This is a genomic window from Rhodococcus sp. OK302, assembly GCF_002245895.1.
In the GTDB taxonomy this organism is placed as follows: domain Bacteria; phylum Actinomycetota; class Actinomycetes; order Mycobacteriales; family Mycobacteriaceae; genus Rhodococcus_F.
In genome coordinates this window covers 4,343,899-4,452,500 of sequence record NZ_NPJZ01000001.1, presented here as the reverse complement: position 1 = coordinate 4,452,500, position 108,602 = coordinate 4,343,899, and the positions used below count along the sequence as shown (strand labels likewise).

Sequence of the window (108,602 nt, the reverse complement as noted above, 5' to 3'; positions counted from 1 at the left end):
AGACGAGGCCGACAGGCGTAGCCGATGGACAACGGGTTGATATTCCCGTACCCGTGTGAACGCGCCCATGATGAATCAGGAGTACTAACTGTCCTGAAGCCACGAGAAGACCTTCGGGTCTCGAGTTGGTGGATGCACGGGACCTTTCCTGGTAGTAGTCAAGCGATGGGGTGACGCAGGAAGGTAGCTGAGCCAGTCAGTGGTAATACTGGTGTAAGCGTGTAGGGCGTGACCTAGGCAAATCCGGGTCACATGAAGCCTGAGACGTGATGCGTAGCCGATTGAGGCGAATTCAGTGATCCTATGCTGCCGAGAAAAGCCTCTAGCGAGCTTTCACACGGCCCGTACCCCAAACCGACACAGGTGGTCAGGTAGAGAATACTAAGGCGATCGAGATAACTATGGTTAAGGAACTCGGCAAAATGCCCCCGTAACTTCGGGAGAAGGGGGGCCCTGTTTGGTGACGGAACTTGCTTCCTGAGCTGAGTGGGGCCGCAGAGACCAGTGAGAAGCGACTGTTTACTAAAAACACAGGTCCGTGCGAAGTCGTAAGACGATGTATACGGACTGACGCCTGCCCGGTGCTGGAAGGTTAAGAGGACCGGTTAGTCACTTCGGTGGCGAAGCTGAGAATTTAAGCCCCAGTAAACGGCGGTGGTAACTATAACCATCCTAAGGTAGCGAAATTCCTTGTCGGGTAAGTTCCGACCTGCACGAATGGCGTAACGACTTCTCAGCTGTCTCAACCGTAGACTCGGCGAAATTGCATTACGAGTAAAGATGCTCGTTACGCGCGGCAGGACGAAAAGACCCCGGGACCTTCACTACAGCTTGGTATTGGTGTTCGGTTCGGTTTGTGTAGGATAGGTGGGAGACTGTGAAGCGGTGACGCCAGTTACTGTGGAGTCGCTGTTGAAATACCACTCTGATCGAATTGGACCTCTAACCTCGGACCATGATCTGGTTCAGGGACAGTGCCTGGTGGGTAGTTTAACTGGGGCGGTTGCCTCCCAAAATGTAACGGAGGCGCCCAAAGGTTCCCTCAGCCTGGTTGGCAATCAGGTGTCGAGTGCAAGTGCACAAGGGAGCTTGACTGTGAGACTGACAGGTCGAGCAGGGACGAAAGTCGGGACTAGTGATCCGGCACCGGCAAGTGGAAGCGGTGTCGCTCAACGGATAAAAGGTACCCCGGGGATAACAGGCTGATCTTCCCCAAGAGTCCATATCGACGGGATGGTTTGGCACCTCGATGTCGGCTCGTCGCATCCTGGGGCTGGAGTAGGTCCCAAGGGTTGGGCTGTTCGCCCATTAAAGCGGCACGCGAGCTGGGTTTAGAACGTCGTGAGACAGTTCGGTCTCTATCCGCCGCGCGCGTAAGAAACTTGAGGAAGGCTGTCCCTAGTACGAGAGGACCGGGACGGACGAACCTCTGGTGTGCCAGTTGTTCCGCCAGGAGCACTGCTGGTTAGCTACGTTCGGAAGGGATAACCGCTGAAAGCATCTAAGCGGGAAGCCTGTTCCAAGATGAGGTTTCTCACCCCTTGAAGGGGGTAAGGCCCCCGGCAGACCACCGGGTTGATAGGCCAGAACTGGAAGTCCGGTAACGGATGTAGGTGACTGGTACTAATAGGCCGAGGACTTACCACAAAGAAGCTACGCGTCCACTGTGCGGTATCTGAAACAACACACAGATACCTTGATTTCGATCATCCATCATCGATCAGCCCTTGCGGGTTGGTGGGTGTGTGGAGGATCTGGTTCAGGGTTGGTTACTGTGACAGTTTCATAGAGTTACGGCGGTCATAGCGAAGGGGAAACGCCCGGTCCCATTCCGAACCCGGAAGCTAAGCCCTTCAGCGCCGATGGTACTGCACTCGACAGGGTGTGGGAGAGTAGGACACCGCCGAACACCCGTTAACCGAAAGGGGACCCAACATACTGGGTCCCCTTTCGTGCGTTGTATGAAAGGAATGACTGTGTCGGAGAATGGCGACGAGCGTCGGTCCTTCCGTGGGGGAGGAGCGCCTCAATCAGGTGGCCCCCGTCGTGACAACGACGGGCGAGGTCCCCGAAGCAGCGGTGGCGGCGACCGCCGCGGCGGCAACGGAGGAGATAGGTCCGGCGGACAGCGTCGCGGCGGCGAGGGTGGATTCGCCCCTCGTGGACGCGAAGGCGACCGGAATTCACGTCAGGCAGCGCGTCCTGACGAACCAGATCTACCCGATGATGTAGAGCCGACCGAATTGGACCCGGCAGTTCGTCGGGACCTGCTGAGCTTGGACAAGGACAACGCCAACACTGTTGCGCGCCACCTCGTCATGGCCGGCAAATTGGTCGACGACGATCCAGAACTTGCGCTACTTCACGCGCGCGCTGCCCGTCAGCGTGCCGGTCGGATCGCAGTTGTTCGTGAAGCCGCCGGCATCACCGCTTACCACGCTGGTGAGTGGGCCGAGGCTTTGTCCGAACTTCGTGCTGCCCGCCGTATGGCTGGTGGCCCGGGACTGATCGCCGTGATGGCTGACTGCGAACGTGGATTGGGTCGTCCCGAGCGGGCGATCGAACTCGGTCGCAGTGACGAAGCTGCGCAGCTGTCAGGCGACGAGGCGTCGGAGCTTCGGATTGTCGTGGCGGGTGCTCGAATGGATCTCGGTCAGTTCGATCAGGCTGTCGTTACCTTGCAGACAGCCGATCTGGACGCATCGCGTACCGGATTGGCAGCAGCCCGACTGTTCTACGCCTATGCCGACGCACTTGTTGCGGCCGGCCGTATCGAAGACGGTCTGAAGTGGTTCCTCAATGCAGCTGCTGCAGACCTCGAAGACGATACTGACGCGGAAGAGCGGGTTGCGGAGCTGTCCGGAGAAGATCAGTGACAGTGCTTCGTAGCCAATACGACGTACTTCTGCTTGATCTCGACGGGACACTCTATGCGGGTGCTCATGCGATTCCTGGTACCCAGAGTGCTCTGGGCCAGGGATCGCAAGCCCTGTATTACGTGACGAATAATGCAAGTCGATCCCCGTCGGACGTCTCAGCGCATCTGACGGAACTCGGCTTTGATTCTACTGAGGATCGCGTCGTCACCAGTTCTCAGACTGCGGCACGCCTGGTCGCCGAACGGGTCGCTCCCGGGTCGGCTGTTCTGATTGTCGGTACGGAAGCGCTGGCCGACGAGATCACGGCGGTCGGTTTACGTCCGGTTCGAGCTTTTGCCGATTCGCCAGTCGCCGTCGTACAGGGTCATTCGACGACAACCGATTGGTCGATCCTGGCGGAAGCATGCCTAGCGATTCGTGGCGGAGCCCTGTGGGTTGCTGCGAATCTCGATACCACGCTCCCGACCGAGCGTGGACTCGTGCTCGGAAACGGCTCGATGGTTGCAGCATTGCGTGCTGCAACGCGTCAAGAACCGCTGGTGGCTGGAAAGCCGGCAGCGCCGTTGATGAATGACGCGCTGCGCCGAAGCGGCTGTGCAAAGCCGTTGGTCGTCGGCGATCGTCTTGATACCGATATCGAAGGCGCGCACGCAGTTTCGCTGGATTCGCTGTTGGTTCTGACCGGTGTCAGTACCGCAGCTGATGTCTTGCGCGCTCCGGCCGTTCAGCGCCCTACCTACATTTCCGCAACGTTGGATTCGCTGAACCAGCCGGCCGTCGAATCGTTGGTCGGTACCGATTCCAAGTGGGCCATATCAGTGCGTGACACGGCGCTGTGTGTGGATGGGCCGATGGTGGGTGACGAGATGTCACTGCTACGAGCACTGTCTCCGGTTGCCTGGGCGCATCCGTCCTTCACGACCATCGAAGCCGCCGACGCTGAAGTTCAACGCGTCGTAGATTCGTGGCAGCTGTAGCCCTCGATTGTGTGTTCGACTCGCGGGGGTATCGATGTATGCGCAACCAACAGTCATGCACTAGCGTTGTCCGCGATGAGCACGCCGACACCCCAACCCGGAAATAGCAGCGCAGGAACTCCTGTGCCCGGGCCACCGCGCACCGTTGACCCGGAAACGATTCGTTCCGACGTCGACTCTCTACTAGCGCGTCTCGGCGATCTCGAACAGGATCCGAACGATCAGCACGGAGCAGGCGTGATTCCACACAAGGCGCACATATTGGAACAAGCACACGAGGTGCTGGTCCAAGCACTCGCGTCTGTGGACAGGGTCTGACATGGCACGTAGAGCACGGGTGGACGCCGAACTTGTCCGTCGCGGATTGGCGCGTTCTCGCGATCACGCACAAGAGTTGATCGCTGCAAATCGAGTCCTGATCGCGGGGGCCGTCGCAACCAAGCCGGCCACCGCCATCGAAGCCGGAACTCCGCTCCGAGTAATCGAGGTGGAGCAGGAAGTTTCCTGGGCTTCTCGCGGTGCACACAAACTGATCGGCGCCCTCGACGCTTTCGGTGAATCCGGACTCAGTGTTGCCGGTCGTCGTTGCCTGGACGCCGGTGCATCCACCGGCGGGTTCACCGACGTTCTCTTGACGCGCGGCGCCAAAGAAATTGTGGCGGTCGACGTCGGCTACGGCCAGTTGGTGTGGCGCTTGCAGTCCGACGAGCGAGTACATGTCATCGACCGCACCAATGTGCGTGCAATCGATGCCGAGACCATCGGCGGCCCAGTCGACCTGGTGGTCGCGGACCTCTCGTTCATCTCTCTCAAACTTGTTCTTCCGGCGTTTGTCGCGTGCACGGCCGACGGAGCCGATCTGGTACCGATGGTGAAGCCGCAATTCGAGGTCGGTAAGGACCGCGTGGGCGCCGGTGGCGTCGTACGTGACCCGGAGCTTCGAATCTCGACGGTTCTCGAAGTGTCCGAAGCCGCGGCCAAGGTCGGGTTGCGGACCTTGGGTGTTGTCGCGAGTCCGCTGCCGGGCCCGTCCGGAAATGTCGAGTACTTCCTCTGGCTGCGTAAAGAGAGCGCTCCCGAGGAGCCGGCAGACGGCTCGCCGTCGGTCGAGGAACTGATCCGCAAGGCTGTAGAGGAAGGGCCGCAGTGACCGCAGCTGCTGGGGGCGAAGCGCGTCAGATTCTGTTGGTTGCGCATCCCGGTCGACGGGAGATCGCCGAAACTGCCCGACGCGTCGGGAAGATTTTCGAGCGCGCCGGAATCGGGTTGCGTGTTCTGGTCGATGAAGCTGACAGTTCCCGTATCGAGGCGATGAACGCGCCGGAGGGTTTCTCGGCACCGGATCTCGATGTCACCGTGGTCCATCCGGGCCCGAACGCGGCAGTCGGCTGCGAATTGGTGCTCGTGCTCGGCGGCGACGGAACATTTTTGCGTGCAGCGGAATTGGCACACGAGGCGTCGATTCCCGTTCTCGGCATCAACTTGGGTCGAATCGGATTCCTTGCGGAAACCGAAGCCGAACACCTTGACGAGGCACTCGCGCAGGTAGTCCGCAAGGAATATCGCGTCGAACCCCGGATGACTTTGGATGTCGTGATCCGTGTGGATGACGAGATCATCGATCGCGGTTGGGCTCTGAACGAGGCCAGCATCGAAAACCGCTCTCGGCTGGGCGTTCTCGAAGTTGTTCTCGAAGTCGACGGCCGGCCGGTGTCAGCATTCGGTTGCGACGGAGTGCTCGTCTCTACTCCGACCGGTTCGACGGCATATGCATTTTCCGCCGGCGGCCCCGTCGTGTGGCCGGAACTCGAAGCGCTGCTTGTTGTTCCGAGCAATGCACACGCGTTGTTCGCTCGTCCGTTGGTCACCAGCCCGGAATCGCTGATCGCAGTGGAGACCGTTGCCGGTAGTCATGACGGTCTTGTATTTCTCGACGGCCGTCGCACATTGGAACTTCCGGCCGGTGGCCGTGTCGAGGTCGTTCGTGGTGCACAACCGGTCAAGTGGGTACGCCTCGACTCTGCGCCTTTCGCGGATCGGATGGTTCGAAAGTTCGAACTTCCGGTCACCGGTTGGCGAGGAAGGAAGCCTTAAACAGTGCTCGCAGAGATTCGAATCGACAGCCTGGGAGTAATTTCCGAAGCGTCGGCCCAGTTTCACGAGGGTTTGACAGTCCTGACCGGTGAGACCGGTGCCGGTAAGACGATGGTCGTTACCAGTCTGCACCTGCTCAGCGGCGCCCGCGCCGATGCCGGCCGTGTGCGACTGGGTGCGTCCCGCGCAGTAGTCGAGGGGCGATTCGTCACCGACGTGTCGCCGGCGACGGAACGCGAGATCGTACGAATCCTCGAATCTTCCGGAGCCGAGCGTGACGAGGACGGCAGCATCATCGCCGTCCGAACGGTAGGCAGTGACGGTCGGTCGCGTGCTCACCTCGGTGGTCGTAGCGTTCCCGCCGGTGTGTTGTCGGAGTTCACCGATCCTTTGCTGACGGTGCACGGTCAGAACGACCAGTTGCGTTTGCTGCGTCCTGATCAGCAGCGCAATGCGCTGGATCGTTTCGGCGACAAGGCGATCGGCACTCTCCTGACGCGGTATCGGAAGCATCGTCGTGAGTGGCTCGACGCTCGGTCCGAACTGATCGAGCGGACGTCGAAGGCCCGTGAACTTGCGCAAGAAGCAGATCAGTTGACTTTTGCGCTCAATGAAATCGACGGTGTAGCACCGGAACCCGGTGAGGATGCCTCGATCGTCGCGGAGGTTCGTCGGCTCAGCGATTTGGATTCGCTGCGGTCGGCCGCCGAGGAAGCGCACGCAGCGCTGGCCGGTAGTGACGATCTGTCCAGTGGTGAGGTGCGTGTGTCACCGGCTCTCGATCTGATGTCCGAGGCCCGCGCACGGATCGAGTCCGTGACCGACACAGATTTGGACGGTTTGGCCGCGCGGTTGGCCGATGCGATCGCCGTCGTCACCGATGTGGCCGGCGATCTCAATTCCTACCTCGCCGGATTGCCGGCCGATCCGGGTGCCTTGGATTCTCTACTTTCGAGGCAATCCGAACTCAAGACCCTGACACGGAAATATGCGGCCGATGTCGACGGTGTTCTCGAATGGGCCGATACCGCTCGCGCACGCCTGTCCAAGCTTGATGTGTCGTCGGACGCTTTGGGCTTGCTGAGCAAGCAGGTCGAGGAAACCGCTGCTCTGACTGCCGACGCGGCCGCCAAACTCAGCGCGGCCCGCGTGAAGGCGGCAGCAAAACTGTCGAAATCCGTCAGCGCGGAACTGGCGGGACTGGCGATGGGTCGGGCAGGTTTGGAAGTGAGCGTCCGTCAGCAGGTTGCCGGCGCGCAGGATTCTGCTCCGCTCGATGTCGGGGGAGTGGAACTGCATGCCGGTTCCGGCGGTGTCGACGAGGTCGAGTTCCGCTTGTCCGCGCACAGTGGCGCTCCGTCACTGCCGATCAGCAAGAGCGCTTCCGGCGGTGAACTCTCACGCGTCATGTTGGCGCTTGAAGTTGTGCTGGCCGGTAGCGATACCGGCGCGACCATGGTGTTCGACGAGGTGGATGCCGGCGTCGGCGGGCGCGCGGCCGTCGAGATCGGTCGACGATTGGCCAAGCTCGCTCGTACCCACCAGGTAATCGTGGTGACGCACCTTCCGCAGGTTGCGGCATTCGCTGACACTCACCTGGTGGTCGACAAGGTCGACGACAAGGGTGGCGTCGTCAGTAGTGGCGTTCGTACGCTGTCTGACAGCGAGCGCGTCGTCGAACTAGCTCGAATGTTGGCAGGTTTGGACGACACTGAAACCGGTCGAGCACACGCCGAGGAATTGCTGGAGATAGCAAGTGCGGCACGCGTCACAGATTGATGGATTCGTGGTGTGGTATGTGACTGATGTGGTAATTGATTCGGCGCGCCTCCACCGATCACGGTGACTTCGGGTTCATCATCGAAGCCATGAAGATGCCCGCATTGCTCTCCCGTAACACCGAGTCGTTGCCTGGGATCAGCGGCATCGCCAGGGTCGACCGGAATACGGCCAAGCTTTTACGCCGTGTCGGTCCCGGGGATATCGTCGTTCTGGACGAACTCGACATCGACCGTCGTACAGCCGACGCTCTGGTGAAAGCCGGAGTTCTGGCCGTCGTCAACGCGTCGCCGTCCATCTCCGGTCGGTACCCGAACCTCGGTCCCGAGGTGATGGTCGCCAACGGCATCGTCCTGATCGACGCGCCGGACAGCGAAGTCTTCAAGAACATCAAGGACGGCAGCAAGATCCGCCTGCACGAGGGCGAGGTGTTCAACGGCTCGAAGTCGCTGGTCAAGGGCGAAGAGCAGTCGGAAGCCGAGATCTCGGACCGGATGATCGAAGCAAAGACCGGTTTGGTCGATCACCTGGAGGCGTTCTCCGGCAACACAATCGAGTTCATCCGAACCGAGAGCCCGCTTCTCATCGACGGCATCGGTGTGCCCGATGTCGACATCGAGCTCAAGGATCGCCACGTCGTGGTTGTGTCCGATGGGCCCGATCACGAGCAGGATTTGAAGAACCTCAAGCCGTTCATCAAGGAGTACTCGCCGATTCTGATCGGCGTCGGTGCGGGTGCCGATGTACTGAGCCAAGCCGGATACCGCCCCGACCTCATCGTGGGCGACCCGGAAGAGATCACCAGCGCCACCCTCAAGTCCGGTGCCGAGGTGGTGCTCCCGGCTGATCAGGACGGTCACGCGGCCGGTCTTTCGCGTATCCAGGATCTGGGTATCGGTGCCATGACGTTCCCGGCGACGGGCTCGCCGACCGATCTGGCGCTCTTGCTCGCCGATCACCATGGGGCTTCGTTGATCGTCACGGTCGGCAATGTCGTCTCGCTCGACGAATTCTTCGATCGTGCGCGCCGGGAAAGTAATCCGTCGGCGTTCATGACCAGGCTCAAGGTCGGGCCGAAACTCGTCGACGCCAAGGCCGTCGCAACGCTGTATCGAAGTCGGGTGTCCGGGGGAGCGATCGCTCTTCTGGTGCTCGCCGCACTGGTCGCGGTTATCGTCGCGCTGGTCGTGTCCAATGCCGGTAGTGAAGTTCTCGACTGGGCAATCGCAACATGGAACAGCTTCGCGCTGTGGGTTCAGGGGCTCTTCAAGTGATTTCGATGCGTCAACATGCTATTTCCATAGCGGCAATTTTCCTGGCTCTCGCCATCGGCGTGGTTCTCGGTTCAGGGATGTTGTCCAGTGGGTTGCTTTCCGGTCTGCGCGACGACAAGGTGGACCTGCAGAACGAGATCGAAAATCTCAACGACCAGAAGAACGGTCTTGCAGAACAACTCAACTCCGCCGACGGCTTCGACGCCGCGGTCGGTGGACGTGTCGTCCGTGATTCTCTGGCGGGTCGCACCGTCGTCATCGTGACCGCACCCGATACCGATCCGAGTGACTTGGACGGCGTCACCCGCTTGATCACCGCCTCCGGTGGAGCCGTGACGGGCCGAGTCTCGCTCACAGATTCTTTTGTCGACGCCAGCGGTGGTGACCGTCTGCGTACCGTCGTCAACAACGTCATTCCGGCGGGCATCACCCTCAAGACCGGCGCTGTCGACCAGGGCAGTCTTGCAGGAGACCTACTCGGATCGGTGCTCTTGCTGAACGGGACGACGAGTGAACCGCAGAGCACTCCGGATGAACTGAACTTGGCACTGGACACGTTGCGTAGCGCGGGATTCATCGCGTACGACGGCGCAGTCAAGCCCGCGCAACTCGCGGTGGTTCTCACGGGTGACAACAAGGCGGACGACGCCACAACTTCCGGAAACCGCGGGGCTGTCGTCGCACGCTTTGCCGGCGCCTTGGACGGCCGCGGCGCAGGGACCGTTTTGGCGGGTCGACCTGGCTCGGCTGACGGCAATGGTCCGGTTGCCGTCGTGCGTGCCGATGCGGCGCTCTCAGCCGGTCTGACGACCATCGACAATGTCGACCGCGAGTCGGGCAAGATCACGACCTCGCTGGCATTGCAAGAGCAGTTGAACGGCGGAGCCGGACGGTACGGAACGGGCCCGGGAGCCGCTGCAATCACGGTCGGGGCGCCCGCGAGCTGATACGCCGGTCACATCGCGGGGCGAAAGTCGGCGCGCGGGAGGCGTCGACACCCGATTGGTGTTACCGTGAAATCCCGTGGGTCGGCAGGCCCCAACATGCTTCATCAGATCAAGCCCTGCACAGTCGTCACGGGAGTCTCTTTTGCCACAGTCACGCACTAACCCGCGTACCGCCACCAAGCACATCTTCGTCAGTGGAGGTGTTGCTTCCTCGCTCGGCAAAGGTTTGACCGCCTCGAGTCTGGGACAGTTGTTGACCGCGCGAGGGATGCGCGTGACCATGCAGAAGCTCGATCCCTATCTCAATGTGGATCCGGGCACCATGAACCCCTTCCAGCACGGCGAGGTCTTCGTCACCGAGGACGGATCCGAAACAGATCTGGACGTCGGACACTACGAGCGGTTCCTCGATCGTGACCTCTCCGGTCAGGCCAATGTCACCACCGGCCAGGTGTATTCGACGGTCATCGCCAAGGAACGCCGCGGCGAATACCTGGGCGACACCGTCCAGGTCATCCCGCACATCACCGACGAGATCAAGCGTCGCATCCTCGCGATGAGCGGTCCGGATCTGCAGGGACACCGCCCCGACGTCGTCATCACCGAAATCGGTGGAACCGTCGGTGACATCGAGTCGCAGCCCTTCCTCGAGGCAGCCCGTCAGGTCCGCCACGATGTCGGCCGCGACAACGTCTTCTTCCTCCACGTCTCCCTCGTGCCGTTCCTCGGCCCCTCCGGAGAACTCAAGACCAAGCCGACGCAGCACTCGGTCGCGTCGTTGCGCAGCATCGGTATTCAGCCCGACGCGCTGATCCTCCGTTGCGATCGCGACGTCCCACAGGGCCTCAAAAACAAGATCGCCCTGATGTGTGACGTCGACGTCGACGCCTGCATTTCCACTCCCGACGCACCGTCGATCTACGACATTCCGAAGGTTCTCCATCGTGAGGGCTTGGACGCGTATGTCGTTCGCCAGCTCGGACTCCCGTTCCGTGACGTCGACTGGACTGTCTGGGGCGACCTCCTCGATCGTGTCCACCAGCCGCGCGAGACCGTTCGCGTTGCATTGGTCGGTAAGTACGTCGACCTGCCGGATGCGTACCTGTCGGTCACCGAGGCCTTGCGCGCCGGTGGCTTCGCTCACCGTTCCAAGGTGGAAATCTCCTGGGTTCCCTCCGACGCTTGTGAAACCGAAGCTGGTGCGCAGGCAGCGCTCGGCGACGTCGACGCCATTCTGATCCCCGGCGGCTTCGGCATCCGCGGCATCGAGGGCAAGCTCGGCGCGATCAGCTACTCCCGTGCACGGAAGCTCCCGCTGCTCGGAATCTGCCTGGGTCTGCAGTGCGTTGTCATCGAAGCCGCGCGCAGCGTTGGTCTCACCGATGCCAACTCGGCCGAGTTCGAGCCCGACACCAAGCACCCCGTCATCTCCACCATGGCTGATCAGGAAGACGTCATCGCGGGCGAGGCAGACCTCGGTGGCACCATGCGTCTCGGCGCCTACCCGGCTGTGCTGACCAAGGGTTCGGTTGCGGCCCAGGCTTACGGAACGGAGGACGTGTCCGAGCGTCACCGTCACCGTTTCGAGGTCAACAACACCTACCGCGATCGTATTGCCAAGTCCGGCTTGAAGTTCAGCGGCACGTCACCGGACGGGCACCTGGTCGAGTTCGTCGAGTACCCGCGTGAGGTGCATCCGTTCTTCGTTGCCACGCAGGCGCACCCGGAGCTCAAGAGCCGCCCGACGCGCCCGCATCCGCTGTTCGCGGCGTTTATCGAAGCAGCGTTGAAGTACAAGCTCGAAGAGCGTCTCCCCGTCGATGTTCACGGTGAAAAGTCGATCGATACCGCGGCGACAGAAACGGCGCTCGATGCAGCCGAGACCGCAGAAAAGGTCTAACCACACATGAGCGATCCCGGTCGGCACGAATTCGAGACCCTCGACTCCACCACCATCTACTCGGGCGCGATCATCGCGCTCCGGGTGGACTCCGTAGTGATGCCGGGGAATCATCGTGCCGACCGGGAAGTCGTGGAACACCACGGCGCGGTAGCAGTGGTTGCGCTCGACGCCGACGACAATCTTGTTCTGATCCACCAGTACCGGCATCCTCTCGGTCATCGTCTGTGGGAAATCCCGGCGGGTCTGCTGGATGCACCGGGTGAGAATCCGGTCGACGCTGCCGCACGTGAGTTGGGCGAAGAGACCGGACTGGGCGCGGATCGCTGGTCGGTGCTCGTCGACGTTGCACTCTCACCCGGATTCACCGACGAAGCCGTTCGGGTATTTCTCGCCGAGGGCCTGCATGACGTCGACCGTGAAGACCCGGAACACGAAGAAGCTGACCTACAGATTGCCCGTGTTCCGTTGTCGGAGGCCGTCGACATGGCGCTACGCGGTGATCTGGTGAATGCCACGGCTGTATCGGGCATCCTCGCCCTCGTTGCGGCGCGTTCCTCGGGCACGACTCTGCGGCCTGCCGACGCTCCATGGCCGGATCGTCCGACGGCCTTCGGGGAACGCAAGGCCCGGGCCTGATGTGCTTGCCCGACAGGTCGATTCGTTTCTCGACCATCTAGCGGTCGAGCGAGGATCTGCTCGCAACACACTTCTTTCGTATCGACGCGATCTGTACCGGTACGTCGAATATCTCAACGCACTCAGCATTGACGACGTTTCGCGAGTCGGTGAAGCCGATGTCACGGAATTCGTGACGTCGTTGCGCCGGGGCGACAAGGAATCCGGCGCCGTCCCCTTGGCATCGAGTTCTGCCGCACGCACCTTGATCGCGGTTCGCGGTTTCCACAAGTTCTGTGCCGCAGAAGGTCTGGCCGACGTCGACGTTGCCAGAACCGTGAAACCGCCGACCCCGGGGCGCAAACTGCCCAAGGCACTCTCACTCGACGACGTCATCGCACTGCTCGAGGCTTCCGGTGGTGGCGCAGCCGGCGACGGTCCCCGTGACCTACGAGATCGCGCGCTGTTGGAACTTCTGTACTCCACGGGCGCACGCATCACCGAAGCCGTCGACCTCGACGTCGACGACATCGACACCGAATCCCGTTCAGTGCTTCTGAAGGGCAAGGGCGGGAAGCAGCGGGTAGTTCCGATCGGGCGCCCCGCGATCGAAGCCGTCGACGCGTATCTGGTCCGAGGGCGGCCTGCTCTGGCGACACGGGGATTGCCGGCGCTGTTCCTCAACGCCCGTGGCGGAAGATTGTCCCGTCAAAGTGCTTGGCAGATTCTTCACGACGCAGCACTCTCTGCCGGAATCAAGGCCGATGTCTCCCCGCACACCATGCGGCACTCATTTGCCACCCACCTCCTCGACGGTGGGGCAGATGTCCGCGTCGTACAGGAACTTCTCGGTCACGCGTCGGTGACCACGACGCAGATTTACACCCTGGTCACAGTGACTGCGCTGCGAGAAGTGTGGGCGCAGGCACACCCACGGGCGCGATAGGCGCGTGTGAACAATGCGTGTCTGTGAGAGAAATCGGGCGTGGAAGCGGTAGCGTTCAAAGCGCGCGAGTGGTCTCTGAGAGGATTTTCAGGGGTTGCGGCGCCGAGAGCAACCACCGAAAGAACAGGGGAGCATCGGACCGTGTCGACATCGCAGCCATCAGCGGCGGAGTCCGCGCCGCCGCATGTCACTATGCCCTCCCACATCCCTTCCGGAGAATTAGAGTCCGAGTTGGGTCCCACCGGCCGTCCGGTACGTGACGTACCGATGCCTACGCCGTTGGCGCACCACGGTCCCGCGATGATCATCGCGATGTGCAACCAGAAGGGTGGCGTCGGCAAGACGACCTCCACGATCAATCTGGGTGCTGCGCTGGCCGAGTACGGGCGTCGAGTGTTGTTGGTGGACCTCGATCCGCAGGGAGCGTTGTCTGCCGGCCTGGGAGTTCAGCACCACGATCTCGAACTCACTGTTCACAATCTGCTGGTCGAACCACGCGTCCCCATCGACGACGTACTGATGCGCACCAGAATCGACGGACTGGACTTGCTGCCGAGCAATATCGACTTGTCCGCCGCGGAGATTCAACTGGTCACGGAGGTGGGGCGCGAGCAGACTCTGGGACGCGTCTTGCATCCGATTCTGGATCGCTACGACTACGTCCTCATCGATTGCCAACCGTCGCTCGGTTTGCTGACCGTCAACGCGCTGGCCTGCGCCGATTCCGTCATCATTCCGATGGAATGCGAGTACTTCAGCTTGCGCGGCCTGGCGTTGCTCAACGATACCGTCGAAAAGGTGCACGATCGGCTCAACTCCAAGCTCGAATTGGCCGGCATCGTCGTGACGATGTTCGATTCGCGAACGCTGCATGCCCGCGAGGTGATGGCCCGCGTCGTCGAGGTCTTCGGCGACGTTGTCTACGACACGGTTATCAACCGAACTGTGCGCTTCCCCGAAACCAGTGTGGCGGGCGAACCGATTACCACCTGGGCGCCCAAATCGGCTGGGGCAGAGGCATATCGAGCATTGGCTCGTGAAGTGATCCACCGGTCTGGTCGTAAGTGAAACTGATTACACCGCAAGAAGATTCGGCCGCTGTTTCAGAGTTTCGCGTAACGCTTCGAAATTTCGAAGGGCCGTTCGATCTACTGCTGAACCTGATCAACCAACGTCAACTCGACCTCACCGAGGTTGCGCTGCACACGGTTACTGACGATTTCATCGCGTACACCCGGAAACTGGGTAGCGCGATGGGTCTCGACGAGACCACAGAGTTTCTTGTCGTCGCAGCCACGCTTCTCGATCTGAAAGCCGCTCGACTCCTGCCCGCCGGTGAGGTCGAGGACTCCGAGGATCTGGCACTGCTGGAAGCCCGGGATCTGCTGTTTGCGCGGTTGCTTCAATATCGGGCCTACAAGCAAATGGCCGCTCTGTTCGGGGAACTCGAGGACGCCGCGCTGAGGCGCTATCCGCGGTCGGTATCCGTCGAAGATCAGTTCACGTCGTTGCTGCCGGAAGTGTTGCTTGGGGTGAATCCGCAGCGCTTTGCTGAGATTGCCGCGACGGTGTTCACGCCTCGTCCGGTGCCCACCGTGGGCCTCGAGCACCTCCATGTGTCCAATATCTCGATACCCGAACAGGCCGAGCGAATACTCGAACTTCTGCGCGAGCGCGGGGCCGGGGAGTGGACGCCGTTCTCCGACCTGGTCGACGATTGCGATGCCACCGTCGAAATCGTCGCGCGCTTTCTGGCGCTACTCGAGTTGTACCGACGGAAAGTCATCATTTTCGACCAGCCCGAAGCGCTCGGGCAACTCCTGGTGACATGGACCGGCGACGACGACATCGCGCCGGTTACAGAAGAGGATTACGGATGAGTACCGAACCGGAAGATGTGACATCTTCCCAGCTAGACGCTACAAATGAGGAGCTCAGCGCGGAGGAGGCGTCGGTACCGGATTTCGACCTGGACGACAACCGTCTCGACGCAGTGTTGGAGTCGCTACTCCTAGTAGTTGACTCGCCGGCGGAAGTCTCTCAATTGGCCTCGGTGACCGGCACAAATCCGGCCCGCGTCGAAGAACGCCTGAAGCTGATGTCGGCTGCGCTGACCGCTCGGGGTAGTGGAATGGACCTGCGATACGCCGGCGACGGCTGGCGTCTGTACACCCGGCAGGAGTTTGCCCCGTACGTCGAAATGCTGCTATTGGACGGCACCCGCACCAAATTGACGCGCGCAGCATTGGAAACTTTGGCGATAGTCGCATACCGTCAACCGTTGACTCGTGCGCGGATCAGTGCAGTACGAGGCGTCAACGTGGACGGGGTGGTACGCACACTCCTCGCCCGCGGACTGATCGCGGAAGCCGGGCCCGACCCGGACACCAACGCGACACGGTACTCCACTACCGAACTGTTCCTCGAACGGCTCGGACTGGCTTCGCTGAGCGAGCTTCCGGAGTTGGCACCGCTCTTGCCCGATGTCGAATCGATCGACGACATCAGCGAAAGCCTGGAATCCGATCCGCGATTTGCGAGAATGAACAAGGCGGAAGTGACCACCGACGTAGTGGACACCGAAGTCGACGACTGACCGGGCATCCCCGCGTCGGCCGTCAGCGCAGAAGAAAGACCCGACGATACTCGGGAAACAAAGAAAAACTGACAGGAAAAAAGTGAACAATCCCGCTCGCCGAGATGGCACACCGGACCGTAACAACTCCCGCGACTCGCGTGGTGGCCGCAACGACGCCCCACGTGGTGGTCGTAGCGAAGCTCCCCGTGGAGCCCGTGGCGACAATTCCTACGGCGCACGCAGCGACGCTCCTCGTGGTGGACGCAGTGAAGCTCCCCGTGGAGCTCGCAGCGACAATTCCTACGGATCGCGCAACGACGCACCGCGCGGCGCACGCTCTGACGCCCCTCGTGGTGGACGTAGCGAAAACACTTACGGATCGCGCAACGACGCACCGCGCGGCGCACGCTCTGACGCCCCTCGTGGTGGACGCAGCGAAAACACCTACGGATCGCGTAACGACGCTCCCCGCGGAGCCCGTGGCGACAATTCGTACGGCGCACGTTCTGACGCTCCCCGTGGCGCACGCTCTGATGCACCCCGTGGTGGACGCGACAATTCGTACAACGCACGCAGTGAAGCTCCTCGTGGTCGCTTTGATGCGCCTCGCGGAGCTCGTAGCGAAGCCCCCCGTGGCGGTCGCTCCAACGCGCCGCGCAACGACGATCGCCGCACACCTCGCGCCGATGATCGCCGCACACCCCACGTCGACGTTCGTCGCGCACCGTACGGAACGCGCCCGGACGATCGCAACGCTCCCCGTGAAGAGCAGCGCCCCGCAGCTCCTCGTGGCGGTGCCTGGTCGAACGCGCCCCGCGGATCCAAGTTCGACGGACCTCCGCGCAAGCGCCCGGCAGCGCCGACGCCGCCGGCAGTCAACAAGCGCGGCAAGGTGAAGTCCGAAAAGCCGCAGCGCGCAGCCACCCAGAACCCGTTGGTGTCCAACGCAAAGCCTGCTCGTCATCAGCATGCCGAGGTCGGGCAGCAGGACGGCCCGCCCAAGGGTGACGGCGTCCGCTTGCAGAAGGTGCTGGCTCAGGCCGGTGTCGCTTCGCGTCGTGCAGCCGAAGAGCTGATCGACCAGGGTCGTGTCGAGGTCGACGGTCGCATCGTTCGTGAGCAGGGTCTGCGCGTCGACCCCGAGAACGCAGTGGTTCGTGTTGACGGTGTTCGCGTCGTCGTCCAGAAGGACCTCGTCTACTTGGCAATGAACAAGCCGCGTGGATGGCAGTGCACCATGTCCGACGACCTCGGTCGCCCGTGTGTCGGTGACATCGTCTCCGAGCGCGTTCAGTCGGGTCAGCGTCTCTTCCACGTCGGACGTCTCGACGCGGATACCGAAGGCCTGCTCCTCCTCACCAACGACGGCGATCTGGCTCACCGCCTGATGCACCCGTCGTTCGAGGTTCCGAAGACGTACCTCGCGACGGTTCACGGCGTGCTCGAGCGCAGCACTGCCAAGCAGCTGCGTGAGGGTGTCACCCTCGATGACGGTCCGGCCAAGGTCGACCTGGTTACCGTCCTCGAGATCAACGAGGGCAAGACGCTCGTCAAGCTGGTTCTGCACGAAGGTCGCAAGCACATCGTTCGTCGCCTCCTCGATTCCGTCGGTCACCCCGTGGTCCGTCTGGTTCGTACCAACGTCGGAGTTGTCGCCCTCGGCGATCAGCGTCCGGGAACGCAGCGCGTCCTCGGTCGTAGCGAGGTCGGTGGGCTGTACGAGGCGGTCGGCCTGTGACCGACCAGTCGGTGCCACTGGTTGTCGCGATGGACGGACCGTCCGGAACCGGCAAGTCCAGTGTCTCCCGTGCGTTGGCGCAGCAGCTGGGCGCCCGCTACCTCGACACCGGAGCCATCTACCGGATCGCGACCCTGCACGTTCTTCGCAGCGGAATCGATCTGGAGGATTCGGCAGCGATCACCGCTGCTGTGGCGTCGTTGCCGTGGTCCATCGGTACCGACCCGGCCGGCGAGCAGGTTCTGCTCGACGGTGCGGATGTCAGTGAAGAGATCCGCGGCGACGCGGTGACCAAGGCTGTATCCGCAGTGTCGGCAGTGCCCGAGGTTCGAGACCTGCTGGTCGCGACTCAGCGTGAGTTGGCGTCGAGTGCGGATCGCATCGTCGTCGAGGGTCGAGACATCGGAACTGTCGTACTTCCGGATGCGGACGTCAAGATCTTCCTGACGGCATCCGCGGAAACCCGTGCGGCACGGCGCAATACGCAGAACATCGGCCAAGGCCGTGAAGACAATTACGAAGCGGTGTTAGCCGACGTGCAACGCCGTGACCATCTCGATTCGACTCGGGCAGTGTCGCCGTTGCGCCCTGCCGAGGATTCCGTACTGGTGGATACCAGCGAATTGGGCATAGAGGATGTGATCGCCAGGCTGGTGCTGGTGGTCAGCGACAGAACTGGAGCAGTGCAGTGAGCGACGATCTGGTAACCGAATTTGCCGGCGACGGCGTCTGGAACGAGGAGTCCGAGTGGGACCACCTCGATCTCGAAGCAGCAGACGGTGAAGGCGAGCCGTATGTCGCCGTCCCCACACTCGCTGTGGTGGGACGACCGAACGTCGGTAAGTCGACGCTCGTCAACCGCATCATCGGCCGCCGTGAAGCGGTAGTCGAGGATGTCCCCGGCGTCACCCGTGACCGTGTTTCGTACGAGGCGAACTGGAGCGGTCGACGCTTCCTCGTCCAGGACACCGGCGGATGGGAGCCCGACGCGAAGGGCCTTCAGCAGGCTGTTGCTCGTCAGGCCGAACTGGCAATGGGAACCGCTGACGCGATCCTTCTTGTCGTCGACGCTGTTGTCGGCGCAACCGCCACGGACGAGGCTGTAGCGCGCGTACTGCGTCGCTCCAAGACTCCGGTCATCCTCGTCGCCAACAAGGTGGACGACGGACGCACCGAGTCCGAGGTTGCAGCACTGTGGTCCTTGGGCCTCGGTCAGCCGTACTCCGTGAGTGCGACGCACGGCCGCGGAACCGGAGATCTCCTCGACGAGGTTCTGGCCAAGCTGCCCGAAACCCCGCGTGAAGGTATCCCCGGCGGCGGCCCCCGCCGTGTTGCACTGGTCGGAAAGCCGAACGTCGGAAAGTCCAGCTTGCTCAACAAGCTGTCCGGCGACGAGCGCTCCGTCGTGCACGATGTTGCCGGCACCACCGTCGACCCCGTCGACTCGATCGTCGAATTGGGCGGACGCCCTTGGCGTTTCGTTGACACGGCTGGACTGCGCAAGCGCGTTAGCCATGCCAGCGGCGCCGAGTTCTACGCGTCGCTGCGTACGAAGAGCGCGATCGAGGCCGCTGAGGTCGCGATCCTGCTGATCGACGCACACGAGCCGCTCACCGAGCAGGACCTGCGCGTCCTGAGCATGGTGGCCGACACGGGTCGCGCTTTGGTGATCGCGTTCAACAAGTGGGACCTCGTCGACGAGGACCGTCGACTCATGTTGGACAAGGAAATCGACCGCGACCTGGTTCGTGTTCCCTGGGCTTCACGAGTCAACATCTCCGCTCGTACGGGTCGCGCTGTGCAGAAGCTCGTGCCGGCCCTCGACACGGCTCTGGAGTCGTGGGACAAACGCATCCCGACGGGTCGCTTGAATACCTGGCTCAAGGAAGTTGTGGCGGCCACCCCGCCGCCGATGCGTGGCGGTCGACTGCCTCGCATCATGTTCGCGACGCAGGCAAGCACGCGTCCGCCGACCTTCGTTCTCTTCACCACAGGCTTCCTCGAGGCCGGTTACCGCCGGTTCCTCGAGCGTCGTCTGCGTGAAGAGTTCAACTTCGACGGAAGTCCGATTCGTGTTTCCGTGCGAGTTCGCGAGAAGCGCGACCGCAAGAACCGCTAGTTTGCCGCCAAAAAGGTACTAAAACGGCTCTGACCAGCCGATTGGTACTTCAGCCCGTCTCTGATGTAATCTTTCCAAGCGCCCGAAACAAGGGCGCGGGACGGGCTGTGGCGCAGCTTGGTAGCGCACTTGACTGGGGGTCAAGTGGTCGCAGGTTCAAATCCTGTCAGCCCGACCAAAGAAGGACCCGGTGAGAATTTCTCACCGGGTCCTTCTTGTTTGTGCACCATAGGTGCGTTGGTTCGAGGGTCGTGATTATCGGTCAGGGGGAGTATGGATTCGCAAGAATTGTTAGGTCTGACGATTTCTCTGTCGGGTGGGACAGCGTTGCTGGCGGTCGCGGTCGTTCTGGTGCAACGGATTGTCGGTGACACCCCGAACGAGTTGGTGGGGATTCGGACCCGCGCAACGATGTCGAGTCCCGCAGCCTGGCAGTTGGCGCACAGGATTGCAGCGCCTGCGTTTCGTCGTACAATGCGAATGGCGTTGGCTGGGTTAGCGATACAGCTCCTGATGGGCTTGTGGTGGGGATTCGGAACTAGGGCATCCGTACTCTTCTCGATCATTCTGTTCGTGGTGGTGACGGGGATGTTGGTGCATGCATCACTACTGGGGGACCGTGCTGCTAAACGCTTTCAAGCCGGAAGGTGATCGACGAGCGCCATGCCACTCGTCCGGGCCGTTGGCTCGGACGGATCAGCCAGGTTGCCGCACCTACACCAGGCGAAGATGAGTTTTCATGCTGGCTGACTGCCTAATCAACAGTTCTCGGTACTCGGTGAATCGCCGGACTGCATCGTCGTCACCGGCAAGCCGGGCTCGCGTCAGCAGGTACTGACAGTTGTCCAATTGATCTTTCAGAGTTGTCATCGCAACCAGATCCGATCGGTATGTGTAGGTACTCCTTGACCGTCGCACTCAGGGGAGTTGCACACATCGGTCGAAGTACGTGCACGGGTACCTATCTCTCTGGGTCAATACGTCACCGCGCAGGCCCACGCTCGCTCAGACCCTTTGCGCAGTTGCCGAGTGAACGCTCGGTGCCACCGGGCTCGGCACGCACTGCGTTGACGGCCATGCGCGAAGGGAACATTATCGAGAAGTAGCGCAATGGTGCGTCGCCGGCGATTCCGCAGAATCGAAGTAGCCCATGGTCGAAGACGATCAACTCCACACGCGTCGCGACCTGCTTCCATTCATCGTGGATGAGCTGGGAGCGGCGGGATTCGACGACGCGCGGGAGGTCGGGCGCGGCGGATTCGGAGTGGTCTACCGCTGCGTGCAAACCGGACTGGACCGTACTGTCGCCGTGAAGGTACTGACTGCTGATCTCGACGAGGAGAACCGCGCACGCTTCTTCCGGGAACAGCGGGCAATGGGGCGATTGACCGGCCACCCGAACATCGTGGGCGTTTTGGAAGTCGGTGTCACTGACACCGGGCGCCCCTACCTGGTTATGGCGTACCACTCGCAAGGCTCCGTCGATGCTCGGATCCGCCGGCAGGGGCCGTTCTCCGTGGAGGAAGTGCTGAGGCTCGGGGTGAAGATGGCGGGCGCGCTCGAGACGGCGCACTTGCTCGGCATTCTGCATCGTGACGTCAAACCGGCAAACATTCTGCTGACCGACTACGGTGAACCGGCTCTGACAGATTTCGGGATAGCGCACATCACAGACGGTTTCAAGACTGCGACCGGAACGGTCACTGGTTCGCCGGCATTCACCGCGCCGGAGGTGCTCGGTGGTGAGCCGCCGAGTCCGGCCTCAGATGTCTACGGGCTCGGGGCCACGCTGTTCAGTGCGCTCACCGGTCACGCGGCATTCGAGCGCCGCAGCGGCGAGCAGGTTGTGGCCCAATTCTTGCGGATCACCGCACAACAGGTGCCCGATTTGCGGGAGAACGGCTTTCCTGACGACGTGTGTGGGGTCGTCGAGAAGGCAATGTCCCGAGACCCCGGGGACCGGCAATCTGCGTCGGCGCTGGGCGAGGACCTGCGGCAACTTCAGTTCCGCCACGGGTTCCCAGTCGATGAAATGGCGCTGCGCGCCGAACACGAAGGTGAGCGCCAGGATTCACCACCACCGTCGCGACGATGGAGTCCGCCCACCTCACCGTCCGGTCAGGGAGTCGAGAGAAGTTTGCCGCTGGAGCTGACCAGCTTCGTTGGCCGGCGCGCTGAGCTGGCCGAGGCGAAGAACTTGTTGTCTGGGTCTCGTCTGGTCACGTTGACCGGAATTGGCGGTGTCGGCAAGACGCGTCTCGCGTTGCAGGTTGCGGCAAAAGCGCAGAGGGACTTCGCCGACGGCGTGTGGCTGGTCGAGTTGGGTGAGCTGCACGAAGAGCCGCTTGTGGTCGTCGCCGTGGCGGCCGCTCTCGGAGTGCGTGACCAGTCTGCGCGGCCGTTGCAGGACATTGTGGTGGAGTTTCTGGCCACTCGAACGTTGTTGCTGGTCCTCGACAACTGTGAGCAGGTCGTCGATGCGGTGGCGGCTTTGGTCGAAGCAATGCTGCGAGCGTGCCCACAGTTGAAAATCTTGACGACCACACGCGAGCCTCTCGGCATTGGCGGGGAATCAGTACTGCGGGTGTCTCCGTTGGCGGTCCCCGGTCCTGACCAAGAGCCGTCGCTACGTGTGTTGCCCCGATACGACGCGGTGACGCTGTTCGTCGAACGGGCGGCTGCCGCGGTGCCGGGCTTTGAACTTACCGAGGAGAACAGGGCCGTCGTCACCCGGATTTGCCAGCGGCTGGACGGGCTGCCACTGGCGATCGAGTTGGCGGCGGCGAGGTTGCGGGCGATGTCGCCCGAACAGATCTTGGAGCGGCTCGACGATCGCTATGCGCTTCTCACCCGAGGTAGCCGGGCTGCCCCCACACGGCAGCAGACCTTGCGATGGAGTATCGACTGGAGCTACGACCTGTGTACTCCCGAAGAACAGCAGCTGTGGGGGAGGCTGGCGGTGTTCGCGGGAAGTTTCGAACTCGATGCGGCGGAGGAGGTCTGCGGCGTCGACGCGGCGCAGGAGGGCCTGCTGGACTCGCTGAGCTCACTGGTGGACAAATCGATCCTGATCCGAGAGGAGTTCGACACCGCGGTCCACTTCCGATTGCTGGAGACACTTCGCGATTACGGCCGGGAGAAAATCCAGCAGGCCGGTGAGTACGAGGTGTTCCGCGGCCGACACCTGGACTGGTACCGGCAGTTGGCGCTTGACGCGGAAGCCGGATGGATCAGCCCGAGGCAACTCGAGTGGATTGATCGTCTCGATCGGGAGCTGCCGAATATGCGGGAAGCTTTGGAATACGGCCTCTCCGACGGAGAGTCGGGCGTCGAGGCCGGACTGCAGATGGCTACTGCGCTGTATCACTTCTCACTGACCCGGGGTCTGTACAGCGAGAGCCGGCATTGGCTCGACAGTTTCCTCGCCCGCGATGCGGGAAAGCCGACATCGGGACGCATTCGAGCGATCCACGCGGACAGTCTGTTGGCAGCAGTGCAGGGCGACCTACTGGCAGCGACTGCCCTGATGGAGGAGGGACGCGCGCTTGCTGCTCAGCTCACTGACCCCCTTGCCCAAGCACTAGTGGATCATGCCGACGGCATGCTGGCGCTGTACCGGGACGATCTACCACGCGCAGTCTCCCGCTTGGAGAATGCTCTGGAGGTGTTCGACGCACGTGGTGATCTCACACGTGAAGTGAGCGTATTGCAGATACTCGGGTTGGTGTACGAACTGCTCGGCGAATCGCAACGGTCGATCGGCTGTTACGAAAAAGCGCTCGCAATCACCGAATCTCACGGGGAATCGGTGTATCACTCGTACACGCTGTGGGCCATGGGCGTTGCGATGTGGCGACGGGGCGACCAGGGGAGAGCCGTTGACCTGCTCGGGCAGGCGCTTCAGCTCACCGAGCAGGTCAATGATCCGCTCACCTGCGCGGCGTGCCTGGAGGTGTTGGCATGGATTGCTGCGGCAGAAGGGAATTCGCGGCGTGCGGCCGTTCTGATCGGCGCCGCGGAAGAGTTGGGGCTCTCCGTAGGCAGCGTCACGATCGTGTTCCCCACACTGCAGCCCTATCAGGAGGAATGCGAAGCGTTGACGCGGCGAGCCCTCGGTGAGAAGGCATTCGGGGCAGCCCGCAGACAGGGACGGCTCATGGGTATGGATGGGGCAGTCGCGTATGCGCTCGGCCGGCAATCCCCGGACGCGACCCGTACGGCGGGTCAGTCGACAGACTTGACCAAGCGTGAGCGTGAGGTTGCGGACCTCGTCGCTCAGGGCCTCACCAACAAACAGATCGCTGCCAAGTTGGTGATCTCGATACGCACCGCGCAGGGCCATGTGGAGCACGTCCTCACCAAACTTGGTTTCACGTCGCGCGCGCAGATCGCTGCCTGGGTGGTCGAGCAGTCCCAAAACGAGCCCGGTGGACCGGGTGAGTAGTCGCGGAAAAGCTGCACAGTCAATATTGATAAACTCACCTCCGGCATTCGCGGGTATCCGCGGATGGTGTCGAAGCCCCAAGAGGAGTTAGTACCGTGGTTGACCTTGCCTACGTCATCGCTGGATCCGAATCCACCGGTGGTGCCGGCCTACAGGTAGACCTCAAGACTTTCCAGGCCCGCGGCGTCTACGGAATCGCGACGACGACGTGCATCGTGTCCTTCGATCCCAAGAACAACTGGGGCCATCGGTTTGTCCCGATCGCACCCGAGGTCATTGCGGATCAGATCGAAGCGGCAACCGCGGCGCACGATCTCGAGGTCGTGAAGATCGGCATGCTGGGCACTCCCGCCACCATCGAGGTTGTCGCCGAAGGACTTCGTCGCCAGTCCTGGCGCCACGTCGTTCTTGATCCGGTTCTGATCTGCAAGGGTCAGGAGCCCGGCGCAGCGCTCGATACCGATACAGCACTTCGTGATTCGATCCTCCCGCTCGCGACGGTTGTCACGCCCAACCTCTTCGAGGCGCGCACGCTGGCCGGCATGGAAAGCATCTCCAGCGTCGAGGAACTGATCGAGGCCGCTCGTCGTATTCACGACCTCGGACCGAAGTACGTTCTCGCCAAGGGCGGCGTCGAATTGGCCGGAGACGACGCCGTCGACGTGCTGTTCGACGGTACGGACGTGACCATTCTTTCTGCTCCCAAGGTCGGCCAGGAACGCGTCTCGGGTGCCGGTTGCACCCTTGCTGCCGCAGTCACCGCGGAGCTGGCAAAGGGCGTCGACGTGAATGAGGCTGTTGCGCTCGCAAAGAAGTTTGTCACCGCCGGCATCGAAGCTCGCGTCTCTGCTCACACCCCGTTCGACACCGTCTGGCAGGGCGCTTTCACCGGCTAGGAGACCAACGCGGTGCAGCCTGGCAGGATCAGGTAGGTGAGCACCGCGAATTTGAGTCGAAGCGAAGTTGCCGGACGATCGTCTGCTGTATCGGTGACCGGGTATCGAGTGGAGTTGGATCTCCGGTCGGCGACGGATGCGGCTGTGCCGACCTTCAGGTCGGTCACCACAGTCGAAATGCAGTCGACAACAGACTCGACCTGGATCGATTTCATCGGTGCTGCAGTCGAATCCGTCGAGGTGAACGGCCATCGGATTCCATTCGAGTATGACGGCGCGCGGATCCAGTTGATCGGCGTGTTGGGGTCGAGCGTCGTTCGGGTGAATGCCCTTGCCGAGTACAGCCGTTCCGGCGAGGGTTTACACCGATTTGTCGACGACGCCGACGGGCAGACATACCTGTACACGCAGTACGAACCGGCGGATGCACGTCGTGTGTTTGCCTGCTTCGAGCAGCCGGACATGAAGGCGCCGTTCACTTTTGTGGTGACGGCTCCGCAGTCCTGGGAAGTGCTGTCGAACCAGGCTCCGGTGCAAACAGATTCGTCTGACACCGGCAGCAAGACTGTGGAATTTGCTCCGACACTGCCGATTTCGACGTACATCACAGCGATCGCTGCCGGTCCCTACCATCGGGTGGCATCGCAGTGGTCTCGTGGCGATCTCACCGTTGATCTGGCTGTGCTGTGCCGGGCTTCGCTGGCCGAGTACCTCGACGCCGACGACGTTTTCGAGGTGACCAGGCAAGGTCTCGATTTCTATGCCGAAGCTTTCGACTACCCGTACCCGTTCGGTAAGTACGACCAGATATTTGTTCCCGAATACAACCTCGGGGCAATGGAGAATCCAGGACTCGTCACATTCACCGAGGCCTACGTATTCCGGGGAAAAGCCACGGATGCGCAGTACCAGAGCCGTGCCAACACGATCCTGCACGAGATGGCACACATGTGGTTCGGCGACCTCGTGACGATGGTCTGGTGGGACGATCTGTGGCTCAAGGAGTCGTTCGCGGACTTCATGGGAGCGCTGGTCAGTGTGGAGGCCACAAGATTCACCGATGCTTGGGTGGCGTTCGCAATCAAGCGGAAATCCTGGGCCTACCTGCAGGATCAGCTGCCGACCACCCATCCGATTGTCGCCGATATCGTTGATCTCGAGGCTGCAAAACTGAACTTCGACGGCATTACGTACGCCAAGGGTGCAAGCGTCCTCAAACAATTGGTGGCGTTTGTCGGCCGCGACGCGTTCTTCGAGGCAGCGCGACGGTACTTCCGGGCTCACGCATTCGGAAACACTCGACTGGTCGATTTCCTCGACGCGTTGAGCGCTACCTCCGGCCGAGACATGCGCGATTGGGCGCGTGCGTGGTTGCAGACCACCGGTGTGTCCACGTTGACGTTGGAGAGCGGAGAGTTGGTGCAGACCGATCCGCGGCCTCACCGACTGGCAGTCGGTGTTTACGATTACAACGAGACCGGTGATCTGGTCCGCTCAGACCGGGTGGACATCGACTTCGCAGCCGCGCGGACACCGATCGATCTTCCGGCCGGACGGTTGATCCTGCTCAACGACGACGACCTGACGTACGCCAAAGTTCGACTCGATGCCGCGTCTCTCGAGACCGTCGACAACTCGCTCGACCGGATTGTCGATCCTCTGGCACGCGGAGTTGTGTGGTCGTCTCTGTGGAACTCGGTACGGGACGGCGAGTTGTCGGTGTTCCGCTACCTTGCGATGGTGGAACGGTTCGGCCCCACAGAGTCCGACCTCGCCATTCTCAGCTCCGTACTGACCGACGCGCAGTACGCGATCGTTCACTACGTTCCAGAGCACCTTCGCCCGCCCGCTGCAGCGGGTTGGTTGGCGACTACCTGGAAGACCATGTTCGAGAGCGAGCCGGAATCCGGCCGTCAGCTGGCCTGGGCTCGCGCGTGCGCGGCCGCCGCCGCAATCGACGACACCTACGCCGAAGCACTTCGAGCGATACTGCTCGGCGAGAGCCCGGGTCCGGTCGGATTAGCCCTCGATCCTGACCTCCGCTGGGCGCTGTGGATTGCGTTGGCTGCCACCGGTTTTGCCGATCCCGATGATCTCGATCAGGAATTGGAACGTGATGGCACCTCAGCCGGAAAAACTGCGCATGCCCGCGCTCTCGCATCTCTACCGACGGCGGACACGAAGGCAAAAGTGTGGACGGCCACAACAACTGACCGAACACTCTCGAACGATTACCTCGACGCAATGATCGGCGGCTTCCGGGCCGGCGCAGACGGGACGCTGATCGAGGGCTATGCACCCGACTATTTTGCGTCGTTGCGGGCATGGTGGTCCGAGCGCAGTATCGAGATAGCCCGGCGACTCGTCAACGGTTTGTTCCCGGCTTCCGGGGACCTGGAGGCAGTCGATCGGTGGCTAGCGAAGAACGAGGATGCTCCGGCGTCGTTGCGCCGGTTGGTGCTCGAGAAGCGAGACAACCTGGCCCGTGATCTCCGGGTCCAGGATGCCAACGCAACGGTGTGAACTACCGGGCGTCCGGCCGGCCGACGATCAGTGGATGCACTCGGCCGCTGGAACCGGCCTCCGAACCGAGGCCCTGGGGATCGGCGGCACCGGCCAGGCGAATGTCGAGGTCTCCCGTCCACTCCCGGGTCAACTGCTGGTCCATTGCGTCGAGGCGCTCGAGTAGCGGTGCATGTTGATCGGGGGGACAGGCCGCGATCAAGGTGGTGAAGACGGCGCGTAGGCGTCGTTGCACCTGAGCGGAGTTGGTACTGAAGTGTCTGATCTCGTCGGTCGCGATGGACACGTAGTCCGTCCAGGTTCGCTGCTGCCCGCGGATCCTCGACAACGTGGACGTCGCGGTGTCGGCGCGCACCCGGGGCGCAAGGATAACGAGTAAGTCCTCGATGTAATCCAGGGCTTGGACCGCTCGGCCCGGGTCGTTGATAGCAGGGGACAGGGCCTTCAAGGAGATGTCGACGATGGACTGGATGGCCGCTGCCGGGCCGGCTACTGGGCTGTGTGTGTCACCGAAGAGCAGGCACGACGTCAGTGATTCGGGACGGACGTTCGACGAATTTCCCCGAACTTCGAAGATCGGAGCGTTCTGGGCTACGAACTCGCCGATACCGGGAACGACCTCGATGCTGACGCCCCAGATGGAGGAAAGTCGTTGCAGTCGCGGCAGGTTGATTGCCAGCAGCACGCGTCCGTCGGGCGAGAGATGTCGTAGTCGAATCACCAATAGTTCGCGTGATTCGTCGACGGGCACCAGGGTGTCGGCGGCCTGAAGCGCCGGACCGGAAGTTGCCTCAGTGGAGAACTCGTTGTAGAGCGGGTACGCGCGAACGATTGCGCGTCGCCCTTCCGACGCGATCCACCGGAGAAGTTGACTCGAATTGAGGATCGAGCCGACTTTGGCAACCAGTGCGATGAAGAGTATTGCGCTGACAATCGCGAGAAATAGTGCTGTGTATGTAGAAATCTGAGGAGCGGAATGTTGCGTGTTGAGTGCCAGATCGAGAGCGACGATGATCGAGTAGACAAACGTCGCGAGGAACATTCCGATCGACCAGCGCATCACTCGCTGCTGAGCGAGTAGCGGGACCACCCGGACTGAAATCTGCGACGCCCCGAATTGCATGGCAAGGGTGATCGCGGTGAACACGAGACCGGTGAGGGTGATCATTCCGCCGGCGATGACACTGAGCAGAGTCGCGGTGGCGCCCGGATCCACGGCGTACTCATTGGAATCCGAACCGAAGCCGTCGAACAACGTGCTGTCGACATCGATGAGCGTGTCCGCCAGAAAGAATGCCGCGACCACCAGTAGGACGGGCAGTCGCCAGACGGGGACGGTGCGAAGCCGTCGGCGGGTGCGACGCCACCGCAGTGCGTCGGAAATTCGCCATTTCGGAGTCTCGATCGGAGTCGCGATCGGCGGCTGGAGCGGCAAGGCCAGGGAGAGTTCGGGCTTGAGGGCGTCGAGCTTGACGGGGTCGGCTTCCGGTAGTCCGAAACTTCCCGACACACTTTCCTGGAGCCGAATTTTTGCCCGGATCAATGGTTGCCGAACACGTTGTTCGCGGGCTATGGCTCGACTCATCTTCGCCGGCTTGTCGCGATATCGTGACCGAGCCCACGGCGCACCGGGCCGGCTGAGGCGGATTGCGCCGACGATGAGTAGTGGTGGGAAGAACAACCCGATCAGCCCGGTCCACAGTTTGCCTTTGAGCAATGTGATCATCGCGATCGCAAGTGCAATCAAGATCGTGATGATGATCCCGATGAGGGTCCCGATACTGCGATCTTGTTCGTACGGATTGAAATCGCCGGCAAATCCGATCGGATGGACTCCGAAGAGGAACAGAAGCACGATGGCGATCGCCACGAACACCGCATCGATCGATGAACGACCTTCTTCCGCCCAGTAGACGTCGCGCAGATGAAGGACCAGGGCGTATTCGTCGAGAACGAGTGCACTTCCGATGCCGAACACCGACGCGAGGACACAGTTTGCCACCGGTGTCTGATAATCGGCCAGCGCGATGAACGCGAATCCGGATACGAGCATCATGATCAGGCCGAAAACCATGTGATGGATGTGCATGCCGCCGGGCGTGACGTTGCCCGGCCACCACGAAACTTCGGCGCGGATCATGCGGACGCTGAATCTGATGAATAGAAAGGCCAGCAGAAACGAGACAAGCAGGAAAAACAGCGGTAGTCGGCCGGTATCGACGACGGATTCCACGAACCATGCCTTCACGATGCGGTTTCCTTACGCGATGGTGGGTAATGCCGTCGAATGAGCATGACAGTAGGCCGCCCCGATAATCTGGCAAAACGATCAAATGAGTCGTGGTGTATTCGAGTTTCTTGCGCTCCGCGCTAATGTCGAGAAATGGTGAACGTAGATTTACTCGATCGGGCTCACGTCGAATCGGCCTTCGCGACGTTCGAACCGAAGTCCGTCGATCCCGATGGCCGCCGGTTGGCTTCCGTGGTCTTTGCGTTGATGCGCGATGCCGACGGAACATCGGTCTTTCCGCTGACCAAGCGTCCCAGCAAGATGCGCGCACACCCCGGTCAGTTCGCGCTGCCCGGCGGCAGCGTCGACCCCGGTGAGACACCCGAAGAGGGCGCAGTGCGGGAACTGTCCGAGGAACTTGGTCTGACGACGACTCCGGCAGACATCATCGGGCGACTCGACGACTACGTCACTCGATCAGGGTTTGTGATCCGGCCATTTGTCGTCTGGTCGGGTGTCGACTTCGATCAACTCGTTCCCAACCCGGACGAGGTTGCATCGATGTATGCCGTGACATCGGCGGAACTCGATGTGGAACCGCGTTTCGTCTCGATCGAAGAGTCGCCGAACCCCGTGGTGCAGTGGCCGTTTCGAACCAGTCTCGTTCACGCGCCGACCGGTGCCGTCGTCTACCAGCTTCGCGAGGTTCTGAGTGGGCGGCATACCCGGATCGACAACCTCGAACAACCCGTCTTCGCGTGGCGGTAGTGTCCCCGACACGCGCGAACTCCGCACACAGGAGACCGTGATCAGAATGTCGAGCTCCCTGTGGAAGGCTTGCACCACGGAGTGACGGACTACGCGAGGTGTGTGCAGTGAAATCAGGTGAACAAGAACTTGCCATGACGGATCGAGTTCTGACAGTTCCCAACATCCTCAGCATGGTGCGGCTTCTGGCGCTCCCGCTCTTCGCCTATCTGCTTCTGGTGACGCACTCCGACGGCTGGGCCTTGGCTCTACTGATGCTCAGCGGATTTACTGACTGGCTCGACGGCAAGCTGGCCCGCGTTCTCAATCAGACATCCCGATTGGGCGCTGTGCTGGACCCTCTGGTCGATCGCCTGTACGTCGTCACCACCCTGGTCACGTTTGTGGCGCGCGATTTCATTCCCTGGTGGGTTGCCGCAATCCTGATCGGCCGCGATCTGATTCTGGCGCTCACCTTGCCGATTTATCGCCGGCGTGGGCTCCCGCCTCCGGAGGTCGTCTACCTCGGCAAGGCCGCAACCTTCCTGCTGATGTTCGCGCTTCCGTTGATTCTGGCCGGGCAGGGCGATTGGGCGATTGCCGCATTCACTCACACGTTCGGCTTCGCATTCTTGATCTGGGGAACCGTTCTGTACGTGTGGACTGCGGTGATCTACATTCTCAAAGCTGCTGAGGTTGCTCGAACCTACGAGGTCACGCCCCGATGAAGACAACCGGGGAGGATGTGCGCCGCAATCCGGTGCCGTCGCTGCTCCGGTCGTTGATGACCGAACACCTCGACCCCGGCTATGAAGCAGCAGCACTCGAACGAGAACACGATCACAGTCGGAACGGCATGCCGCGTACCGGACCGTGGTTGGCCGTCGGTGCGGTTCTCATCGGGTTCGTTCTCAGCGTGTCCGCGGTCTCTGCTGCCCGTCAGATAACGGGTACCGAAGATCTGCGCGCAGACCTCGTTGCCAAGGTCCGTGAGACACAAGAACACATCGATGCCTTGGATGCGACGCGTAATTCGCTCACCGAATCGGTCGACGACGCCCGCGGGTCGGCACTTGTCGGAGATGCCCGCGGAAGCCAGGTGCTCGGGCAACTTCGAGCTGTCGAATCCGAGGCGGGAATCGAAACTGTGCACGGGGAAGGCATTACCGTCACGCTGACCGATCCGGCCGGCCGGCCGAATCTTTCGGATGCCTCACAGCGGAGCGTCGGCGGAAAGTCCGTAGTTCTCGATCGAGACCTGCAAACAGTGGTCAATGCATTGTGGGAGGGAGGCGCTGAGGCTGTTTCGGTTGGCGGTGTGCGTATCGGTCCCGCCGTGACAATCCGTCAAGCCGGCGGCGCGATGCTGGTCGACAACCAACCCGTCTTCTCGCCGTACGTAGTGAAGGCAATCGGTGACAGTCCCAGTCTGCAACGAAAGTTCGTCGTCAGCGATGCATACCTCAGGATGTCGAGCCTCACGCAGTTGTACGGTGTCGGTTTTGCTGTGGCCGAAGATAACTCGCTGACCCTTCCGCCCGCGACTCCGCGCCCCGTGCGTGTCGCGACCCAACCGAATCAACCCAAGTGACAGAAGGAGTTCGATGAAGGCCGGTTCCGCCCTGTACGGACTCGCAGCGCTGGTGATCGGCATCGTGCTGGGTGTCGTCTTCAGCCCGCAGGTGCCCGACGTGATTCAGCCGTACCTGCCGATCGCCGTCGTCGCTGCCCTCGACGCAGTCTTCGGTGGATTGCGCGCATATCTGGACGAAATCTTCGACGCCAAAGTGTTTGTCGTCTCGTTTGTCTTCAACGTTCTGGTGGCCTCACTGATCGTCTGGTTGGGCGATCAGTTGGGCGTCGGCACGCAGCTTTCGACGGCAATCGTCGTTGTTCTGGGTATCCGTATCTTCGGCAACGCAGCGGCACTACGGCGACGCCTGTTCGGAGCGTGAGTCATGGCTGAATCCGGCGCAGGTCCGCACGAAGGGCGACACGAACTTCGTCCGGTATCCAAACATCGCTCCAACGTCGTATTTGCAATCCTCGCTGCAGTTCTCCTCGGTGTGCTCGGAATAGCAATTGCGACGCAAGTCCGCAGTACCGTTGCGGGCGACTCACTCGATTCCGCCAGGCCGGCTGACCTGCTGGTAGTCCTCGACAACCTCAATCGTCGTGAAGCTGCTCTGCGACAGGAAGTATCCGACCTCGAGGATTCGTTGGCGACGCTACAACGTAGCGGTAGCACCGTCGCCGCGCTCGCCGAAGCGCAGGCGCGACTGATGGCGTTGTCCATCCAGGTGGGGACGGCGCCCGCAATCGGTCCCGGTGTGACGATGACGTTGACCGACCCGGCCGGTGGTGTCGGATCCGAGGTCATGCTCGATCTGATCCAAGAGCTCCGCGCAGCGGGAGCCGAGGCCATTCAGATTGCCGGGTCTACAGGCGAACCGATCCGGATCGGTGTCAACTCGTGGGTTACCGGACGCGGCGGGGCACTCGAGTTGGACTCCGTGAAGATCTCAGCGCCGTACACTGTGAGCGCGATCGGCGATCCGCCGACTTTGGCAGCGGCGCTGAACATTCCCGGTGGAGTGTTCGACAACGTTTCACGCAATGGAGGAAGTTTCTCGCTCGAGCAATCGCAGCAGGTCACGATCTCCGCCTTGCGACAATTGAATCCGCGCCAATACGCTCAACCTGGAAATTGAATTTTTGCGTCCGGAATTTCGGGCGGCATGTGAAAGGAAGCCACTGTGAGTGAGCTCGATACACCTACCGATCTGCGTTACACCGCGGAGCACGAGTGGGTGAAGCGAACCGGCCCGACCTCTGTTCGAGTCGGTATCACCGACTTCGCTCAGTCACAGCTCGGAGACGTGGTGTTCGTCCAGCTTCCCGCTGAAGGCGAAGCAGTCACCGCCGGTGAATCGCTCGGTGAGGTCGAATCCACCAAGAGCGTCTCCGACATCTTCGCGCCGTTCACCGCGAAAGTGCTTGCAGCCAACAGTGAATTGGATGGTCAGCCGGAACTGGTCAACACAGACCCGTACAACAACGGCTGGTTGGTCGATCTCGAGGTAGCCGACGAAGCTGCGTTGGACAGCGCACTTTCGGAGACTCTCGACGCTGCCGGATACACAGAACTCACGTCCAGCTAGGACGCACATGGCGGTCCGTTGTGTCGCGGCCAGTCTCGCTGCACACAACGGTCCGCGCAGGGTACGGTCGTTAGGTACGCATGTGCCAAGTCGGGGTGCAAGGCCGTATCTGAATGTGACTGTGAAAATGCTCGTCAAAACAAGTGCACTGCGTAGTCCAGTGATTTCTGATCTGGATGATTGATCGAGGAGGAGAAACAGTGAGCGAGAACGGTAACGACGCGGGCTATGGGGAGTCTCCGGCGGAGACCACATCGGTATTCCGCGCAGATTTCCTCAACGAGCTCGACAACTCCTCAGCAGCACCGGCCGCCGAGCAGCCGGTATCTGGTGTCGAAGGCCTGCCGACCGGCGCCGCATTGCTCGTCGTCAAACGAGGACCCAACGCCGGTTCGCGTTTCCTGCTGGATCAGCCGACCACCTCTGCGGGTCGCCATCCTGACAGTGACATCTTCCTTGACGACGTGACTGTCAGCCGTCGACATGCGGAGTTCCGCCAGGAAGATGCTGAGTTCCACGTTGTCGATGTCGGCAGCCTGAACGGTACGTACGTCAACCGTGAGCCCGTCGATTCGGCTGTATTGGCCAACGGCGACGAGGTCCAGATCGGAAAGTTCCGTCTGGTATTCCTCACCGGTCCGCGTGCCGGCGGTTCGCAGGTGGGAGAGACGTCAGCAGGTGCGGGTAGCTAATGACGGCCTTGAGGCAGCAGAGCCAGCCCGGAATGTCTATCGGTTCCGTGCTGGATCGGTTGCGTCCAGATTTTCCCGACGTGACGATTTCGAAGATTCGTTTCCTCGAGTCCGAGGGCTTGATCAGCCCCCAACGGACGCCGTCGGGATACCGCAGGTTCTCCGTCGAGGACTGCGAGCGTCTGCGCTACGTACTGACCGCTCAACGCGATCAGTACCTGCCACTGAAAGTGATCAAGGAACAACTCGAGGCGATCGACAGTGGCGCCGCGACGGTCAGTGCAGATACTTCTGCGCCTCGGCGTCCGCGGGTTCTGTCGATCGCTCCCGGGGAAGTATCACCCGAGGTGTTCCGGGTTGACCGGGAAGTGCGCGTGGGGCGGGCGGATTTGCTGGCCCGCGCCGACGTCGACGACCGCTTCTTGACCGAGTTGATTCGCACCGGGCTGATCGTGCCGGGGGCCGCCGGCTTCTTCGACGAAGATGCGGTCACCTTGGCTCGGACGGCCAAGGCAATGGCTGAATACGGTTTGGAAGTGCGGCATTTGCGCGCGTTCAAGTTGGCTGCAGATCGCGAAGCCGGGTTGGTGACGCAGATTGCGGGACCGGTAGCCAAGGGGCGCGACGCCGGTGCTCGTGATCGGGCCGAGGAAATGGTGCGGGAATTGGCGGCGCTGTCGTTGACGTTGCATACGTGCTTGGTCAAATCAGCGGTCCGCGGAAGCCTTGATCGCTGAGTTCTCGATCATCTCGCTCGACGCGAATAGAATCCGAATAGAATCTCAGTACGGCCGTGAATTCGGCCGTCAGGGTCACATCAGGTTGGAGGCAAGCTCGATGGGCGAAATGCGTGTGATCGGAGTTCGTGTCGAGCAGCCCCAGAATCAACCGGTTTTGTTGCTTCGTGAATCCGACGGCGATCGGTATCTGCCGATCTGGATCGGGCAGACGGAAGCGACGGCGATCGTTCTGGAGCAGCAGGGCGTCGAGCCGGCTCGGCCCCTCACACATGATCTGATCAAGATACTGATCGAGTCCTTCGGCCGGAGCTTGCAGGAAGTCCGCATCGTGGATCTGCAGGAAGGGACGTTCTACGCTGATCTGGTTTTCGACGAGCAGACCACTGTGTCGGCGCGTCCGTCGGATTCCATTGCGTTGGCACTTCGGATCGGTGTGCCGATCTTTGCGTCGGAGGCGGTTCTCGCCGAGGCTGGCTTGATTATTCCGGACGAGCGCGAGGACGAGGTGGAGAAGTTCAAGGAATTCCTGGACACCATTTCTCCGGACGACTTCAAAGCCACTGACGGATAGTCGAAATGACTGTTAGCTGGCATTAATCCGAAAGTCTCAAGTAGAGCTTTAGTCTCGCTACGGCGTGTTGCATTGACCGTACTTCGGCCGGGTCTTACCGTTGCGTGCGGTGAAGATCTTCTCGCCTTGCATGTCGAGGCTGGTCGAGGCGCTCACTCGGGCGTACTCTAGGTAAGTCCACTCATGGAATTACGTGCCTCGAATTCACTGTTCGGGATCAGTTGACCAAGATTTCTGGTACACCAGGATTTCTTCTTCGGTTGACGGCGGAGCTGTTCATCGAGCGGCTCGGTTACATGATGGCGCAGCGAGAAGGAGACGGCAGTGGAAGAACAGTCGAGCGTAGGCAATGCAGGTATCACCGGCAGTGTCGGTCTGACTTCCGAAGAACTGCAACCCGGACTCTTTCCGGACGACTCCATTCCTGACGACCTGGTCGGATACCGTGTTCCGATCGCCTGCCAGATTGCCGGCATCACCTACCGTCAACTCGACTACTGGGCGCGTACTTCGTTGGTCGTCCCGTCGATCCGCGGCGCCGCAGGATCCGGCAGCCAACGTTTGTACTCATTCAAGGACATTCTGGTCCTGAAGATCGTCAAGCGTTTACTCGATACCGGAATTTCTCTGCAGAATATTCGCGTCGCTGTAGATCACCTTCGCAACCGCGGGGTTCGCGACCTCGCCAACATCACACTTTTCTCCGATGGTACGAGCGTCTACGAATGCACGTCGCCCGAAGAGGTTGTCGATCTACTTCAAGGCGGGCAGGGCGTATTCGGTATCGCCGTCAGCGGTGCGATGCGTGAACTCACCGGAACCATCGCAGATTTCCCGGCGGAGCGCGCCGACGGCGGTGAAAGCGACCCAAACCCCGAAGATGAATTGGCCTCGCGTCGGGCGAATCGGGTGTCCCGCAAGACGGGATAACCATCGTCACACCAATTCGGACAAGATCACGGTGACTCGAGGTCGATCAGTCAACTAGACTGGGCCTCGCGTCGCCGGCGTACGGGAGAGCCTCGGGTATTGCCTCACAGTTTTTGCTGTGAACAGTGCTCGGGCGCCGAAGGAGCAATACCTCCCCGTCAATCTCTCAGGCACAAAGGACCGTACGGGCTCCGACGCCTCTGGAAAGCGGTGGGATAACCCACCCGCCGACGGGGAAAGGCTGTAATCCCCGAGTTTGTGGATCACTACCGAATCTCTCAGGCGCTCGGTTTATCGAGCATGCGACAGAGGGGGAGGAACGCACCGCCATAGGTGTGTGTCCTGATCCTCCGATCTGTCTGGGAGTTGTCGTGATCGACGCTGCAAGCCGTATTTTTGCCGACCGCCATGTCGGTCCGAACGCCGCGGAACTCGCGCGCATCCTTGAACTGATCGGGGTCGATTCTCTCGACGATCTCGCCACCAAGGCCGTACCTTCCGTCATTCTCGACGCAGCTCCCGGCGGAATTGCCGATGGGCTCGACGCGCTTCCGCTTCCCGTCGGTGAGCATGAAGCTCTCGCAGAGCTGACGGCCCTCGCCGCTCAGAACACCGTGGCCACCTCGATGATCGGCCTCGGCTACTTCGACACGCTCACCCCGCCGGTGTTGCTGCGCAACATCATCGAAAACCCGGCCTGGTACACCGCGTACACGCCGTATCAGCCCGAGATCAGCCAGGGCCGCCTCGAAGCCCTCCTCAACTTCCAGACGATGGTGTCCGACCTGTCGGGCATGGAACTTGCAAACTCGTCGATGCTCGACGAAGCCACCGCAGCAGCTGAAGCCATGACGTTGCTTCGCCGCGCGAACCGCAGCAAGTCGCCCCGATGTGTTGTCGACGCCGACATCTACCCGCAGACGTTGGCCGTCATCGAGACGCGCGCCGAGCCTCTCGGCATCGAAATTGTCTCCGCCGACCTCACCCAGGGCCTGCCCGAAGGTGAGTTCTTCGGAATCATCGCTCAGATCCCGGGTGCATCGGGCCGCGTCGTCGACTACACCGCGATTATCGCCGAGGCTCACGAGCGCGGCGCACTGGTTGCCGTCGGCGCCGATCTTCTCGCGATGACGTTGATTACCTCGCCCGGTGAACTCGGCGCGGACGCGTGCTTCGGCACAACCCAGCGTTTCGGTGTTCCCATGGGTTACGGCGGACCGCACGCCGGCTACTTGGCCGTGCACGCCAAGCATGCCCGTCAGCTGCCCGGTCGTTTGGTCGGTGTCTCCATCGACGCCGACGGCGACAAGGCATACCGCCTCGCGCTGCAGACCCGTGAGCAGCACATCCGTCGCGAAAAGGCGACGTCCAACATCTGTACCGCTCAGGTGCTCCTCGCCATCCTCGCTGCAATGTACGCGAGCTACCACGGCGCCGAGGGTCTCAAGGCGATTGCGTTGCGCGTCGCTGCGCAGGCGAATGCACTGGCCACCGGCCTGCGTGAGGGCGGCGTGACCGTCGTTCACGATTCGTTCTTCGACACCGTTCTGGCGCAGGTCCCGGGCAAGGCTGCCGATGTCGTGGCTGCTGCCAAGGAATCCGGCATCAACCTGCGACTGGTCGACGCCGACCACGTCGGAATCTCCTGCGACGAAGCAACCACTGCCGATCACGTCCTCGCAGTCCTCGACGCATTCGGAATCGACGACGCCGTTGTTGCCATCGACGCCGAAGGTAACTCCGTTCCGGTCGCTCAGGAGCGTACGTCGGACTACCTGCAGCATGAGGCATTCACCCGTTACCGTACGGAAACAGCGATGCTTCGCTACCTGCGTGCGTTGTCCGACAAGGACATTGCGCTCGACCGCAGCATGATCCCACTGGGATCCTGCACCATGAAGCTCAACGCGACCGCCGAGATGGAATCCATCACCTGGCCCGCATTCAATGCCATTCACCCGTTTGCGCCCACTTCCGACGCACCCGGACTGCTCAAGATCATCAAGGATCTCGAAGACTGGCTGGTTGCGGTCACCGGTTACGACAATGTGAGCCTGCAGCCCAACGCGGGCAGTCAGGGGGAGTACGCGGGTCTGCTCGCGATCCGCAACTACCACCTCAGTCGCGGCGACGATCACCGCGACACCTGCCTGATCCCGTCCAGCGCCCACGGCACCAACGCCGCATCCGCCGTCATGGCAGGAATGCGCGTCGAGGTTGTCGCGTGCCGTCCCAACGGCGATGTCGACGTCGACGATCTGCGTGCCAAGATTGCTGATCACGCTGAGCGTCTCGCCGCGATCATGATCACGTACCCGTCCACCCACGGTGTGTACGAGCACGAGATCTCCGACATCTGCGCAGCGGTGCACGACGCCGGCGGACAGGTATACGTCGACGGTGCCAACCTCAATGCTCTTGTCGGCCTTGCCCGTCCGGGTCGTTTCGGCGGCGACGTCAGCCATCTGAACCTGCACAAGACTTTCTGCATCCCGCACGGCGGCGGTGGCCCCGGCGTCGGACCGATCGGTGTTCGTTCACACCTCGCACCGTTCATGCCCGGACATCCCATGGCGCCGGAACTGGGCGGCCGGGGCACAATCTCCGCCGCGCCGTACGGCAGCGCATCCATCCTGCCCATCACCTGGACTTACATCCGAATGATGGGAGCGCAGGGCCTGCGCCGCGCGAGCCTGACGGCTATCGCGTCCGCCAACTACATCGCCCGTCGTCTCGACGAGTACTTCCCGGTGCTCTACACCGGCGAAAACGGCATGGTCGCGCACGAGTGCATCCTCGACCTGCGCGGTCTGACCAAGGACACCGGAGTTACCGTCGACGACGTCGCAAAGCGTCTGGCCGACTACGGTTTCCATGCCCCGACCATGAGCTTCCCCGTGGTCGGCACCCTCATGGTCGAGCCCACCGAGAGCGAAAACCTCGAAGAAATCGACGAGTTCTGCGAAGCGATGATTGCCATTCGCGGCGAGATCGATCGCGTCGCAGCCGGCGAATGGACCGTCGAGGACAACCCACTGCGCGGTGCGCCGCACACCGCCGGAAGCATTGCAGCCGAGTGGGATCACCCCTACTCGCGCGAGATCGCAGTGTTCCCGCGTGGTAAGGCTCGGCCCAAGGTATGGCCGGCAGTGCGTCGTATCGACGGTGCGCATGGCGACCGCAACCTGGTCTGCTCATGCCCGCCGATCGAAGCGTTCGCGGGTAACTAGTTTTTCACCCGCCGCTGGAGGTCACGGTTCGCGAATCAGTTCGAGAACGGTGATCTCCGGCGGTGCGCCCACCCGCACCGGTGGTCCCCACGCTCCGGCACCGCGGGTCGTGTACAGAACGGTATTACCGATCTTGTCCAGGCCGTGCACCGAAGGTTGTTGCAGCGGAACAAGATAACGCAGCGGCCACATCTGCCCGTCGTGAGTGTGGCCGGACAGTTGTAGGTCGATTCCCAGCTCGGATGCTTCAATCGCTTGACGCGGTTCGTGCGCCAGGAGCAGGGCAAACGTTTCGGGGTTGCGGCCCTCCAGGGCTGTGCCGAGGTTCGGTTCATACGGTTCGGGCGACGTGTAGTCGTGAATTCCCACGATATCGATTGAGGCCCCGCCGCGCTCGATCGAGGATCGACTGTTGCGAAGTGTGGTGACTCCCAAGCTGTCCCACACGGCGAGCCATTTTCCGCCGTCGTCGGCGTAGAACTCGTGATTGCCGCTAACCCCGAAGATTCCGTCCGGCGCGCGGAGATCAGCGAGGGGTGCAAGATCCGGAGCGACCTTGGCGACGGTGCCGTCCACCAGATCGCCGGCGATCGCGATCAAGTCCACGTCTTGAGCATTCACCAGGTCGACGACCTTGCGAGTGAAATCAACTCCACGCGCCGGACCGACATGCAGGTCCGTGATCAGGGCGATCCGATAACCGTCGAAAGCTTCCGGTAGACGCGCGAGTGGCACGCGCACACGGGTGACCCGGGGATTCGACGCCTCGAGTACTCCGTATCCAGCGGTTCCGAAAGCAGCGAGAGTTACTGCTGCCGTGGCCAACTGCAAGGTGCGACGCTTGGCCGGATCTACCTCGGTGGATTGACCACTGCGTTTGCGTACCAGGTGGTTGATCCCGGCGATCAATCCGATAATCAGTAATCCCGGGATCAGATACAGCCACGACGCCAACCAGACCCAGCCGAGAAATCCGACCGGGCGTGCCCACGACGTCGGGAAGAGTTCGCCGCTGCCCATCCCGATAAGCGTCAGCAGACCCAACAGCACCAACAGGGCATCGGTGATGCGAGCCCAGCGCGTCGGCATCCCGGTGGCGCGGACAAGCCTGCGGTGCAGGAACCAGGTCAAGAGGGCAAGAACTACTGCAAATACAGCGAGACGCGCCATCAGGACAGCAGTTTCGCGACAGCGCCGGCCAATGCGGGGTCGGCGGTCGAATCCACGCGAATCAACGTTCCACCGGTCCGGTCCGATACGTCTTGGAGAGTAGAGATGTCACTGCCGGCACCGACAACCAGAATGTCCACCTGAACCGGGCGAGCAGGGTTACCCGCGGAGGCTAGTGCGCTGAGCAATTCGGCCCGGGTCATCGTGGATTCGTCCGTGGAACTGGAAGTGACGAGGAGAACCGAGTTGGTACGGCCTGAGTCGTACCCGTCGACAGCCGCCTTGTAGGCCGCTGCCAGCGCCGGATATTTGGCGGACTTTCCTTCGGCGCGTAACCCGTTCAAGGCGGCAGTGAGCGCGCCGCGATGATCGGGAGCGGACAGGGGAGCGCCCGGAACCAGCACTCGCTCAGTGGTGGTGAACGCGGCCAGTCCGACATCGGACGCATCGGGACTGCGGCCGAGTTGAGCCTCGAGAGCCGTGACGATATTGGCCAGTCGCGATCGACCGCCGTCGTCGACGCCCATCGGAGTCGATGTGTCCATCACGATGCTTGCACTGCGCACCGAGACCGGATTGGCCACTACATTGCCGAGAACCGCTGCAGTCTCTGCGGAGGCCGGCACCAGTGCGGATGCGATTCGCGTCAGCGGCAGCGCTCCCAGATTGGGGTCGGTTTGACCTTCCACTCGAAAGCCGGAGTCCACGAAGATCTTCGACGACTCGGACTCACGCATGTACTCGGAGAATTGGGCTGCCGCGCGCGAGGAAGTCTCGTCGATACCCGCGCCGGAAACTACGACGGCCGGGTAGTCGGCGACGGGCGTAGAACCGATCGGGGAGTACGCCGTCATAGCGGGGTTCGCGGATTGCGCGATCGACTGTTCTGTTGTGGGAACAGCTTTGACAGTATCCGGCGCTCCGCTGGACAAGGCTGCCAGTGCGTCGGCGGTGGTGGCCGGCGGGTTCGGCAGGGTCTGGAAGCGAAGTGCCAGGGTGGTCAACGCGGAGGTTACCGGGCTGGAGCGAGCCTGCTCAGTGGTGACCGGACCTGCTCCGGCTCCGGACACGTCGGCGGCGACGGCTTGCGTTGACATGACGGTTTCGGTACTGCCGACGGGAAGTGCCATCGTCAACTCCGATGGCAGCGACTTCCAGGCAGCGCCGGCGGATTTCAACGAGGCCGCCGTATCAGGACTGACGGCCAGGACGAGTGGCGACGTTGCGAGCGATCGCGGTTCGCCGTTCATGACCGACTGTCCGGCCAATGACGCGGTATCGAACGAACTCTGGGCGACCCACAGGCCTGGTCGCGGCCCGAGTGCCGCGGCATCCCAAGTCGATTGGGCACCGGCAGCAAGCGCCGCCCCGACAGCAGGCGTCGGCGCGCCGTGTACGGCAATGGTGATGCAGTGGTCCCGAACCACGGGCGAGGTCTGGGTGTACCGCTTTCCCAGTTCTTCGATCTGCGGGGCAATGGACGGATCGGCGGTGACATCGAGCGTCTTGCCACCCTCGACGCACGTCCCCGCAGCCTGATCGCCCTGATCGGCGATCCGACTGCCGAGCGCTTTCCAGCCGAAAAAACCCGCCACGATCAGCACTATCAGTACGACCACGAAGATCGGTCCCTTGCTGATGCCTCTGGCGCTTGAACCGCCGCGATGTTCGCCCACGTACCTTGCCCGCCTCGGTCGCTCGAAGATTGTGTTCAGGCCAGTCTAGTGATGATCAAACGCGAACGGCCCCGACACCACTTCGGTGTCGAGGCCGTTCGGAATGCGTCAGGAGCTATGAGGCGTTGGCGGCCTTGTACTCGCGGCGACGACGGTGCAGGATCGGCTCCGTGTATCCGCTGGGCTGCTTCGCGCCCTCGAGAATCAGTTCCTTGGCTGCCTGGAATGCGATGTTGGAATCGAAATCCGGTGCCATGTTGCGGTATTCGGCGTCGCCGTCGTTCTGACGGTCGACAACCGGTGCCATGCGTTCGAGTGCAGACACGACGTCCGTCTCACTGACGATGCCGTGACGCAACCAGTTGGCGAGCAACTGGCTCGAGATGCGCAGGGTCGCGCGGTCCTCCATGAGCGCGACATCGTGGATGTCGGGAACCTTGGAGCAGCCGACGCCGGCGTCGATCCAGCGGACGACGTAGCCGAGGATGGACTGGCAGTTGTTGTCGAGTTCTTCCTTCTTCTCCGCGTCCGTCCAGTCGGTGCTGGGTGCGAGCGGGATAGTCAGGATGTCGTCGACGGTGGCGCGAGGCTTACCCTTCAACTCGTCCTGAACAGCGAAGACATCGACGCGGTGGTAGTGCGTCGCGTGCAGGGTTGCGCCGGTGGGCGAGGGGACCCACGCGGTGTTTGCGCCGGCCTTGGGGTGGCCGATCTTCTGCTCGAGCATGTCAGCCATCAGTTCGGTCATGGCCCACATACCCTTGCCGATCTGAGCCTTGCCCTGCAGGCCGCAGGCCAAGCCGGTATCGACGTTCCAGTCCTCGTAGGCGCCGATCCACTTCTGCTTCTTCATCTCGCCCTTGCGCACCATCGCGCCGGCTTCCATGGAGGTGTGGATCTCGTCGCCCGTGCGGTCGAGGAAGCCGGTGTTGATGAACACAACACGGTCGCTGGCTTCCTTGATGCAGGCAGCGAGGTTGACCGTCGTACGACGCTCTTCGTCCATGATGCCGACCTTGAGCGTGTTCTCGGGCAAGCCGAGGACCTGCTCGACACGACCGAACAGTTCGGTGGTGAAGGCAACTTCCTCGGGACCGTGCTGCTTGGGCTTGACGATGTAGATCGAGCCCGTACGGCTGTTGTCGTGCGGGCCGTTGGCTTCGCTGATCGTCAGGCCGTGAACAGCGCAGGCGCTGGTGATCAAGGCGTCGAGGATGCCTTCGGGGACCTCGTTGCCTTCGGCGTCGAGGATTGCGGGGTTGGTCATGAGGTGTCCGACGTTGCGGACAAACAGGAGTGAACGGCCATGCAGGCTGAGTTCGCTGCCGTCGACAGCCGTGTACTTACGGTCACCGTTGAGGGTGCGGGTGAAGGACTTGGCGCCCTTCTTGATCTCCTCGGACAGATCGCCGCGATTGAGGCCCAACCAGTTGCGGTAACCGACAACCTTGTCGTCGGCGTCGACAGCGGCGACCGAATCCTCGAAGTCCATGATCGTGGTGACAGCAGACTCGAGTACGACATCCTTGACGCCGGCCGCGTCCGTGCTGCCGATCGGGGAGGCCGCGTCGATCTGGATCTCGGCGTGCAGTCCGTTGTTCCGCAGCAAGATGCTGGTGGGGGCATCCTTGTCGCCGAGGTAGCCGACGAACTTCTCCGGCTGGGCGAGCGTTGTGACGGTGCCGTCGGCGAGCGTGACCTTGACGTCGGTGCCGTCGATCGCGTACTTGGTGGAATCTGCATGCGATCCCGACGCGAGAGGTGCTGCCGCGTCAAGGAATTCACGAGCCCAGGCGATGACTTTGTCGCCGCGAACCTTGTTGTAGCCCGAACCCTTCTCGGCGCCGTTCTCCTCGGAGATGGCGTTGGTGCCGTACAACGCGTCGTACAACGAACCCCAACGGGCGTTGGACGCGTTGAGTGCGAAGCGCGCGTTGAGAATCGGGACGACCAACTGCGGGCCGGCCGTCGACGTGATTTCGGTATCCACATTTGCTGTCGTGACCGAGAACGGTGCCGGCGTCGGCAGGAGGTATCCGATTTCCTGCAGGAAAGCCTTGTAGGCGGCGGCGTCGAGGGGAGCGCCGGAGTGGTCGCGGTGCCACTGATCGATCTTTGCCTGCAAATCGTCACGCTTGGCAAGCAGCGCGCGGTTCTTCGGGGCGAGCTCGGTGATGACCTTGTCAGCGCCGGCCCAGAACGTCTCGGCGTCTACACCGGTACCGGGAAGTGCCTCCTCGACAACGAAGTCGTAGAGAACCTTCGCAACCTGCAGACTGCCGACCTGAACGCGCTCAGTCATGAATAGCCTCACTTTTCCGAAATCGGAGCACCGCGACGGGTGCCATGAACCGCAATCAATGTTACTCGTGAGTATCTCGCGGGGGGACAGAGCCTCGATGGATTCATCACACTCGGCCCGCGGGGACCTCGAACTCTGCACAACACAGACGTTCGACCAGGACATCTCCCGGCTGTGGCCGGGGTGAGGACGTCCGCAGCGTTGGGTAATGCTGCGTTTTCGGGGCAATTCTGTGTTGTTGGCAGCAGTACTCGGCACTGATTCGCCGAGCATCACTGCCGAGAACTATATCCCGAGTCGCCGGGGACGCCGACATCGAAGTTGCCCGGTCAGAGTTTCTTGGCCGATATTTCGAAACCTGCGCTGCGCAGACGCTCGACCAGGACATCTCCCAACGCCGTGGACGGGGTCAGGACGCCGGCGGCCTTGGGTAGTGATGTGTCTTCAGCACTGTCGACTGCCAGGCTCAACGCTGATTCGCCGAGCATCACTGCCGTTGCGCTGTATCCGGGGTCGCCTTGCGCGCGGACGCGTGATCGGTACCGGGCTCCGGTGGTCGTGACGGTGAAGACGTCGAGCGTGAAATGCCCCTTCTTCTGCGCGTCCTCGCTCGGACCTTCGCCGGGCGCGGGGAGCACCTTGTCGAGGAGGAATCGCGTCGGGGGAAGTGCCAGCCCGGCAATCAGGGCGCCGAGTCCGAGCGCCACACCGCCGGCAACCACTGGTGAGATGACGGAAGATCCGACGCTCATCACCTCGCTGTACTTGAATTTCTTGCCGTAGGCCCAGTCCCGCAGTGCGTTACTGCGCCGGACGACGCGGGTGTTGTAGGACGCCATGAAGAACGGCGCCTTCCATCCTTTCAACGAAGGGCTGATCTTCCGGCCGTCGACGACCGTCACGTCGCTCTGGCGACCGAGATCCGGTTCGCGCTCACGGTCAGGGCTCAGCGAGTACGGCGACGCGGCCAATTTCCTCAGGCGCGCATCATCTTTCGACACGTCGATCTGATTTCGGACTGAATCGATGGTGCCGCCGCTGATACCGCCTCGCAGTGAGGTCACGACCAACGTGGTGTCGGTCATCTCGCCGGCATCATCGGCTTGGACCAACTTGTGCAGGACGTGAACGCCCAGATCCGAAGGGATGGAATCGAATCCACACGAGTGGACGATGCGTGCGCCGGTGGACACCGCAAGGTCGTGATTGGCGTCGATGCTGTCCCGATGGAAGAGGACCTCGCCGGTGAGATCGACGTAGTCGGTGCCGGCAGCAGCGCAGGCATGAGCCAGGGCGTGTCCGTACTTTGCGTACGGACCGACGGTCGTGGCAACGACGCGGGTTCGCATCGCAAGAACCTTCAACGCGGTGGGGTCGTCGGCGTCGGCAATGACCAGGGGGAGTTCAGCCGCAGCGGCACCGAGCGTTGCCCGGACTTCAGCCAGCTTTTCGAGCGAGCGACCACCGAGACCGATCTTGATGCCTGCAGGTGCATTTTTCACCAGATACTCGGCCAGGAGTTTTCCGACGAAGCCGCTCGCTCCGTAGACGATGATGTCGAGCTCAGGTTCAGACATGGCATCAGCCTACAAACGAGCACCCTGATCCGGTGTGATGGAGATCACTCTGAGGGTAGGGGGTCCTTGACGACGAGGATCGGTACCTCGACTTCGAGGAGGAGGCGCTGGAGCGGCCGTTCCAAGAGAAACTTGCCGATGGGGGACATACGACGCGTTCCGACGATCAAGAGCCCCGCACCGGTGGACTCGGTCAGCTGGACCAACGCCGTGACCGGGTCGCCGTCATGCTCCGTCGTGCGAAGTTCCCACGGCGTCTCGGAGAATCCGCCGGCGTCGAGCGCCGATTGGATCTCTCCGCGCAATGCCGCGCTGTCTTCGTCGGTTTCTGCGAGATTGATGTCGTCGATGACATGCAGAACCAGAAGTGGTTCGCGTCGATTCACGGACTCGCGTGCGCCGGCGACGATGGCAGCCCGGCCCTCCGGGCTGTCCTTGTGTACGACAGCGATCGCCATGGTTCCTCCGAATTGATTGCCGGTGCCCCAGTCGATGGCAGGGGCGTAGCCCATTATCGTCTGCAATTGCGTTCGGCTACCGGAATGCGGGACTCGACACGGCGCTCAGGCAGTGTCGAAGTCGCCACATCCCGGTGGGGGGGTGGGTGCAGTCACCTCACCACCGTGGACGCTCGGCGGTCACCTCACCACTGTGGACGCTCGGCGGTCACCTCACCACTGTGGACGCTCGGCGGTCACCTCACCACTGTGGACGCTCGGCGGTCACCTCACCACTGTGGACGCTCGGCGGTCACCTCACCACTGTGGACGCTCGGCGGTCACCTCACCACGGTGAAGGCTTGTAGTCCTTGAGGAAGCAGCCGTGGATGTCGACGCCCAGTTCGCCCTGGACGATGGGGTCGTACACGCGGGCTGCGCCGTCGACCAGGTCGAGTGGGGCATGGAACCCTTCGTCGGCCAGCCGCATCTTGGTGAAATGCGGACGTTCGTCGGTGATCCACCCGGTGTCGACGGCAGTCATGAGGATGCCGTCTTCGAGCATTTCCTTGGAACTGGTGCGGGTCAGCATGTTCAGTGCGGCCTTGGCCATATTGGTGTGCGGGTGGCCCGGACCCTTGTACGCGCGGCTGAACTGGCCTTCCATTGCGGAGACGTTCACGACGTACTTGCGACGCGCATCGGATGCTGCCATCGACGGACGCAAACGCGAGACGAGGATGAACGGGGCAACAGAGTTGCACAGTTGAACTTCGAGAAGCTCGATCGGGTCGACCTCTTCGACGGTCTGAACCCAGCTGTTGCTGTGTGCGAGGTCGGGGAGGAGTCCGCCGGCGTCGATAGCGATGCCCTGTTCGATGCGATCGGGTGAAGCGGATTTTGCGACCAGGGCCAGCGAGCTGACGGCGTCGGCCGAAAGATTGCCGGTTGTCAGGGCAGCAACGTCCGACAGTGAACCTGCCAGCGCAGCCGGGTGTGCGTCGCTGGTCTTACCGAACGTGACGACGTCCGGAAGTTCGCCCGCGGGAAGTGCACTGGCCTCGGCGTCGACCAAAGCGCCGTAGGCGCCGGGGGACCGACGTACGGTCTGGGCGGCATTGTTGATCAGAATGTCGAGAGGGCCTTGTGCCGCAACGGAATCGGCGAGCGCAACAACCTGCGCCGGATCGCGGAGGTCGATGCCGACGATGCGCAGACGGTGAATCCACTCGGCGCTGTCTTCCATCGCCTTGAATCGGCGAATCGCGTCGTTGGGGAAGCGCGTGGTGATGGTCAGGTGTGCGCCGTCGCGCAGCAGACGCAAGGCGATGTACATACCGATCTTGGCGCGGCCACCGGTCAGGAGCGCGCGGCGTCCCGTCAGATCGGTACTGGCGTCACGCTTGCTGCGGCTCATCAATGCGCAGTCCGGGCACAGTTGGTGATAGAAGGCGTCGACCTGTGTGTAGCGCTGCTTGCAGATGTAGCAAGGGCGCGCCTTGATGAGAGTGCCCGCGATGGAACCGGCAGTGTTGGACTTGATCGCGATGCCGGCGGTCTCGTCGTCGATACGATCCGGTGAACCCGTTGCCGTAGCAGCGACGACCTCACGGTCTGCTTCGTTGACGGCCGCGCGTGAGGCCAGTCGACGCTTCTTCTTGAGTCGCTTGAACAGATGGCCGACGGCACGCTGCATCGTGACGGAGTCTGGATGTTCGTCGTCGAGTTCGGCGGCTTCGCGCAGAACCTTCAAACAGATCGCGAGTTCTGCGGGGTCGAGTCCGGTCAGTTCTGCCAAGGCAGATTCTGAAACTGTTACGTCGGACTGCCGTGTATCTGTATCCACTTGAACTTCTGTTCCATCTCGATCGCCGCTCGCGCGGACTGCTCCCCGGTGTGGGAACGTTGCCATCTTACGAGAAAAGCTCCGGTTCAATGAACCGGAGCTTTTCCTGTCTGTCTCAACACAGAGTGTCCGAGGGGGGACTTGAACCCCCACGTCCGTTAATAGGACACTAGCACCTCAAGCTAGCGCGTCTGCCATTCCGCCACTCGGACTCGGCACCGATTTCGCGGTGCAGGGAAAGAGTATCCGATGCCGTCCCTGACTCCCAAATCGCCTACTCGGGGCATGTTTTGTGTGCCCTTAACTCCACGTCGATGTTCTGTGCAGGGGTGTGGAGTACCAATGTCCGCGGTGGCAGCGATGAATGCGCTCCGCTGGTTCGGTCAGGGAACCGTCCAGGCGCCGGCGCCTGGACTCATGACTGCGGGGTACCCGGCAGGTCCAGTCGGTACCGTGATGGTGGCGACCACGGCTCCGGACCCTGTTTGGGCCTCGACGCTTGGATATCCGAGGTACGCGGTGCCCGTTGCGCCGGTTGAGATGTTTCGCCAATGAATGAAGACGCAGCAGTAGCGATCCCCGGTGAATTGGGTGATGCCCGGCGTCGTCAGATCGGTCCTGGCGGTCACGTACATGACGCCCACGGAGGGGAGTCCGGTCGGAGAGACCGAGGCCCCTATAACTGGAACGGGGAAAACCGTGCCGGTCGGTGCGGCGGCTGCAGGTTGTGCACCAACGAGCAGCGCGAGCCCGATTCCGGCGGCGATCGATGCTCGGCGTAGGGCGTGGAGTGGTCTCATTGCGTACCCCTGTCTTTGGGATGGGGTACCCGCATTTAGTCCAGAAAACGGACGCGAGAAATTGTGGGTCGGTACAGACAATGTTGCGGCGATTAGCGAAATGCCTGAACGCAGTGTGGATTACGAAGCCGCACAACAAAAATGATCCCAGCCGGTTCGGCTGGGATCATTTTTATGTATTTCGAGTGTCCGAGGGGGGACTTGAACCCCCACGTCCGTTAATAGGACACTAGCACCTCAAGCTAGCGCGTCTGCCATTCCGCCACTCGGACTCGGCCCCGATTTCTCGGTGCTGGGAAAGAGTATCCGATTCCGGGGGTTGTCCCAAATCGCCAGGTGGGAACCGTTCTAGTCTGCCATCTCGGGTGATTCGATGGTAGGAAAGTGACATGCCTTCATCTCCGAAAGATTCAGGTCCCAGCCGCGCAGAAGCAGAAGTCGTCGACCTTGTCAGTTCTCTGATTCGTTTCGACACCTCCAATACCGGAGAACTCGAAACGACCAAAGGTGAACGTGCGTGCGCGGAGTGGGTTGCCGCGCAGCTGCAGGAAGTCGGATACGAAACCGAATATATCGAGTCGGGTGCTCCCGGCCGAGGAAATGTGTTCGCGCGATTGAAAGGTGCAGATTCCGGACGAGGTGCCTTGATGCTGCACGGCCACCTCGACGTTGTTCCGGCTGAGCCCGCCGATTGGAGTGTGCACCCGTTCTCCGGGGCCGTTCAAGACGGATACATCTGGGGGCGCGGCGCTGTCGACATGAAAGACATGGTCGGGATGATCCTGGCGCTCGCCCGCCAGTTCAAAGCTGAAGGAACTGTTCCGCCGCGCGATCTGGTGTTCGCTTTTGTCGCTGACGAAGAGGCGGGCGGCAAGTACGGCTGCCAGTGGCTGGTCGAGCACCGCCCGGATTTGTTCGAGGGAGTAACCGAGGCCGTCGGTGAAGTGGGCGGTTTCTCGTTGACCGTTCCGCGTCCGGACGGCAGCGATCGCCGTCTGTACCTGGTGGAGAGTGCCGAGAAGGGCCTCGGCTGGATGAGGCTGACGGCGAAGGGCCGTGCCGGACATGGTTCCTTCCTTCACGACGACAATGCCGTGGCGACCTTGGCGGGGGCAGTTGCGAGGTTGAGTGCCCATAAGTTCCCGATAGTGATTTCAGATTCGGTCGCGGAATTCCTCACCGCGGTGGGGGAAGAAACAGGGCTCGATTTCGATCCGACGTCGCCGGATATCGACGGAACTTTGGCCAAGCTGGGCACGATCGCCAACATCATCGGTGCGACATTCCGGGACACGGCCAATCCCACGATGCTCAAGGCCGGATACAAGGCAAACGTCATTCCGCAGACTGCGGAAGCCGTCTTCGACTGCCGTGTGCTTCCCGGACGCCAAGCCGAGTTCGAGCGCACCGTCGACCAATTGATCGGCCCCGACGTGACCCGCGAGTGGATCACCAAACTCGACTCGTACGAAACGACATTCGACGGCCATCTGGTCGATGCGATGAACAATGCGATCCTCGCTCACGACCCCGATGCGCGCACTGTTCCGTACATGCTCTCCGGCGGAACCGACGCGAAAGCGTTTGCGAAGCTGGGTATCCGGTGCTTCGGGTTCGCGCCGTTGCAGTTGCCGCCCGAGCTCGATTTCAGTGCGTTGTTCCATGGCGTCGACGAGAGGGTGCCGGTGGACGCCGTACTGTTCGGAACACGTGTTCTGGAACATTTCCTGCTCAATTCCTGAACGCGCAGCAGCCTTGAACATCAGTCACACGAAAGGATTTTGTATGGCTTACGATCCGTACGAACCATTGCCGAAGTTGCCGAGCTTCGAGCTGACCAGCGACGACATCACGGCGGGTCAACCGCTGAAACTTGCTCAGGCCAGCGGTGCCTTCGGTGTTCCCGGCGGCGAGGACATCTCGCCGCAGCTCTCCTGGTCGGGATTCCCGGCCGAGACCAAGAGCTTTGTTGTCACAGTGTTGGATCCTGATGCCCCCACCGCGTCGGGATTCTGGCACTGGGAAGTGGCGAACATTCCCGCTTCTGTCACCGAACTTCCGGCCGGCGCGGGCGCCGCGGACAGTTCTGTTCTGCCCGAGGGCACGGTGACTCTCCGCCACGACGGCGGCGGCTTCGGCTACATCGGTGCCGGCCCGCCTCCCGGGCACGGACCGCATCGCTACATCGTTGCCGTTCACGCCCTGGACGTCGACAAGCTCGACGGCGTCACCGCCGACTCGCCACCCGCGTTCCTGGGTTTCAACGTGTTCCATCACGCGATCGCACGCGCAACGCTGACAGGCACGTTCGAGGTCAAGTAAGGCCAGAGCAACGGCAGCGGCCGGTTCCCTTCGCGATGAAGGGAACCGGCCGCTGCCGTTGAGGCGTAGTGACTAGCGCGGGTTCTCGGCACCCACGGCTTGGCTGATCGAGGAGAATCCGGCAGCCCGCACCTTCTTCGCGATGCCCTTGTGAATGCTGCGAGCCCAGAACGGTCCGCCGTAGATGAAGCCGGTGTAGCCCTGAACCAACGTTGCGCCGGCCAGAATGCGCTCCCACGCCTGATCGGCTGTTTCGATACCGCCGACAGAGATGATGGTCAGTTTGTCGCCGACACGACCGTACAAGCGGCGAAGCACCTCGAGTGAGCGATCCGCAACGGGTGCACCGGACAGTCCGCCCGCGCCGATTGCCGCGACCTCGGCGTCGGGCGTCTTCAACCCGTCGCGACGAATCGTGGTGTTGGTGGCCACAATTCCGGCCAACCCGAGCTCGACGGCCAGATCAGCGACAGCGTCGACGTCGTCGTCGGACAGGTCCGGAGCAATCTTCACGAGAACCGGAACATGAACGGTGTCGAGGACTGCCTGGAGTAGCGGGCGCAGTGATTCGACTGCCTGCAGGTCCCGGAGTCCCGGAGTGTTGGGGGAGCTGACATTGACCACCATGAAGTCGGCCAGCGGGCCGAGCAGTTGCGCACTGGCCGTGTAGTCGGCAGGCGCGTCGGAGGCGTCGACGATCTTTGTCTTACCGATATTGGCACCGATCGGTACGGTGACGCGGCGCTGGCGCAAGAAGTTCGCCGCATGTCCGGCGCCGTGATTGTTGAAGCCCATCCGGTTGATCAGAGCGCGGTCAGCGGGCAAACGGAACAGTCGTGGGGCTGGATTGCCGGGCTGCGCCTGCGCCGTGACCGTTCCGATTTCTGCGAATCCGAATCCGAGCGGACCCCACGCGTCGACTCCGGTGGCGTCCTTGTCGAAGCCGGCCGCCAATCCGAGGGGAGCGGGAAACGTCAGGCCGAAAGCCTGACTCCGTAGGACCGGATCGTCGACCACGAGGACCTTCGCGACGAGCCATCGGATCGGCGCAAATCTCGTCACCAGGCGCATGGCGGCAAACGCCAGATGATGGATGCGCTCCGGGGGAACGCGGAACATCAGGCTCAACAGCAGCTGGTACACAATTCTCCTGCTTTTCGTCGGTGTGAACTTCGTGGTGTGAACGTCGAGGTGGACGAATCAGTGGATGATGCCGTCCGGATTTTCCACATGTAGCGGTGTTTTCTTACGTTTGAGCAGAACGCGTCGAGTGCCGTCCGGATACAGGCGCACCTGGGAAAGTTCCCACCCGCCGAACTCCGCGGAGATCGACAGACGCATCGACGCGGTTATTCGCGAGACATGCGGCGGAAGGTGCAGCGGCAGATAGTCGAACACGTCATCGGACGTGTCCCAGGGAGTCTGTGCCAAGGAAGGCCTCTGCCGCTGCTCCATCAGCTGATCCGCGAGGGAATGCTCTGGAGTCCGTCCCCGGTCGCGGACCCGACGATCAGGGTGCCGGTGCTGGAATCGACTGCAAGCGAGTTGGGCTGACGCACGGTGCGGAACCGAGCGGTTTCGACGGGGATGCCCGAGGAGAGATCCAGGCCGACAACTTCGTTGGTGCCGGTCAGAGTTACCCATACCCGGTCTGCGCCCTCGTCGTAGGCCACTGCGTACGGCGAGTCTCCGACTGGGAAGCGCTGGCGCATCAGGAGCGGATCGGCGGTGAAGACGAGAAGTTCGTCGCCGGTGGTGTCGGTGATGAGGATGCGACCGAAATGGTCCGTCGTGAGGTGTGTGGCTCCTTCACCGGCCCGCAATGCGGCTCCGAGACGGTCTTCGCCTAAGTCGATTGCAGTCAGTGAGGTCTGCTGGTGATCGAGCGCGCTGAGATTCTCGCCCGTTACGGCGAGTTCGTCTACCGACGCGAAACCTGAAATCGTTTGTGTCTGACCGGTCTTCGGGTCGACAATGTGAATTGAACCATTGTCGGTGCCGATGGCGATTCGGCCGTCGGCAAGTTCGACTGCCGAGTTGGCCACTCCGGGGGAGGGGGTAACGCTCTGCTCGCCGGTGTTCAGATTCAGCGTCACGACCTGGCCGTCCATGGACAGCAAGGCTTTTCCGTCCGAGGCGATCGACACGTCGCGGACGTCTCCGTCGAGGCTGATCTCTCGGCCGGCTACGGCGGTATCTGCGAGTTCCAGCGAACCGGCCGGAACGATCCGCACCGAACGCGGATCCTGTGTCACGACCAGAGTGTTGCGCGTGACCGGATCGAATGTGATGGAATCGATTCGGCCGGTGTACGGGCGAACGACACCGTCGAGAGAATTCGTGGTGGCCGGCGAAACTACTGCGGTAGCCGGATCGATGGTCTGGAGTTTGTCGCCACCCTCACCGGAAGAACATCCAGTGACAAGCAGAAGAGCCGCTCCCATCGCTGCTGTGGTGGTGCGGATCCCAAGGCGAGTCATGTGTCGGTTCCTCGTTTTCTTTTCAAAACTTGTCTTCACTTGTTTTCTCGAAATGACTGCTGACGCTCTACGTCTGCCCTCGATCATCCCTGATCGACGCGCAACCGTTTTCATTGCATTGGCCTACGACTGACCATTCCGTCCGACGCACCGCCGCGATACCGTACGAACAACGATTGTGGCTGACACCGCAATCTCTGAGGAGCTCATCGTGATTCCTGTCGAACCCTCCGGATCCGGAGAGGATTGTGGCGACTACGCGCGCGGCAATTTCGAGATCGAAGATGTATCCGTCGGTGCACATGCGCATGGTTTCGGCAGGTCAGCGGGCAAGACCTTTGCGTTCCGCGTGCGCAAGAGCATCCTGTACGTCGAGGTGTATCGGGACTATTGCGAGCGCAGCGTCCCAAGTCCGGACGACGTGATCGCGACTGCGGAACGGTCGGTCCGGGACATCGACTTGACCGACGTTCGGAGTATTTCTGCTGTGGTCCGCGACGCAGTCGCCTCGGTCGAGACAGATTCATCACAACCGTCGGGGAGTGAGGCAGTCACGACGCTACGCGCTGTACTCGATCGACTCGGAGCGATCATCGATTCCGTTCGCTGACACCCGATCCGGATCGGATGGTTGCCTTGGTGAAGTCGCGTCGGGGGATCACCAAGGCTGCCCCGGTTTTCGGATGCTCGAACACCTCGACCGGATAACCGTAGACGCGAGTGAGTAGATCCTCGCGCAACACCGACTCCGGGGAACCGTCGGCAGCAATGCTGCCGTTCTCGAGTACAACTATCCGGTCCGCATACGCCGCAGCCAAAGCCAGATCGTGGAGAACGACCACGACGGCGCCGCCTTCGGCCGCACGTGCCCTTGCGAGCGACATGACCGCTTCCTGGTGACCGAGGTCGAGAGCAGCGGTCGGTTCGTCGAGCAGAACTGTCGACGTCTCCTGCGCGAGTACACGCGCGAGAGCCACTCGGGCCTGCTCGCCACCGGACAGCGCTGCAAACGGGCGGTGCGCGAATGCTTCGACGTCGCACGTCTTCATCGCCGCGGCAACAGCGTCGCCGTCACGATCTTCGCGACCTGTACCGGCCCAGGGAGCGCGTCCCATGGTGACAACCTGGAGTGCGGTGAACGAGAAGCCGATGGTGTGTTTCTGGGGGAGTACTGCGCGTCGACGGGCCATGTCGATCGCGGACCACGAGTTGAGATCGGTGCCTTCGACCTCGACGCGTCCGCTGATGACCGGTTGATCACCGGCCAAAGCTGCGAGAAGTGTCGATTTGCCGGCACCGTTGGGGCCCACGAGGACGAGGACCTCGCCGACGCGGACATCGACGCTGACGCCGTCGAGGATGTTTCGGCCGCCGCGTTCGACGGTGATGTCGAGTGCTTGCAGCGTGACGTCACCGACTACGGGACTCTGCGGTTCGGGCGACGTGTGTCCGAACAGTTCACGCCAGTTGCGTGCGAAGCTGCTCATGCCCACCCACCTTGCCTTGCGCGAGTGCGGCGCAACAACCAGAAGAAGAAGGGGCCGCCGACGAGTGCCGTGAGCATTCCGAGCGGGAGATCGGCATTGTCGATGAGGGATCGTGATCCCAAATCGGCCAGAAGCAGAACCAGCGCGCCCGCGAGGGCACTGGCCGGTATCAATGCCCGGTGACCGGGTCCGACAAGAATGCGCATCAGATGGGGAACAACAAGTCCGACGAACAAGATGATGCCGGTGAACGCGACACTGGCGGAAACCAGCAGGGCGACGATCAAGACTGCAAGTTGGCGCAGGCGTTCGACGTTGACGCCCAGGTGCCGGGCGGCATGTTCGCCGAGGGCGAGGAGGTCGAGTCGGGGCGCGATGACCATGGTTGCGGCGATACCGACGACGGCCATCGGCGCTACGACCATCACCGAACTCCACGTTGCACCGTTGAGGCTGCCGAGTTGCCAGAAGACGATCTGATCGCGAGCGGAGGGACTCGCGATGAAGGTGAAGAACGCGATGAGACCGCCGGCAAACGCGTTGACGGCCACGCCGGTCAGAATGAGCGTGACCACCTCGGTTCGGCCTTCGTGCCGGGCAAGGAGATACACCGCTGCGGTCGTGATCAGGCCTGCGATAAATGCGGCTGCAGCGACAGTCCAGCCGGCGGCAAAGGTTCCACCGACGACGATGACGGCACTCGCGCCGACAGCCGCTCCGGCGGATACACCGATCACTCCGGGCTCAGCAAGGGGATTGGAGAACACTCCCTGCAGCAGGGCGCCGGAGCAACCGAGCGCCGCGCCGACACAGATGGCGAGAACGACTCGCGGAAAGCGGACTTCCCAGAGCGTGACCTCACCGCTGGGGTGGGCCGGTAGGGGACCGATGTCGAGGCCGATTCGGTGCAAGATGCTGCCGAGCACCTCGAGTGGCGACGTGGGCACCTGTCCGATGCATGCCGACAGTACTGCGACGATGACCAGAGCTACGGACAGACTGATCAGTACGACGCTCACGCGGGAACGGGAGGCTGCGCGCGTTGCCGACGCGTCAGCTGCTCCGACGGGGCTTTCTGTCTCGGTACTCACGAATCTGCGGGTCCGTAGATTGCTTCGGCCAGCACCTGCATGACGCGGCCGGTGTTGGGGCCGAAGCTGAGGATGACGCCGTCTTCCATGTCGATGACGCGCTGATTCTTACCGGCGGGTGTCTGCGCGATGCCGGGAATCTTCTCGAGGCCGTCAACCCCGCCGATGGAGGCGAGTCCGTCTGTCATCACCAGAAACGCGTCGGGAGCAGCCGCGATGAGTGCCTCGCTGGTAATCGCGACAAAGTTCGAGGTGATTCCGGAGGCTGTTCCCGCGTCGACCGCACCGAGCGCTTCGATGAGCGAATCGGCGCCGGAACCGTCGCCGCCGATCATCGTGATCGCAGTACCGCGAAGATAGAGGAACGCGATCTTCAGCTGTTCCGCGTTATCGGGTACGAGATCGCGGGCAGCCGCGATCTCACCTTCGGTTCGACTGACCAGGGCCTTGCCTTGCTCAGGCACTCCGAGGGCGTCGGCGACCGCTTGAATCTGGTTCGGGACACCTTCGAGGGTTCGGGTGGGGTCGAAAAACACGACCGGAATTCCGGCTGCGCGTAGTTGCTCCTGCACGCTCTGCGGGCCGATGGTCGTATCGGTGAGAATGACCGTCGGGTTGAGATTGAGGATCGCTTCCGCGCTCAGGGATTGCCCACCCACCGTGACGACAGGGACGTCGGCCACAGCGGGGAACTTCGCGGAGGTGTCGCGGCCGACCAGGTTGTCACCGAGGCCGAGCGCGACGGTGGTCGCGGCAAACGTTCCGTATCGGTCTGCGGCAACGATCCGACTGTTGTCGGTGATCGTGACCGGAACCCCGTCGAAGCCTGTGACTGTCGTCGGCAAGCTTGCGACGGGGTTTTTCGATACCGGGACGGGGCTGGAATCTTCCAGTACCGCGGTCCGTGCTTGATGTGTCGAACCGGGCTGCTCGTTCGATCCGCACGCGACGAGACCGAACCCGGCGATCACGACCAATGCTGCTGCGGTCCAACGCTTACTCATTTAACGAGGTAGCTCTCGATGTTGCCCTCGAGGTCTGCGAACAGGTCGCCGTTGAGGCGGTAAGCGATGTTGACCTCGTCGATGAACTTCTGCTGTTCCTCAGCGGAAATATCGAGGGCGTCGAGGTTGGCGCGGTAGGTGTCCTTGAACGGCTTGGGCTTGGGGATGCCGTCGAAGGTGTAGAAACGGAGGCCGTCGGTTTGGAGGCCGTAGGCGCGCTCGAGCATGCGGCGGATGATCTGGCCGCCGGAGAGATCGCCCATGTAGCGCAGGTAGTGGTGAGCGACAAAGCCAGCCGGCCAGTCGACGCCAACTTCCTGTAGGCGCGCTACGTAACGTTCGGTGGCCGGCAAGGCTTCGAGACCCTCACGCCAGTTCTCGCCGATCAGGAATTCCAGATCTGCTTCGAGTGCGGCGACACGCAGAAGATCGTCGGAGAGGAAGGGGCTGACCAGTGCATTGTCTGCATGGGCGCGGCCGGCCTCTTCGAGGCTTGTGTAGACCAGGTACGTCTGACCGAGGAGTGCTGCCAACCCGGCCTGCGTCAGTTTGCCGCCGAGGAGCGCACCGACAAATCCGGACTGCTCTGTCTCGCGGTGAGCCGCATCGGTTTCTGCTTTGAGGCGCTCGGAGAATGCGAGTGCATCGGCGGAACTGTGGTCTACGTCAAGCGTTGTCATGGATTCTCCTGTGGGCTACGGACGTGCGTTGCTCACTAGGTTAGCCTGTCCTCTGCTGGTCGCCTGTCCGGGTATTGCATTCATCCCGATCGAGAGTTACGCGCTCACGTCGTCCAATGCCGCGGCAATCGCTTTCGGCAATTCCAATTCCTCGGCAACCAGCACTCCGGTGAGCTGCGCGAGATCGCGTGTACCGACCACAGCGCTGGCAACTCCGGGGCGATCCCGGGCCCAGGCAAGTGCCACAGCCAAAGGTGACGTACCCAATCCGTCGGCCGCTGTAACGACCGCATCGACCACGCGCACCGACGAATCCGTGAGGTAGCTCTGCACGTGGCGCGAATGTGTATCGTCGGCACCTCGTGAATCGACGGGAATGCCGTCGCGGTACTTGCCGGTCAGGACACCTCCGGCAAGCGGAACGGCAGCGAAAACGCCGACGCCGTGATGTGAAGCGGCCGCGAACAATTCTTCTTCGACGCCGCGCGCCAACAGTGAGTACTCGGCCTGAGTTGCGGTGAGAGTTGTTGTGCCACAAGACCCGACGGCTGTGGCCAACTGCCACCCGAGGTATCCGCGTACGCCGACGTAGCGAACCTTGCCACTCGAGACTGCGTAGTCGAGAGTTGCTGCGACTTCGTCGACCGGGGTCAGTGGGTCCCAGGTCGCGACCTGCCACATATCCAGATAATCGGTACCGAGTTCACGGAGGGTGGCGTCCAGCTGACGCAGCAACCCTCGTCGTGAGCAGTCGACCCGATCCGTTCCGATCGGCTTGGGATCGATCCCGGCGCTGGAACTGATGATCAACTCGTCGCGGGGGACGACGTCGTTGAGAAGTTCGGCCAGAATCCGTTGGGCCGCGCCGTCGCCGTACGCGGGCGACGTGTCGACCAAGGTTCCACCGGCCTCCGCGAAAGCCAGGATCTGAGCGGCCGCTTCGTCGCCGTCGGTATCGCGTCCCCAGGTCAGTGTGCCGAGTCCAAGTCGCGAGACTCGAAGTCCGCTCGTTCCGACTGATCTGTGCTTCATAACCGCCCTGAATCTCCCGCGCCTGACTCGGGTACGCGTGTGTCGTGCCCGAGAGTTGTCACCACGTGCAGACTAGTGCGCGGGTGACCTAAGTCGGGGTATTCGGGCATCCGCGTGCCGGACTCGGCGCGCCCAAAGCCGCACCGGTAGCGTGACGCCAGTGAAAAGTGAACCCGACACACGAAACCGTTGTGTAGTAATCCCATTCGAATCGGCCCAGATCGAATCAATGCAGGCTGATCTCTGATGGGCGAGGCGATGACATGGCTACAGGCCATGATCCTGGGGCTCGTGCAGGGATTAACCGAGTTCCTTCCTGTCTCGTCGTCCGGACATCTGAGGATCGTGTCCGAGATATTCTTCGGAAGTGACGCCGGCGCGTCGTTCACTGCGGTGACCCAACTCGGTACAGAACTTGCCGTCCTGATCTACTTCGCTCGTGACATCGTGAGGATTATCACCGCCTGGTTCCGAGGATTGTTCAACGCCGAACATCGCGGCGACCTCGACTACCGGATGGGGTGGTACGTCATCATCGGCACGATTCCGGTGGGTATTCTCGGGTTCCTTTTCAAGGATCAGATCCGTACCGGCGCACGCAATTTGTGGTTGATCGCCACGATGCTCATCGTGTTCGCCCTCGTGATCGCCGCTGCGGAGTACTACGGACGTAAAACACGTCCCATCGAAAGCCTCACCATGCGCGACGGAATCATCATGGGTTCGGCGCAGGCGCTCGCACTCATTCCGGGTGTGTCGCGTTCCGGCGGAACCATCAGTGCCGGTTTGTTCCTCGGACTGACCCGTGAGGCTGCCGCGCGCTATTCGTTCCTGCTGGCAATTCCGGCGGTTCTCGCATCAGGTCTGTTCAGCCTTCCCGACGCCTTCGAGCCTGCCGGTGACGGACTGAACGCCAGCGGGCCGCAGTTGCTCGTCGCCACGGTCATTGCGTTTGCCGTCGGCTACGCAGCCATCGCCTGGCTGCTCAAATTTGTGGTGAATCATTCGATGTACTGGTTCGTCGGATACAGAATCGCTCTCGGCGTACTCGTCCTTGCGCTGCTGGCCACAGGGGTTGTTTCGGCGACATAGCGACCGTTTGGACGTCGACGGTCCGCCCGTAGGAGCGATGCCCCATTAGGGTTATGGCATGACAGTTGTCCTTCTGCGGCACGGGCGGTCGACGTCCAACACTGCCCACACTCTGGCCGGCCGAACGCCGGGTGTGGAACTCGACGACCACGGACGGAAGCAAGCCGCCGGCGTCGTGGATAGATTGGCCGGTCTTGATATCGCGGAAATTGTTCGCTCACCGTTGCTGCGGTGCGAGCAGACCGTCGAGCCCATTGCTGCGGACCGGAGCCTTACCCCGATAGTCGAGGACCGACTGATCGAAGTGGACTACGGACAGTGGACCGGGCGACCCCTGAAGGAACTGCTCGACGAGCCGCTCTGGAAAGTGGTGCAGCGGCACGCCTCCGGTGCAGTGTTCCCCGGCGGTGAAGGCCTGGCGCAGGTTCAGGCACGCGCAGTTGCCGCTATTCGCGAGCACGACGCACGGCTCGCCGCGAAACACGGCCATGACGTCGTCTGGATTGCCTGCACCCATGGCGATGTCATCAAATCCGTGCTTGCCGACGCCTATGCAATGCATCTCGACTCGTTCCAGCGGATCGTCGCGGAACCGGCGTCGATGAGCGTGATCCGGTACACCGCAACTCTGCCGTTCATTCTTCGTGTCAACGACACCGGAGATGCGTTGGCAGCGATCGCCGGTGCAAAAGCGTCGACCAATGGTTCCGCTCCCGCGGCAGAGTCCGTCCCCGGCGGAGAGGTCGGAGTGTGAACTGTGACGGATAATGGGTATCCAGGGATGTTCTCGAATTCGAGGAGGTGCAATGTCGCGCGCGATTCACGTATTTCGCACCCCTGATCGTTTTGTCGCAGGGACTGTGGGCGAGCCCGGTGACAGGTCGTTCTATCTCCAAGCTGTGCATGATGCACGGGTGGTGAGCGTGTTGCTCGAGAAGCAACAAGTGCAGGTCCTTGCCGACCGCATGGGGTTGCTTCTCGAAGAAGTGCACCGACGTTTCGGCACGGACGTTCCGCCCGCAGCCGGCGATATCACTGACCTCAGTCCACTCGTCACTCCTCTCGACGCCGAATTTCGGGTCGGCACGATGGGATTGGGCTGGGATGCCGACGCCGGCGCCGTCGTAGTGGAACTGCTCGCGGTCAGTGAAACCGAGTTCGACGAGTCGGTAGTTCTCGACGATTCCGACGACGGCCCCGACGCCGTCCGTGTGTTCCTGACACCGGAGCAGGCGCGTGAGTTCTCGCTACGCTCGGAACGCGTGATTGCGGCCGGCCGGGCCCCGTGTCCGCTGTGCGGCGAACCTTTGGCTCCCGAGGGTCATATCTGCATCCGTACTAACGGTTATCGACGCGGTGAGTCCTTCGGATTCGCGATCGACGACGCAGATTCCGACGAGGACTGAGACAGTGTCCGACGCGACTGAACCGGACGTCCTACTGGGCGGTGACCTGACGGTGATCGGGCAGATCACGACAGCGAGTAACGCGACCTTGGTGTGTGACTCGATTCTCGGCGAGCAATCGATGAGGGTTGTGTACAAGCCGGTTCGCGGTGAGCGTCCGCTGTGGGATTTCCCCGACGGCACACTTGCGGGCCGGGAGGTCGCGTCGTATCGGGTGTCGGAAACTTTGGGGTGGGGAGTGATTCCGCGAACTGTGTTGCGGGACGGTCCTTTCGGGTTGGGCATGGTTCAGCGGTGGGTGGACACGGTTGACCGTGTTTCGGATGGGAGCAGCGAACCCGAGATCGTTGATCTTTGCAGTCCGGGCAATGTTCCTCCGGGGTGGTTCGAGGTTCTTCAAGCGTTCGATTCCGAAGGGGAGCCCGTCTCGCTCATTCACGCCGACGATCCGCGCCTTCAGCGGATGGCGGTTCTCGACGTGCTGATCAACAATGCGGACCGCAAAGGTGGTCATGCACTCGAGGGCGTCGACGGCTCCGTCTACGGAGTCGATCACGGCATCTGCCTGCACACGGACAACAAGTTGCGAACTGTGCTGTGGGGCTGGGCCGGCCAAACGGTGCCGGGGTCACTGATCGCGGATGTAGCGGAATTGGCTACCGCAGTCGATGGTCATCTCGGTGACGAACTGTCGGAACTGATCACCGATGCCGAAATCGCAGCGTTGGCCGAACGCGCGAAGAATCTGACCGCTCTGGCCGTCATGCCTGTCCCGAACGGGCATCGGACGATTCCCTGGCCGCCATTCTGAGGGCGTGATTTATCGGGCGGTGCTAGGACTCTCGCTGTTCTGGATTCAGTTCTGGTGACCGTACGAGCAGCAGGAGTTGTTCGCGCAGCGCAGTGATGTCTCCGACGTCGACGGTGAGGGCGTCTTCCTTCTCCAGCGTCGACAATTTTTCGAATGTTGTCCGACCGGCGTCGGTAATCGCAATGACACGACGTCGTTCATCGTGTGGGTCTGTTCCGCGGGTGACAAATCCCGAGCGCTCGAGGCGGTCGACCGTTCGGCTCATCGTCTGGTCGGTGACGCGCGCAGCTCGTGCGATGTCCCGTTGAGACGCGGGGCATCGGGCAATGGAGTGAAGCACGATCAGACCGGCGTAGGTCATGTCATGGCCGCGTAGAACCTTCTCCCACGAGTGTTCGACGAGTCGCGCAGCAGTGGACAGCAGCCGACCCGTGGGCCAGTCTTCCAGTCCGTCGTCGATCACGGTCTTGCCTCCGTGCGCCATTGCTCAGCACGCTGAACAAGATTGTGGCCGCCACACTGTTGTCGTGTCGGGCTCCGGAATTGCAGTGGCGCAGTGCTTCGTACGCCTCGTCGTCGCCTCCGATGGATTCTGCCAGCTCTGTCGGTAATCGGCTGGTTGGAGATACGGCGGACGATCAGCTCAGCGGCGCGGTCATCGGTGGGCAGTTCGGTCTCCGCTGGTCGCGGCGCTGACATCTGGAATTTGCGGGAGAATCTTGTTGCCGAGCAACTGGCGGTGACGAGCCCACTCGAGCGTGATCGGCCAGCACCTTCTCGGCCGCTGCGCAGCCTCCACTAGGCTCGGCATCATGCAGTCTTGGTCCGAAACAGCACTCCCGTCCGTTCCTGGTGAGGGGCCGCCGTTGCGGCTGTACGACACGGCGGACCGTCAGGTTCGCCCCGTCACACCGGGGAAGACGGCAACAATGTACGTCTGCGGAATCACCCCGTACGACGCCACTCACCTTGGTCATGCGGCAACCTACCTCACGTTCGATCTTGTGAATCGCTTGTGGCGCGATGCCGGTCATGATGTCCACTATGTCCAAAACGTGACAGACGTGGATGATCCGCTCTTCGAGCGAGCAAACCGCGACGGCGAGGACTGGATAGTTCTCGGAATGCGTGAGACGGCACTCTTCCGTGAGGACATGGAAGCGCTGCGAGTCCTCCCGCCCCGGGACTACATCGGTGCTGTCGAATCGATCAACGAAGTAGTCGAGTTGGTGGAGAAGTTCGTAGCGGCCGGGGCCGCCTACGTCGTCGACGATGCAGAGTTCCCGGACGTGTACTTCCGTGCCGACGCAACCGAGCAATTCGGCTACGAATCCGGCTACGACCGCGCCACGATGGAAAAGTTCTTCGCCGAGCGCGGTGGCGATCCGGATCGTGCCGGCAAACGCAATCCTCTTGACGCGCTGGTCTGGCGAGCCGTGCGACCGGGAGAGCCCTCCTGGCCGTCGCCGTTCGGTCCAGGCCGACCAGGTTGGCACATCGAGTGTGCCGCAATCGCACTCAATCGCATCGGGTCCGGCTTCGACGTTCAGGGCGGTGGAAGCGATCTGATCTTCCCTCACCACGAGTTTTCAGCCGCTCACGCCGAATGCGCTACGGGCGATCGACGTTTCGCGCGCCACTACGTCCACACCGGAATGATCGGTCTGGATGGCGAGAAGATGTCGAAGAGTCGTGGAAACCTGGTCTTCGTATCCAAGTTGCGCGGCAGTGGTGTCGATCCGGCAGCAATTCGCCTCGGCCTGTTGTCCGGGCACTACCGGCAGGATCGGGCCTGGACGGATCAGGTTCTGACCGATGCTCAGGCGCGCCTGAAGCTGTGGCGCGACGCTGCGGCACTCACCTCGGCTCAGTCCGTCACCGATACGGTTGCCCGCTTGCGCCAGCATCTTTCCGACGATCTCGACACTCCCAAAGCCTTGGACGCACTGGATGGGTGGGCTCGTCGCGCCGTCGAAGGCGGCGGCTCGGATGAGCAGGCTCCGGCCCTGTTTGCAGATGCGGTAGACGCTCTGTTGGGAGTTTCCCTCCACTGATCTCTCGGTGAGGAAGGGGGTGCGACATTGTGTCGCACCCCCTTTTTTGTGCCATTTTTGCCGAATATTGGCTGTTACTTACATTTGCTGGTGTGTGCTCGCAGCGTTGCTGAAGATTGTCAAGATGGTTTTTCGGTCATAACTCATAATTCGGTCAATTTGAGTTTTTTGTTCTACTTCCGACGTGATTCGGATATTTGCTGGTAGTTGGGTGTAGGGCTGGATTATTTGTTGCCGTGAGGCGAATTTGGCCGACTTTTCAGGCATTTTGGTCCGCAAATTTGATGATTGCTGTAATTTAACTGAAAAATAGCAGACGATCTTCGCATTCCGAACCTGTCAGGTCACTTATCGAGAGGCACCAATCCATGAGTCAGTCCGTGAAGAACCGAGGACGTGTAACCCGTGCCGCAGTTGCCGCTGCATCGGTCGTCGGTGTTGCCGTCGTATTTGCATCACCCGCTGCGGCCGTTGGACCGGTCGATGCAGACGGGACATCGACTGTCGACTGTGAATCCGCGTCGACGCACACCGATCCTTCGGGCAACGGTGGAAATACCGGCAACGCGGGTGCCGGTAATACCGGCAACGGTGGTGCCGGGAACGGCGGCAATGGTGCTGGAAACGGTGGTAATGGTGGTGCCGGGAACGGTGGTGGCGGGAACGCGGGCAACGGTGGTACCGATGCCGGGAACACCGGCAGCGCCGGAATCGGGCCCGAAAATATCGGCAGCGCGATAATCGGTTCCCTGGGTGCAGGCAGCCTGGTGGGCATTCTCTTCGGAAGCACCGGGAGCACCACAGGCAGTCTGGGTAGCTTGGGCGCGGGTTCGGGTGGAGCTGGCGGGACGGGCAGCTTGGGTAGCTTGGGTGCGGGTTCGACCGGCGGCGGTGGAGCTGGCGGGACGGGCAGCTTGGGTAGCTTGGGTGCGGGTTCGACTGGCGGCGGTGGAGCTGGCGGGACGGGCAGCTTGGGTAGCTTGGGTGCGGGTTCGACTGGCGGCGGTGAAGGCGGTGGATCAGGTAGCTTGGGTGCGGGTTCGACCGGCGGCGGTGAAGGCGGTGGATCAGGCAGCTCCGGCGGCACACTCGAGTTCGGAAGCTCCGGAAGCCTCGGTGGCTTTGACTTCACCACCGGTGGTGAAAACGGAGACTTCGGCAGCACCGTGCACGGTGGTGGCGCGGACAACTTTTTCGGCGGTAATAGCAGTACCCGAACCAGTACGCCCGAACTGTGTGCCGGCCCTGCTGTACAGCCGAATGCTCCTGTCTCGGTAAGCGCGGGAGACGGAACGTCCTTCGTGAACAACTCGATGAGGGGTGACGTCCTAGCTGGTATCGGCGCTGTCGCACTCATCGCCGGAGCCGCAGCGATCCGTCGAAGGAACTCGTCGTCGATGTGACGATGACAAATTCGCACGCTCCGGAACCGTCGGCGCAGGGTGACACGCCCGGTGTCCACGGTTCCGTCGTGGGCGGCCGCCACCGCCGCCGTCACGACCGTCGGCGTCGGCGTGTTTGGCCGTTCATGTTGTCGGGCGTCGGTGTGGTGGCTGTGCTCGTGGGCGTGACAATGGTCCCGAGCGAGCCGAATGCGAACTTGAGTGCGCAGACGCAAACACTCACATCAGTGGTGGCAGCACCGCCTGTGGTGGATGCGTCGCCGACTGCGATGATTCCCCAGTATCCGCCGTCAAAGCTGATCGTTCCGTCACTCTCGATCGATGCGCCGGTAGATCCCATCGAGACACGATCCGATGGCGTGCTCGATCCGCCGGCAGATGTGAGCCGGATCGGGTGGTGGTCGCCGGGCGCTAGACCGGCAGGCCCGGGTTCGACGGTGTTGACGGCCCACGTCGACAGTCGGGTCCAAGGCCCCGGAGTGTTCTACCACTTGCGAGACGTAGAAATGGGAGCTCCGCTCGAGGTACATACTCAGGCCGGCGTTGTTCGGTACGTCGTGACATCGATGACGGAGTACAACAAGTCTGCTCTGCCCGCCGAGTTGTTTTCGATCAGTAGCGAACGTCGTCTGGTCATGATCACGTGCGGGGGAAAGTTCGATGCGAGTACCGGTAATTACGAGCAGAACATCGTGGTGACGGCTACGCCTGTCTGATCCGTAAGTATCGCCCCTGCTGTTGCGCGGAATTTGGCTGTGCTGCAAGGTTTCCGCTCACAACTGACCACAGATGTAGACGTCGTCGAACTGCCACCTGGACACCTACCGTGGAGGCAACAGCCGGCACGGTAGGTGTCCAGGTGCATGGGTATTTCAGATGTGTCGGTCAACGCTCTCACCTGTTTCAGGCCAGGTCGGCGACGATTCGCTCCGCGAGGGGTTTGGATGATGCGGGATTCTGACCGGTGTACAGCTTCCGATCCACCACGATGTAGGGCGACCACGCTTCGGCATTCGAGAACTTGCCACCCTGCTCGCGCAGCCTGGATTCGAGCAGCCAGGGAGCTTTGTCCGCCAAACCTGCCTGCGTCTCCTCTTCATTGCTGAACGACGTCAGCTGATAGCCGTCGAACAGCCAACTTCCATCGGATTTGCGTGCGGGCAGAAGCGCCGCTCCCGCGTGACAGACCGCGGAGACAACTTTTCCGGCGTCCAGGAACTTCACCAATAGTTCGCCGAAGGATGCGGATACCGCAAGGTCCTCCATCGGCCCATGTCCACCGGGAACAAAGACCAAGTCGTAGTCATCGGCGTCTACACCTTCGAGCACCTCCGGAGAGTTAAGCGCTGGCTGCAGGTCGGCGATGTACTTGCGCATTCGATCAGCGCCCGCTTGCCCTCCATTAACCTCGGGCGCAAGGCTTCCCTCATCCACCGTGGGGACCTTGCCGCCAGGTGTTGCGATCACGATGTCGTAACCGGCGTCGACGAACACTCGATGAGACTCGACCAGCTCCTCGGCCCAGTATCCGGTCGGATGAGCCGTCCCGTCGTTCAGCGTCCAGTGATCTGCAGAGGTGACCGCAAACAACAGCTTTGTCATCGCACAACCTTTCGTCGGAGAGAAGAACTATTCGGTGCAACACGCTCTACTCTCGGGAATTCCGAATCGCATACTTTCAGTGTGATTCCGCACAATCGGTCGCCCCTCGAGGCATAGCGATTCACTGTGCTGCCGGCGGTGGTCGCAGTCGGTTATTTCCCGTCGCGCTCGACGAGTTGGTCGAGTTCGATGACTTCGCCGCGATTGATACTGACCCAGTCTCGTCCCCTTAGATACGGCCGCAGGCTTTCCCCGATCAACGCCGCATCAGCGCTGGATTTGGGGCGCTGCAATTCGTAGACGTGCGGCAGCGCGGCCATTCCGCTCACCACTTTCCACAGTGTCAATGCTTTCGCTCCGGTAGGCGGATCGACGAGCACCGGGCCGAAGAGGCACTGCTCGCCGGGGAAAAACAATGTCGGAACACCGAACCCGCTCGCGTCGACTACGCGCTGGTGATCGGCGCGGATCTCGTCGTGGGTGGTTGGATCCGCCAGGGCCTGGTCGAACAGTTCGTTCTCGACGCCCAGCCCCTCGAGGAGTCGGCGCGCGGTCTCGGGTAGATGCGGGGTCCCGCCGCGCTCATGTAGTTCGGCACCGATCGCCGCGTACCAGTCGTCGAGCAAGGCCATGTCTCGGCGGCGCAGTGCCACGCCGATACGCATCAGCGACCAGCCGTAGGACCAATCGCGTTCCCACGCATGCTTTTTGCCTTCGAGTCGGTTGATCTCCTCCAGACTGAAGAAGTGCCAGTTCACCGTCAGTCCGAGTTGATCGCGTACATCGCGCATCCAGATCGAGGTTTGGTAGGCGAATGGGCACAGAGGATCGAAATGGAAGTCGACCGTGGTCGTCATGGGACGAGCGATTCGACGAGATGCCGGGGGAGTACGTCCTCGAGACCCACGACGATATCGGCCACCGAACCGATGATGCGGTCGCGTGAGGTCACTTCTCGGCGCATACCTCGACGGTAGCGAGCCTCGACCGACCGGTCAACCGCGTCGTCGGTTGGTCGAGAAGCTGAGCGCGACATCGAAATCCAGGCAGTGGCAGCAGAGACGGGAAGACCCGGCGGGAAACTGTTTCGTCTTAAACGGTTTCTTGCCCACCGGGTCTCGGCCCTAATTCTCAATCGTGACGGTCATCGGAACATCACAGTGCGTTCTCGGCGTAGTCGAGCGCACCCTCGGCCGGTGCCGGGACGCGTCGCCGCAACGGTGAACCGAGTGCGCGCGCCAGATCAGTTCCGTCGTGCTCTGCCAGTAGCTCACCGTTCGACCAGACCAGTAGTGCCGCACTCACCGCCTGCTCGGATGTCGAATGCGCCAGATCGTAATGCGCGCAACCGGGTACATCGGCGTACGTGATCCACAGGTCGTAGCCGGTCATGAAGAGGTCCAAGTCGAATTGGACGCTCAATCCCAGCAGTTCGCTGCGGCCGTTGTCGTCGACGCCGGCGAATGCCTCGTCGAGGGCAAGTAGCCGCGGTGCATGCGGATCTGCCGAATCGAGCATGACGTGCGCAGCGGCGAACAGCGGAAGGTGCAGTGACACCGACTGTTCGCCACCGGACAGCGCGCTGTGCCGGGCGACGGTGAGACGGTCTTCCTTGCCTTCACCGCTGATGAGGGTGAAGGAGAAGAACCGCCACTGCCGGTAGTCGAGGGCGGAGGAGAGGATCTCCGGGTAAGACCGCTCGGGATGGGCAGCGCGGGCCGTGCGGATCTGTGTCGCGAAATGCGCTCGGAGCGTCGCCAATTCGTCGACCCCCAGCGCCGACGCATCCCGATCCAGCAGTTTGGAGATAGCGCGGGAGCTGTCGTCGAGGTTGTCGGCGAGAACCCAGTGGACACCGATGGTGTTGCCGGAGGACATGTGACGCTCACGCATCTCGGTGCCCATCCGAGCGATGAGGATGCGAGCGTCGACCGTGCGCTCGTGGATTTGCTGCGCCAATCCGGTGAGCAAGGCATCCTCGAGGATACGACGCTCGGATTCGGTGAGCAGTTGTTCCTGATCTCCGCGGGCGTCGTGGATTCGGGTTGCGAATTCACCGATCGACGAGTATCCCTGCTCGTCCTGCACGCGTACGACGGTGAGTCCGTCGGGCGCGTCCCACTGCAGTCGGTAGTCCTGTCCCGCAGCGGCGAGTTGGGCATCGAACTCCTGCAATGCCGAGGTCAGCGCAGTGCGGGTGGCCTTGCGGGCACCGTCCGTGACGCGGACAGTCGACGTGGCTGCTTCGAGCGCCCGGTACAGCTTGTCCACATCTTCGGGCAGAACCGGCGGGTGAGTGGCGTCGTCGGTGCGGTCCTCGTTCTGAATTCGATAGACCAGTTGATCGGGGCTCATCCAGGCGGCTGAACTGGCCGGCCAACTCAGGTGTTCGTTGATCCCCAGTAGATCCAGCAGGTCAGGTCGAGCATAAGGCGCGAGTCGTTCTGCGTCGCTGCGTGTTTCGGTCAGTGTGTGGCGCAGGGTTTCGACGGCCGTGTTGTAAGCGCCTTCGGCGGTACCGATCTGGAGAACCGCCGCGTCGTAAGCCTTGCGCGCTGTGCGCTGTTCGACCTTGCACTCCTCGATCTTCGCACGCGCTTTGGCGAGGTCGAGATCAATCTGCTCGGCACTGGAACCGAGGGTGTCGCGCAGTGTCTCGAGACGTTGAACCTGCCCGAGCAGGCTCTCTTCCGCGATTGCGGCTTCCTCGGCGAATTCTTCGGCGTTGGCGCGTGATTCGTCGAGACGATCACTCGATTCGCGTTCGAGTTCCACCTCTTTGGCATGTTCGCGTCGGCACCGCAATGCCAACTCGCCCTGCTTCTCGAAGTGGCGAATTGCTGCTGCCAAGGAATCCAGCTCGCGGGCAACATGCGGAGTACGATGCGCCACTGCCGTTGCCCGGAGTTGCTTCTCCTTGGCGGCCAGATCGGCAATAGCCGAGTCGAGTTCACGCTGCGCGGTTTCGGTGGCGTCCGATCGAGAGCGCAGTGCGCCGGCCGATTCCGCGACGGATTTGAGTGCCCGCAGGATGGACCCGGTTTTGGGGAGTTCTTTTGCAGCCATGGTGATCTGAGACAACTGCTGATTGGTCTGTGTTACCAGTGCCTTGGCAGCGTCGGCGGCGGCAGCCAACTCGTCGAGTGCCGCATCGATCTCGGTGATCCGCGCGGCGCGACGACGCGCTCGCGCCGTGGTTCCGATGTATTCGGCGTCGGATTTGACGTGGCGTCCGCGAACTACGCCCTGCCAGAACCTGCCGTCGACTCCGATTGCGACGGACGCCGTGGCCTCGTCGGCGGATTCGACCAGGCTGATGGACTCGAGAATTGCCTGGACCTGCGCGTCGGAAACCTCGGAATTGCCTTCGACTTCGAGTACGTCGGCGAGCGTGCGGCCCTTGGGGCGTGCCTTCACGGGAAGTGCGGTGAGGAACTGTTCACTGACAAATTCGGGGAACTTGTCGTCTCGGCAGACCCAGCCGTCCAGCATGTTGGCGGCCTGCAGCGCGGATTCGATTCCGGTAGCAACCTCGGGCGAGACGGAATCCGCGAAGCGAACCAGGCGCCAGAACGGTGCGCCGGGCAGGTCTTTTCGGTTGTCGGTGCGTGCGTGGAACGTGGGCGGAGCATCGTCATGTTCCGCCGAGACAGCTTTGCGTTCGGTTTTCAGTGTTGTGACGGCAGCTTTCGAAGCAGCGATTTCTGCTTCCGCTTCGCGTCGACGCTCCCGCAGTGCTTCCGTTCCGGCCTCGATGTTTTCGGCGAGTACGGCTGCCAACGTCGGGGCGTCCTCGTCTCCCACCTCAGCCAGCGCCGCGTCGAGGGCGTCGAACAGTGAGGTACCAGCACCGACGGCTTCGAGCAGCGCGGAATGCTGGGTCCACCAGGAGCGGAGGCCCGCGGCGCATTCGCTGCGCGCAAGTTCCACTGCTGCTTCGCCCTCGAGCACAGCGGCTTTGGCTGATTCGAGCAGTTCCTGACCACGGCGCGACGAGTTCTCGGCACGGGTCCGCTCGGTGGCAGCCTTCTCGACGGTCGCGAGAGCGGCGCGTACGACGCGGACGTCACCGTCGCGTTCTTCGGCATGACCCCGCACTGCGGTGGTGATCTGGTCGGTCCGCGAACCGTCCGGCAGGGGAGTCCAGACGATGCCCGCATCTTCCGCTGCAGCTTGCAGTTCGTCCTCGGCGCGCGAGAGTGCCTCAGCGCCGCGACGTACGGATGCGAGGGCTTTCTCGGCTTCGTCGCCGCGCTGCGCCAGAGTTGCCTGCGCCTTGCGTGACTTGTCTGCCTGCTGCTCCGTCGACAATTTCAGTGTCGAGACGGCCTGCGCCAGATCATCGAGCTGCTGCTTGCCTTCGTAGGCGCTGGAGCGTTGCAGCGCTTCGACATTGGCGCGCGCGTGGTCGAGAGCTTGCTCGGCTGCGTTGAACCGCTCTTCGGCGCCGGCGCGGGCCTCACGACTGCGCATCTGAGCCAAGGATGATTGATCCATGGCGGCAACACCTTTGGCGACCGCAGCGAGGCGGGCTCCGACCTGCTCGATTTCGCCACGCGACTGCTGACGGAGGTATTTGGTGTAGACGCCGATGAAACTCTGGGCGGCCTGATCGGCGGCGGCGAGTCCTTCGAGTGCGCGGCCGACCTCTTCCATGTCACTGAACGAACGCGCGGCTTCGAGAACCAACTGATCGTCGAGGGGACGCAGACCGTCGGTCAGTGCCTGCGAAAGTCCCTTCGGATCAAGATTTTTCGCGAGCTGCGGACGACGCAGCGTCAGGATCAGGTTGATGAGCTGGTCATAGCGCTGCACACCGAGTCCGAACATGCGCGCATCGATCGCAGTGCGGTAGTCGAGGGGGCGGTCCGTGATCGCGTCACTGCCGAGCTGTTCGGCCAACTGCTTCTTGGTCAGCGGACGATCGTCGTTGCCGATCAACGAGAAGTCGACGCCTACCCGGCCGTCGGCAACGAAGTACCAACGAGTGACCTTGTCGTTGGTACGGGTGGCGCGCATACCGATGCCGACGGTGACGGCTTCGGGCTCTTCCATCGACCCGCGACAGAATTCCATCCACACGTACGAGTGCGCGCTGTCCTGCCCGCGGTAGAGCAGGTTGGACTTCATGGTGCGTTCTTCGCCGGCAAACGGGTTGAGACGCCGCGGTTCGATACGACCGTCGAAGACGAACGGGAACAGAACCTCGAGGGCCTTGGTCTTGCCGGAACCGTTGGGTCCGCGCAGAACGAGGCGGCCGTCAGCGAAGGAAAATTCCTGGTCGCGGTAGTCCCAGAGGTTGATGATGCCGGCCCGAGTAGGTCGGAAGCGGGCGCTGTTCATGCGTTCTCTACCTCTGGTTCTTCTGTCGTGCCGGAAAATTCGCTAGCAGTATCTGGTGCTGAGTTGTCGACCGCGAAATCGATCAGAGGATCGCGCTCGCGGACGCTGACCACTACGTCTCGATAGCGTGCGAGGACGGGGAGGACCAGCACTCCGCCGGGAACGGCGTGGGTCAGTCGCAATCGTTGCAGCAGGCCGAGCGATTGCGTACGCAGTCCCTTGTGGTCGGCTTGCCACTGCGCGGCAAATGTTCGGCCGAACCGGTCCACCAACTCGGCGATCTTGTCGGTGAGCCAGTCGTCCTCGATCAACGGGTACGTCACCGGTTCCGGGGGATCCACGGGTTCCGGCGCGGGCCCGAGTGTGGGAACTTCTTCGTCGGCGAGGTCTTCGAAGATTCCGGCTTCAGGGATCGCTGCATCGAGTTGTTCGATCAGGTACTCATCGGATTCATGGGGGATGGGAAGCTTCGCCAGTTCCGGGGCGTCGACGTCGAGAATTCGATCGGAAATTTCGCCCGCCAACAGTAACGCGACCTGAGCGATGGTGCCGGTGCTGGGAAAGCGCACGTCCGACAAACGTCCGGTGGGATCGATCATCGCGATACCCTCGGCCCGACGCTCGGCGATCAGTCCGGTCAGCAGTTCTACTTCCACAGCGGTTTTGGGCTGGGCGAGCGCGATCAGTTCATGTTCGTCGAGTTCGCCGGCCAGCACGACGGGCCGTTCGACGAGCGCCCGACGTACCCGTCGCCCGATCTCCTTGGCGTCCACGGGAACTCCGTCTTCTTCGGATGCCGTGGATGTCTCGGCGGCGAGAAGACCTCGAATGGAATGCAGGTGCTGCAGGGCGCGGGGTGGGCGGAACAGCGCAACGACGACGGATCGGTCGATGTCGTAAAGAGCCTCTCCCGCTTCGGGATTGGACGCCCAGCCATTGGCGTCGCCGTCGGCGAGAGCGATGGCGCCGCGAACACCGAGCCAGCCGACCGCGTCGACAAACGCGTCTCGGTCCGACGCCCGATCGGTGGACAATTCGACGCCGTCCACCTGAGCGGCATCGGCGGCAACGTGATCGGCCAACTCCGACAACGTGATCTGGTTGCCGGCGCGGCCGAGAGCAGCCAGGCACAGTGCCAGGTACGAGTACCGGGTGCGGTCGAACGTGCGCTCGGTCGCGGTGCGAGCGGGTGCCGACGGGTTGAGGCGGTCCGAGACCGTGAACAACCGGGCCGTCGTCTCGGTGACTTCGAGGCGGTAGCCGAACAGTTCGAGGAGGTCGTCGCGCAGTTCGGTAGCCCACCGACGCAGGAGTGGCAACGCCGCGCGATCCGGATACGACGTGGTGACCAAGTGATTGGACAGGATGATTCGCGCCGCACGCTGATACGAATCGAGGGCCAGGGGAGTGATCTCGCGAGCTCTCATCGGACGCTGACCTCGATGCCGTCGAGGTGCATGCGTCCGCGGGCAGTCTTGATGGTGGTGGAACCATCGGAGGGGCTCAGCGTCAGCTTGACCCCGTTCTCGCTGCCGGTGGAACTCTTGACGCGGCCGACGACGGGCACGCGGGCTGTCAGTGCTGCGTTGAGCAGACTCAGCAAAACTTCGGTCTCCTGCTCGTTGAGTTCACGTTCGTAGACGCCGTTCGATGCCAGCGATTGTGCTGCGGCACTGCGGGTTCGCTGGGTAGCCAACTGCTCTTCGCGGAGTCGACGGATACTGCCGTCGTTGCGCGCGACCTTGCCGGGCAGGCCCGGTGACGGCGGACGGCCCGTTTCGGCGAGAGTGCGGGCAATCTCGACCGGCGGCGCGTCCCACCAGGAACGGTTGTGCGAGATGATGTCGGCATCCGGATGCACCATCGACAGATGCCGGGGACGTCCGAGATCGAACACCGCCTGGAAGAGCGCGTGAGCAGCATCCTCCGACGGCGTCGCCGCGAACCACCCTGCAAGATGGCGTAACTGGCTTTCGCGACTGACCCCGCCTTTGCGGGTTTCCGTCACCCGGCGCAACAATGCGAGGACTGCGGCGATGGCGCTCATGGTTCCTTCGCGCAGACGCTCCGACTCGCTGATCCCCGATTCAGCTGATACGAACCACGCGGTCAAACCGCGCCAGCGGGCCATCCAGTCGTCTTCGCGTTCGGCCATCGGAACGAACACCCGCTCGTCACTGGCCGCCGCGAGGCGGATCATCCGATCGACACCGGTCGACTCGACATGCTCGATCGCTTCTTTGAGCTTGGGTGCATAACGCGCAAGGTCAGAGCTGAACTCGCGCATGTGCGTCAACAGCGCGTCCTTGTGACTCAAGAACGCCTGCGGCGTGACTTCGGTGGTTCGGACAAGATCGCCGAGCGTCAGATAGAAGTGTGCAGCGCGATCGGCCATGTCGGACAGCGTCGAGTCCAGGCGCTTCAATTTGCGGAAGATGAGGTCGCCGTCCGACGTCCGATTGGCCTCGGCCAATTCCGACATGTCGGCGAGCAGATCGGCCAGCGCCAATCGTGACAGCGACGAATTGTCGAGGCGGGCAGCCAGGACGTCTTCGACGGATCGATACACCTGGTAGCCGGCCTGGCCGAACTGGTAAACGAAATGCCGGTTGCGGTACTCGGCCAGCGACGCGGCGCGGGTGCCGTCGTAGCTGCGTTCGAGGATTTCCCACACGTGCAGCTGATCCAACAGTGGAGCGACCTCGGCCGACGACAACTGTGCGGCGGGATCCCCGCCGCCGATCTTCTCGAGAATCTGCGCCACAGTCCCGGAATGGAGCAGGACGGTGTAGTTGGCACGCGCGTGGTCGAAAGCCCGAAGCACCCAGAGGTACTCCGCCCGCTTCTCCGCGACGGTGAACGAAAACAGTTTCAATCGGTTTGTATCGGCGTACGCCGGTGCACGTGTCGACGCTGTTGCATCACGAGTAGGCGTTTCGTTCACCATGACAGGGTAGGCGAGAGTGCCCCGCGAATTTTCCTACGGTCTGTCCGTAGCAGGGGAGGCGGCGCGTCGCCACTGCGATTCGTTGGCAATCATCCAGGACAACAGGTACTCGGCAGCCTCTTCGTTGGCATCCGGGCCCGCGAGGAGGTCGGCGTACGCCTGGCTCGGTGCGACGATCCGGATGCCGTCCCGGGTGAGGATTCTGTCGAACACCGATGGAGAGAGCGGAGCGGTGACCCAGACGTCGGCGCCACTCTCGACGCGTCGCAGGCCCAGAGCGTCGGCAAATTGGTCGACGTTGTCCGCGTGAAAATGCGCGCGCTGTGTGGGTGCGTACCGTGCGAAGGGTGCGGCGGCGACCGACGCGGTGCCGGCATAGATGTGTCCACTGAGTTGGCGTAGTTGCCCGAAGAGAGCCTCGAGGCCGTCGGGGGCATGAAAGCCGTGGGGTGTGGGAGCTTTGGCTACCGATTCCTGAGCCCACGCACGCAGCATTTTCGGCCAGTTGACGTCAGCGATTCCGCCGCGGGGGAGTCTGGTCACCAATTCACGATCTGCCAGTGTCTGCGCAACTCGATATGTTGCGCCGGTCGACGCGCCGGCCAAGCGCACCAGGGCAGTGATCGCCAACGGTGGGGCGAAATCGGCCAGGGCTCGTACGACGCGAGCCGACGGATCGCCGCTGAGCTGGCCCGACGGACGGCCGGGGCCGCGCCACGGATCTGCGTCGGCGCCCCGGCCGCGCACCCACACTGCGGGACGGTCGGCCGTCAGGGAGACGTTTCCGGTGGCATCGGCGTAGGAGAGAGCGTGGGCGTCGAGTTGGCGGCGCACGGGTTCGGACAGGTATTTGGCGCAGACGAAGCCGGACTGGCCGGCGGGGAAGCGGTCGGCGATTCCGGGAACGTCGCTGCTCAGGACTCCGTGTGCGGCGTAGACGCCGAACTGTGCGACCGAGCCGTCTGGGGAGCGGAGATCGAGACGAAGGGGCGCTTCGGAGAGGTCGGGGGAGCGCTTCGTGGACAAAGACCAGGTGGCGGGCAAGTTTTCTTCGATGATCTCGACGGATCGACGAAAAATGTCGATGGGGCGTTCCGGTTCCGACTCAGCTTCGCTCATGTTCCAATGGTATCAATATCTGTCGTTGACGGAAACCACAGATTTTCCGAATATTGGTTAATCCGTCGAGCATCAACCAACAGCCCTCACCAATTCGAGAAACTCACGACCTGCAACTCAAAATTTCCGAACAAGCACAGAGGTCCGGGGTTCATTTCGCCTTCGAGCGTGGTTTCGGCATCACCAGGGGAGTCACCAGCGCAAGGAGCGCCGCGGGGATCAAGAAGCTGGCGACGGGTGACACGTCGTAGACGGGGGTCAAGGCGATGGGTGCCAACGCGGCGCCGCCGAAGCGCATTGCTTGGACGACAGACACGGCGCCGCCTCGGTTGGGGCCTTGTGAACCCAGTACTGCCGCATTGACTCCGACGAGGACGAACTGGCTGGCTATGCCGGCAACAAACCAGGCGATCGCGATGGCAGGGATGACGGTGGCCAACCCGACGATGGTCACGAGGATCGAACCGCCGATCGCACCGATGAGCACCGAGGATCGGGCACCGATGCGGTCGATCAATATTCCGATCGGCCGCGCGCACAGGATGCCTGCGAGACCGAAGAGCGTCAGCAGGAGGCCTCGGACGGTCGGTGTGAGTGCGAATTCATCCTCGAAGCGGAAGGCGATCAGGAAGCTCAGTCCGCCGAGTGCGCCCCAGCCCAGTAGGGCGGCGATGCCGATGCGGAGAACTTCGGGGCGGAGAGCGTCGCGTAGCCGTGCAGGGGTGGTGGCGGTTGCCTTGTCGGCGGTCGGTAACCCGATGGCCCCGAGTAGGCCGGCAACGACGGCGATGATGAGAAATGCCAAACGCCAATCGAATTCGGCAGCCAAGCCGCCGATCAGCGGTGCTGATGATTGGCCGGCGGCCTGAAATGCGCCGAAGGCTCCGAGTGCGCGACCGAGGCGCGCCTGCGGTGTGGCGGCCGCCAATGATGCGAGCAACAGGGGAGTGGTGAACGCATTTGCGGAGCCCTGTAGAACGCGGGCTGCGAGGAATATTTCCAGCGTCGGAGCAAGGAAGCATGCCACGGACGCGATGACGTACACCCCGTAGGCGATGCGGACGGTCCGAACCTTGCCCCACCGGGAACCGAGCGTTCCCGACACCAACATCAGTGCCGCGAACGGCAACAGATACGCGGTGAGCGACGACGCGGCCGCTGACGGTCCGACCCCGAGATCGTCGCCGATCTCGGGGAGCGTGGATACGACGACGCCGCCGCCGAACGGGCCGAGAAACCCGCCGGCGTACAGCGCGATCAGTTGCAGGCGAAGGCGGATCGACCGGGGATGGTTCGCGTTGCCATTGGTTGTGTTCTTGCTCACAGCCCGAAGCTGCCCGGGCCCCGTCGACGCAGGTACCGCTCGAATTCGGCTGCGATCGCGTCGCCGTCGATCTTTGCGATAGCTTCCGTGATGTCGGTTTCGGCGTCGCCGCGCTCCTCGAGAGTGCGGACGTACTCGCCGATTTCTTCGTCGTCGGAGGTCATTTCGTTGACTGCCTCCTCCCAGTCCTCGGACTGGGCCGGAAGTCCGCCGAGCGGAACCTCGATGTCGAGAACGTCCTCGACTCGTTGCAGCAGTGCCACCGTAGCTTTGGGGTTAGGAGGCTGAGACACGTAGTGCGGCACTGCCGCCCAGAAGGAAATGGCCGGTACACCGGCGCGGACGCACTCGTCCTGGAGAACTCCGGTGATTCCGGTCGGGCCCTCGTATCGGGTTTGTTCGAGGTTGAATCGAGCCGCGGATTCGCTGCTGTAGGCCGTTCCGGTGACCGGAACCGGCCGAGTGTGCGGGGTGTCCGCGAGTAGTGCACCGAGGATGACGACAGTTTTGACGTTGAGCTGGTCGATCAGTTCGAGCAGGTCCTCGCAGAAGCTTCGCCAGCGCATATTCGGTTCGATGCCGTGAAGCAGAACGATGTCGCTCTGACTGCCGGGAGGCGAGCAGACCGACAAACGTGTAGCAGGCCAGACGATTTCGCGGGTGACGCCGTCAATCTGACGTACCGTGGGGCGGTTGACCTGGTAGTCGTAGTAGTCCTCGGAATCGAGCTCGGCCAGCGGTTGCGCGTCCCAGATCAGTCCGAGGTGCTCGACCGCACCACTGGCGGCGTCACCGGCGTCGTTCCAGCCTTCGAATGCCGCAACAAGAATGGGATCGCGCAGCACGGGGATGTCGCCCTCAGGGCGATCAGGACTCTCGAAGGCCGCGGAATCGTCGAAATCGACCGGGCCGTCGGGAGTGACGGGGAACTCACTTGGACTCACCCACCTAGCCTACGGCCAGAGCATGTCGGTACGCCCACTACTCTGGACGGCATGTCTGCCTCATTTAACTCTGCCCTGCTTGATGCGTTGAAACAGCGCGTTGTCATCGGCGACGGAGCGATGGGCACCATGTTGCAGGCCGCGGATCTCACACTAGATGATTTCCTCGGACTCGAGGGGTGCAATGAGATCCTCAACGACACCCGCCCCGACGTGCTCAAAGACATCCACCGCGCATACTTTGCCGCCGGTGCAGATGCTGTCGAGACCAACACTTTCGGTTGCAACCTGCCCAACCTCGCCGACTACGACATCTCGCATCGAATTCGTGAACTCTCTCTGAAGGGCACCGCTCTTGCTCGTGAGGTCGCTGACGAGATGGGACCGGGCCGTGACGGCATGGCCCGCTTCGTTCTCGGCTCGATGGGGCCGGGAACCAAGCTGCCCAGCCTCGGCCATGCGCCTTTCGCGGTGTTGCGTGACGCATACACCGAGGCTGCCCTCGGCATGATCGACGGCGGCGCCGACGCCATTCTGGTCGAGACCTGCCAGGACCTTCTTCAGGTGAAGGCCGCGATCATCGGTAGCCAGCGCGCGATGGAACAGTTGGGCCTGCGTCTGCCGATCATCACGCACGTGACGGTCGAGACCACCGGAACCATGCTCCTCGGCAGTGAGATCGGCGCAGCGCTGACCGCGCTCGAGCCGCTCGGTATCGACATGATCGGCCTCAACTGCGCGACCGGTCCGGCAGAGATGAGTGAGCATCTGCGTCACCTGTCCAAGTACTCGACCTTGCCGGTGTCGGTCATGCCCAACGCCGGATTGCCGCAGCTCGGCCCCAATGGCGCCGAGTACCCGTTGGGTGCCGACGAGTTGGCCGAAGCCTTGAGCGGTTTTGTCGCCGAGTTCGGTCTCGGTCTGGTCGGCGGTTGCTGTGGAACGACTCCCGAGCACATCAGCGCTGTCGCCGAGGCCGTCCGCAAGGTCGAGAAGGCGCAGCGCACCCCGATTCACGAAGCCAGCACGTCGTCGCTGTACTCGGCTGTTCCGTTCGAGCAGGACGCCAGCATCCTGATGATCGGTGAGCGCACCAACTCCAACGGCTCCAAGGCATTCCGCGACGCGATGCTTTCCGAGGACTACCAGAAGTGCCTCGATATCGCGAAGGATCAGACCCGCGACGGCGCACACATGCTCGACCTCAACGTCGACTACGTGGGCCGCGACGGTGCCGCCGACATGTCAGCACTCGCCAGCCGCTTGGCGACGGCGTCGACGCTGCCGATCATGCTCGACTCCACCGAACCTGCTGTCCTGCAGGCCGGTCTCGAACACCTCGGTGGGCGTTGCGCGGTCAACTCCGTCAACTACGAAGACGGCGCCGGCCCCGAGTCGCGCTTCCACAAGATCATGCAGCTGGTCAAGGAGCACGGCGCTGCCGTTGTTGCTCTGACCATCGACGAAGAGGGCCAGGCTCGTACCGCCGAGACCAAGGTCGCGATCGCGACGCGCCTGATCGAAGACATCAAGGGCAACTGGGGTCTTGCCGAGTCCGACATCATCGTCGACGCTTTGACCTTCCCGATTTCCACGGGCCAGGAAGAGGTGCGCCGCGACGGCATCGAGACCATCGAAGCCATCCGTCAGCTCAAGGCGCTGTACCCCGAACTGCATTTCACGCTCGGTATCTCCAACATCTCGTTCGGCCTGAACCCGGCGGCTCGTCAGGTTCTGAACTCGGTGTTCCTGCACGAATGCACCGAAGCCGGTCTGGATACGGCGATCGTCCACGCGTCCAAGATCCTGCCGATGGCGCGTATTCCGGACGAGCATCGCGAGACGGCACTCGACTTGGTTTACGACCGTCGCCGCGAAGGCTACGACCCGCTGCAGAAGCTGATGGCACTCTTCGAGGGCGTCTCGGCTGCGTCGGCACGCGAATCTCGCGCGCAGGAACTCGCCGGCCTTCCGCTGTTCAAGCGTCTGGAATCTCGCATCGTCGACGGTGAGCGCAATGGCCTCGACGACGATCTCCTCGAGGCGATGAAGGAAAAGTCGCCGATCGAAATCATCAACGAGACACTGCTTTCCGGCATGAAGACCGTCGGCGAGCTGTTCGGTTCCGGTCAGATGCAGTTGCCGTTCGTGCTTCAGTCCGCTGAGGTCATGAAGGCTGCCGTGGCGTTCCTCGAACCGCACATGGAAGCCACCGACGACGACGGCAAGGGCCGTCTCGTGATCGCGACAGTCAAGGGCGACGTCCACGACATCGGCAAGAACCTCGTCGACATCATCCTGAGCAACAACGGATACGACGTCGTGAACCTCGGAATCAAGCAGCCCATCGCGACCATTCTGGATGCTGCTATCGAGCACAAGGCCGACGTCATCGGTATGTCCGGTCTGCTCGTGAAGTCGACAGTCGTCATGAAGGACAATCTCAAGGAACTGAACGCTCGCGGAGTTTCGGAGCAGTTCCCGGTCATGCTCGGCGGCGCCGCGCTGACTCGCTCGTACGTCGAGAATGATCTTCAGGAGGTTTACGACGGCGAGGTCAACTACGCCCGTGACGCCTTCGAGGGTCTGAATCTGATGGACCAGATCATGACCGCCAAGCGCGGCGGCGGTCCGGCTCCGGACAGCCCCGAGGCAATGGCGGCTCGTGAGAAGGCAGCTGAGCGCAAGGCTCGCCACGAGCGTTCCAAGCGGATTGCGGAAAAGCGTAAGGCTGAGGAAGTTCCGGTAGTTGTGCCGGAACGCTCCGACGTTGCCGCCGACGTCGCGGTCCCGACCCCGCCGTTCTGGGGCAGCCGTATCGTCAAGGGCGTCGCACTGTCCGAGTACGCCGGTTTGCTCGACGAGCGTGCGTTGTTCCTGGGGCAGTGGGGACTTCGTGGCCAACGTAAGGGTGACGGCCCGACGTACGAACAGTTGGTCGAGACCGAAGGAAAGCCGCGCCTGCGCTACTGGCTTGACCGATTGACAGCCGAGGGCATTCTTGCGCATGCGGCCGTGGTGTACGGCTACTTCCCGGCTGTGTCCGAAGGCGACGACGTCATCGTGCTCACCGAACCGAGGCCGGATGCGCCGGAACGATTCCGGTTCACGTACCCGCGTCAGCACCGGGACCGTTTCTTGTGCATCGCGGACTTCGTGCGCTCGCGCAAGGATGCGGAAGCAACGGGTCAGGTGGACGTCCTGCCGTTCCAGTTGGTGACGATGGGTCAGCCGATCGCAGACTTCGCCAACGAACTGTTTGCCTCCAACTCGTACCGCGATTACCTCGAAGTTCACGGTATCGGCGTTCAGCTCACCGAGTCGCTGGCCGAGTACTGGCATCGTCGTGTTCGTGAAGAACTGGTACTGCCCGGTGGGCACACAGTCGCCGAGCAGGATCCGACGGACGTAGCCGGCTTCTTCGACCTCGAATATCGCGGCGCGCGTTACTCGTTCGGTTACGGTGCGTGCCCGGAACTCGAGGATCGGGCAAAGATGGTCGCCCTACTCGAACCCGAGCGGATCGGCGTCAAACTGTCCGAGGAACTGCAGCTGCACCCGGAGCAGTCCACGGACGCATTTGTCCTGCACCACCCGGAAGCCAAGTACTTCAATGTCTGATGTGTTGACCGAGGTCCCCGGATCGACGCTCGGTGGTGTCCTGTGGGATATGGACGGCACCCTGCTCGATTCGGAGAAGCTGTGGGACATCGCGCTTCGTGAGTTGTCGCTGCGTCTGGGTGGGCCGATGACGGAGGCGACTCGTGTTGCCGTCATCGGCGCATCCAGCCCGTTCGCGCTGGCGACGCTCTTCGATTCGCTCGACCTCGAGCAGCATCCGGAGGCTGTTGCCGAGGCGAAGGACTGGATGTACACCCGCGTCGGCGACCTCTTCGAGGACGGCGTGACGTGGCGGCCCGGTGCACAGGAGGCTCTCGCAACCGTTCGGGACGGCGGTCTTCGGTCGGCACTGGTGACCAACACCGAGCGGGTACTGGTGGAACGCGCGCTCGGGATGCTCGGCCGTGAATTCTTCGACCATTCCGTGTGCGGCGACGAGGTGCCGGCGGGAAAGCCCGCTCCCGATCCGTATCTGCGGGGCGCTCACCTTCTCGGGCTCGATCCGGCGCAGTGTTTGGCCATCGAGGATTCACCGACCGGAACGGCGTCGGCGACTGCTGCGGGATGTGCCGTGTTGGTAGTTCCGTGTGAGGTCGATGTCGCTACCGGACCCGGCCGGGTGTTCCGAGAGTCCTTGGCGGGTTTGTCTGTTCATGATCTTCACGACGTTCACTCGTCTGTGTCGCGTTAGGTTGGTGTGACTGGTGTCTATTCCGAAAATTGTTCTGTTCTACCAGTTCACGCCATTGGCTGATCCGGAAGCGATCAAGCTGTGGCAGCACAGCTTGGCCGAGTCCAACAATCTGACCGGACGAATCTTGATCTCGAAGCACGGGATCAATGCCACTGTCGGTGGCGACATCGAAGGCGTCAAACGGTACGTAAAAGGCACCCGCAGTTATGCGCCCTTCAAAATGGCCGACATCAAGTGGTCCGACGGTCTCGGCAATGATTTTCCGCGGCTGTCCGTCAAGGTGCGCAGCGAGATCGTGACGTTCGGTGCGCCCGACGAACTCGAGGTCGACGTGGACGGTGTTGTCGGCGGCGGAGTTCATCTGGCGCCGAAGGAACTTCACGAGCTGGTCGACAGTCGCGGCGACGACGTCGTCTTCTTCGACGGCCGCAACGCGTTCGAAGCCGAGATCGGCCGTTTTCGCGACGCTGTAGTTCCGGACGTGACGACCACGCGGGATTTTGTCGATGAACTCGACAGCGGCAAGTACGACCACCTCAAGGGGAAAGCAGTTGTCACGTACTGCACCGGGGGAGTGCGCTGCGAGGTGCTCTCGTCGATGATGCGGTCACGTGGATTCGGCGAGGTATACCAGCTTGCCGGCGGGATCGTCCGCTACGGCGAGACGTTCGGTGACAAGGGCTTGTGGGACGGTTCGCTCTACGTCTTCGACAAGCGCATGAACATCGAATTCTCGTCGGAGGCAAAAACTATCGGCGTGTGTGTTGATTGTGGAACGCCGACACCTAGATTCCGCAACAGAATCGACGGCGACGGTCGCACCCTCGAATTGCTGTGCGAGAGTTGCTCACCCGACCTCGAACAGGCCTGAGAAGTGCCTAAGGCGCCGCTGCCGATCCGAAACGGGCTCGGGCCGGATCGGTTGCGGATGCCCCGGGAATCCGAGGCGCGCACAGTTCTGGAGTACCTCACCGGTGAGTTTCCGGACGAACGGGCGCTGTGGACCGATCTTGTCGACACCGGCGGCGTAGTAGACGAGCACGGCCGAACCATCTCGTCGGACACCCGGTATCAGCCCACGCGTTTCGTGTACTTCTACCGCGAGCCGGCACCCGAGATTCCGGTTCCGCACGAGATCGAGATCCTGCATCGCGACGAGCAGATCCTGGTGATCGACAAGCCGCATTTCCTCGCGACCATTCCGCGTGGGGCGCACATCGTGGAAAGTGCGGTCGTGCGGCTGCGGCGCGACCTCGACCTACCTGACCTCGCCCCGGTCCATCGGCTGGACCGCATGACCGCCGGAGTCATCGTGTTCACCGTGACGCCAGATCTGCGTCGGCCGTACCAGGAATTGTTTGCGCAGCAGCGGATCGTCAAGGAATACGAAGCGATCGCCGGTTTTGATCCGGAGCTGACATTTCCCCGGACGGTCCGCAGCCGGATCAACAAGGTGCACGGCGAGATGACGGCTACCGAGGTGGAGGGTGAACCGAACAGTGAAACCCGCATCGAGCTGACCTCGACCGGCACTGATTCCGCAGGTGCGACGTTTGGCCGATACCGGTTGTTCCCGCGGACCGGGCGCACCCACCAACTTCGGCTGCATTTGAATTCGCTCGGGGTCCCCATCGTCGGCGACAACTACTACCCGCATTACCGCCCGTCGGCACCGGGTGACTTCACTACGCCTCTGCGGCTCCTGGCTCGGGCGCTGGAGTACCCGGACCCGATCACCGGGCACACACGCCGGTTCGTCAGCTCCCGCGCGCTCGACATGGGCTTGTGACGGACTCGTGCGTGGCCCTGTGAAAACCAGTTCCCCTCTCGTGAAAGAATGGCTACCTGTGAAGACCTTCGAATCCTTGTTCGCCGAGTTGACCGAGCGTGCTGCCACCCGTCCCGAGGGGTCCGGCACTGTCGCCGCCCTCGATGCTGGTGTTCACGCACAGGGCAAAAAGGTCATCGAGGAAGCCGGTGAAGTGTGGATCGCTGCGGAGTACCAGAGCGATGAACAGCTAGCCGAAGAAATTTCCCAGCTTTTGTACTGGACGCAGGTGTTGATGGTCGGCCGTGGGCTGACCCTCGAAGACGTGTACCGACATCTGTGAATCGGATCTGACCCGACGGTTCCGAGTTCACATTTCCCACGTCTGACCCATCACCTTCCGAAAGGACGTTCACTGATGTTGCGCGTCGCAGTTCCCAACAAAGGCTCGCTGTCCGAGTCTGCCGCCGAAATCCTCAGCGAAGCCGGCTACCGTCGTCGCACCGATTCCCGTGACCTGACGGTTCTCGATCCGGCTAATCAGGTCGAGTTCTTCTTCTTGCGTCCCAAGGACATTGCCATCTACGTCGGATCGGGTGAACTCGATCTGGGTATTACCGGTCGCGATCTGGCCGGCGACTCGGGTGCTCAGGTTTCCGAGCGGCTGTCACTCGGCTTCGGCCGTTCGTCGTTCCGCTACGCCGCACCCGCCGGCAAGGACTGGACTGTCGAAGATCTGGCGGGCCTGCGCATCGCCACGTCGTACCCGAACCTCGTTCGTCAGGACCTCGCTGCTCGCGGCATCGAGGCGACGGTTATTCGCCTCGACGGTGCCGTCGAGATCTCCATCCAGCTCGGTGTCGCCGACGCCATCGCCGACGTTGTCGGTTCCGGTCGTACGCTCCGTCAGCACAACCTTGTCGCCTTCGGCGATTCGCTGTGCGATTCGGAAGGCGTCCTGATCGAACGCATTGGCTCTCCGCAGGACGACGCCGCCCGCAACTTGCTGATCGAGCGTGTCCGCGGAATCGTCTTCGCGCAGCAGAACCTGATGATCGATTACGACTGCCCGCGCAGCATCCTCGACGAAGCCATCAAGATGACGCCGGGCATGGAATCGCCGACGCTCTCGCCGCTGGCTGATCCGGACTGGGTCGCGGTACGCGCCATGGTTGCCATCAAGGATCACAATCAGGTGATGGATGCCCTGGCCGAACTCGGTGCCCGGGCCATCCTCGCGTCGAACATCCGCTCGGTACGCGCTTTCTGATTGTGTGACTGACTCGAATTCGAAGAGTCGTTGTTACACAACCGAATTAGCTATCACGTAAAACGCTCGGCAGGGATCCCTGCCGAGCGTTTTACGTCGCCGGCATGCTAACGTGTTGGCGATCGTAATCCATTGGCAGGAGGTGAAACCCATGAACGCAGTATCCGCACTGGGTGCTCCCTGCAGTCCACGATTGCGCGACTGAGTTAGTCGCCGCTGGGAGCGCCCGCCAGGCAATTCGCGAAAGGCGACTCCCATGAACACCACATCTACTTCGTCTCTGCACACCATTTCGACGACGGCCTCCGGCCTGCCGAGGTCCGAACAGAATCAGTCGCAAGTCGACACCACAAGACGAGTACGCGCCGTTGGCGAGCGAGCGTTGGTCCTCGGTGGCGGCGGATCGACAGGCAACGCCTGGTTGATCGGCGTCATTGCCGGCCTGTTCGATGCCGGGCTGGACGTGACCACGGCCGACCTGACCATCGGGACGTCCGCCGGCTCGACGGCCGCAGCTCAATTAGCCGGCGCGACCCCGACCGAGCTGCTTGCCGCCATACTTGCCGCCGCCCCTCAACAAGGGCCCGGTGCGGTCGGATCCGGCGGAGGACGCGTTCCGATCAGGCCGGTGTCGGACCACCTGGAGCGGATAGGCAAGATCATCGCCGCCGCTGAGGATGCGGCCGACATGCGCCGCAGAATGGGTGCGTCGGCACTCGCCATGGATGCGGCGTCAGACGGCTCCTGGCAAACGCAGTGGCGCGCCACCGTCGCTTCCCGGCTGCCCAGTCAGCGCTGGCCGAAACGAACGGTGCTCATCACGGCGGTCGATGCGCATACCGGTGAACCAGCCGTGTTCGACCGCCACAGCGGAGTCGACCTGGCGGACGCCGTCGCCGCCAGCTGTGCCAGTGGCCTTCCCTACGGAATCGGGGACAACCGATACATTGACGGCGGCTACCGACGTAATGAGAATGCTGATCTCGCAGGCGGATACGGGCGGGTCCTGGTGTTGTCACCCTTTGGTGGCAGGGCACTGCAACCGGTGGACTGGGGCATGCAGCTCGCGGCGCAGGTCGACGAACTACGCGCACGCGGCAGCAGAGTCGAGACGATCTTCCCGGACAGCAGCTCCAAGCACCTGTTCGGCGCAAATGCGATGGATCTGTCGCTGCGTCCGCCCGCCGCTCGAGCGGGTTACGAGCAAGGCAGCGCCGTTGCCGAGCAGCTCGCCGAATTCTGGCGCTGACGCCCGCGAACCCAATCGTCTCTGCAGGCATGAGCAGGTTTCCTCATGCCTGCAGAGACCGATGGTTGCGCCAGGCCTCGCGGACGTGATGCGACAGTTCTCAGGAACGGGCGCGAATCAGCAATGTCTGGGCGATGCGGCCGACTGCGCCCAGCTCGTCGTAGAGCACTCCGGCGCACATACCGACGCCGTCGGGCCCGGTGGTTGTTTCAGCGGATACTCCGATCCATTCACCTTCCGGTACCCGGAAAATATGGACGGTCAGATCGGTGTTGAGGAAGGTCCAGTGGTCGGGATCGAGTTTTGCTCCGACGCCGTTGGAGATGTCGGCGATGACGAAGAGGCGTTCGAGAGCCGTCAACTCCTCGCCTTCGACTAGCGCAGGATTGGGCTTTGCCCAGACCTTTCCGGTTCCCGCGCAACCGATTTCGGCGATCCAGGACCAGTCGAGGGTGTCCAGGTAGCCACCCTTCCACATGCCGGTGAGGTCGACGGATTTTCCGCTCTCGCGTGGTTCCAGTGGCGGATCCACCACGTGTACGACGTCGGCAGTGTCCGTGGTTTCCATGCGCCACGCCGTACCGCGGGCCACTGCGCGTGAGGACCCGTCCGGAGCGCTCGCCCACAGTTCGGCAACGATCAATTCGACTTTGCGGCCGGGACGTTCGATCCAGGAGCGAACCTCGATCTCCGCAATGGGGATCGGTCCGAGAATCTCCACGACAACCCGCGTCAGGCGGGTTCCCTCGCGGGCACCGCAACGCTCGAGCGCGCGCACCAGAAGTGCCGACGGGGGAGCGCCGTGCTGGAGCGTTGGTCCCCAGTTGCTTACCGTGGCCTGCGTACTCGCAAACCGCTCGTGGCCTTCCTCGGTAGCGCCCAGAAAGCGGTAGTACGAACTGTCGATCATCTACGTATTCTCCTTTGCAGCAACAACTTCGGTGCTGAGTAGATCGGGCCAACCCGGGTACGGCGGTGGGGTGCCGCCAAAGGCGGGGCACAGGGCCTTGTGATTGCACCAATCGCACAGTTTGCCAGGCTTGGGGCGGAAGTCTCCGCTCGCACCTGCCTCCAGGATCGCCTTCCAGATTGCCGACAGTGTGCGTTCGAACCGAACGAGTTCGTCGTGATCAGGCGCGTACGTGAGGATCGATCCCGAGGCCAGGTAGATCAGGCGCAATTGAGCCGGGACGATTCCGCGGGTCCGTAGGAGAACCAGCGCATAGAACTTCATCTGGAACATCGCTTTGGACTCCGTGAACTCGCGGGGCGCCTTGCCGGTCTTGTAGTCGACCACCCGGACCTCTCCGGTGGATGCGACGTCGATCCGATCGACGAATCCGCGCAGCGGTACACCGTTGTCGAGTTCGGTTTCTACGTAGACCTCGCAGGCTTCGGCGTCGAAACGCGTCGGATCTTCGAGGGTGTAATACGTCTGGACCAACTTGCCTACTTCGGCGAGAAACTCGTCAAGATTGTCGGCGGAAATCAACTCTGCTACCTCGGGAGATTCGGTGCTCACGCGCTCCCACGCAGGCTTTACCAATTCGGCTGCACGATCCGGAACACGCTCGCCCGTGGGTAATCCGAACAGTGCTTCGAGGGCAGCATGAACAACAGTGCCTCTGACCTGCGCTCGTGTGGGAGCTTCGGGGATTCGGTCGACGGCCCGGAACCGGTAGAGCAACGGGCATTGTTTGTAGTCACCTGCACGCGAAGGAGACAGTGCGGGCCGGCTGCGCGGGCGCTCCTGTGACGTTGCACCCGTTTGGGAGGGGGCTGGCAGTTCTGCAGAGCTCACACCTGGCAGGCTAGAGGACTGGTCCGACAACTCCGTCGGAGCCGGTGGCGAGGACGCCGGAACAAACGAACAGGGATTACTCACGCATGGCGAACGAGCTGCAACCGGAAGAAATCACAACCGAAGTGGATGAGGTTACGCAGTCCGCTGTCGCCGATGTCCCTGAAACAGATGTCCCTGAAACAGATGTCTCTGAAACATCAGAAATTGCAACTGACCTCGAGGTCGTTGAGTTGGCTGAGCCCGAGCTCACCGCCCCCGGAAAGCGTCCGTCCGGACCGTTCCGTGTCGGCGACCGCGTCCAGCTGACGGACGGCAAGGGTCGTCACTACACGATCGTGCTCGAGGCCAACCGCGAGTACCACACCCACAAGGGTGGAATCGTGCACAACGATTTGATCGGTGCCGACGAGGGTAGCGTCGTCAAGTCGGTCAACGGCACCCCGTACCTGGCATTGCGCCCGTTGCTCGTCGACTACGTGCTGTCGATGCCCCGCGGCGCTCAGGTGATCTACCCGAAGGACGCGGCTCAGATCGTCCATGAGGGCGACGTCTTCCCCGGCGCTCGTGTGCTCGAAGCTGGTGCCGGTTCCGGCGCGCTGACATGTTCGTTGCTTCGTGCAGTCGGACCCGAGGGCAAGGTCATGTCCTACGAGGTCCGCGACGATCACGCCGAACACGCGGTTCGCAATGTCGAGACATTCTTCGGTGAGCGTCCCCCGAACTGGGAATTGACCATCGCGGATCTCGCGGACTTCGACCCGGATAACCACGGCGGCAAGGTCGATCGAGTTGTTCTCGACATGCTTGCACCGTGGGATGTTCTGCCGGCCGTGGCGAATGCTCTGGTTCCCGGCGGCGTTCTGATCGTCTACGTGGCGACCGTGACTCAGCTGTCGAAGGTCGTCGAGGCAATGCGTGAGCAGGAATGCTGGACGGAACCGCGCTCGTGGGAGTCCATCGTCCGCGGCTGGCATGTGGTCGGCTTGGCCGTGCGACCCGAGCACCGCATGCAGGGGCATACCGCGTTCCTGATCAGTGCGCGTCGTCTCGCCGAGGGAACTGTGACCCCGAAGCCGCAGCGTCGCGCGGGCAAGGGTTCCAACACGGCAGCAGCCAAATAGTCACTGGCAGAACAAAAGAACGGCGATCCGAGATTCCGGATCGCCGTTCTTTTTGTTTCAAAGGCTTATGCGCAGGGCGCGCGACCCATTTCGAACAGCGTGCACGCGGAGGTATCGGCGAGCTTCCAGGAACCGTCTTCGAGCTCCCATGTCCACTGAGTGCCGGGCATGGTTCCGTGCGGGCTGACGATAGCGACGTCAGCAGTTGCAGTCTCACCGTCGACCTTGACGTTCTCGACGGTGAACGTGATCTTGTACGCGGGGTTGGCGCCAAGTGCCGTGCCCATGGTGTCGATGTTGGCCTGGCGTGCGGAGCCGTCGACAACGAGTGCGGTCTTCTCGGCGATCGGCTTTGCCGGATCGATGAGCGTGATCAGTGCGGCGTTCAGCTCGTCGGCGGTCGGTGCGGCAGCAGTCGATGCGGACGTCGACTTCGCGGAGGTGGCGGCAGCTACAGAAGTCGAGGTGGCAGCAGCCGTGTCCTTCGAGTCGTCGGAGCCACAGGCGCCGAGGGCGAGAACTGCAGCGACGGCACAAGCGCTGACAAGAGTCTTGCGGATGATCACAGCGTGACCTTTCGTTGTAGTAGAGACAGGCGCTGTCTCCATCTTGTAGGCAAGGCTAACATGACCTACTTGAGGGTCAGTACTGGCAACCGGGACAAATGTGCAGCAGTGAAATCTCACTCCCACACCGTGTCTGGCGACACTTGGGCCCTGATGCCGGTAGCGTTGATGCATCGCACTGGGAGGAGACGCACATGAGCTCGACAGAGAACCCGGATTCGGTTGCGGCAGCAGAAGAGCTTCACGCGTTACGAGTGGAACTTCAGGTTCTGCGCCGTCAGCTTGCACAGTCACCGGAGCAGGTGCGGGAGTTGGAGTCGAAACTTGACTCGCTCGCCATCCGCAACGGCAAGTTGATGGACACGCTGAAAGAAGCTCGCCAGCAGCTCATCGCGCTGCGCGAAGAAGTCGACAGACTCGGGCAGCCGCCCAGCGGCTACGGAGTACTCCTCGCGGTCCACGAGGATAAGACTGTCGACGTGTTCACCTCTGGCCGCAAGATGCGGCTGACGTGCTCACCGAACATTGACACTGAAACCCTCGCGCTCGGGCAGACGGTGCGACTCAACGAGGCGCTCACCATCGTCGAGGCCGGAACGTACGAGCAGGTCGGTGAGATCAGCACGTTGCGTGAAGTGCTCGACGACGGCCTGCGTGCACTGGTCGTCGGACACGCGGACGAGGAGCGGATCGTGTGGCTCGCGGCGCCGCTGGCCGCTGTCTTCGCGGATCCCCAGGCCGACATCATCGCCTACGACGCGGATTCTCCAACCCGCAAACTCCGACCCGGCGACTCGCTCCTTGTCGACTCCAAGGCCGGGTATGCCTTCGAACGCATCCCCAAGGCGGAGGTCGAGGACTTGGTCCTCGAAGAAGTTCCGGACGTTCACTACGACGACATCGGTGGTCTCGGTCGTCAGATCGAGCAGATTCGCGACGCCGTCGAATTGCCCTTCCTGCACAAGGATCTGTTCCACGAGTACTCGCTCCGGCCGCCGAAGGGAGTACTGCTCTACGGACCGCCCGGTTGTGGAAAGACGCTCATCGCGAAGGCCGTTGCCAACTCGTTGGCTAAGAAGATCGCCGAAGCCCGCGGACAGGACAGCAAGGACGCCAAGTCCTACTTCCTGAACATCAAGGGACCGGAACTTCTCAACAAGTTCGTCGGTGAAACCGAGCGTCACATTCGGATGATCTTTCAGCGTGCGCGCGAGAAGGCTTCCGAAGGTACCCCCGTCATCGTGTTCTTCGACGAGATGGACTCGATCTTCCGGACCCGCGGTTCGGGTGTTTCCTCCGACGTGGAGACGACGGTCGTTCCGCAGTTGCTCAGTGAGATCGATGGCGTCGAAGGTCTCGAGAATGTCATCGTGATCGGTGCGTCCAACCGCGAAGACATGATCGACCCTGCCATCCTGCGTCCGGGCCGACTCGACGTGAAGATCAAGATCGAGCGTCCCGACGCCGAATCCGCTCAGGATATTTTCTCGAAGTACCTGGTGGACAAATTGCCGATCAACGCCGACGACCTCGCCGAGTTCGGTGGAGACCGTACGGCGTGCCTCAAGGCAATGATCGTGCGCGTCGTCGATCGGATGTACGCGGAGAGTGAGGAGAATCGGTTCCTCGAAGTCACCTACGCCAACGGTGACAAGGAAGTTCTTTTCTTCAAGGACTTCAACTCGGGTGCCATGATCCAGAACATCGTCGACCGTGCCAAGAAGTACGCAATCAAGTCGGTCCTCGACACCGGTGCACCCGGGTTGCGGGTTCAGCATCTCTTCGATTCGATTGTCGACGAGTTCGCCGAGAATGAAGATCTGCCTAACACCACCAATCCTGATGACTGGGCACGTATTTCAGGAAAGAAGGGGGAGCGGATCGTCTACATTCGCACCCTCGTCACCGGCAAGAATGCCAGTGCCAGCCGCGCAATCGACACGGAGTCGAACACGGGTCAGTATCTGTAGTCGGTAGAGACAACTCGGGTCGGTAATTCCCTATTGTGGGAGTTGCCGACCCGACGTGTGTCGCGGATATGGTTGATGGCGCGGATCCTCCCAGTCGAGACCACCCGAGAACAGAACGGAACGGAACGCTGACGTGATCGAGTCTCATCCCCTGACGGGGCCGGTTCCCGGGACTGTTCTGATTGTTTTGAAGCGGTCGAAGATTGCTCTCTTGTGGGGCGCCTCACATCATCCGATAGTCACGATCAACGGCAAAACCGAAGTACTTCCCTGGGGCGAGCACCGTCTGGCGATTCCGGACACACAGCCTCTGTCGATCGATGTCTATGTCAATGAGCGAAGGTCGAAATCGCTGAAATCGACTATCGGACGCTGCACCGACGTCATTTCTCCCGGGCCCGCTCGGATAGTGGAGTATTCGGCGCCGGCCCAGGGATTCTGCAAAGGCGAGATGGGTCCGCTCGGCACAACACGTTCGCGTGGAGTCGTCGCTCAGTTTCTGATCGTCAGTGTGCTGGCACTGATCTGCGGGTTCATGGCCGTCGGCCTACTCGGAGTGGGATTGGCAGCCCTCACCGGGCAACTGGGTGAACTGCGTCCGCCGCAATAGTTGCGGATGCCGCAATTTGGATATCGATCGGTCGGGTGGGAACCCGATCTAGGTATGTTTTCGGGTAATTCGGCCGTCGCGTGCAGGGGTCGCGACGCGAGATGGTGTGTAGGTAATTTGCCATTCGCAACGCAAGGATCTGCATGTTCCAACCCGTCGTTCCAGACATCCCGGTAGGCACCGGCCCGTAATTGATTCGGGCTGTGTGTCGGGCATCGCAGATATCCAAGTGTCAGTGGCACGCGAGAGCCGTCGTTGCGACGGCGCGTTCTCAGTGTTCATCCCACGGGGTTCCGTGCTGTACGCCCATGCGGCGGAGCACGTACTCAGTTGTGTCAGCGTGATCAAGACTGCAACTGCCCCGGTCGAATCAGTCAAGGAAACATGAGTAAACACAGCAATAGCAAGGCTTCCAACACGAAACGATTTATCGCAGTCACTGCAGGATTGGGCTCGCTCGTAGGCGCCGGCGTGGTAGTGAGCGCTGGTACGGCCTCCGCACAAGGCTGGTCGCAAAGTTGCAGCTGGGAGTGGCCTGTTGAGGGATCGCTGTCGCAGGGCTACCACGGAGGACATGACGGCGTTGACTTCGCCGTCAACGTCGGAACCGTGCTCAATGCGCCGACCTCGGGCACAATTTCTGTTGCCGGACCGAATGATCCCGGCGGATATGGAACCTACATCCAGCTGGAAGCCGATTCAGGCGAGCAGATCCAGATGGGTCACCTCTCCGAAACCTGGGTCAATGTAGGGCAGCACGTGGAGGTCGGCGCGCAGATCGGGGCCACGGGTAACACCGGCAGCTCTACCGGACCACATTTGCATCTCCGCATTCACGGTGCCGGGGCGGTCGATCCCATGTCCTTCCTGAAATCGGTCGGCGCATGCAACACCGGTTCGAGTAGTGTCGTTGCACCTGAACCTGTGGCAGCACCTGAACCTGTGGCAGTGGTTGAACCCGCACCTGCAGTGGTACCTGAGCCTGAAGCAGTGTCTGAGCCTGCACCTGCAGTAATACCTGAATCCGCGCCTGAAATTGCAGTCGCACCTGAGCCTGCAATAGCAACTGAAATTGCTCCCGTTTTTGAGCCTGGTCCGACTGAGGCCTCACCGGTGGAGAGCATTCCGGAAGCGGAGACTGTTGTGTCGGGCGAAGCGGTCGTCGTTTCAGCCGGAGACACGTTGTTCGACCTCGGTTCAGCACGAGGGCTCACTTGGCAGGAAGTTTGGGCCATGAACCCGCAGATCGATCACCCCGACAGCATCTTCGTGGGCGACGTAATCAATCTGTAGCAGTAGAGAATTCGATGCTGGACTAGGGCGCGGTGAACAACCTTCATGCGCTCTAGTCCAGCGTTGACTTTTTTGTCGGAGGGGATTTGTCCCATTCGACACGCAGACCCGAGTGCATCCGCGCATCGCACATTGGCGCGAGTTAGTCTCAGGACATGTTGGCCGCAGCGATCATCGTCATTACGTTTGCCCTGGTTTTCTACTCGATCGGTGTTTGGTCTGAACGCATCCAGAAGACCCTGAAGTGGTGGCATGCCGGTGCATTCGCGCTCGGCCTGATTTGCGACGCAACCGGCACCGTCCTGATGAGCCGAATCTCCGATGAGTCGCCGGATACCGGAACGTCCACTTTCAACAACATCATGATCGTCACCGGGGCAATAGCCATCGCGCTTATGGCCATTCACCTGGTGTGGGCTGTCATTGTCCTGCTCCGGGATCGACCCTCCGAGAAGGCGAAGTTCCACAAGTTCAGCCTGGTCGTCTGGGCGATCTGGCTGGTTCCCTACTTCACCGGGGCCATCGGCGCGATGACGAACTAGCGCCCCGAGTGGGCACGCGCTCGACCGCACAAATGGAATCAGTACGGCGCTACGATGCCGCCACTGCCGAGAACGGTCCCATCGACGCGCAAATCCTCGGAATCGTGATCGTGGCCTGTTCGCGACCGGATGGATGAAGAGAGGCGCCGTCGGGCTGATCGGCACGAATCCGCCGGATTACGCCGAATAGATTCGCTGGGGTCACGGTACCGCCGGGGTTACGCTGAAGTGAATTGCCTCGATTCATCGTGCTCGAGGTGCGGAGCAGAAGTGTCATGAATGAACGTGGTGCGCAGGCCAGTGACGCGACAGTCGCAAGCGGGCCCCTGACCGAACGGGGCACCGTCACCGAGTTGCGTCCGTCCACACCGACAGCGGTGAGTTCGGGACTTGTCGATACTGACGGGCTCAACGGATCTGACGGACTGGGTCGGCTGGTCGGGGACTGGGAGGCAGGACGAACTCCGTCCGACCTGAGCGACTATCTGCCCGATCCCGCCAAGATTCGTCGGGCCGCGCTGATCGCTCTGGTCGGTATCGATCTGGAATACCGCTGGCTGAAAAGTGATCGCCCGAAACGGCTAACGGAATATTGCGCCGAGTATCCGGAATTGCTTGAAGTACCACTACCGGCCGAGCTCCTGTACGAGGAGTTCCGGCTACGGAAGCAGGGCGGCGAGGGTGTCGTGGCGGCTGAGTATCTCACCGAGTTCCCTTTGCAGGCAGAGAGTTTCGAGAAACTGTTCGACCGTGATTCGATGGCTGGTCGGGAAGACGTCATGATGTTGGGACTCTCGGGTTTCGGCGAGTTCGAGATCGGACAGCACCTGGACGATTTCGAACTGGTGTTGGAACTCGGGCACGGCGCGTTCGCCCGAGTGTTCCTCGCGCGGCAACTCTCGATGCAGCGATGGGTTGCGTTGAAGATCTCGCGCAACGTCGGAGTCGAGCCGCAGACTCTCGCCCAACTCGACCATCCCAACATCGTTCGCGTCTTCGATCAACGACTGCTCGAGGAACGCGCACTGCGAGTCCTGTTCATGGAATACGTGCCAGGTGGGACCCTGCTCGATGTGGTCAAACTTGTCCGCCTGACACCGCCAGCGCAGCGATCCGGACAACTTCTTCTCGATGCCATCGATCAGACTTTGGCGACGAAGGGAGAGATGAAGCCGAGCGAGACGAGTTTACGGAGCGAGGTCGCGGCGATGTCGTGGCCGGAGACTGTGGCCTGGATGGGAATGAGACTGGCGGATGCCCTGGAGTACGCGCGTGAGCACGGCGTACTGCATCGGGACATCAAGCCGGCGAACGTACTTCTCAGCGTCGAAGGCATCCCCAAACTCGCCGACTTCAACGTCAGCTCGAGCGAGGAGGTCTCGACCGAGGACGCTGCATGTTTTGTCGGAGGCTCGCTTGCCTACATGTCTCCGGAGCAGTTGGAGGCCTGTGCGGTCGGGGCGCCTGGCACGCTCGACACCCGCAGTGACATCTATGCACTCGGCGTGATGCTCTGGGAACTCCTCACTGGGAGTAGGCCTTTCACGGACGACGGAACGGGGGAGAAGCCGCCGTCGCCCCAGATGGCACTCGAGGCCCGCCGCCGCAGAGTTGATCCCGAGGCCCGGTTACCTGATGACTGTCCGCCGGCGCTGCGTCGAGTTCTGGTGAAGTCTCTCTCTCCCGAGAGAGACGGAAGGTGGTCTGGTGGACGAAAGCTGGCCCGTCAGTTCGCGCTGTGTCTGGACCGATCTGCCCGCAATCTGGTCGACCCACCGGAAGGGAGCCCACGTTCCACATTGTGGAAGTGGGCGCTGCCGATCCTGCTCGCCGCGATCGGAATTCCGAATCTCATGGCGGCGGGCTACAACTACTACTACAACAAGATGCTGATCATCTCGGGGCTTTCGCCTGAGGCTCAGCAGCACCTCGAGCAGGTTCATCTCGTCATCGGGGTGGCTGCGTTCTCTCTCGGCGCCGCGGCGATCCTGTATTGGTGCCGGCTCGCGCTCACCGTGCCTCATGGACTGCGTAGCGGGCAGACGTACAGCGCGGAGGTCTTGAACAAGGCGCGTACCGCGACGCTGAATGTCGGCCACCGTGCGGTGGTGATCGCTTTCGGTCTGTGGGTCCTGGCCGGCATCGCATATCCAGTAGCACTGCAGATTGCTGCCGGAGGTATTCCGCAGCGCGCCTACGTGCACCTGATGTCGTCGCTGGCCGTCTGCGGCGCCGTCGCAGTCGCGTATCCGTTCTTCATCCTGACTTACTACTCGGTTCGCTGTCTGTATCCGATCTTGTTGTCACACGGCGAGTTACGAAGCGACGACGGACGCGATATTCGATCGCTGGGTCGGAGCAGTACACGGTACCTCGCGGTGGCGGCGTCGGTTCCTCTGGTGGGAATCGCGGGGCTAAGTTTTGTCGGTTCGGGTGCCGGCGAGGAACTCAACGCAACCGTCCGTGTGTTATGTCTGGGCGGGATCGCTGGATTCATCGTTGTATACCAACTGTTTCGACGGATCGAGAGTGATCTCCGTGCACTGCTGCGCGTCGTGTCCCTCGAGGTGTCGGCGTCTCCGTAGTCGCCTGTCAATCGCGTTGGCTTACTTGGCGACCAGGCGATCTCATCCAATCCCCGTCAGGCGACGTGATATCCCAGTGTTACTGCAGCCGGCAGTCGGCAGTCGGCGGTCGGCGGTGGCCTTGGTCGACCGGCACACGCGCATCGCGCACGACCGAGGCCGGTCTTCCCCGGCGCCAGCGAAGGGCCACGACTTTTTTCTCGTAGGTTTGCCGAAGTGCGAGTGTCGTAGCCCACTTCATTACCTGTCGCGTGACGCACATCCCTCATTGCACCTTTCAGGCTTGACTTCGTCAGACATATCTATGAAAGTAGATGCGTTCCGGTTGGTGGCGGGGAGGTGTGGTCAGTGGATGCTTTGGCGATCTTCAAGGCGCTGTCCAACCCCACCCGCCTGCAGATCATGGAGTGGCTGAAGTATCCAGCAAAGTACTTCGACGAGGATTCGTACACCCAGCAGGATCTCGGATTCCATATTGGCGTCTGCGTCGGTGATATCCAGGCTCGATCCGGCCTTGCGCAGTCGGTGATCTCTGGGTATCTGCAGGCCATGAAGGACGTGGGCCTGCTCGAGTCCGACCGTGTCGGGAAGTGGACGTACTACCGGCGAAACGAAGCCATGATCGACGAGTTTCGGAAATTTGTTCGCGACGAACTGTGACAGTTCGTTTCCGTCGGCGGTCTTTATGTTGACAAGTTTTGGAGCAAACATATCTACATATCTAGATATTTATCTTTGAAGTGCCCGGTGTGGCACGGTGGGAGGAAATTGTCGTGAAGTCGAAATTGTTGATTCCGGTCCTGGCATTGGGCGTCTTCGGAATCATCACGACCGAGATGGGGATCATCGGGGTTCTGCCCCAGATCTCCGAGAAGTTCGGCATCAGCACATCCAGTGCGGGATGGTTGGTCGGTGTATTCGCACTTGTCGTGGCAGTGACGGGTCCGTTCATGACGCTCGTCGCATCGGGAATCAACAGGAAAACCGTTCTGCTGGTGGCGATTGCGGTGTTCGCGGTATCCAATCTGGTTTACGCGACGACATCGAGTTTCGAGGTGATGTTCGCTTTCCGAATCATTCCCGCCGTCGCGCATCCGGTCTTCTTCGCGGTCGCACTTGCGAGTGCGGTTCGTTCGGTGCCGCCGGAGAAGGCCGCCGCTGCGACGACGAAGGTGTTTGCCGGTGTCACAGTCGGATTCGCCTTCGGTGTGCCGTTGACGTCGTATCTGGCCGAGAACTTCTCGGTGTCGACGGCGTTTGTCTTCGGTGCCGGAATCAACGTTCTCGCGTTCGTGGGAATCATGGCACTCCTGCCCTCGTCGCCGGTGACGCAACAGATGTCGTACGGTGCGCAGGTCGGGATCCTACGACGGCCGCGAGTGTGGTTGACGGTTATCTCGGTTATGTTCGTCTTTTCTGCCATGTTCTCGGTGTACGGCTATTTCGCCGAGTATCTCGGTGACGTGACGGGGATGAGTGGATCGTGGATCAGCGCGATGCTCTTGGCTTTCGGTGTTGTGATGATCTTCGGGAACTTCGTGTTCGGAGCGATGCTCGGGAAGAGCGTTGTACGAACGGTTGTAGCCTTTCCGGTTCTGTACGTCGTGGTGTACGTGCTGATTTATCTCGTGGGTCCGCACTCCGTCCCGATGATTGTCGGTGTGTTGATCTGGGGAGTGGTGCATTCGGGCGGGCTGGTCGTCTCGCAGAGTTGGATGGGAAGGGATGCCGTAGATGCACCTGAATTCGGCAACAGCTTGTTCATCTCGTTCTCCAATCTGGGGATCACGGTGGGGACGATGGTCGGCGGATGGTTTCTCGGACACCTGGGAACGCGTCAATTGGTTTGGGCCGGAGTGCTGTTCGCGGTACTCGGGCTGATGACAATCACCGCCCGGTTGGCGCTCGGAGGAGTTCACCGCGAAAGCGGTGCCAGAGTTCCGGTGTAGGTTTTCGACAGTGGTTGCGCGAACTCGCCGCGTGCGTTCGTCGCCAGAATGTTAGGCCACCCGGGGCAATCTGCGAGCATAGAACGTACCGGCTGGCCTACCTTTTCCTGGAAGCGGCAAATGTCTCAGCCTCGAAAGGTTGGGGGCTTCTGTCGTGCAACGGGTTTACACAGTCAGTCTGCTGGGCACCTAAGGCTTGCTGCGGCGAATCTGTGGGCAGATTCCGCCGCGCCTGACCCGCTCTCCGGCTGTCACTCGCCGGAGGGCGGGTCCTTCCCACTCGTCCAGCGGGGGCGTCGCCGGACCGCACACGGTGCCCGACTGCTGCGCCTACACCAGCCGCAGGCGAGTTCTCATGCTGGTGGTGGCCGCCAGAATCGCTACGACTATCCCGACAACTAACTCGGCGCTATGCGGACTCCGAATCTCGGATGTACCTCAGTCAAGGTGTGGGGAAGATGCGCCGTCTCGGGCCGGCGAACGATGTTCGTGGGACACCGAGTATCAACGAAAGCATCGAGCCGAGGGCTGCAACGACAGCGCTGGATCCTCTCCTCCGTAGGTCATCGACGATCGACATAGATGACTTCGATGGCGTTGTTTCCGTAGCCCAGCCGGTTCCACTGCGGAACGTCGGGTTGTACGTTCCCCGCGGCGTCGGTCGCTCTGACTCTCAGGGTGTGCCTCCCGACGTGGCTCGGCTCCCAGTCGAACGTCCAGGCCTGCCAGTGGTATCCGCTTCGGGATGGTTCCAGCTGGGCCGGCTGCCAGTCGCCTTCTCCGGTGACGCTGACGTCGACGCGCGTGATGGGGCCGGTTCCTGACCATGCCTTCCCCCGGACTGTGTATGCCCCGGAGCCGATGATCGAGCCCGGCGCTGGGTCGGTGATGCGGGCGCGTACCCGCATCAGGGTCACAGCTTCGTGGGGTCGGTCCGGCCACTCGTACATGTAATGGCCGGTCTGGAACTCTCCGGTGTAGGGCTCGGTGAGCACATCGATCCGCTTCAACCATTTCACCGACGCCACGGCGTACCAATGGGGCACGATCAATCGGAAAGGCGCGCCGTGGTCGGAACCCACAGGCTCCCCGTTCATTTCATAGGCGATGAGGATTCCCGACGCCGGGTCCGTGGCGAGCGAGAGTGGCAGGGAACGGATGAAGGTGAGGTTCTCCTGGTCAGTGTCGGGGAGGATCGCCTGGAGGTGGTAGGGCCCGTGGTCGGCCCCCTGGGTGAGGATTTCCACCCCCTGCGCCGATGGCTCGACCTTCGCCAGTACCTCGTGGAGGAGCGCGCCCTTCCATCGTGCAGTGGAGACGGCGTAGTCACCCCAGGGCTCACCGGTCGGCAGCGGCCGCATGTCCAGGCGGCCATTGCCTGCGCATTCCAGGGTGACAGTGTGTTCGTGGGCCGGCATCGCGCGCAGGTCGTCGAGAGTCAGGACGGTCGGATGGCCCACCGCGCCACCGATCTCCAGGGTGCCGTCGTGAGCGGGCACCGCGAAGTTGCTCCGCACATAGTGGAGCTCGGTCGGCGTGATATTGCCGGCGAGCGCCTCGGGCGGCGCCTCGGCGTTGTAGGGCGCGGGGTTGATCATCACTAACGCGGCGCGTGCCGCATCGAGATTATGGGCGACGGTCATGGCTCAGCCTCCTTGGGCAGGTCAAGAACAGAGTTGGTTCCTTAGAAGTCGGAGTCCTTGAAGGTGGGCTCGCGGCCGTCGTTGAAGGCTCCGATGCCTTCGACGCGGTCGGGATGGACAGCGGAGCGCCAGTGGGCGTCCATCATGATCGCGATCGCCTCCTCGATCGGCTGGCCCTCGCCCAGGTGCACCGCGCGCTTCACGGCCTGGACAGCGGTCGGGGAGTTGCTGGCGATCTTGTCGGCGACCTGCTTGGCTGCGGACATCAGCTGGGTGGGATCGTGCAGCTCGTTGACCATGCCGAGTCGGTATGCCTCCTGTGCAGATACTGCGTCCCCGGTCATGAGCATCTGCAGTGCCTTGCCGCGTGGCAGGAGGCGGGGCAGCAGTGCCGGTGATCCGCCGCCGGCTGCTAGGCCGAGCATGGCTTCGGGTTGGCCGAAGGTCGCGTTGACGGAGGCGATGACGAAGTCGGTGCTCTGGGCGAGCTCGCACCCTCCGCCGTAGGCAATCCCGTTGACTGCGGCGAAGATCGGCTTGCGGAGCTGGCGAACTGTGTAGAGGGTGCGGTCGAAGGCTTGGCGTTGCCGCAGCCAGTCCTCCTTGGTCATGGCTTTGCGTTGGCGCAGGTCGCTGCCGACTGAGAAGGCGCGGTCTCCGGCGCCGGTCAAGATGACGACGCGTACCGCGGTGCGAACGGCGATCTCCTCGACGACGTCGGTCAGCAGGGCGCCCATCTCGGTTGTGATCGCGTTGTCGGCGTGGGGTCGGTTAAGGGTGATCAGGGCTACTCGGCCGTCGGAGAGGTAGTCCAGCAGCACCGGCGCCTCGGTCTCCTCGACGTCGGGCGCCGGCGGGCCGAAGTCGAGCGCTGCCCAACGGTCTGTGCTTGATGTGCTCATCATGCTTCCTCTCGGGGTATGGACTTGTCATGTGTCCAGTTCGGCGAGCCAGCGCAGCGCCCGCAGGCTGGGGGCGAAGCAGTACTCGCCGCCGCGAGTGACCACGAACGGTGGCAGGTTCTGCAGCCTGCGCCGGATCGGCCGTTGAGGGATGGTGAAACCACTGGACCCGTCGTGCGGTCCGACCAGGGGGTCGGACTCGAGCGGAGCGCCGATGAAGATGCCGTCGTTGAGCCACTGGGTCTTGACGAACTCGAACTGGCGTTTGAGATTGGCGCCCGCGAAGACGAAAACGATCCCGCGGTCGCTCCCGTCGTCCTCGACCACGCCGTCGGGGAGCATCGGTCCATAGCTGGTGCCGCGTCGGATCATCCGGTGGCGCCGGACGTCCACGCTGCCGTCCTGGTCCAGCGCGTCACGTGGGTTTGCCCTGCGTGCGTGGGCTCCCACCGGGCACTTGAAGCCGCGTGGGTCATCGCCGAAGAGGAAGTCGTTGTTGCGCTGTGGGTCGCTCCCCAGCTCGGGGTCGTCCTGGTCGGGGGAGAGTGCGAGCGGGGCGCCGCTCTGCCAGCGCCCGACCATCTTGGCGCCGAGGAGGTTCTCCTCTTCACGGCTGGCCGCCTTGGCGTGGAGGTAGGTCCGGTAGGCCGCTACCTTCGTGTGCAGCTTTCGGAACACGACATAGGTGCCGTTGCGGCCCAACACCTCGGGGGTGGGCATCGGTGGCAGCTCGCCCGTCTCGTCGGGATAGCCCAAGACGATCTCGCCGGCGTTGAGTGGTCGCTCACGGGGATTGGTGGGAGGGCGACCGCTTCCCTCGACGGAGGGTTGGCCGATCCCGTCCTTGAAGCCGAAGGAGGTTCGGCCCGTAGCGAGCTGGTAGCAGTCCTGACGCCAGATCAGCTGAACGCCTGGAAGCTCGATCTGGGCGCGGCGGGCCTTCTCGGCAGCTGCGGCGAGCTGCTCCTTGTCGGATGAGAGAACAGCGATTGCAACGTGCACATCGGCGGAGCCGAGGGGTTTCTCCCAGTGGTGGGGGGCGCTCTCGCCGACGTCGCCCAACACCGCTGCGCGGGCAGCCATCCCCTGCCTGAACTCCGGTGCGAAGCTATCCAGTGACCCTTGCGGTACCCCGAGGGCTTTCAGTCCGTGGTACGTGAAGGCGACAGTGAGTGAGGTGTTGTCCGGGGTGTCGGCGGCTCCGGCGAGGTTGACGATCCCGTGCAGCCGTCGGACGAGCTCACGGCCGTCGGCGCGGTCGTCGATGCGTAGCAGGAGGTAGGTTCCGACGTACGGGGAGGGACGTTCGGACAACACGCCGGCCTGGATGTCGTCGAGTTCGAGGGTTACGCCTGTCATGTCGGTCACCGTCCCATCCGCTCTTAGTTCTCAGTGGTGCTCAGGGGGTTCGGGCGGGTTCGGGTTCGGCGTCGCCAGGTAGGGGAAGTTCCGGGTGGCCGGTCGGGTGGCGGAGTCGACGCCGTCGCGGATGGTGGGGCCATGGCCGGCGTTGACCAGCTGGGTGAAGATCGTGTCCATCACGTCGTCGTTCAACGTCCGCCCCCCGCACGTCTGGTGAGCCTCGCCGCGCCGCGCGGCGAGCTCGATCTCGAGGAACGTGCCGTGCTCGACATAGGGCTTCGTGACGTCGACGATCAGGTAGTCGGCGAGGATGAGGTCCGTGAGCGGGTGGCTGCCGTTCGCTTCGGCATGCCAGTCCACCTTTCCGTCCAAGCCATCCCAGAAGGCGAGGTTGGCGTCCAGTCGCGCGCGGTAGGCGCCTTGGTAAGAGTCGCCGAGGTGGAACGCGTCCTCCATGTTGTACAGGTCGCGGATCTCCAGATCCCGGTTCACGGGGTCGAACTCTTTCGGGGCGAGCATCATGTTCTTCACCTCGGGGCGGCCCACCCGTTCGATCCTGACGTTGAAAGTTCCCCGGGTGAGGGTCTCGGCGACGACGCCCACGAGATCCCGACCCCACAAGAAGCTGGTGTCGATCTCAACGACGATGCTGAGCACGTTCTTGCCGTCCAGGAAGATCGACCCGGGATCGGTGAAAGCGAGCTCGCGGTTCGCGATCGTCGCCAAGGCGGCGCGGGCATCCATGATGAACGGATCCCAGCGTGTGCCAGCGAAGACTCGCACGCCGCGGCCAGAGCCGCCCTCCAAATCGTTGACGAAGAAGGGGATCGATTCTCCCGACGGACTGACGCAGGTGCCCTGCTGCTGCCGGTCGCCGGCACCCGGGGCGACGAAGACGCAATCCACGACGATCTCCTCCTCGCCTGGGACGAACCCCCACCCGGCATCGTTCGGACTCGGCGGGTGGAGTGGCCGCAGCCGGAAGCGGTACAGCAGACCATCGGAGAACAAGTCGGAGGGCTTGGCCATCGGCATGGTATTCAAGACCAGCACGAGACAACCCGGCTTCTCGGGGCTCGGGAATGTGTACACGTCCGTGATGTCCGCGATCGGGTTGGACAGGGCGCGCGGCCCGGAGATGTGGTCCGACATAGGGTTCCCGTCTCTGAAGCGGTTAGTCGCCGGCCTCGTCCACCAGCGGCTTTAGCGCCGGGTGCTGGAGAATCTCTGCGGCCTGGGGGTGGTCGAGAACCTGTTGGAAGCGCTCGTTTACTCGCTGAGCCTTCCGAATTTCTTTGACGGTGCCGCCGTAGTTCCGGGCGTATGCGACTGCCGACTGCTCGGCGTCGAGGATAAAGGCGCGCAGGGCGGCCAGATCGGGAAGCCCGTCGTATCCCTCGACGTGACGAAAGATGACGTCGAACAGCGCCAGTGTGGGCCCAGAGGTGAAGAAGTCCTCCATGTAGGCGTCCCACGGCCCATCGAAGCTGGTCACGAACGCCAGCCGTGTGTCGTCGTCGAACATGACGAACCGCGCCTCGTGGATTGTCTGGACCGCCATCCCGTAGTCACCGGGCCGGTACCCAGGCGTGTCCTGCAAGTCGACGAGGGCAGCGCGCAATGACGGCCCCTGGCCCGGCTTGAGGCGAAAGAACAGACTGAACTCGCTGGTCGGACCGACACTCAGGCCCGGCTGTGGCACTCCGCGATCAGATGCGACCATGTGTGCCACGATAACAAACCCCAACCGATGCGGAGCAGAAATCGCAGATAAAGATCCTGCCCGTTGAACCGGGTCTGAACTGCGGAAACGCGAGCCAGTTCCGGCAATGGTCAATGTCTTGGGTTGCCTTGGAAAATCTGGCACTCGCCATCTGAAATGGCTCTGCTCGGTTGGGACGTGGCCTTGGTGATGGTCCTAGTGTTCGTGGCTGTAATTGGTGAAGCGACGAATTGTGAATTCGTTGCAGGTTACTGTGAGATGGCGGGGGATTGCCTCAGTGGCTCTGTGGGAACGGCCGATTTGCGTACCGCAGTTTCGTTGCTACAGAACAGGATTCAATGTCGATAGGTCATCCGGAATCCTTGAGAAGGGGAAGCTGCAGTGGGTAGGTGCAGTGGGTAGGTGCAGTGCGCGGTGTCGAATGCGTCGATATTTTCGGTAGATCGGGTCGAACTGATCTCGGTGTGCGTCGAGAGACGTGCTTGACCACGAATTCTTCTCATTCTCCGCAAATGGAAACGAAGCGTGATGGGCGGCGGCAGGCACTGTCAAGTTGTTGGGATGTAGCGGGTTTCGGGTGCAATGGGGAATTCTTGGACCGGAGTTCATGCTGCTGGGAATGGCTCGGCGACCTGACCAAACACCTGAAATCGGGTGCGCATTTCGGCACGGTGATCGGTGGCGGTCATACGGTGCCCACAGAGGAACATAGACCACTCTTGCGATTTCGCTTCTCCAATGAGCACCGAATTTGGCAGGATGAGTCGGTGAGCACAATGCCCCCGACGATGAATCGTCACGAGAGGTTTCACAAAGCGACACAAAGAGGCCCGTCGACGACCAAGCAGTTCCTAATTCTGGCGATGGGCACTGCTTGCGCTACCATTATGGCGTTCTCAGGCACTCGAATCGTCGAACCAGTTTGGCTGATCGGGCTGATCCCACCACTACCTTTGTTCTTTCTCGGATTCATCGCCACTGCTTCGTGGCGGCTAAATTCCTCCGTGAGTGGACGTGTACGCACAGTAATCGGGCCACTGGGGTATCTCGGGTGCGCTTCCGTTGTAGCCGGGGCGATCTTGGTAGCCGAAGATATGAGCGAAGCACCGAAACTGGTTGGCAGAGTGCTGATCGCGTTTACGTGCTTGCTGGCCTTTCTCGCGGTCGTCGCGTTTGTGGCACGCCGAGTGAGTCGGAATTCGATTGAAAAGCAACGCAATCGAGGCATGCGATCGATCGGAGTCGTCACTGACGATGGACTGGCCGGTTTTCCGAAGACTCCGAACCCGAAACTTGCAAACATCACGGTGCGGTTCATCGACAACTCAGGCGTGGAGCGATGGCTCACGCCGACCGCCTACCAGATTCCTGCCCAGCCGATCAATATCGACGACGAGGTCACCGTCTGGTTTGATCCCGAGAATCCTGGTGATATCTCCAAATCGTTGTCGAACGGGATAACGGCGTCTCACGCGTCATGAAGACCACATAGCGTGAACTTTCGTTCTTCAGGTCTGCGAAATCATCAGGAAGCCTGCGAGATTCCGTTCAGGGAATGAGCGATGTCAGCACTTTGTCGGTCGGGTAGTGAAGGCTAAGAACGTGTTGAGAACTCGTGATCGTAGCCGGTGCTGTGGGCCAGAACGATTGGTGGGCTCCTCTCCTGCGTTGAACAGTGATTACCAATGTCGCTGACCCGCGTCCAGGAGGCCACGAATGCCATCATTGCCGAGCATGATGTGCCCGTCCTGCCCGATCCGTCGTGCAGGCTTTGCTGTGCGGTGCATCCGTCGTCGTTGTGGGCCGACGCCCAGTGGGTGATCCTGGAACCGTTACTGCCACACTCGGGCAACGTGACAGGCCCGAGAAGCATTGCTGCAGAATGATTTTGATCTTCTATCGTTTACGCGGTCCGGGGAGTTTTCATATGGCGGCAGCGACCGGGGTCGGTATCTCCGAGATTGGTTG

The 108,602-nt window shown here is 62.0% G+C and carries 92 protein-coding genes, 3 tRNA genes, 2 rRNA genes, 2 pseudogenes and 1 riboswitch (1 of these 100 running past the window's edge); of the genes and pseudogenes, 62 read left to right on the top strand and 37 right to left on the bottom strand.

The features are described from left to right. From BDB13_RS20435 to BDB13_RS20335, 21 genes and pseudogenes are all read left to right on the top strand, one after another. Nucleotides 1-1,647: ribosomal RNA gene (locus tag BDB13_RS20435) — 23S ribosomal RNA — on the top strand; it begins 1,487 nt to the left of the window's first position. Nucleotides 1,648-1,792: 145 nt separating this feature from the next. Beyond that, a 5S ribosomal RNA gene (gene rrf, locus BDB13_RS20430) occupies nucleotides 1,793-1,909 on the top strand. Between the two features lie 61 nt (nucleotides 1,910-1,970). After that, a complete protein-coding gene (locus BDB13_RS20425) occupies nucleotides 1,971-2,876 on the top strand; it encodes a hypothetical protein (RefSeq protein WP_094273439.1) in 906 nt (301 codons plus the stop codon). Beyond that, on the top strand, nucleotides 2,873-3,856 hold the full coding sequence (locus BDB13_RS20420; RefSeq protein WP_094273438.1) for an HAD-IIA family hydrolase: 984 nt from the start codon (nucleotides 2,873-2,875) through the stop codon (nucleotides 3,854-3,856). Before BDB13_RS20425 ends, BDB13_RS20420 begins: the two co-directional genes overlap by 4 nt. A gap of 75 nt (nucleotides 3,857-3,931) precedes the next feature. Continuing rightward, entirely contained in the window at nucleotides 3,932-4,174 is a 243-nt protein-coding gene (locus tag BDB13_RS20415; protein WP_094275061.1) for a hypothetical protein, read from the top strand. 1 nt (nucleotide 4,175) lies between these two features. Next, nucleotides 4,176-5,006, top strand: a complete 831-nt coding sequence (locus BDB13_RS20410; protein ID WP_094273436.1) for a TlyA family RNA methyltransferase — start codon at nucleotides 4,176-4,178, stop codon at nucleotides 5,004-5,006. Further along, nucleotides 5,003-5,950, top strand: coding sequence for an NAD kinase (locus tag BDB13_RS20405; RefSeq protein WP_094273434.1), 948 nt, complete (start codon nucleotides 5,003-5,005; stop codon nucleotides 5,948-5,950). The genes BDB13_RS20410 and BDB13_RS20405 overlap by 4 nt, the downstream gene beginning before the upstream one ends. 3 nt (nucleotides 5,951-5,953) lie before the next feature. Next, a complete protein-coding gene (gene recN, locus BDB13_RS20400) occupies nucleotides 5,954-7,729 on the top strand; it encodes a DNA repair protein RecN (protein WP_094273432.1) in 1,776 nt (591 codons plus the stop codon). A gap of 89 nt (nucleotides 7,730-7,818) precedes the next feature. Further along, entirely contained in the window at nucleotides 7,819-9,003 is a 1,185-nt protein-coding gene (gene steA / locus BDB13_RS20395) for a putative cytokinetic ring protein SteA (protein ID WP_094275060.1), read from the top strand. Further along, complete coding sequence (locus BDB13_RS20390) at nucleotides 9,000-9,950, top strand: copper transporter (protein ID WP_094273430.1); 951 nt, start codon at nucleotides 9,000-9,002, stop codon at nucleotides 9,948-9,950. Before steA ends, BDB13_RS20390 begins: the two co-directional genes overlap by 4 nt. Before the next feature lie 142 nt (nucleotides 9,951-10,092). Continuing rightward, nucleotides 10,093-11,850: a CTP synthase gene (locus tag BDB13_RS20385; protein ID WP_094273428.1), complete on the top strand. Its 1,758-nt coding sequence runs from the start codon at nucleotides 10,093-10,095 to the stop codon at nucleotides 11,848-11,850. Between the two features lie 6 nt (nucleotides 11,851-11,856). After that, complete coding sequence (locus BDB13_RS20380; RefSeq protein WP_094273427.1) at nucleotides 11,857-12,489, top strand: NUDIX domain-containing protein; 633 nt, start codon at nucleotides 11,857-11,859, stop codon at nucleotides 12,487-12,489. 1 nt (nucleotide 12,490) lies between these two features. Further along, nucleotides 12,491-13,414: a site-specific tyrosine recombinase XerD gene (gene xerD, locus BDB13_RS20375; protein ID WP_094273425.1), complete on the top strand. Its 924-nt coding sequence runs from the start codon at nucleotides 12,491-12,493 to the stop codon at nucleotides 13,412-13,414. A 192-nt stretch (nucleotides 13,415-13,606) separates the two neighbouring features. Further along, nucleotides 13,607-14,482, top strand: coding sequence for a ParA family protein (locus tag BDB13_RS20370; RefSeq protein ID WP_254923042.1), 876 nt, complete (start codon nucleotides 13,607-13,609; stop codon nucleotides 14,480-14,482). Beyond that, nucleotides 14,479-15,294, top strand: a complete 816-nt coding sequence (locus tag BDB13_RS20365) for a segregation and condensation protein A (protein WP_094273421.1) — start codon at nucleotides 14,479-14,481, stop codon at nucleotides 15,292-15,294. The genes BDB13_RS20370 and BDB13_RS20365 overlap by 4 nt, the downstream gene beginning before the upstream one ends. Further along, nucleotides 15,291-16,010 (top strand): SMC-Scp complex subunit ScpB, encoded by a 720-nt coding sequence (gene scpB / locus BDB13_RS20360; RefSeq protein ID WP_094273420.1) that lies wholly within the window; start codon nucleotides 15,291-15,293, stop codon nucleotides 16,008-16,010. Before BDB13_RS20365 ends, scpB begins: the two co-directional genes overlap by 4 nt. A gap of 853 nt (nucleotides 16,011-16,863) precedes the next feature. After that, nucleotides 16,864-17,730: pseudogene (locus BDB13_RS33065) on the top strand (pseudouridine synthase); the annotation flags it as partial. Nucleotides 17,731-17,759: 29 nt separating this feature from the next. Then, on the top strand, nucleotides 17,760-18,422 hold the full coding sequence (cmk, locus tag BDB13_RS20350; protein ID WP_176459735.1) for a (d)CMP kinase: 663 nt from the start codon (nucleotides 17,760-17,762) through the stop codon (nucleotides 18,420-18,422). After that, complete coding sequence (gene der / locus BDB13_RS20345) at nucleotides 18,419-19,849, top strand: ribosome biogenesis GTPase Der (RefSeq protein ID WP_094273414.1); 1,431 nt, start codon at nucleotides 18,419-18,421, stop codon at nucleotides 19,847-19,849. The genes cmk and der overlap by 4 nt, the downstream gene beginning before the upstream one ends. Before the next feature lie 101 nt (nucleotides 19,850-19,950). Further along, nucleotides 19,951-20,027: transfer RNA gene (locus BDB13_RS20340), tRNA-Pro, on the top strand. A gap of 95 nt (nucleotides 20,028-20,122) precedes the next feature. Continuing rightward, complete coding sequence (locus BDB13_RS20335) at nucleotides 20,123-20,500, top strand: SdpI family protein (protein ID WP_094273412.1); 378 nt, start codon at nucleotides 20,123-20,125, stop codon at nucleotides 20,498-20,500. Between the two features lie 331 nt (nucleotides 20,501-20,831). On the opposite strand, the gene BDB13_RS33060 is transcribed toward BDB13_RS20335, so the two are convergent. Continuing rightward, the gene (locus BDB13_RS33060; protein ID WP_254923071.1) at nucleotides 20,832-21,134 is read right to left on the bottom strand and encodes a hypothetical protein; all 303 of its coding nucleotides are present in this window, start codon (nucleotides 21,132-21,134) and stop codon (nucleotides 20,832-20,834) included. Here BDB13_RS33060 and BDB13_RS20330 point away from each other — a divergent pair. The 3 genes from BDB13_RS20330 to pepN all read left to right on the top strand — a co-directional run bounded on the left by BDB13_RS20330 (nucleotide 21,051) and on the right by pepN (nucleotide 27,712). Then, nucleotides 21,051-24,293: a protein kinase domain-containing protein gene (locus BDB13_RS20330; protein WP_254923041.1), complete on the top strand. Its 3,243-nt coding sequence runs from the start codon at nucleotides 21,051-21,053 to the stop codon at nucleotides 24,291-24,293. The two genes, BDB13_RS33060 and BDB13_RS20330, sit on opposite strands and share 84 nt — an antisense overlap. A gap of 95 nt (nucleotides 24,294-24,388) precedes the next feature. Further along, a complete protein-coding gene (thiD, locus tag BDB13_RS20325) occupies nucleotides 24,389-25,189 on the top strand; it encodes a bifunctional hydroxymethylpyrimidine kinase/phosphomethylpyrimidine kinase (protein WP_094273408.1) in 801 nt (266 codons plus the stop codon). 36 nt (nucleotides 25,190-25,225) lie between these two features. Then, nucleotides 25,226-27,712: an aminopeptidase N gene (gene pepN, locus BDB13_RS20320; protein WP_094273406.1), complete on the top strand. Its 2,487-nt coding sequence runs from the start codon at nucleotides 25,226-25,228 to the stop codon at nucleotides 27,710-27,712. A gap of 1 nt (nucleotide 27,713) precedes the next feature. Here pepN and BDB13_RS20315 read toward each other — a convergent pair whose 3' ends face one another. Then, nucleotides 27,714-29,960 (bottom strand): DUF2254 domain-containing protein, encoded by a 2,247-nt coding sequence (locus BDB13_RS20315; protein WP_094273405.1) that lies wholly within the window; start codon nucleotides 29,958-29,960, stop codon nucleotides 27,714-27,716. Nucleotides 29,961-30,095: 135 nt separating this feature from the next. Between BDB13_RS20315 and BDB13_RS20310 the strand changes: the two genes are divergently transcribed. The 11 genes from BDB13_RS20310 to gcvP all read left to right on the top strand — a co-directional run bounded on the left by BDB13_RS20310 (nucleotide 30,096) and on the right by gcvP (nucleotide 40,013). Then, complete coding sequence (locus BDB13_RS20310) at nucleotides 30,096-30,710, top strand: NUDIX hydrolase (protein WP_094273403.1); 615 nt, start codon at nucleotides 30,096-30,098, stop codon at nucleotides 30,708-30,710. 134 nt (nucleotides 30,711-30,844) lie between these two features. Further along, complete coding sequence (locus tag BDB13_RS20305; RefSeq protein WP_094273401.1) at nucleotides 30,845-31,417, top strand: CDP-alcohol phosphatidyltransferase family protein; 573 nt, start codon at nucleotides 30,845-30,847, stop codon at nucleotides 31,415-31,417. Further along, complete coding sequence (locus tag BDB13_RS20300) at nucleotides 31,414-32,280, top strand: DUF881 domain-containing protein (RefSeq protein WP_094273399.1); 867 nt, start codon at nucleotides 31,414-31,416, stop codon at nucleotides 32,278-32,280. Before BDB13_RS20305 ends, BDB13_RS20300 begins: the two co-directional genes overlap by 4 nt. Before the next feature lie 13 nt (nucleotides 32,281-32,293). After that, complete coding sequence (locus BDB13_RS20295) at nucleotides 32,294-32,644, top strand: small basic family protein (RefSeq protein ID WP_094273397.1); 351 nt, start codon at nucleotides 32,294-32,296, stop codon at nucleotides 32,642-32,644. Nucleotides 32,645-32,647: 3 nt separating this feature from the next. Beyond that, the gene (locus BDB13_RS20290; RefSeq protein ID WP_094273395.1) at nucleotides 32,648-33,400 is read left to right on the top strand and encodes a DUF881 domain-containing protein; all 753 of its coding nucleotides are present in this window, start codon (nucleotides 32,648-32,650) and stop codon (nucleotides 33,398-33,400) included. 45 nt (nucleotides 33,401-33,445) lie between these two features. Further along, entirely contained in the window at nucleotides 33,446-33,850 is a 405-nt protein-coding gene (gcvH, locus tag BDB13_RS20285) for a glycine cleavage system protein GcvH (RefSeq protein ID WP_094273393.1), read from the top strand. 200 nt (nucleotides 33,851-34,050) lie between these two features. Next, nucleotides 34,051-34,542, top strand: a complete 492-nt coding sequence (garA, locus tag BDB13_RS20280; RefSeq protein WP_094273391.1) for a glycogen accumulation regulator GarA — start codon at nucleotides 34,051-34,053, stop codon at nucleotides 34,540-34,542. Continuing rightward, nucleotides 34,542-35,279: a transcriptional regulator FtsR gene (gene ftsR, locus BDB13_RS20275; RefSeq protein ID WP_094273389.1), complete on the top strand. Its 738-nt coding sequence runs from the start codon at nucleotides 34,542-34,544 to the stop codon at nucleotides 35,277-35,279. The genes garA and ftsR overlap by 1 nt, the downstream gene beginning before the upstream one ends. A gap of 100 nt (nucleotides 35,280-35,379) precedes the next feature. Continuing rightward, on the top strand, nucleotides 35,380-35,853 hold the full coding sequence (locus BDB13_RS20270; RefSeq protein WP_094275059.1) for a bifunctional nuclease family protein: 474 nt from the start codon (nucleotides 35,380-35,382) through the stop codon (nucleotides 35,851-35,853). 357 nt (nucleotides 35,854-36,210) lie between these two features. Further along, on the top strand, nucleotides 36,211-36,783 hold the full coding sequence (locus tag BDB13_RS20265; protein WP_283264238.1) for a MerR family transcriptional regulator: 573 nt from the start codon (nucleotides 36,211-36,213) through the stop codon (nucleotides 36,781-36,783). Nucleotides 36,784-36,855: 72 nt separating this feature from the next. Next, a riboswitch (glycine riboswitch) is annotated at nucleotides 36,856-36,976 on the top strand. A 178-nt stretch (nucleotides 36,977-37,154) separates the two neighbouring features. Beyond that, entirely contained in the window at nucleotides 37,155-40,013 is a 2,859-nt protein-coding gene (gene gcvP / locus BDB13_RS20260; RefSeq protein ID WP_094273385.1) for an aminomethyl-transferring glycine dehydrogenase, read from the top strand. A 21-nt stretch (nucleotides 40,014-40,034) separates the two neighbouring features. Here gcvP and BDB13_RS20255 read toward each other — a convergent pair whose 3' ends face one another. From BDB13_RS20255 to BDB13_RS20215, 9 genes are all read right to left on the bottom strand, one after another. Next, nucleotides 40,035-41,183, bottom strand: a complete 1,149-nt coding sequence (locus tag BDB13_RS20255) for a metallophosphoesterase (protein ID WP_094273383.1) — start codon at nucleotides 41,181-41,183, stop codon at nucleotides 40,035-40,037. Continuing rightward, entirely contained in the window at nucleotides 41,183-42,859 is a 1,677-nt protein-coding gene (locus BDB13_RS20250; RefSeq protein WP_094273381.1) for a substrate-binding domain-containing protein, read from the bottom strand. Before BDB13_RS20250 ends, BDB13_RS20255 begins: the two co-directional genes overlap by 1 nt. 115 nt (nucleotides 42,860-42,974) lie before the next feature. Beyond that, nucleotides 42,975-45,161 carry a malate synthase G gene (locus tag BDB13_RS20245; RefSeq protein WP_094273379.1) on the bottom strand — a complete coding sequence of 729 codons (2,187 nt, stop codon included), beginning with the start codon at nucleotides 45,159-45,161 and terminating at the stop codon, nucleotides 42,975-42,977. 329 nt (nucleotides 45,162-45,490) lie between these two features. Next, nucleotides 45,491-46,738, bottom strand: a complete 1,248-nt coding sequence (locus BDB13_RS20240; protein WP_094273377.1) for a saccharopine dehydrogenase family protein — start codon at nucleotides 46,736-46,738, stop codon at nucleotides 45,491-45,493. 44 nt (nucleotides 46,739-46,782) lie between these two features. Beyond that, a complete protein-coding gene (locus BDB13_RS20235; RefSeq protein ID WP_094275058.1) occupies nucleotides 46,783-47,196 on the bottom strand; it encodes a universal stress protein in 414 nt (137 codons plus the stop codon). A gap of 325 nt (nucleotides 47,197-47,521) precedes the next feature. Next, nucleotides 47,522-48,973, bottom strand: coding sequence for an SDR family NAD(P)-dependent oxidoreductase (locus BDB13_RS20230; protein ID WP_094275057.1), 1,452 nt, complete (start codon nucleotides 48,971-48,973; stop codon nucleotides 47,522-47,524). A 174-nt stretch (nucleotides 48,974-49,147) separates the two neighbouring features. Beyond that, nucleotides 49,148-49,233 (bottom strand) — tRNA-Leu (locus BDB13_RS20225). A 171-nt stretch (nucleotides 49,234-49,404) separates the two neighbouring features. Beyond that, entirely contained in the window at nucleotides 49,405-49,821 is a 417-nt protein-coding gene (locus BDB13_RS20220) for a hypothetical protein (RefSeq protein WP_094273375.1), read from the bottom strand. Nucleotides 49,822-50,007: 186 nt separating this feature from the next. Then, nucleotides 50,008-50,093: transfer RNA gene (locus tag BDB13_RS20215), tRNA-Leu, on the bottom strand. 117 nt (nucleotides 50,094-50,210) lie between these two features. Here BDB13_RS20215 and BDB13_RS20210 point away from each other — a divergent pair. After that, nucleotides 50,211-51,563 (top strand): M20/M25/M40 family metallo-hydrolase, encoded by a 1,353-nt coding sequence (locus tag BDB13_RS20210; protein ID WP_094273374.1) that lies wholly within the window; start codon nucleotides 50,211-50,213, stop codon nucleotides 51,561-51,563. Between the two features lie 43 nt (nucleotides 51,564-51,606). Beyond that, nucleotides 51,607-52,143 (top strand): YbhB/YbcL family Raf kinase inhibitor-like protein, encoded by a 537-nt coding sequence (locus tag BDB13_RS20205; RefSeq protein ID WP_094273372.1) that lies wholly within the window; start codon nucleotides 51,607-51,609, stop codon nucleotides 52,141-52,143. Between the two features lie 72 nt (nucleotides 52,144-52,215). Here the strand turns inward: BDB13_RS20205 and BDB13_RS20200 are convergent, their stop codons facing one another. Genes BDB13_RS20200 through BDB13_RS20190 form a run of 3 tightly spaced genes read right to left on the bottom strand, consistent with a single transcriptional unit; the run spans nucleotide 52,216 to nucleotide 54,623 of the window. Beyond that, nucleotides 52,216-53,286, bottom strand: coding sequence for a quinone-dependent dihydroorotate dehydrogenase (locus BDB13_RS20200; RefSeq protein ID WP_094273370.1), 1,071 nt, complete (start codon nucleotides 53,284-53,286; stop codon nucleotides 52,216-52,218). A 57-nt stretch (nucleotides 53,287-53,343) separates the two neighbouring features. After that, complete coding sequence (locus tag BDB13_RS20195) at nucleotides 53,344-53,598, bottom strand: DUF5703 family protein (protein WP_094273369.1); 255 nt, start codon at nucleotides 53,596-53,598, stop codon at nucleotides 53,344-53,346. Then, nucleotides 53,598-54,623, bottom strand: coding sequence for a WD40 repeat domain-containing protein (locus BDB13_RS20190; protein WP_094273367.1), 1,026 nt, complete (start codon nucleotides 54,621-54,623; stop codon nucleotides 53,598-53,600). Before BDB13_RS20190 ends, BDB13_RS20195 begins: the two co-directional genes overlap by 1 nt. Before the next feature lie 211 nt (nucleotides 54,624-54,834). On the opposite strand from BDB13_RS20190, the gene BDB13_RS20185 reads away from it, so the two are divergent. Further along, nucleotides 54,835-55,233, top strand: coding sequence for a hypothetical protein (locus tag BDB13_RS20185; RefSeq protein ID WP_094275056.1), 399 nt, complete (start codon nucleotides 54,835-54,837; stop codon nucleotides 55,231-55,233). On the opposite strand, the gene BDB13_RS20180 is transcribed toward BDB13_RS20185, so the two are convergent. The 5 genes from BDB13_RS20180 to BDB13_RS20160 all read right to left on the bottom strand — a co-directional run bounded on the left by BDB13_RS20180 (nucleotide 55,214) and on the right by BDB13_RS20160 (nucleotide 59,917). Next, nucleotides 55,214-56,110, bottom strand: coding sequence for a heme ABC transporter ATP-binding protein (locus BDB13_RS20180; RefSeq protein WP_094273365.1), 897 nt, complete (start codon nucleotides 56,108-56,110; stop codon nucleotides 55,214-55,216). The genes BDB13_RS20185 and BDB13_RS20180 overlap by 20 nt on opposite strands. Next, nucleotides 56,107-57,201, bottom strand: coding sequence for a FecCD family ABC transporter permease (locus BDB13_RS20175; RefSeq protein WP_094273363.1), 1,095 nt, complete (start codon nucleotides 57,199-57,201; stop codon nucleotides 56,107-56,109). The genes BDB13_RS20180 and BDB13_RS20175 overlap by 4 nt, the downstream gene beginning before the upstream one ends. After that, nucleotides 57,198-58,205 (bottom strand): heme/hemin ABC transporter substrate-binding protein, encoded by a 1,008-nt coding sequence (locus BDB13_RS20170; protein ID WP_094273361.1) that lies wholly within the window; start codon nucleotides 58,203-58,205, stop codon nucleotides 57,198-57,200. The genes BDB13_RS20175 and BDB13_RS20170 overlap by 4 nt, the downstream gene beginning before the upstream one ends. Then, nucleotides 58,202-58,885: a biliverdin-producing heme oxygenase gene (locus tag BDB13_RS20165; protein WP_094273359.1), complete on the bottom strand. Its 684-nt coding sequence runs from the start codon at nucleotides 58,883-58,885 to the stop codon at nucleotides 58,202-58,204. Before BDB13_RS20165 ends, BDB13_RS20170 begins: the two co-directional genes overlap by 4 nt. Before the next feature lie 96 nt (nucleotides 58,886-58,981). Further along, nucleotides 58,982-59,917, bottom strand: coding sequence for an aldo/keto reductase (locus tag BDB13_RS20160; RefSeq protein WP_094273357.1), 936 nt, complete (start codon nucleotides 59,915-59,917; stop codon nucleotides 58,982-58,984). Nucleotides 59,918-60,163: 246 nt separating this feature from the next. Between BDB13_RS20160 and BDB13_RS20155 the strand changes: the two genes are divergently transcribed. The 4 genes from BDB13_RS20155 to BDB13_RS20140 are packed head-to-tail and all read left to right on the top strand — an operon-like array spanning nucleotide 60,164 to nucleotide 63,226. After that, nucleotides 60,164-61,009 carry an undecaprenyl-diphosphate phosphatase gene (locus tag BDB13_RS20155; RefSeq protein WP_094273356.1) on the top strand — a complete coding sequence of 282 codons (846 nt, stop codon included), beginning with the start codon at nucleotides 60,164-60,166 and terminating at the stop codon, nucleotides 61,007-61,009. 58 nt (nucleotides 61,010-61,067) lie between these two features. After that, complete coding sequence (locus BDB13_RS20150; protein ID WP_094273354.1) at nucleotides 61,068-61,763, top strand: histidine phosphatase family protein; 696 nt, start codon at nucleotides 61,068-61,070, stop codon at nucleotides 61,761-61,763. Between the two features lie 52 nt (nucleotides 61,764-61,815). Further along, nucleotides 61,816-62,415, top strand: a complete 600-nt coding sequence (locus BDB13_RS20145; RefSeq protein ID WP_094273352.1) for a DUF3090 domain-containing protein — start codon at nucleotides 61,816-61,818, stop codon at nucleotides 62,413-62,415. Nucleotides 62,416-62,419: 4 nt separating this feature from the next. Next, nucleotides 62,420-63,226: an SCO1664 family protein gene (locus BDB13_RS20140; RefSeq protein WP_094273351.1), complete on the top strand. Its 807-nt coding sequence runs from the start codon at nucleotides 62,420-62,422 to the stop codon at nucleotides 63,224-63,226. A gap of 22 nt (nucleotides 63,227-63,248) precedes the next feature. On the opposite strand, the gene BDB13_RS20135 is transcribed toward BDB13_RS20140, so the two are convergent. Then, nucleotides 63,249-63,710 (bottom strand): MarR family transcriptional regulator, encoded by a 462-nt coding sequence (locus BDB13_RS20135; protein ID WP_206042518.1) that lies wholly within the window; start codon nucleotides 63,708-63,710, stop codon nucleotides 63,249-63,251. A gap of 328 nt (nucleotides 63,711-64,038) precedes the next feature. Between BDB13_RS20135 and mshC the strand changes: the two genes are divergently transcribed. From mshC to BDB13_RS20115, 3 genes are all read left to right on the top strand, one after another. Further along, complete coding sequence (gene mshC / locus BDB13_RS20125) at nucleotides 64,039-65,280, top strand: cysteine--1-D-myo-inosityl 2-amino-2-deoxy-alpha-D-glucopyranoside ligase (RefSeq protein ID WP_094275054.1); 1,242 nt, start codon at nucleotides 64,039-64,041, stop codon at nucleotides 65,278-65,280. Between the two features lie 368 nt (nucleotides 65,281-65,648). After that, nucleotides 65,649-66,683: a hypothetical protein gene (locus BDB13_RS32220; protein WP_176459634.1), complete on the top strand. Its 1,035-nt coding sequence runs from the start codon at nucleotides 65,649-65,651 to the stop codon at nucleotides 66,681-66,683. Between the two features lie 2 nt (nucleotides 66,684-66,685). Further along, the gene (locus BDB13_RS20115) at nucleotides 66,686-67,399 is read left to right on the top strand and encodes a class F sortase (RefSeq protein ID WP_094273347.1); all 714 of its coding nucleotides are present in this window, start codon (nucleotides 66,686-66,688) and stop codon (nucleotides 67,397-67,399) included. A gap of 187 nt (nucleotides 67,400-67,586) precedes the next feature. Here the strand turns inward: BDB13_RS20115 and BDB13_RS20110 are convergent, their stop codons facing one another. The 8 genes from BDB13_RS20110 to BDB13_RS20075 all read right to left on the bottom strand — a co-directional run bounded on the left by BDB13_RS20110 (nucleotide 67,587) and on the right by BDB13_RS20075 (nucleotide 79,962). Continuing rightward, on the bottom strand, nucleotides 67,587-68,285 hold the full coding sequence (locus BDB13_RS20110) for a type 1 glutamine amidotransferase domain-containing protein (RefSeq protein ID WP_094273346.1): 699 nt from the start codon (nucleotides 68,283-68,285) through the stop codon (nucleotides 67,587-67,589). 152 nt (nucleotides 68,286-68,437) lie between these two features. Then, the gene (locus tag BDB13_RS20105) at nucleotides 68,438-69,142 is read right to left on the bottom strand and encodes a mycothiol-dependent nitroreductase Rv2466c family protein (RefSeq protein WP_094273344.1); all 705 of its coding nucleotides are present in this window, start codon (nucleotides 69,140-69,142) and stop codon (nucleotides 68,438-68,440) included. Between the two features lie 298 nt (nucleotides 69,143-69,440). Continuing rightward, nucleotides 69,441-73,628, bottom strand: a complete 4,188-nt coding sequence (locus BDB13_RS20100; protein WP_094273342.1) for a TIGR02680 family protein — start codon at nucleotides 73,626-73,628, stop codon at nucleotides 69,441-69,443. Then, a complete protein-coding gene (locus tag BDB13_RS20095; RefSeq protein ID WP_094273340.1) occupies nucleotides 73,625-75,055 on the bottom strand; it encodes a DUF2398 family protein in 1,431 nt (476 codons plus the stop codon). The genes BDB13_RS20100 and BDB13_RS20095 overlap by 4 nt, the downstream gene beginning before the upstream one ends. Further along, complete coding sequence (locus BDB13_RS20090; RefSeq protein WP_094275053.1) at nucleotides 75,052-76,503, bottom strand: TIGR02677 family protein; 1,452 nt, start codon at nucleotides 76,501-76,503, stop codon at nucleotides 75,052-75,054. Before BDB13_RS20090 ends, BDB13_RS20095 begins: the two co-directional genes overlap by 4 nt. A 105-nt stretch (nucleotides 76,504-76,608) precedes the next feature. Next, nucleotides 76,609-77,694 carry a hypothetical protein gene (locus BDB13_RS20085; protein WP_094273339.1) on the bottom strand — a complete coding sequence of 362 codons (1,086 nt, stop codon included), beginning with the start codon at nucleotides 77,692-77,694 and terminating at the stop codon, nucleotides 76,609-76,611. Between the two features lie 151 nt (nucleotides 77,695-77,845). Then, nucleotides 77,846-79,018, bottom strand: a complete 1,173-nt coding sequence (locus BDB13_RS20080; RefSeq protein ID WP_094273337.1) for an MFS transporter — start codon at nucleotides 79,016-79,018, stop codon at nucleotides 77,846-77,848. Next, nucleotides 79,015-79,962, bottom strand: coding sequence for a PAC2 family protein (locus BDB13_RS20075; RefSeq protein WP_094273335.1), 948 nt, complete (start codon nucleotides 79,960-79,962; stop codon nucleotides 79,015-79,017). Before BDB13_RS20075 ends, BDB13_RS20080 begins: the two co-directional genes overlap by 4 nt. Nucleotides 79,963-80,013: 51 nt before the next feature. On the opposite strand from BDB13_RS20075, the gene metH reads away from it, so the two are divergent. From metH to BDB13_RS20040, 7 genes are all read left to right on the top strand, one after another. Next, nucleotides 80,014-83,583 carry a methionine synthase gene (gene metH, locus BDB13_RS20070; protein WP_094273333.1) on the top strand — a complete coding sequence of 1,190 codons (3,570 nt, stop codon included), beginning with the start codon at nucleotides 80,014-80,016 and terminating at the stop codon, nucleotides 83,581-83,583. Next, nucleotides 83,576-84,274: an HAD family hydrolase gene (locus tag BDB13_RS20065; protein ID WP_094273331.1), complete on the top strand. Its 699-nt coding sequence runs from the start codon at nucleotides 83,576-83,578 to the stop codon at nucleotides 84,272-84,274. Before metH ends, BDB13_RS20065 begins: the two co-directional genes overlap by 8 nt. Before the next feature lie 13 nt (nucleotides 84,275-84,287). After that, the gene (gene trhO / locus BDB13_RS20060) at nucleotides 84,288-85,148 is read left to right on the top strand and encodes an oxygen-dependent tRNA uridine(34) hydroxylase TrhO (protein ID WP_094273329.1); all 861 of its coding nucleotides are present in this window, start codon (nucleotides 84,288-84,290) and stop codon (nucleotides 85,146-85,148) included. Between the two features lie 3 nt (nucleotides 85,149-85,151). Further along, nucleotides 85,152-86,066, top strand: coding sequence for a pseudouridine synthase (locus BDB13_RS20055; protein WP_094273327.1), 915 nt, complete (start codon nucleotides 85,152-85,154; stop codon nucleotides 86,064-86,066). Nucleotides 86,067-86,124: 58 nt separating this feature from the next. Continuing rightward, complete coding sequence (locus tag BDB13_RS20050; RefSeq protein WP_003944933.1) at nucleotides 86,125-86,388, top strand: phosphoribosyl-ATP diphosphatase; 264 nt, start codon at nucleotides 86,125-86,127, stop codon at nucleotides 86,386-86,388. Between the two features lie 75 nt (nucleotides 86,389-86,463). After that, entirely contained in the window at nucleotides 86,464-87,315 is an 852-nt protein-coding gene (gene hisG / locus BDB13_RS20045) for an ATP phosphoribosyltransferase (protein ID WP_094273325.1), read from the top strand. Between the two features lie 256 nt (nucleotides 87,316-87,571). Continuing rightward, nucleotides 87,572-88,564 (top strand): patatin-like phospholipase family protein, encoded by a 993-nt coding sequence (locus BDB13_RS20040; RefSeq protein ID WP_094273323.1) that lies wholly within the window; start codon nucleotides 87,572-87,574, stop codon nucleotides 88,562-88,564. A gap of 100 nt (nucleotides 88,565-88,664) precedes the next feature. On the opposite strand, the gene BDB13_RS20035 is transcribed toward BDB13_RS20040, so the two are convergent. After that, nucleotides 88,665-89,474, bottom strand: a complete 810-nt coding sequence (locus BDB13_RS20035; RefSeq protein WP_094273321.1) for a thioesterase family protein — start codon at nucleotides 89,472-89,474, stop codon at nucleotides 88,665-88,667. Further along, the gene (locus BDB13_RS20030) at nucleotides 89,475-90,365 is read right to left on the bottom strand and encodes a RecB family exonuclease (protein ID WP_094273319.1); all 891 of its coding nucleotides are present in this window, start codon (nucleotides 90,363-90,365) and stop codon (nucleotides 89,475-89,477) included. 86 nt (nucleotides 90,366-90,451) lie between these two features. Here BDB13_RS20030 and BDB13_RS20025 point away from each other — a divergent pair, with 86 nt between their 5' ends. Continuing rightward, entirely contained in the window at nucleotides 90,452-91,489 is a 1,038-nt protein-coding gene (locus tag BDB13_RS20025) for a tRNA (adenine-N1)-methyltransferase (RefSeq protein ID WP_254922891.1), read from the top strand. Between the two features lie 65 nt (nucleotides 91,490-91,554). On the opposite strand, the gene BDB13_RS20020 is transcribed toward BDB13_RS20025, so the two are convergent. Further along, nucleotides 91,555-92,055 (bottom strand): hypothetical protein, encoded by a 501-nt coding sequence (locus tag BDB13_RS20020; RefSeq protein WP_094273317.1) that lies wholly within the window; start codon nucleotides 92,053-92,055, stop codon nucleotides 91,555-91,557. Nucleotides 92,056-92,249: 194 nt separating this feature from the next. On the opposite strand from BDB13_RS20020, the gene arc reads away from it, so the two are divergent. From arc to BDB13_RS19980, 7 genes are all read left to right on the top strand, one after another. Then, a complete protein-coding gene (arc, locus tag BDB13_RS20015; RefSeq protein ID WP_094273315.1) occupies nucleotides 92,250-94,025 on the top strand; it encodes a proteasome ATPase in 1,776 nt (591 codons plus the stop codon). 133 nt (nucleotides 94,026-94,158) lie between these two features. Further along, nucleotides 94,159-94,635, top strand: coding sequence for a hypothetical protein (locus BDB13_RS20010; protein ID WP_094273313.1), 477 nt, complete (start codon nucleotides 94,159-94,161; stop codon nucleotides 94,633-94,635). Nucleotides 94,636-95,019: 384 nt separating this feature from the next. Then, nucleotides 95,020-95,928 (top strand): peptidoglycan DD-metalloendopeptidase family protein, encoded by a 909-nt coding sequence (locus BDB13_RS20000; protein WP_094273309.1) that lies wholly within the window; start codon nucleotides 95,020-95,022, stop codon nucleotides 95,926-95,928. Between the two features lie 155 nt (nucleotides 95,929-96,083). Then, nucleotides 96,084-96,470, top strand: coding sequence for an HsmA family protein (locus BDB13_RS19995; protein ID WP_094273307.1), 387 nt, complete (start codon nucleotides 96,084-96,086; stop codon nucleotides 96,468-96,470). A gap of 275 nt (nucleotides 96,471-96,745) precedes the next feature. After that, entirely contained in the window at nucleotides 96,746-99,055 is a 2,310-nt protein-coding gene (locus BDB13_RS19990) for a serine/threonine-protein kinase (RefSeq protein WP_094273306.1), read from the top strand. 348 nt (nucleotides 99,056-99,403) lie between these two features. After that, entirely contained in the window at nucleotides 99,404-99,715 is a 312-nt protein-coding gene (locus BDB13_RS19985) for an ArsR/SmtB family transcription factor (protein ID WP_094273304.1), read from the top strand. A gap of 113 nt (nucleotides 99,716-99,828) precedes the next feature. After that, entirely contained in the window at nucleotides 99,829-101,004 is a 1,176-nt protein-coding gene (locus BDB13_RS19980) for an MFS transporter (protein ID WP_094275051.1), read from the top strand. 351 nt (nucleotides 101,005-101,355) lie between these two features. On the opposite strand, the pseudogene BDB13_RS33840 reads toward BDB13_RS19980, so the two are convergent. The 6 genes and pseudogenes from BDB13_RS33840 to BDB13_RS19955 form a co-directional block, all read right to left on the bottom strand. Beyond that, nucleotides 101,356-101,545, bottom strand: a pseudogene (locus BDB13_RS33840) (amino acid permease); the annotation flags it as partial. 22 nt (nucleotides 101,546-101,567) lie between these two features. After that, a complete protein-coding gene (locus tag BDB13_RS19975; RefSeq protein WP_094273302.1) occupies nucleotides 101,568-102,647 on the bottom strand; it encodes a sulfite oxidase in 1,080 nt (359 codons plus the stop codon). A 41-nt stretch (nucleotides 102,648-102,688) separates the two neighbouring features. Then, on the bottom strand, nucleotides 102,689-103,552 hold the full coding sequence (locus tag BDB13_RS19970; protein ID WP_094273300.1) for an enoyl-CoA hydratase/isomerase family protein: 864 nt from the start codon (nucleotides 103,550-103,552) through the stop codon (nucleotides 102,689-102,691). A 24-nt stretch (nucleotides 103,553-103,576) separates the two neighbouring features. Continuing rightward, complete coding sequence (locus BDB13_RS19965) at nucleotides 103,577-104,908, bottom strand: Dyp-type peroxidase (protein WP_094273298.1); 1,332 nt, start codon at nucleotides 104,906-104,908, stop codon at nucleotides 103,577-103,579. Nucleotides 104,909-104,938: 30 nt separating this feature from the next. After that, nucleotides 104,939-106,063: a DUF4331 family protein gene (locus BDB13_RS19960; protein WP_094273296.1), complete on the bottom strand. Its 1,125-nt coding sequence runs from the start codon at nucleotides 106,061-106,063 to the stop codon at nucleotides 104,939-104,941. Between the two features lie 22 nt (nucleotides 106,064-106,085). After that, nucleotides 106,086-106,634: a hypothetical protein gene (locus tag BDB13_RS19955; protein WP_094273294.1), complete on the bottom strand. Its 549-nt coding sequence runs from the start codon at nucleotides 106,632-106,634 to the stop codon at nucleotides 106,086-106,088. A 512-nt stretch (nucleotides 106,635-107,146) separates the two neighbouring features. Between BDB13_RS19955 and BDB13_RS31725 the strand changes: the two genes are divergently transcribed. After that, nucleotides 107,147-108,115: a hypothetical protein gene (locus tag BDB13_RS31725; protein WP_141210670.1), complete on the top strand. Its 969-nt coding sequence runs from the start codon at nucleotides 107,147-107,149 to the stop codon at nucleotides 108,113-108,115. Nucleotides 108,116-108,319: 204 nt separating this feature from the next. Further along, complete coding sequence (locus tag BDB13_RS32215) at nucleotides 108,320-108,520, top strand: hypothetical protein (RefSeq protein ID WP_094273290.1); 201 nt, start codon at nucleotides 108,320-108,322, stop codon at nucleotides 108,518-108,520. Nucleotides 108,521-108,602 lie beyond the last annotated feature (82 nt).

What these genes read in the sequence shown, in the direction of transcription:
- BDB13_RS20425 (WP_094273439.1), top strand. Translation starts at nt 1,971, where the DNA reads ATGACTGTGTCGGAGAATGGCGACGAGCGTCGGTCCTTCCGTGGGGGA.
- BDB13_RS20415 (WP_094275061.1), top strand. Translation starts at nt 3,932, where the DNA reads ATGAGCACGCCGACACCCCAACCCGGAAATAGCAGCGCAGGAACTCCT.
- BDB13_RS20410 (WP_094273436.1), top strand. Translation starts at nt 4,176, where the DNA reads ATGGCACGTAGAGCACGGGTGGACGCCGAACTTGTCCGTCGCGGATTG.
- steA (WP_094275060.1), top strand. Translation starts at nt 7,819, where the DNA reads ATGAAGATGCCCGCATTGCTCTCCCGTAACACCGAGTCGTTGCCTGGG.
- BDB13_RS20380 (WP_094273427.1), top strand. Translation starts at nt 11,857, where the DNA reads ATGAGCGATCCCGGTCGGCACGAATTCGAGACCCTCGACTCCACCACC.
- BDB13_RS20370 (WP_254923042.1), top strand. Translation starts at nt 13,607, where the DNA reads ATGCCCTCCCACATCCCTTCCGGAGAATTAGAGTCCGAGTTGGGTCCC.
- scpB (WP_094273420.1), top strand. Translation starts at nt 15,291, where the DNA reads ATGAGTACCGAACCGGAAGATGTGACATCTTCCCAGCTAGACGCTACA.
- cmk (WP_176459735.1), top strand. Translation starts at nt 17,760, where the DNA reads ATGGACGGACCGTCCGGAACCGGCAAGTCCAGTGTCTCCCGTGCGTTG.
- BDB13_RS20335 (WP_094273412.1), top strand. Translation starts at nt 20,123, where the DNA reads ATGGATTCGCAAGAATTGTTAGGTCTGACGATTTCTCTGTCGGGTGGG.
- BDB13_RS20310 (WP_094273403.1), top strand. Translation starts at nt 30,096, where the DNA reads ATGGTGAACGTAGATTTACTCGATCGGGCTCACGTCGAATCGGCCTTC.
- BDB13_RS20305 (WP_094273401.1), top strand. Translation starts at nt 30,845, where the DNA reads ATGACGGATCGAGTTCTGACAGTTCCCAACATCCTCAGCATGGTGCGG.
- BDB13_RS20300 (WP_094273399.1), top strand. Translation starts at nt 31,414, where the DNA reads ATGAAGACAACCGGGGAGGATGTGCGCCGCAATCCGGTGCCGTCGCTG.
- BDB13_RS20295 (WP_094273397.1), top strand. Translation starts at nt 32,294, where the DNA reads ATGAAGGCCGGTTCCGCCCTGTACGGACTCGCAGCGCTGGTGATCGGC.
- BDB13_RS20290 (WP_094273395.1), top strand. Translation starts at nt 32,648, where the DNA reads ATGGCTGAATCCGGCGCAGGTCCGCACGAAGGGCGACACGAACTTCGT.
- ftsR (WP_094273389.1), top strand. Translation starts at nt 34,542, where the DNA reads ATGACGGCCTTGAGGCAGCAGAGCCAGCCCGGAATGTCTATCGGTTCC.
- BDB13_RS20270 (WP_094275059.1), top strand. Translation starts at nt 35,380, where the DNA reads ATGGGCGAAATGCGTGTGATCGGAGTTCGTGTCGAGCAGCCCCAGAAT.
- BDB13_RS20255 (WP_094273383.1), bottom strand. Translation starts at nt 41,183, where the DNA reads ATGGCGCGTCTCGCTGTATTTGCAGTAGTTCTTGCCCTCTTGACCTGG.
- BDB13_RS20245 (WP_094273379.1), bottom strand. Translation starts at nt 45,161, where the DNA reads ATGACTGAGCGCGTTCAGGTCGGCAGTCTGCAGGTTGCGAAGGTTCTC.
- BDB13_RS20240 (WP_094273377.1), bottom strand. Translation starts at nt 46,738, where the DNA reads ATGTCTGAACCTGAGCTCGACATCATCGTCTACGGAGCGAGCGGCTTC.
- BDB13_RS20235 (WP_094275058.1), bottom strand. Translation starts at nt 47,196, where the DNA reads ATGGCGATCGCTGTCGTACACAAGGACAGCCCGGAGGGCCGGGCTGCC.
- BDB13_RS20220 (WP_094273375.1), bottom strand. Translation starts at nt 49,821, where the DNA reads ATGAGACCACTCCACGCCCTACGCCGAGCATCGATCGCCGCCGGAATC.
- BDB13_RS20210 (WP_094273374.1), top strand. Translation starts at nt 50,211, where the DNA reads ATGCCTTCATCTCCGAAAGATTCAGGTCCCAGCCGCGCAGAAGCAGAA.
- BDB13_RS20205 (WP_094273372.1), top strand. Translation starts at nt 51,607, where the DNA reads ATGGCTTACGATCCGTACGAACCATTGCCGAAGTTGCCGAGCTTCGAG.
- BDB13_RS20195 (WP_094273369.1), bottom strand. Translation starts at nt 53,598, where the DNA reads ATGGAGCAGCGGCAGAGGCCTTCCTTGGCACAGACTCCCTGGGACACG.
- BDB13_RS20190 (WP_094273367.1), bottom strand. Translation starts at nt 54,623, where the DNA reads ATGACTCGCCTTGGGATCCGCACCACCACAGCAGCGATGGGAGCGGCT.
- BDB13_RS20180 (WP_094273365.1), bottom strand. Translation starts at nt 56,110, where the DNA reads ATGAGCAGCTTCGCACGCAACTGGCGTGAACTGTTCGGACACACGTCG.
- BDB13_RS20170 (WP_094273361.1), bottom strand. Translation starts at nt 58,205, where the DNA reads ATGAGTAAGCGTTGGACCGCAGCAGCATTGGTCGTGATCGCCGGGTTC.
- BDB13_RS20165 (WP_094273359.1), bottom strand. Translation starts at nt 58,885, where the DNA reads ATGACAACGCTTGACGTAGACCACAGTTCCGCCGATGCACTCGCATTC.
- BDB13_RS20160 (WP_094273357.1), bottom strand. Translation starts at nt 59,917, where the DNA reads ATGAAGCACAGATCAGTCGGAACGAGCGGACTTCGAGTCTCGCGACTT.
- BDB13_RS20155 (WP_094273356.1), top strand. Translation starts at nt 60,164, where the DNA reads ATGGGCGAGGCGATGACATGGCTACAGGCCATGATCCTGGGGCTCGTG.
- BDB13_RS20150 (WP_094273354.1), top strand. Translation starts at nt 61,068, where the DNA reads ATGACAGTTGTCCTTCTGCGGCACGGGCGGTCGACGTCCAACACTGCC.
- BDB13_RS20145 (WP_094273352.1), top strand. Translation starts at nt 61,816, where the DNA reads ATGTCGCGCGCGATTCACGTATTTCGCACCCCTGATCGTTTTGTCGCA.
- BDB13_RS20135 (WP_206042518.1), bottom strand. Translation starts at nt 63,710, where the DNA reads ATGGCGCACGGAGGCAAGACCGTGATCGACGACGGACTGGAAGACTGG.
- mshC (WP_094275054.1), top strand. Translation starts at nt 64,039, where the DNA reads ATGCAGTCTTGGTCCGAAACAGCACTCCCGTCCGTTCCTGGTGAGGGG.
- BDB13_RS32220 (WP_176459634.1), top strand. Translation starts at nt 65,649, where the DNA reads ATGAGTCAGTCCGTGAAGAACCGAGGACGTGTAACCCGTGCCGCAGTT.
- BDB13_RS20115 (WP_094273347.1), top strand. Translation starts at nt 66,686, where the DNA reads ATGACAAATTCGCACGCTCCGGAACCGTCGGCGCAGGGTGACACGCCC.
- BDB13_RS20110 (WP_094273346.1), bottom strand. Translation starts at nt 68,285, where the DNA reads ATGACAAAGCTGTTGTTTGCGGTCACCTCTGCAGATCACTGGACGCTG.
- BDB13_RS20105 (WP_094273344.1), bottom strand. Translation starts at nt 69,142, where the DNA reads ATGACGACCACGGTCGACTTCCATTTCGATCCTCTGTGCCCATTCGCC.
- BDB13_RS20100 (WP_094273342.1), bottom strand. Translation starts at nt 73,628, where the DNA reads ATGAACAGCGCCCGCTTCCGACCTACTCGGGCCGGCATCATCAACCTC.
- BDB13_RS20095 (WP_094273340.1), bottom strand. Translation starts at nt 75,055, where the DNA reads ATGAGAGCTCGCGAGATCACTCCCCTGGCCCTCGATTCGTATCAGCGT.
- BDB13_RS20085 (WP_094273339.1), bottom strand. Translation starts at nt 77,694, where the DNA reads ATGAGCGAAGCTGAGTCGGAACCGGAACGCCCCATCGACATTTTTCGT.
- metH (WP_094273333.1), top strand. Translation starts at nt 80,014, where the DNA reads ATGTCTGCCTCATTTAACTCTGCCCTGCTTGATGCGTTGAAACAGCGC.
- BDB13_RS20065 (WP_094273331.1), top strand. Translation starts at nt 83,576, where the DNA reads ATGTCTGATGTGTTGACCGAGGTCCCCGGATCGACGCTCGGTGGTGTC.
- hisG (WP_094273325.1), top strand. Translation starts at nt 86,464, where the DNA reads ATGTTGCGCGTCGCAGTTCCCAACAAAGGCTCGCTGTCCGAGTCTGCC.
- BDB13_RS20040 (WP_094273323.1), top strand. Translation starts at nt 87,572, where the DNA reads ATGAACACCACATCTACTTCGTCTCTGCACACCATTTCGACGACGGCC.
- BDB13_RS20035 (WP_094273321.1), bottom strand. Translation starts at nt 89,474, where the DNA reads ATGATCGACAGTTCGTACTACCGCTTTCTGGGCGCTACCGAGGAAGGC.
- BDB13_RS20025 (WP_254922891.1), top strand. Translation starts at nt 90,452, where the DNA reads ATGGCGAACGAGCTGCAACCGGAAGAAATCACAACCGAAGTGGATGAG.
- arc (WP_094273315.1), top strand. Translation starts at nt 92,250, where the DNA reads ATGAGCTCGACAGAGAACCCGGATTCGGTTGCGGCAGCAGAAGAGCTT.
- BDB13_RS20000 (WP_094273309.1), top strand. Translation starts at nt 95,020, where the DNA reads ATGAGTAAACACAGCAATAGCAAGGCTTCCAACACGAAACGATTTATC.
- BDB13_RS19995 (WP_094273307.1), top strand. Translation starts at nt 96,084, where the DNA reads ATGTTGGCCGCAGCGATCATCGTCATTACGTTTGCCCTGGTTTTCTAC.
- BDB13_RS19990 (WP_094273306.1), top strand. Translation starts at nt 96,746, where the DNA reads ATGAATGAACGTGGTGCGCAGGCCAGTGACGCGACAGTCGCAAGCGGG.
- BDB13_RS19975 (WP_094273302.1), bottom strand. Translation starts at nt 102,647, where the DNA reads ATGACCGTCGCCCATAATCTCGATGCGGCACGCGCCGCGTTAGTGATG.
- BDB13_RS19970 (WP_094273300.1), bottom strand. Translation starts at nt 103,552, where the DNA reads ATGATGAGCACATCAAGCACAGACCGTTGGGCAGCGCTCGACTTCGGC.
- BDB13_RS19965 (WP_094273298.1), bottom strand. Translation starts at nt 104,908, where the DNA reads ATGACAGGCGTAACCCTCGAACTCGACGACATCCAGGCCGGCGTGTTG.
- BDB13_RS19960 (WP_094273296.1), bottom strand. Translation starts at nt 106,063, where the DNA reads ATGTCGGACCACATCTCCGGGCCGCGCGCCCTGTCCAACCCGATCGCG.
- BDB13_RS19955 (WP_094273294.1), bottom strand. Translation starts at nt 106,634, where the DNA reads ATGGTCGCATCTGATCGCGGAGTGCCACAGCCGGGCCTGAGTGTCGGT.
- BDB13_RS31725 (WP_141210670.1), top strand. Translation starts at nt 107,147, where the DNA reads ATGGAAACGAAGCGTGATGGGCGGCGGCAGGCACTGTCAAGTTGTTGG.
- BDB13_RS32215 (WP_094273290.1), top strand. Translation starts at nt 108,320, where the DNA reads ATGTCGCTGACCCGCGTCCAGGAGGCCACGAATGCCATCATTGCCGAG.